The following is a 109957-nucleotide window of genomic DNA, read 5'->3' as shown; positions in this document are numbered from 1 at the left end:
TGGGTATCAGCTTTGGCGTGGTGCTGGGCAAGGAAGTGTTCGGTGGTACCGGCAAGAACTTCCTCAACCCGGCGCTGACCGGTCGTGCCTTCCTGTTCTTCGCCTATCCCGCGCAGCTGTCGGGGGACGAGGTCTGGACCGCGGTTGACGGTTTCGCTGGCGCCACGGCTCTTAGCCTGGGCTTTACCGGCGGCATCGACAACATCGTCGACAACGGCATCACCTGGATGAACGCCTTCGTCGGCACCATCCATGGCTCGCTCGGGGAAACCAGTACGCTGGCGATCCTGATCGGTGGCGCAGTGTTGCTGATGACCAAGATCGCCTCGTTCCGCATTGTCAGCGGCGTGATGATCGGCATGATCGGACTGAGCACGCTGTTCAACCTGATCGGCTCCGATACCAATCCGCTGTTCGGTATGCCCTGGTACTGGCATCTGGTGGTGGGCGGCTTCGCCTTCGGCATGATCTACATGGCCACCGATCCGGTCTCCGCCTCGATGACGAACACTGGCAAGTGGATCTTCGGCATCCTCATCGGTGTCATGGTGGTCCTGATCCGTGTGGTCAACCCGGCGTTCCCGGAGGGCATGATGCTGGCGATCCTGTTCGCCAACCTGTGTGCGCCTGTGATCGATCACTTCGTGGTCCAGGCCAATATCAAGCGGAGGCTGGCACGCAATGTCTAGTCAGAAAGATTCCACGGCCCGCACGCTCACGGTCGCGTTGCTGGTCTGCCTGGTTTGCTCCATCTTCGTGGCGGGCGCGGCTGTCTCGCTACGACCCATCCAGCTGGAAAACGCGCTGCTCGATCGTCAGCGCAGCATTCTCGCGATCGCCGGGCTCGGCGAGCCGGGCATGTCGCGCGAGCGTATCCAGTCGGTCTATGCCGAGCGCATCGTGCCGCGTCTGGTAAATCTCGAAAGCGGTGAGTTCAGCGACGAGTTCGATCCGGAGAGCTTCGACCCGCTGGTGGCTGCCAAGGATGCCTCCCTGTCCCGCTCACTGAGCTCGCAGGAAGACATCGCCTCGATCAAGCGTATCGAGCGCTACTCCACCATCTATATGGTGGAAACCGACGGCGAGATCGAAAGCGTGATCCTGCCGGTCCGTGGATACGGGCTGTGGTCGACGCTGTACGGTTTCCTGGCCGTCGAAGCCAGCGACCTGAACACCGTCGTCGGTCTGGGCTTCTACCAGCACGGCGAAACGCCGGGTCTCGGCGGTGAGGTCGATAATCCGCGCTGGCGCGGCATATGGCCAGGCAAGGAACTGTTCAACGAAGCCGGCGATCCTGCCATTCGGGTAGTGAAGGGTGGTGTCGATCCACAGAGCCCGAACGCCCGCCATCAGGTTGACGCGCTGGCAGGGGCGACCCTCACCAGTGACGGTGTCACCAACCTGCTCCAGTTCTGGCTCGATGAAAACGGCTTCGGACCTTTTATCGCTAACTTGCGCGCCGGGGGTGCCTGATCATGTCGCAACCTACCGTTAAGGAAGTCCTGTTAAATCCGGTCTTCAACAACAACCCCATCGGCTTGCAGATCCTCGGGATCTGCTCGGCCCTGGCGGTCACCACCAACCTCAACACTGCGCTGGTGCTTTCGGTTGCGCTGACGCTGGTGTGTGGCTTCTCGAACCTGTTCGTCTCGATGATCCGCAGCCAGATCCCCAGTTCGATCCGCATGATCGTGCAAATGGTGATCATCGCGTCGCTGGTTATCCTGGTCGACCAAGTGCTGAAGGCCTTTGCCTACAGCCTGTCAAAGCAGCTATCGGTGTTCGTCGGCTTGATCATCACCAACTGTATCGTCATGGGTCGCGCGGAAGCCTTCGCCATGCAGAACCCGCCGATGCTGTCGTTCTTTGACGGTATCGGCAACGGCCTGGGTTATAGCGCCATGCTGGTTGCGCTGGGCATCATCCGCGAACTGTTCGGTGCCGGTAGCTTGATGGGTTACACCATCTTCCCGGTAGTCAACGACGGCGGTTGGTACCTGCCCAACGGCATGCTGTTGCTGCCGCCTTCGGCCTTCTTCCTGATCGGGCTGTTCATCTGGGGCATTCGCGCCTGGAAGAAAGAGCAGGTCGAGAAGCCCGACTTCAAAATGGCGCCCCAGGTATCCAGCAAGGAGGCGTACTGATGGAACACTACATCAGCCTGTTCGTCCGTGCCGTGTTCGTCGAGAACATGGCCCTGGCGTTCTTCCTCGGGATGTGTACCTTCATTGCCATCTCCAAGAAGGTAGAAACATCCTTAGGCCTCGGTATCGCCGTCATCGTCGTATTGGCCATCACGGTTCCGGCCAACAACCTGATCTACACCTATCTGCTCAAGGCCGGGGCGCTGTCCTGGGCCGGGATGCCGGAAGTTGACCTCAGCTTCCTCGGCTTGCTGAGCTACATCGGTGTGATCGCGGCGCTGGTGCAGATCCTGGAGATGCTCCTCGATCGCTACGTGCCATCGCTGTACAACGCGCTAGGGGTGTTTCTGCCACTGATTACCGTGAACTGCGCGATCCTCGGGGCGACACTGTTCATGGTGGAGCGCGACTACACCCTGGGTGAAAGCGTGGTGTACGGCTTCGGTGCAGGCACGTCCTGGGCCCTGGCCATCGTGCTGCTTGCCGGTATTCGCGAGAAACTCAAGTACAGCGATGTGCCTGAGGGGTTGCGTGGCCTAGGCATCACCTTTATCACCATCGGCCTGATGTCCCTGGGCTTCATGTCGTTTTCCGGCGTCCAGCTGTAAGGGGAAGGACCGATGAATTTTGAAATCTTCCTTGCCATCGGCATGTTCACCGCCATCGTATTGGTGTTGGTCATGCTCATCCTGGCGGCACGCGCCAAGCTGGTGAACAGCGGCGATGTGAGTATCGAGATCAACGGCGAGCGCTCGCTCACCGTACCAGCCGGCGGCAAGCTGTTGCAGACACTGGCTGACAATGGAATTTTCCTGTCGTCCGCTTGTGGCGGGGGCGGGACCTGCGCCCAGTGCAAGTGCATCGTCGAGAGCGGCGGTGGCGACATGCTGCCGACCGAAGAATCCCACTTCAATCGTCGCGAAGCGGCCGAAGGCTGGCGTTTGTCCTGCCAGACCCCGGTCAAGGGCGACATGAAGGTGGAGGTTCCGGAAGAAGTCTTCGGCGTGAAGAAATGGGAATGCACGGTGGAGTCCAACCCCAACGTGGCCACTTTCATCAAGGAGCTGACCCTGCGCCTGCCAGAAGGCGAGAACGTCAACTTCCGTGCCGGTGGTTACGTGCAGCTGGAGTGTCCGCCGCACACGGTCAATTACAAGGACTTCGACATCCAGCCGGAATACCGTGGCGACTGGGACAAGTTCGACATGTGGCGCTATGTATCGAAAGTGGATGAAACCACCATTCGTGCCTACTCCATGGCGAATTACCCGGAAGAGCGGGGCCTGGTGAAATTCAACATTCGGATCGCCTCGCCGCCGCCGGGCAAGGACGATATTCCTCCGGGCAAGATGTCGTCGTTCGTGTTCAATCTGAAGCCGGGTGACAAGATCACGGTATACGGACCTTTCGGGGAGTTCTTCGCCAAGGATACCGACGCCGAAATGGTCTTCATCGGCGGTGGCGCAGGCATGGCGCCAATGCGCTCGCACATCTTCGATCAGCTCAAGCGCTTGAAGTCCACTCGCAAGATGAGCTTCTGGTATGGCGCGCGCTCGCTGCGCGAGGCCTTCTATGTCGAGGAGTACGACCAGCTCCAGGCTGAAAATGAGAACTTCACCTGGCACCTGGCGCTGTCCGATCCCATGCCGGAGGACAACTGGGAGGGGCCGACCGGGTTCATCCATAACGTCCTGTACGAAAACTATTTGAAAGACCATCCGGCGCCGGAAGATTGCGAGTTCTACATGTGCGGTCCACCGATGATGAATGCGTCGGTGATCAAGATGCTGATCGAGCTGGGTGTCGAGCCGGAGAACATCCTGCTCGATGACTTCGGCGGCTGACATGGGGCAACCCTTCCTTCGGCCCGTCATCGTTGTCGCCCTGGCGACAGCCTTGGCGGGCTGTCTCGTTCAGGATTCCGTCGAAACCTACGTAGGTCCGACCATGGGCAGTACCTACTCGGTCAAATACGTGCGAACCGAGCAAGGGCCGGCTCCCGAGCAGATGCAGCGAGAAACGGAAGCCTTTCTCGCTGAGCTTGACGCCCAGGTCTCGACCTACCGGCCCGACTCCGATATCCAGCGTTTCAATGCGGCGCCGGCAGGCACTTGCATGCCCATGGCCGATAGCGTGCTGGCCATGGTGTCCGAAGCGGCAGCGCTGTCAGATCTGAGCCAGGGCGCCCTGGATCTGACGATCGCGCCCTTGCTCGACGCATGGGGCTTTGGTCCCAATGTCCGCGAGGAACGCGTACCGACCGAGCAGGATCTCGCGTCGGCGCGCGAGCGGGTGGGTTACCAGCATCTGAGCATCGTCGACGGCGAACTCTGCAAGTCCGCGCCGGTGGTTCTCGATTTCAACAGCATCGCCGCCGGGTATGCAGTCGACAGGGTCAGTGCGCACCTGGAGGAACTCGGCGTCCGGAGCTACCTGGTTGAAATCACCGGAGAGCTCAAGGCGGTTGGCGTCAAGCCCGACGGCTCGCCTTGGCGAATTGCCATCGAGGCGCCGGTGGAGGGGGAGCGCACCGCGCAGCAGATCATCGAACTCGACGACTATTCGATCTCCACGTCCGGTGACTACCGCAACTACTTCGAGCGCGACGGAAAGCGCTTTTCGCACACCATCGACCCTGCGTCAGGCGTACCGATCCAGCATGCGCTGGCATCCGTGACCGTGGCCGATCCATCGGCACTTCGTGCGGACGCCTTGTCCACTGTATTGCTGGTTCTCGGGCCTGAACGCGGTATGGCGTTCGCAGAGCGCGAAGGGATCGCCGCGTTCTTTGTCACACGTGAGGAGCAGGCCTTCATCACTACAAGCACCGATGCGTTCGAACGCCTCTTCGGTGCGGGAGCAGATCAATGACCTGGCTACTGGTATTTCTCATCATGCTGTTGGTGGTCGCCGGCATGGCTGTCGGTGTGATCATGGGGCGCAAGCCCATCGCCGGTTCCTGCGGCGGCATCGCCAATCTGGGTATCGAGAAGGATGAGTGCCCGATCTGTGGCGGCAACCAGGACAAGTGCGACGAGGCCAATTCGGACAGCGGCGACAAGCCGTTCCGCCCGGAGTTGGCGCGGGACGCCACCAAGGGCTGAGGGGCGCGCCATCGCCATCCGCAAGCGGATGGACAACCCCCTTAGGGGATCGACATCCGTGGCAGGCCCAGCCGGTACTGCCACGTCTACAGGAGTGAGTATGGCTGTCTACAACTATGACATTGTGGTGCTGGGCTCGGGCCCGGCAGGGGAAGGTGCGGCGATGAACGCCGCCAAGGCGGGCCTGAAGGTTGCTGTCGTCGAGAACCGTCGTCAGGTGGGCGGTGGCTCTACCCATTTCGGCACCATCCCGTCAAAAGCCCTGCGTCATTCCGTACGCCAGATCATGCAGTACAACAACAACCCGCTTTTTCGCCAGATCGGTGAACCACGCTGGTTTTCCTTTCCCGATGTCCTCAAGAGCGCCGAGCGGGTCATCGCCAAGCAGGTCACCTCGCGCACGGGTTACTACGCTCGCAATCGCATTGACCTGTTCTTTGGTACCGCGAGCTTTGCCGACGAGAACACCATCGAGGTGGTCTGCCACAGCGGCGTGCTCGAGCGCCTGAGCGCCAAGCAGATCATCATTGCCACCGGTTCGCGGCCCTACCGTCCGGCGGATATCGACTTCAATCACCCGCGTATCTATGACAGCGATACCATCCTGAATCTGAGCCACACTCCGCGCCGGCTGATCATCTATGGCGCCGGGGTGATCGGTTGCGAGTATGCCTCTATCTTCAGCGGCCTCGGGGTTCTGGTGGACCTCGTCGACAACCGCGACCAACTGTTGAGCTTTCTCGACAGCGAGATCTCCGATGCGCTGAGCTACCACCTGCGCACCCACAATGTGCTGATCCGCCACAACGAGGAGTACGAGCGCGTCGAAGGCATCGAGCACGGCGTCATCCTGCACACCAAGTCCGGAAAGAAGATCAAGGCCGACGCGCTGCTCTGGTGCAACGGCCGTAGCGGCAATACCGACCGCCTGGGGCTGGAGAACATTGGCATCCAGGTCAATAGCCGGGGCCAGATCCAGGTCGACCAGGCCTACCGCACCGAAGTCGAGAATGTCTATGCCGCCGGTGACGTCATCGGCTGGCCGTCGCTGGCTAGCGCCGCATACGACCAGGGGCGTTCCGCTTCGGGCAGTATCGTGGGCAACGATACCTGGCGGTTCGTCGACGATGTGCCGACCGGTATCTACACCATTCCCGAGATCAGTTCGATCGGCAAGAACGAGCGTGAACTGACGCAGGCGAAAATCCCCTACGAGGTGGGCAAGGCATTCTTCAAAGGCATGGCGCGAGCGCAGATCTCTTCTGAGGAGGTGGGCATGTTGAAGATCCTGTTCCACCGTGAAACCCTGGAATTGCTGGGTGTTCACTGCTTCGGTTACCAGGCTTCGGAAATCGTGCACATCGGCCAGGCGATCATGAACCAGCCGGGCGAAGCCAATTCCCTGAAGTACTTCGTCAACACCACGTTCAACTATCCGACCATGGCAGAAGCCTACCGGGTAGCGGCCTTCGATGGGCTGAACCGGCTTTTTTGAGCGGCTCCGCCCGCTGGCCTGAGGCGGGCGGGGACGACTTCTTCGCGGATTCGGCAGCCTGGCGCTGGCCGAATCGGGAGAGTTTCTAGGCAGGCATGCCGGCGGCCACTCCCTGGGTGCGCTGCCGGTCACATCGCGATGCGCGATGTTTCACTGCGGGTCCAGCACCTGGCGCGCGCGGCTGGGGTAGTCGGTGATCAGGCTGTCCACGCCCATCGCCGCAAGTGCCCGCCATTCGGATTCGCTGTTCACCGTCCATACCGACACGTGCAGGCCTTGCGCCTGGGCGGCGGCCAGGTTCTCCCTGGTGCACAGGCTTTTCTTCAATGCCAGCAGATGGCAGCCATGAGCCGCAGCCCGTTCCAGCGCACCCTCCCAGCGTTCGGCGACGAGACCGCAGGCAAGCTCCGGCGTCAGCTCGCTGAGCGCCTTCAGCACCTGGGCCGAGCTACTGGTGACCGTGACCCGCTCGCTCAGCCCATGGGTGCGAACGCACTCCAGGATCTTGAGTACGGTGGCCCTTGCACGCGTGCGCGAGGCGCTTTTGACCTCCAGTTGCCAGTGCTTGAAGTCACATCGCTGGAATAGCTCGTCGAGCCGGGGAACAGGGCAGGGGGCTGGCCACGCCGGGCCCGCAGCTCTGGCATCCAGGGCGACCAGGGCATCGGCATCCCAGTCGCCGACCTTGCCGGGCACTCCGGTGGTCCGCTCCAGGGTCGGATCATGGATCACCATCAGCTCGCCGTCGCGGGAGAGGTGCAGGTCCAGCTCACAGCGGCGCACCCCCTGCTCCAGGCAATACTGGAAACTGGCCAGGGTGTTCTCGGGGACTTCGCCTCGCGCCCCGCGATGACCGTAGAGCCGGGTCATGGGTTGGCCAGGTGTGGCTGATGGTGCGCCACGCTGTTGACTACCCGGTCGTGCTCGAAATACACGGAAAAGGTGCGGTAATCCCAGCGGCTGATGGGCGGCTCCCCTACGGGTGGATGCTCCCGGTCGGCCAGGCCGAAGGTTTCGAGCACCGCGCGCTGGCTATCGCCCCGCTGCGGCAGGGTGAGGTCGCTGGAGGCCTGCTGGCCGACGGGGATATGGATCTGTTCGGCATGCAGCAGCGGACTCAGCAGCAGGCATAGGCCGAGCAGCAGCGTGTGTCGCGCCATGGGTCAGGCTCCTTGGGGTGAATTGCGGGCCAGGCGGCGTTCCAGCGCCTGTTTCTGCAGGATATGGCGGGCGAGCAACTGACGCTGGGGGTCGCTCAGCTCCTCGAACTCAGTGCCTATGTCGAACTGGCCATCGTCACGAGCGTTGCAGTAGAGCACCCTTGCCTTGATCTGCAGTCCCAGGGCCTGGGGCAGCAGGACCATCTTCAGCACCAGGCCTCGGCCTGGCTCCAGCGCCTGGCCGTGGTCGAAGCGCAGCCCTCCTTCGGACAGGATCACCGGCTGGGGTGTGCCGACATCATGCAGGAGCTCCTGGGCCAGGGCCTGGCCAAGCAGGTCGATGCGCCTGTTCTGCAGCTTGAGGTAATTGGCCAATGTGCGGTTGCGATCGCCCAGCTGGCGTAGCAGGGGCTGCGCTTCGGCTTCGAGCTGATGGAGTTCGGCGAGCAGGGCAAACAACGGAGAGGGCGCGGCCGCGGGGCTGTCCGCGGGCAGGATTTCCAGTGCGATCCGGTCGTCGATGCGATAGTATTCGCGGCGTTCTTCAAGCGCTTCGGTCATCATGGCGGCGGGTAAACAGACGTGATGGCCTGAGTGTATCAGCCTGGGCAGGTGCCGGCCGCTTGCCATCTCTCATTCCCCAGAATCATTTTCTCTCTATGTTCAGACCCTTGTCTGTCTTCATCGGGACGCGTTACACACAAGCCAGACGCCGAACGCTTTTCGTCTCCTTCATCTCGCTCACTTCGATGATCGGGTTGGCGCTGGGCGTGTCGGTGATGATTCTGGTGCTCTCGGTCATGAACGGATTCGACCATGAGATGCGTACCCGCGTCCTGGGGATGATTCCGCACGCCACGGTGCAGAGCCCCACGCCCATCGACGACTGGCCAGCGCTGGCGGCCCGCCTGGAGCAGCACCCCGAGGTGTCGGTCACGGCACCTTTCATCCAGGCACAGGGGCTGTTGACCTACCAGGGAGCGGTACAGAAGACCCTGGTCAACGCGATCGACCCGGAGGCCGAGCGATCGGTATCGATCATCGACGATTACTTCATCGAGGGTAACCTCGAGGCGCTGGAGCCCGGTGCGTTCGGCATCCTCATCGGCGACCGTGCCGCTCGTGCGCTGGGCGTCGGGGTAGGGGATCTGGTCACCTTCGTCGCGCCTGAGGTCATAGTGACGCCGGCTGGCATGTTCCCGCGGATGAAGCGGTTCACCGTGCAGGGTATTTTCCATGTCGGCGCCGGTGAGATCGACGGCTTCGTGGCGGTAGCGCACGTCCAGGACCTGGCCAGGCTGCAGCGCTGGCGTGTCGACCAGGTTCAAGGGCTGCGTCTGCGCCTGGACGATCTGTTCCAGGCGCCCCGCATCGCTCGCGACCTGGCGGTCGAGCTGGGCGACACTTATTTCGCCCGGGACTGGACGCGCAGCCACGGTAATCTCTATCAGGCGATCCGCATGGAAAAGACCATGATCGGCCTGCTTCTCTTGCTGATCGTAGCGGTCGCCGCGTTCAACATCATCTCCACCCTGGTGATGGTGGTGACCGACAAGCGCGGCGACATCGCCATCCTGCGTACCCTGGGAGCCACGCCTGGGCAGGTGATGGGTATCTTCATGGTCCAGGGGACGGTGATCGGCGTGGTGGGAACGCTGATCGGCGGGGCGCTGGGCGTGGTCGCCGCGCTGAATGTCAGTCGCGGGGTCGCTGCGCTGGAGCGTCTGCTCGGTCATCAGTTTCTCAGTGCCGATGTCTATTTCATCGATTATCTGCCGTCGCGGCTGATGGTCGACGACGTGCTGCTGGTCTGCCTCTCGGCACTGCTGCTGAGCTTTTTCGCCACGCTCTATCCCGCCTGGCGGGCGGCCCGAGTCCAGCCGGCGGAGGCCCTACGTTATGAGTGAACAGCCGATGAACGATTCCCGCGCGGTGCTGCGCTGCAGCAATCTGGGCAAGAGCTACGAAGAGGGCCCGCAGCAGGTTCGGGTGCTCGGGGGCCTCGAACTCGAACTCTTCCCCGGCGATCGGGTTGCCATCGTGGGTACCTCGGGCTCCGGCAAGAGCACCCTGCTGAACCTCTTGGGCGGGCTCGATACCCCCAGCGAGGGAAGCGTCTGGCTGGCCGGTGAGGAGCTCTCGGCGCTGGGTGAAAAGGAGCGGGGGCTGCTGCGCAATCGGGCGCTGGGTTTCGTCTACCAGTTCCATCACTTGCTGCCGGAGTTCAGCGCGCTGGAGAACGTCTGCATGCCGCTGCTGATCGGGCGCACTCCTATCCCCGAGGCTCGCCGTCAGGCGACCGAACTGCTGGAGCGGGTAGGGCTCGGGCATCGCCTGCACCACAAGCCGGCGGAGCTTTCTGGCGGCGAGCGCCAGCGGGTCGCCATCGCCCGTGCGTTGGCCAACCGCCCGGCGCTGGTCCTGCTGGATGAGCCGACTGGCAACCTTGACCATCACACCGCTCAGGGCATACAGGAGCTGATGCAGGAGCTGAGTCGCTCGATGGGGACGGCATTTCTGGTCGTGACCCACGATCCGCAACTGGCCGCCCAGATGGACCGCATCTGGCGCCTGGAAGACGGCCGGCTGGTGGCTGCCTGATGTTCCGGCCGCTCACGCTGTTCATCGGCAGCCGCTACACCCGGGCGAAAAAGCGCAGCCAGTACATCTCCTTCATTTCCCTGACCTCGATGATCGGTCTGACCCTTGGGGTCATGGCGCTGATCATCGTGCTGTCGGTGATGAACGGTTTCCAGCGCGAAATGAGCTCGCGGATCCTTGGGCTGGTGCCGCACGCGGTGGTGTCTTCTGCCGAGCCGATGACCGACTGGCCGGCGGTGGCGCAGCGCGTATTGTCTCATCCGGAGGTGCTGGCCAGCGCGCCGCTGACCCAACTGGAGGGCATGTTTTCGCACCGTGGCGAGATGCAGCCGATCCAGATCAGCGGTATCGATCCGCTACTGGAACCCGGAGTTTCCACGCTGGCCGAGAGCATGATGGTCGGCCGGCTCGAGGATCTGCGCCCTGGTGACTTCGGGGTCATCGTCGGCCAGGCCACAGCCTGGCGATTCGGGCTTTCGGTGGGAGATCGGCTGACGCTGATCGTGCCCGAGTCCAGCGATACTCCAGCCGGTGTCACGCCACGCATGCACAGGCTCACGGTAGCCGGGATCTTTCGCGTCGGCGCCGAGCTTGACGGCAGCCTGGCGATGATCCACCGCAGCGATGCCGCGACCATGCAGCGCTGGGACCCCGAGCAGGTGCAGGGCGTCCGGCTGGCGCTGGCGGATCTCTACCGTGCGCCTCTGTTCGCGGCGCAGCTCTCCGCGGAGCTGGGCAGCAATTACCAGGCCGAAGACTGGTCGCGAACCCAGGGCAGCCTGTTCAGTGCAATGCAGATGGAAAAGACCATGATCGGCCTGTTGCTGATGCTGATCGTGGCGGTTGCCGCGTTTAACATCATCGCCACGCTGATCATGGTGGTGGCGGACAAGCGCACCGACATCGCCATCCTGCGCACGCTCGGGGCAACGCCGGGGCAGGTCATGGCGATCTTCATGGTGCAGGGCTGCATCATCGGTTTCAGCGGTACGCTCATCGGCGCGTCGCTTGGAGTGGTGGCGGCGTTGAACGTGAGCGAACTGGTGGGCTGGCTGGAGCGGCTCTCGGGTCAGCACCTGTTCTCGGCGGATGTCTACGTGATCAGTTCGCTTCCTTCAGAGCTGCAGTGGTCGGATGTGGGAACAGTTGTGGTCAGCGCGCTGGTCCTGAGTTTCCTGGCGACCCTTTATCCAGCCTGGCGTGCCGCCCAGACCCAGCCCGCCGAAGCCTTGCGCTACGCCTAGTCGGTCCTTGTACCGGTAGCACGAGGTTCAGCAGCAGGTCAGGCCGCGGCGCGGTCGGCGCTGTCCTGCAGTGCCCGGTTCAGGGCGCTGAACAGGGCGCGGAAGCTGGCGGTGGTAATGTTCTCGTCGATGCCGATGCCGTACAGCGCACGGCCTCCCTCGACCCGCAGTTCCACGTAGGCCGCGGCCTGGGCGTTGGTCCCGCCGCCGATGGCGTGCTCATGATAGTCCATGATTTCCACGGCCACGGGCAGGCCGGCCACCAGCGCTTCGAGCGGCCCCTTGCCGATGCCCTGCCAATGGCGCGCCTCACCCTGGTCGAGTACCTCGACATTCACCGCGCAGGTGCCGTTTTCCTCGTGCAGGCGATGCCCCTTGAAGCCGTAGGGCGCATTCGCATCGAGGTATTCGCGGCGCAGCAGCGCGTGGATCTGCCCGGCCGTCATTTCCAGCCCGTGACGGTCGGTTTCCTTCTGCACCACCTGGCTGAACTCGATCTGCAGGCGACGCGGCAGGGTGAGACCGTATTCCTGCTCCAGCAAAAAGGTGATGCCGCCCTTGCCGGACTGGCTGTTCACCCTGATCACCGCCTCATAGCTGCGGCCGATATCGGCCGGGTCGATGGGCAGGTAGGGGACCTCCCAGACGCCGTTCGGGTCTTGCCGGGCAAAACCCTTGCGAATCGCATCCTGATGGGAGCCGGAGAAGGCGGTGTGCACCAGGTCGCCCACATAGGGATGCCGCGGGTGTACCGGCAAGCTGTTGCATTCCTCCACCACCTTGCGCACGCCGTCGATGTCGGAGAAATCCAGTTCGGGGTCGACGCCCTGGGTGTAGAGGTTCAGCGCCAGGGTCACCAGATCCACGTTGCCGGTGCGCTCGCCGTTGCCGAACAGGCAGCCTTCCACCCGATCGGCACCGGCCATCAGCCCCAACTCGGTGGCTGCCACGCCGGTGCCGCGGTCGTTGTGGGTATGCAGGCTGACCAGCACGCTGTCGCGGCGGTCAACGTGGCGGCAAAAGTACTCGATCTGATCGGCGTAGATGTTCGGCGTGGCGGCCTCGACGGTGGCCGGCAGGTTGAGGATCAGCTTCTGTTCAGGTGTCGGCTGGAACACCTCGACCACCGCGTTGCACACCTCGACGGAAAACTCCGGTTCGGTAGAGCTGAAGATTTCCGGCGAGTACTCGAAGCGCCAGTCGGTCTCCGGGTTCTGTTCAGCCAGGCGCTTGATGATCCTGCCGGCGTTCACGGCGATGCCGACCACACCCGCCTTGTCCTGATTGAAGACGATGCGGCGGAAGCTCGGCGCGGTGGCGTTGTAGTAGTGGACGATGGCCTGCTTGGCCCCCTTGAGCGATTCGAAGGTGCGGGTGATCAGGTCCTCGCGGGCCTGGGTCAGCACCTGGATGGTCACGTCGTCGGGGATGTGACCGTCCTCGATCAGGGTGCGCACGAAGTCGAAGTCGGTTTGCGAAGCCGAGGGGAAGCCCACCTCGATCTGCTTCACCCCGACCTGCACCAGGATCTGGAAGAAGCGCAGCTTCTTCTCCGCATCCATCGGCTCGATCAGCGACTGGTTGCCGTCGCGCAGATCGGAGCTGAGCCAGATCGGCGCCTTGTCGATCACCTTGTTTGGCCAGGTGCGGTCAGGCAGCGCAATTGGGGTGAACGAGCGGTACTTGGCGGAGGGATCTCTGAGCATTGCCATGGTGGGCTCCTTCGCGTTGGCAGGTGTTGAGATGCCGAAACAAGAGTGGATGGCGGACATTTAGCGGTTTGTTTTATTTTCTATCAACCTTTCTTTTGAAATTGGCAGAAACGACTTGCAAGCTGGGTTTTTCGACGAAAAATTGCGCCATTCGAGAGCTTTGATTCAACCTGTTGCGCGGCCTTGTGTCGCCTTCACAAACCCCTGTTTCGCGTTAAACTGCCGCGCAACGAGCCGGCAGCCTGCCGGTGTGGGAGCAGATGGCCTGTGATCCGCCGTTACAAACGACTGGCAGCCTGGCTTGGCCTTTTCGCCATGCTCATGGCTCTTGCCGGCCCGTTGTATTCGCAGCTCCGTGCCCTCGACAGCGTTGCGCTGGCCCAGATCGACCTCTCGGCGCTGCACTGCGGCGTGGGCGCAGAGGGTGTTCACCAGGGCCCGCCTGCCTGGGTCCATCATCTCGAGCAGTGCGGCTATTGCGACCTGTTGGCACAGAACCCGGCGCTCGCATCGCGGCCCGCCTGGCCGGTGCCCTTACCTGCCCCTGTCTCGCGCCTGATCCCTTCGCCCGAGCAGGGGCAGTTCCGGGAGCCCAGTTACCGTCTGCGGGCCCGCGGGCCACCCTCGATCCACGCCTGATCGGACACACCCAGCGCCTGGTGGTACCCGTCCGCCGGGCACTCGTTCGTAGATTGCGTGGATCTGACCATGACTGTCCATTCTTGCACTGCGCAGGCGCGCTTTCGCCTGCGTCGCGGCCAGCTGCCGCACCTTCCCTTGCGACCTCTCAGCGCCTGCGCCTGCGCCGGGCTGCTTGGCCTACTGGTACCCTCCGCTTCCGCCTCCGCCTTCGCGCTGAGCGAGGATGCCGTCGAGCTGCCGCCGCTGGTGATCACCAGCACGGCGCTCCACGCCCCGGTGACCGTCGAGACCAACCCGAAAACGCCACGCCAGCCAGTGCCGGCCAGCGACGGTGCGGATTACCTGAAAACCATTCCCGGCTTTTCTGCCGTACGTAACGGCGGCGTGAATGGTGATCCGGCGTTTCGCGGCATGTTCGGCTCGCGCATCCGCCTGCTCAACAACGGCGGCGAAATGCTTGGCGCATGCCCCAGTCGCATGGACTCGCCCAGCTCCTACATCAGCCCGGAAACCTATGACCGGTTGACCGTCATCAAGGGCCCCCAGACCGTGCTCTGGGGGCCTGGTGCGTCGGCCGCCACGGTTCGCTTTGATCGCGAGCCCGAGCGATTCGAGAAACCGGAATGGCGCCTGGATACGACGCTGCTGGCCGGATCCAACGGGCGTTTCGATCGACGCATCGACGTCGCCGCCGGCGCTGAGCAAGGCTACGCGCGGCTACTGGCAAACAGCTCCCAGTCGGACGACTACCGGGATGGCGACAACCAGACCGTGCCGTCGCGCTTTCACAAGTGGAACAGCGAGGCCGTGCTCGGCTGGGCGCCCGATGCCGGCACGTTGCTGGAGTTGACGCTGGGGCGAGGTGACGGCGAGGCGCGCTATGCCGGCCGCGGCATGGACGGCTCGCAGTTCGAGCGCAACAGTGCGTCGCTGCGCTTCGAAAAATTCTACATCGGCGAGACCTTCCACGGGATCGAGGCGCAGGTCTACTACAACTACGCCGACCACATCATGGACAACTTCCGTCTGCGCGACTTCAGGCCAAGCGCCATGATGCCGGGCGAGACCTTTTCCCGGGTCGACCGCCGCACCCTGGGCGGCCGGCTGATCGGCACCTGGCGCTGGAGCGAGGTGGAAGTGAAGGCGGGCGTGGATGCCCAGCGTAGCGAACATCGCAAGTCGATGAACCCTGCGTTGCCGGTCAACCAGATGACTACGCTTGCCGCCGGAACTGAACTGCCCTGGGTGGCAGATGCCCGCATGCATAACTTTGGAGTGTTCGGCGAAGCCACCTGGAAGCTCGATCACGAACAGCGGCTGATCGGCGGCCTGCGCCTGGATCGCGCCGAGGCGACCGACGAGCGCGCCTATTTCAGCAGCCATCATCCGACCCTGAAGAACATGATGGGGATGCCGATCACGCAGGACTGGGCGAACCCCGGCGCCGGCAAGACTCGCCAAGGCCGGCTCTACAGTGGCTTCCTGCGTTACGAACAGGATCTGACCCAGCTGCCGGCCACCTGGTACGCTGGTCTTGGTCATGCCGAACGCTTTCCCGACTACTGGGAGCTATTCGTCAGCAATCCTGGCCCGGTCGGCAGCGAGTTGCCCTTCGGGTCGGTCAGACCCGAGAAGACCACGCAACTCGACGTGGGCCTGCAGTACCGTCAGGGCCCGCTGGAGGCCTGGGTATCGGCGTACGCCGGCTTGGTCGAGGATTACATTCTGTTTCGCGACGTGCCCGGAGTGATGCCTGGCATGACTCGTGCGGTCGTCGATAACGTCGACGCCCGCATCGCTGGCGCCGAAGCCGGGGCGAGCTATCGCTTCACCCCGCGCTGGAAGGGCGATGCGACCCTGGCCTTCGCCTGGGGAGAGAACACCTCGGACGACCGCGCGCTACCGCAGATCCCGCCGCTGGAAGCACGCCTGGGACTGACCTACGAGCGCGGCGACTGGAGTACCGCTGGCCTCTGGCGCCTGGTCGCCGCGCAGAAGCGTATGGCCGAAGGCGAAGGCACGGTGGTCGGGCGCGACTTCGACCAAAGCGCCGGGTTCGGCGTGCTCTCGGTCAATGGCGCCTGGCGGGTCAACAGGCGGCTCAAGCTCAGTGCCGGTGTGGACAACCTGCTCGACAAGACCTACAGCGAACATCTGAACCTGGCGGGCAACGCAGGCTTCGGCTTTCCGGGTGACGAGCGGATCAACGAGCCGGGGCGCACCGGCTGGGTGAGGATGGATCTGGGTTTTTAGCCACAGATGCCAAGCTGCAAGCTGTCCGGCGCTGGACGGATCATGGAAGTCGATTCCAGGTAGCGTCGTGCTTCAGGCTTGCAGCTTCAACGACCATGTATTGCCTTCGCCGCCCTGACAAGGCACTTGGCCAGTTCCGGTGGCGAGAACTTGGTTAGGATGTCATTGGCACCGGCGGCCTTGGCTTTCTCCATGTTCATGGTGCTATCCAGCGAGGTGTGCAGCAGGACGTAGAGCCCCGAATAGCGGGGGTCGTTGCGCAAGGTGCGGGCAAGGGCGTAGCCGTCCATTTCCGGCATCTCGATGTCCGAGACCACCACATTGATCTGATCGGGAGTTCCCCGCAGCGCTTCCAGACGCTCCATCGCTTCCCGCGCGCCCCGTACGGCGTGATAGGCCACGCCCAGCTGCTTCAGGGTGTTTGCCGACTGGTGCAGGGCGACCTGGCTGTCGTCCACCACCAGGGCGCGGGTTTCCGACAGCAGCTGCACCTCCTCGATGTCCAGCCCGGACACGTCCGGCTCGATCGGCGCAGGGGTGATGCCGTGGATGATCTTTTCGATATCCAGAATCTGCACCAGTTGCCCATCCACCTGAGCCGTTCCGGTGACGTAAGAACGACCTCGAGTGCCAAAGGACGGCGCAAGAATGTCCGAAGTGCGGCACTGCACGATGCGGTTGACCGCCTGGACCTGCAGGCCCTGCTTCGAACGGCTGACCTCGGTGACGATCAGGCAGCCGCCGTCGGGGTTCTGGAGGGCGGGCTCGCCCAGCGCCCGGCTCAGGTCGATCACCGACAGCGCCGCTCCGCGCAGCGTGGCGACGCCCTTCACATGCGGGTGCGCTTCAGGCAGGCGGGTCAGTGGCGGACAGGGAATGATTTCGCTGACCTTGAGCAAATTGAGCGCCAGCAGCTTCTCGCTTCTCAGGGTGAACAGCAGCAAGGAGAGGGTATCGTTTGCGGCCACAGCGGCTGGACTGGACATGTGCGCTTCCTACGTCGATGTTGCAAGGGCTTCTGAGCCGGTCGTGCAAGCGTATCGGCCATTGGCGACAGAACAATAGCGTTCAGGGGCTGAAGGCTCCAATAAAGATCGCCGGATCGACCCGTACATCGTTGAGGCTGACGTTCCAATGCAGGTGTGGGCCGGTGGCACGGCCTGTGGCACCCACCTTGCCGACCACGCCGCCGCGCTCGACCCGGTCGCCGACTTTCACGTCGAACGCCGACAGGTGACAAAACATGCTGATCAGGCCCTGGCCATGGTCGACGAACACGGTCTTGCCATTGAAGAAGTAATCACCCACCAGGGTGACCTCACCCGCGGCCGGTGCCTTGATGGGGGTGCCGGTGGACACCGCGAAGTCCAGGCCGGAGTGCGGGTTGCGCTCTTCGCCATTGAAGAAGCGGCGCAGACCGAAGGGGCTGGACAGCCGGCCATCCACCGGCCGGTCAAAGTAGAGGTTGCTGGGCTGGGTCGGGCTGAAGCGTCGATAGGCCTGGGTCTGCTCGGCCAGTTCGCGTCTGATGCGTTTCAGGTCGTCCGGGTTGGGGGTCACCTGACGCTGGTTCTTCAGCGTGATGTGCTGGGCCTGATACTCCCGAGGCTGCACTTCGAAAGCGACGGGTCGACCCTCCACCTCGAGTCGCTGGGTGCCGGCCGGCGTATTCAATGGAACGCCGACAACCGCTATCCAGCGCTGGCCGTCCTCTCGCACCACCAGCACCGGCCTGTCCTGATAGCGAACCCTTGGGGCTTCGGGGCCATTACCCAGGGCTACCACTGCCACGCCGCCCGGCACTGGCTTGTTCAGCAGGCGGGAGAGGAAGCCTTCGGCCTGTGCCGGCACGGCAAGTATGAATGACAACATCAGCAACAGGATCGGCATGGACGCTCCTCGGGCGTGTGGCAGGCGCAGGCGACCAAGGTAGCGCGGTACAGCGCGTGCGGCCAGCGCCTGGCCAGAGCAGATTACCAGAGGTAACCAGGTCGCCATCCGATCTGGTAACGGCCCGGCTTATCGATCAGGCGGCTGGAGCACTTCTTGCAATATTTCAGTTCTGGCGAAATCGTTCAGCCGGTACCGAGGCCCTCATCGGGGCACAAGAGGAGAGATGCATGCGTTATACCCCCACCGAAAGCGAGTATGCCGCCGTACCGAGAATGAGCGACGGGGAGCGGCTCGATTACTTCCTGACCCGGGTTTTCGAGACCGATGAAGTCTGGTTCCTGAAAAACCCGATGCGGCCCTTCGAGCGTTCGCTGGGAGGCACTATCTATCTGCCGGTCTGGCCCTACAGACGCTTTGCCAGTGAGGCTGCGCTCGAGCAGTGGCAGGACTGCGTGCCCTCATCGGTGTCGCTGGACCATTACCTCGAGATCATGCTCGCCGAACAGGTCAGCCCTGGTGCGCTGATCGAGATCATGCCTCGCGGTGAGGCGGCCGGTTGCGTGATCACGCCGGTCCGCTTGCGCTCGATCCTCGAAGCCATGATCGACGTCGGTTCCTACCACCTCGACGGCTGATCGCACCCGCCATTCCTTGTCGTAAAGCTAACAGCCGGGGCGGCTGAAATCAGCTCGGGGCGCCAAGCCGGACCTGGCGCAGATCCTGGCCCGAGGGATGTTGAAAAGCCTGCAGGCCGAATTCCGGCAGGATCGCCAGCAGATGGTCGAAGATGTCCGACTGGATACCCTCGTACTGAACCCAGGCGATGGTGTTGGTAAAACAGTAGATCTCGAGCGGCAGGCCGTTGGCGGTCGGCGTCAGCTGGCGGACTATGAGGATCATTCCCTGATGGACCCGTGGATGGCTGCGCAGATAGCGCTCCACATAGGCACGGAACGAGCCCAGGTTGGTGATGCGACGGGTGTTCACCGGCTCCAGGCCCTGCTCTTTCAGGTTGCGGTTCCAATCGTCCACTTCCCTCTGCTTTTCATCCAGGTATCCCTGCAGCAGGCTGAAACGGTGCAGTCGCTGGCATTCCTCCTGGGTAAGAAAGTGAACGCTCTGCTGATCCAGCAGCAGACTGCGCTTGATCCGTCGGCCGCCGGATTCCCGCATGCCGCGCCAGTTCTTGAACGGGTCGGTGATGAAGCGCTTGGTGGGGATGGTCGTGATGGTCTTGTCCCAGTTCTGCACCTTCACCGTGTGCAGGGCGATATCGATCACATCGCCGTCGGCGTTCAGTTGTGGCATCTCCACCCAGTCGCCGACCCGCAGGATGTCGTTGGAAGCGATCTGTACGCTGGCCACCAGCGACAGCAGGGTGTCCTGGAAAATCAGCAACAGCACCGCGGCCATGGCGCCGAGCCCGGAAAGCAGAATCAGGGGCGAGCGGTCGATCAGGGTGGCGATCACCAATACCGTGGCGACGGCGTAGACGATGATCTGGGCCACCTGGACATAGCCCTTGATCGGCTTCATATGGGCGTCGGGGCGGCGTTGATAGAGCGCATTGAGTAGAGACAGCAGGCCGCCGATGGCGAGCGCGATGGTCAGCACCACGAAGGCGCTGCAGACATTGCGCACCACGGTCACTGCGGCATCCGGCAGACCAGGCACCAGCCCTACGCCGGCCGAAAGGATCAAGGCCGGAACGATATTGGCCAGGCGCCTGATGATGTGCGAGTCGCCCAGGGCCTTGTCCTGGCCCAGCGACGTGGCCCGCAGCAAGCGATAGAGCCCCTGCACCAGCACCCGCTTGACCAGCCAGTTGCCGGTCCAGGCGACCAGCACCAGCAGGGTGGCGCTGAGGAGGGTATGCAGGCCGGGATAGCTGTGCAGCCATTCCAGGGTCGTTGCGTAGTGTTCGCTCATGGCAGTCCTTGCACAGGCCTAAAGAAGCGGAAGGGTAGCGGGCTCTCGCTCGGGGGCTTCGACCCGCAGTGCCAGTTCGCCTTCGCCGAGCAGCGCCCTGAGGTGCTGTCCGGGACGGACCTGCCCGGGACTGCGGATCGCCTGGCCCCGGTCATCCAGCAGGATGCTGTAGCCGCGGCCGAGGGTTGCCAGTGGGCTGACCACCTGCAGGGTCTGGGCGAGGCCTTGTAGCCGCTGCTGGCGTACGTCCAGCTGTGCCCGCATCGCCCGTGGCAAGCGCGCCTGCAGATGTTCCACGCGTTGCCCCAGCAGTTTCAGCGCGCGACCGGGGTGCTGGGCTGCCAGCCGGGTATCGAGTCGAGCCAGGCGCTCCTGGCCGGCGCACAGGCGCCGGTCGACCGCACGCAGCAGCCGCTGTTCCAGGTCGTCCACCCGCTGGGCCTGCTGTTGCAGGCGCTCGCCCGGATGACGCAGGCGCCGGGTGAGGCCGTCCAGCCGCAGCTGTTCGCGCTTCAATCGCTCTCGCGCACAATGAAGCAGGCGCCGGCGCAGGACCTCCAGGCGCAGTTCGAGATCGCCGCTATGGGGTGCCAGGAGCTCGGCGGCGGCGGAGGGGGTCGGTGCCCGCACGTCAGCGACAAAGTCGGCGATGGAGACGTCCGTCTCGTGGCCCACTGCGCAGACGATGGGCGTCTGGCAGCCGGCCACGGCCCGGGCCACGGCCTCCTCGTTGAAGCACCAGAGGTCCTCGAGCGAGCCGCCGCCGCGGGCCAGAATCAGCGCGTCGAACCCCTGGACGTCGGCCAGTTGCAGGGCTCGGACGATCTGCGCGGTGGCGTCACGCCCCTGCACGGCCGTGGGCACGAGGGTCAGCTCGACTTGTGGTGCGCGTCGGCCAAACACGCTGACGATGTCGCGGATAACCGCGCCAGTGGGTGAGCTGACGATACCGATACGCCGGGGATGGGCGGGCAGGGCGCGTTTGCCCTCGGCGGCGAACAGGCCCTCGGCGCCGAGGCGTTCCTTCAGTGCCTCGAAGGCCAGGCGCAGGGCACCATCGCCGGCGGGCTCGACGCTGTCGAGGATCAACTGGTAGTCGCCGCGGCCCTCGAACAGCGAGACCTTGCCGCGCACCTTCACCGCAAGCCCGTCCCGCAGGGCCTGCCGTACCCGCTGGGCACTCTGCCGGAACAGCGCGCAGCGCACCTGGGCACTGCTGTCCTTAAGGGTGAAATAGACATGCCCCGAAGCAGGGCGGGCCAGGTTGGAAATCTCCCCTTCGACCCAGATCTGAGCGAACACATCCTCGAGGAGCATGCGTGCGCGGCCATTGAGCTGACTGACGGTAAGGATTTCGCGATCCAAGGCTAGGCGTTCGAAGGGGTCTTTTAGCATTTCGACATGATACGGCCTGGCGAGGCGGAACCACAGCCCGTCCGGTGAATGGAACCAATGCCATGCTCTCCGGTTAAGCAGATACCGGCTGCAATAACAGTGGCGTGCGCGCATTGAGCCGGTTCCCGCGGATCGCTATAATGCCGCGCTTCCTTTTTCCCGCCTGGGGAGCCCCCGCCATGCTGCGTATCAGCCAAGAAGCTCTGACGTTCGACGATGTTCTCCTGATCCCAGGTTATTCCGAGGTTCTGCCCAAGGATGTCAGCCTCAAGACCCGCCTGACCCGGGGGATCGAGCTGAATATTCCGCTGGTTTCCGCCGCGATGGATACCGTCACCGAATCGCGTCTGGCCATTGCCATGGCCCAGGAAGGCGGCATCGGCATCATCCACAAGAACATGACCGTCGAGCAACAGGCTGCCGAGGTGCGCAAGGTCAAGCGTCATGAGACCGCCATCGTCCGCGACCCGGCCACCGTCAGCTCCGATACCAAGATCTTCGAATTGCTGGTCAAGGCTCGCGAATACGGCTTTTCCGGCTTCCCGGTGGTGGACAAGGGCGAACTGGTGGGCATCGTGACCGGCCGCGACCTGCGGGTGAATCCGGATGCGGGTGACACCGTGGCGGCGATCATGACTCCCAAGGACAAGCTGATCACCGTCGAGGAGGGCACCGGCCTCGAAGAGATCAAGGCGCGCCTGTACGAGCACCGCATCGAAAAGATGCTGGTGGTCGACCGTGACTTCCAGCTGCGTGGACTGGTGACCTTCCGCGACATCGAAAAGGCCAAGAGCTACCCGCTGGCGTCGAAGGACGAGCAGGGCCGCCTGCGCGTCGGTGCGGCAGTGGGCACCGGCGCCGACACCCCCGAGCGGATTTCCGCATTGGTGGCCGCCGGCGTCGATGTGGTGGTGGTCGACACTGCCCACGGCCATTCCAAGGGCGTGATCGACCGGGTGCGCTGGACCAAGGAGAACTTCCCGGACGTCCAGGTGATCGGCGGCAACATCGCCACCGCCGAGGCGGCCCTGGCGCTGGTCGAGGCTGGCGCCGACGCGGTCAAGGTGGGCATCGGTCCGGGCTCGATCTGCACCACCCGGATCGTCGCCGGGGTCGGTGTACCGCAGATCAGCGCCATCGCCAACGTTTCCGCGGCCCTGGCCAAGACCGGCGTTCCGATGATCGCCGACGGCGGCATCCGTTTCTCCGGTGACCTGTCCAAGGCCATCGTCGCGGGCGCCAACGCGGTGATGATGGGCTCCATGTTCGCCGGCACCGAAGAGGCCCCGGGCGAAGTGGAGCTGTTCCAGGGACGCTCCTACAAGGCCTACCGTGGCATGGGCTCGCTCGGCGCCATGGCGCAGAGCCAGGGCTCGTCCGACCGCTACTTCCAGGACTCCTCAGCCGGTGCCGAGAAACTGGTTCCGGAAGGCATCGAAGGCCGCGTCCCCTACAAGGGCGCCCTGTCTGCGATTGTCCACCAACTGATGGGCGGCCTGCGTTCTTCCATGGGCTACACCGGCTGCGCCACCATCGACGAGATGCGCACCAGGCCGGAATTCGTCCGCATCACTGGTGCCGGCATGGCCGAATCGCACGTGCATGATGTGCAGATCACGAAAGAAGCGCCGAATTACCGCGTTGGCTGAGCCTTGCTCAGCCAACTAGCCTCAAGCCTCAAGCCTCAAGCCTCAAGCTACAAGTATGGGCCGCTTCTGTTTGCGGCTTGCAACTTGAAGCTTGCGGCTCAACTTCTTCATCGAGAGCCCGCACATGGCCACCCATGACATCCACGCCCACCGCATCCTCATCCTGGATTTCGGTTCCCAGTACACTCAACTGATCGCCCGGCGTGTGCGTGAGCTCGGCGTCTATTGCGAGCTGCACCCGTTCGACATGAGCGACGAGGACATTCGCGCCTTCGCGCCGCGCGGCATCATCCTCGCCGGCGGGCCTGAATCGGTGCATGCCGAGGGCAGTCCGAGGGCGCCGCAGGCGGTGTTCGAGCTTGGCGTGCCGCTGCTGGGGATCTGCTACGGCATGCAGACCATGTCCGAGCAACTGGGCGGCCGCGTGGAAGGCTCAAGCGTCCGTGAGTTCGGTTATGCCCGTGTCGATCTGGTGGGCAAGTCGCGCCTGTTCGACGGCATCGAAGACCACATGGACGACGATGGCGTGTTCGGCCTCGACGTCTGGATGAGCCACGGTGACAAGGTCACCCAGCTGCCGGAAGGCTTCCACATCATCGCCAGCACCCCGAGTTGCCCGATCGCGGCAATGGGCGACGAGGGCCGGCATTACTACGGCGTGCAGTTCCACCCGGAAGTGACCCACACCCGCCAGGGCGGTCGCATCCTGTCGCGTTTCCTGCTGGAGATCTGTGGCTGCGAGGCGCTGTGGACGCCCTCCAACATCGTCGAGGATCTGGTCGAGCAGGTCCGTGCCCAGGTGGGAAGCGACAACGTGCTGCTCGGCCTCTCCGGCGGGGTGGATTCCTCGGTGGTGGCAGCGCTGCTGCACAAGGCCATCGGCGACCAACTGACTTGCGTGTTCGTCGACAATGGCCTGCTGCGTCTGCACGAAGGCGACCAGGTGATGGCCATGTTCGCCGAGAACATGGGCGTCAAGGTGATCCGCGCCGACGCCGAGGCTCAGTTCCTCGGCAATCTGGAAGGCGAGGCGGACCCGGAGAAGAAGCGCAAGATCATCGGCCGCACCTTCATCGACGTGTTCGATGCACAGGCCAGCCGGCTGACCAACATCAGGTTCCTGGCCCAGGGCACCATCTACCCGGACGTGATCGAGTCGGCCGGCACCAAAAACGGCAAGGCCCACGTGATCAAGTCCCACCACAACGTGGGAGGACTGCCGGAGGAGATGAACCTCAAGCTGGTCGAGCCGCTGCGCGAGCTGTTCAAGGATGAAGTGCGCAAGATCGGCCTGGAGCTGGGCCTGCCTTACGACATGGTCTACCGCCACCCCTTCCCGGGTCCGGGCCTGGGCGTGCGAATCCTTGGCGAGGTCAAGAAGGAGTACGCCGACCTGCTGCGCCGGGCCGACGACATCTTCATCAGCGAACTGCGCAAGGCCGACTGGTACCACAAGGTCAGCCAGGCTTTCGTGGTGTTCCAGCCGGTCAAATCCGTGGGTGTGGTCGGCGACGGTCGCCGTTACGCCTGGGTCGTCGCGCTGCGTGCGGTGGAAACCATCGACTTCATGACCGCGCGCTGGGCGCACCTGCCTTATGAGCTGCTGGAGAAAGTCTCCAACCGCATCATCAACGAGATCGAAGGCATCTCGCGCGTCACCTACGACGTGTCGAGCAAGCCGCCGGCGACCATCGAGTGGGAGTGATCCCACGTTGACCTGAAAAGCCCTAGCTTATGCCAGGGCTTTTTGCTTTCAGGGCCTGGTTCGGGCTTTGGCGTCGGAGGGTTCATACCTTAGGCTATAACCACAATAAATGTATGGCTAAAGTGGCCGGCATGGTGTTCAGTGGCTATGCCAGGCAGCAAGGTGACTGCATGGCCTGATGAACATGGAGAACGTCGCTATGGCTACTGTTTATTTTTCGTCGCCGCTGATGGCGCACAACAAGAAGGTCCAGGCTGTCGCCGGCAAGCGCTCCACCCTGCTCGGTGTGGCCAAGGAAAACGGGATCAAGATCCCCTTCGAGTGCCAGGATGGCGAGTGCGGGTCTTGCCTGGTGAAGATCACCCATCTTGATGGCGAGCGGATCAAGGGCATGATGCTGACCGACAAGGAGCGCAACGTTCTGAAGTCCGTGGGCAAACTGCCCAAGTCCGAGGAGGAGCGGGCCGCCGTGCGTGATATCCCGCCGACCTATCGTCTGGCGTGCCAGACCATCGTCACTGACGAGGATCTGTTGGTGGAGTTCACCGGGGAGCCCGGCGGCGCCTGATCCTGTATCTGCAGCGAAGCCCCCTGGCGGGGGCTTTCGTGTTTCAGGTCAGTCGCTTTCGCCCCAGAGAACCTGATCGATCTCATGCATCAGGTATTCGTTGTGCTTGATCCCGCGGGCGATCGTCTCGGCCTCGTCCTGGCTGTACCCGTGCAGGGTGAAGGTGGTTCGGCCGGCTGGCTCTTCTTCGTAGAAAAGCTGGACATCCAGTCGCCAGGTCTCGGCATGGGTGGCATCGCTACGCAGGCACAGGTAGGCCTTGAGCTTGTTCTCGAGTCGGGTAATCAGGTTCAGGACTTCCATCTCTGTCAGGGCGCCACGTTATTCGGCCCATTCCTCCTCTGCGTCCACGGTGAATCCGCCACTGCCGCGCTTGGCCTTGCGCTTGAGGATGTTTTCCAACCAGCGCTCGGGCGTGCCGGCGAGTTGGCTTTGCAGCTCCTCTACCAGGTCGGCCACATCCGGGCCCTCGGCGACCTGCACGGGGGAGATGTCCAGGGCGATCAGCTGGCGGGAAGCCGAGCCGCCGATCGAGCCGCAATAGACGATGTCGCAACCCACCAGCCAGGCGAGCTTCGGCTTGAGCTTGTCCTCGTTGCCGTCGCGCTTTTCCTGCCCGAAACGCTGGCTTGCGACCGCTTCGCTGCCCGCTGCGCGAACTCGGTGGACGTAGAACGCCGCCGCTGACCCGAAGTGCTCATCGACCATGTCCCCGTCCGATGAGGCGAAGGCCACCAACAGGTCGTTGGGCTCTGCTGCGATCTCTGCCACGCATTGCACTTGCTCGTTCATGCTCCCGGCCTCGTCATGGCTATCGTCAACGGCTGACTGGTTTCGTATTTGCAAAGCTAAGGTGACGACCTCAAGGAATTTCGGCGCCACGAGGGCATAGCAAGAAGCAGGCCCGCTGTTTTACCGGGCTACAGCGCCTGTTTTCAGCACCTGACAAGCCATGCAGCGCCGGGGCCCCGACATTTGTCCGCCTTGGTTTGTCGTTTTTGTAACAGGCCTGACAAGAGGAGACAGCCATTGAACATCTGGGCGCTCGACAAGCACCAGGATATCCGCCACGTACTGCTGCTTCTGGCGGAGCAACTTGGTCCTGATGCCTTCACGCTGGATCTCGAAGCATCGCGCGATCCCTGTGCCGTGTTCCTTCAGCATCGCGCCGAACAAGGGGTGCGCGCCTGGCTGCATGTCCTCGGGCAAGCGCCGGGGCGCTACGGATTGCATCTGGAATATCCGGCGACCAGCGAGACGTTCGACAACCTTGGCCTGTCCAGCCTGGTTGGAGTGCTGGCGGTGCATTTCGATGTGTCGGAGATCCAGCCGCTGCCCTGAGCGATAGCTGGGCGAGGAGAGTAATTCTCATTTAGAATGACGCGGCCTGCTTGTGCCCATACCTGTGCCACAGGCGCCTTCCGCCAGAGAAGGCCCTGAACCCACGCCACCGACTGGAGGAACACCGAGATGTCGATTACCCGCAGACATATGCTGGCGGGCCTGGCGGGACTGGGTATGGCCGGGCTGGGCGTAGGGGGTGCGCGTCATCTGCTGGGCCGCTCCGCCGCGCGGCGCACCCATGAGTATGAACTCATTGCTGCGCCCCAGGAGCTGGAGTTGGTGAAAGGGCATCGCACGCCCGCCTGGGCCTATGGTGGTCGGGCTCCGGGCACCGAGCTGCGGGCACGCCAGGGAGACTGGTTGCGGGTTCGCTTCATCAATCACCTGCCGGAGCCTTCGACCATTCACTGGCACGGCATACGCCTGCCTCTGGAAATGGACGGTGTGCCCTACGTCTCGCAGCTGCCGGTATTGCCGGGTGAGTCATTCGACTATCACTTCCAGGTGCCGGATGCCGGCAGCTTCTGGTACCACCCGCACACCGCCAGCGGCGAGCAGCTTGGTCGCGGGCTGGTCGGTCCGCTGATCGTCGAGGAGCGCGAGCCTTCGGGCTTTGCCCACGAAGCCCTGCTCAACCTCAAATCCTGGCACGTCGACGAGGCGGGCGCCTTCACCCATTTCAGCGTGGCCCGTGAAGCCGCTCGCGGCGGTACGCCGGGGCGTCTGTCCACGGTCAATGGCAGCCACCAGCCCAGGCTCGAACTGCCCGCTGGCAGGATCGTAAGGTTGCGCATCATCAACCTGGACAACACCGTTACCTATCGTCTGCGGCTGCCTGGCGCCGAAGCGCGAATCTATGCGCTGGATGGCAATCCCGTGCAGCCGGTGGCGATGGGTGCTGATTACTGGCTGGGGCCTGGCATGCGTATCGAACTGGGTTTGCGGGTGCCCCCGGCAGGGCAGGAACTGGCGGTGCTCAACGGGCCGCTGCGCCTCGCCACGCTACGGGCGGTCGATGCCGATTCTGGCACTGACCAATGGCCCGCCGCCTTGCCGGCCAACCCCATTGCCGAGCCGGATCTGGAGCGCGCCGAACTGGTCCGCTTCAACTTCGAGTGGGTCGGAGCGGTATCGGTCAATCAGGAGGCGGGTGCCATGCCGAGCTTCTGGCAGATCAACGGGCAGGCCTGGGCCAATGATGATCCGCGCTGCGCCGAGCAGCCGCTGGTCACCCTGCAGCACGGGCGAAGCTACATCTTCGAAATGCGTAACCTCAGTCAGTACCAGCACCCGATCCACATCCACGGCATGACCTTCAAGGTTATCGGCTCCAACCGGCGCCGAATCGAACCCTGGTACACCGACACCTATCTGCTCGGCAAGAACGAGACCGCGCGCGTGGCGCTGGTTGCCGATAACCCAGGTGTATGGATGTTTCACTGTCATGTGGTCGATCACATGGAAACAGGATTGATGGGGGCCATCCGGGTGGTCTGATTGGACCGTGCGGAGCGCTTGCCAGCCCGGGCGCGTCGCTCGACAATAGCGTTCCTCGGAAAAGTCACCGCTCCTCATGCCCATTCCGCTGATCATCGACCGCAGCCGCGACCAGGATTTCATGGCGCTGGCGCTGGAACAGGCCCGATTGGGCGCCGCGCAGGGCGAGGTGCCGGTTGGTGCAGTGCTGGTGATGGGGGGCGAAGTGATCGGCGCTGGCTTCAATTGCCCGATCAGTCGCCATGACCCCAGTGCGCATGCGGAGATGGTGGCGATCCGCGCGGCTGCCGCGACACTGTCCAACTATCGGCTACCCAGCAGCACCCTCTACGTCACCCTGGAGCCCTGCAGCATGTGTGCGGGGCTTATCGTCCATTCACGCATCCAGCGAGTGGTCTATGGCGCGAGCGAGCCACGCGCCGGGGTCGCGGTCAGCCAGGGGCGCTTCTTCGAACAGGGGTTTCTCAATCATCGCGCCCTGGTGGAGGGCGGGGTACTGGCCGATGCCTGCGGCGCGGTGCTCAGCGATTTCTTCAGGTCCAGGCGGCAGAAGGCGCCGGGTCAGGCGGAATAGCGCCGCACGCCCTTGTCGCGGGCCAGTGCTTCGTGTGCGGCCACGCTTCCCTCGACCGGAAACACCACCAGATGGTCGGCCGCGATGCGGATGCCGATGAAGCTGCCTTCTGCGTAGTCGGCATGACTGGTGAAGATGGCTTCGAGCCGCGTCCCGGTGGACAGCTGCAGGCGGTAGAGCGTCGACGCACCGAGGAAGGTCTTGCCTACCACGAGCGCCGTGAGCGGGCTGTCCGGCACATGGACGATGTCGTCAGGACGCAGCAGGACGTCGACGGCACTGCCGGCCGGTAGCAGGTAGGCGCGGTTGCCGCGGATGGCGCCAAGTTCGGTCTGCACGGTCTCGGGTGCCAGCAACTGGCCGCGGATGAAATAGCCCTGGCCGATGAAGCTGGCCACGAAGGGAGTCAGCGGCTCGTGATAGAGGTTGAAGGGACTGTCCCACTGTTCCAGCCGACCCTCACGGAAGACACCGATCTGGTCGCTCACGGCGAAGGCCTCTTCCTGGTCATGGGTCACCAGAATGGCGCTGGTGCCGCGGCTCTTGAGGATGCTGCGCACTTCGTGGCTCAGGCGACGGCGCAGGTCGCCATCCAGATTGGAAAAGGGCTCATCAAGCAGCAGCAGCTCCGGCTCCGGTGCCAACGCCCGCGCCAGTGCCACCCGCTGTTGCTGGCCGCCGGACAATTCATGTGGGTAGCGTTTGCCGAGGTTGCCCAGATTGACCAGCTCGAGCATCTCACCAACGATTCGGGACGCCTGCGGATGCTTGCCGATACCAAAAGCCACGTTCTGCTCTACGCTCAGGTGCGGAAACAGAGCGTAATCCTGAAACACCATGCCGACCCGCCGACGCTCGGGGGAAAGCGTGAAGCCTGGGCGTGACAGCACTGCATCGCCGAGCTGTATCTCGCCGGCATGGACCGGCTCGAACCCGGCGATGGCCCGCAGTGTAGTGGTCTTGCCACACCCTGAGGGCCCGAGCAGACAACCGATGTCGCCCCGGTTGAGGTGCAGGTTCAGCGACTCGACGATGCGCTGGCCGTCATAACCGCAGGACAGATCGCGCAGGCTCAGCAGCCGTTCGGTACTCATGCGCGGAAGGCGGGCTCGACCAGGAATTCGAGCAGGGCCTTCTGCACATGCAGCCGGTTTTCAGCCTGGTCCCAGGCCACCGAGCGGGCATCGTCCAGCAGGTCTTCGCTGATTTCCTCACCCCTGTGTGCCGGCAGGCAGTGCATGAACAGCACGTCCGGTGCGGCAAGGTCGAGCAGCGTGGGCGTGACCTGATAAGGCCTGAAGCGCGCCAGGCGGTTCTCGGCGTCCTCTTCCTGGCCCATCGAGGCCCAGACATCGGTGCTGACCAGGTGTGCGCCTGCAACCGCCTCGCGTGGGTCGGTGCTCAGGCTGACGCGATCGCCGGCCAGGGCAAGCAGCTCCGCATCGGGGCCGTAGCCTGCGGGGCAGGCGATCTTCAGCTTGAAGTCGAACTGGATGGCCGCTTCGATATAGGTATTGCACATGTTGTTGCCGTCGCCGATCCAGCTCACCGTCTTGCCGGCGATGCTGCCGCGGTGCTCCTGGAAGGTTTGCATGTCGGCCAGTACCTGGCAGGGGTGCAGGTCATCGGAAAGGCCGTTGATCACCGGAACGCGCGAATTGGCGGCGAACTCGGTGAGCATACTGTGGGAGAAGGTGCGGATCATCACCGCATCGAGCATGCGCGACATGACGATGGCGGTGTCGCTGGTCGGTTCACCGCGGCCAAGCTGGGTGTCCCGCGGAGACAGGAAGATGGCCTGTCCGCCGAGCTGGATCATGCCGGCCTCGAATGACAGCCGGGTACGGGTCGACGCCTTCTCGAAAATCATGCCGAGAACGCGCCCCTTGAGCGGTTCGAACAGGACGCCGCGCTCGCGCAGTTCCTTCAACTCGATGCCGCGACGGATCAGCGCGTTGAGCTCCCCGGGTGTGCAGTCCATCAAGGAGAGAAAGTGTCTTGCGCTCATGAGTCATCACCTTTGTTGCCACCCGTCGCGGCCCGTACGTTCCTGGGAACGGGCGTGCCGGCGACAAGGGCCGCCCAGCAAAGCGACGAAGCGGGGAAAGGCGGGATCTTATCGAGAAGGCCCCCCTGACGCAAATGGCCCTAACGACTGTCGGGTCGTCTGCCGGGACGCTCGGGGCCAGCCGGGGCTCGGCTTTCAGGCGGGCTTTCCGGTACACTGGCGCTCAACCGTTTTCAGCCGAGGTAGCCCATGGATATCATCGAAACCATCAAAGAGCAGATCGAGAACAACCCTGTCCTGCTGTACATGAAGGGCTCGCCCAATGCGCCGCAGTGCGGGTTTTCCGCCCGTGCCGTACAGGCGCTGATGAGCTGCGGCGAGAAGTTCGCCTACGTGGACATCCTGCAGAACCCGGACATCCGTACGACGCTGCCGAAGTACGCCAACTGGCCTACCTTCCCGCAGCTGTGGCTCAACGGCGAACTGGTTGGCGGCAGCGATATCATCAGCGAGCTGCATGAGAAAGGCGAACTGCCGGGGATGGTCAAGGCCGCCGCCGGTAGCGCCGAAGCCTGATCGGCCCGATGGTCATGAACCTCGCTTCGGCGAGGTTTTTTTGCGCCTCAGTGCAGCGGGCAGCCCGGAGTGAAGCGTTTGCGCCCATCGCGGTATTCGTAAACCAGGCAGGTCAGGCGGTTGCCCTGGGCGTCCTCGCTCTCGAGCAGGGTGGCATCGCCTCCTTGTGGTCGGACCACCGCTTCGAGCGCGGCAGGCAGCGAGGGAAGCTCTGGCCACCAATAGAGTCCCTCGCCCTGTCTTGGGGCGGCGAGGCGCACAGTCCGGACGCTGTCGCCGGGGCTGGTCAGTTCAAGGGCAGCAGCCTCGGGATCGCCCCGCAGCGCGATACCGAGGCGCCTGATTTCCCCTTGGTGCGCGTCGGTCAACCTCAAGGCATAGCGGTCATCCGGGGTCACCGGCGCGCTGTGCTCGAGTGTGTAGCTTTCGCCACTGGCAGCCAGGCCGAACTCGTGCAGCGGCAGGTCACTGCGTACGTAGAAAGGTTTATGCAGAATCTGCGTGTATTGCTCATCGAGAATGGTCTGGACGCAACCGGCATAGCTTTCCCAGGGGAAGCGTCCGAGCACATGGCTCTTGTCGGCGAGGATCACCTTGGGCCGGTTGCGATTGATCTCCGCACAGGTATCGATGTGTATGCCTAGTACCGGGTTTTCGTTATAGGTCTTCTGCCAGGGAAAATAGAAGAAGTTGCCCGAGGCCGGCAGTCGATCGGCAAGCAGGTAGTCGATCGCGTTGAAGGTATAGGCAATGATTCGATCCTCCCGACCTGTCAGCGCGCGAGCCAATTCGGAATATTCGGTGGCCTTCGGAATCTTGCGCGCATCGAGGCGCGCGCGATCATCCGGCACCAGCAGTGAAAGCTTGATAAGGCAAACGATCAGGAAGATGCCCAACACCACGGCCGAGCCATGCCTCAGCCCGGACTCCCGGCGGAGCAACAGCAGGGGGAGCGCCAGCGAGGCGTAGTAGTACGGCATATCGTGGAAGGGAAGGTCGCCGGCGCGCAACAGCAGGCTGGCCAGCGCCACCCCGATCGACAGCGTGCGCCAGGGGATCGCGCCTTCCCGCCCGGCCAGCCTCGCCAGCGCCAGCGTATTGACCAGAAAAATCATGAAGCGCCACAAATCCAGTGACCAGCTGCGGTAGATGGAATCGACCATATGCCACAGGTTGCCGCCTCCGATGTACGCGGGCAGCACAGCGATGTTCAGGTGAAAGTGAAAGGCAAGATACCCCGCATAGGATCCGATCAGGCCGAGAAAGAGTAGGTTGAGGGCCAACCCGGCAAGCAGGCACAGAGTCGCCAGCACCCAGTAATCACGGCGGAGCCCTGCAGCGAACAGCAGGATCGCGATCGGCAGATAGGTCATGGCCAGAAAGGGCAGGGCGCCGATCAGCAGATTTGCAAGCATGATCCGCCCAGGGGTGACCAGGTCGGGCCTGCTGATCGAAGGGAGGCTGTACTGGGCCAAAATGACCACCAGCATGAGGCCGGCAATCGTCTGGTATTTGTACATGTGGCCGAACAGCTCGGGCCAGTAAAGCACCAGCGCCGAGGCGACCACTGCCGTGTAGATCCTGGCGACCGGCGAGTCCTTCATCAGTGGCGAGAAGTACAGCGCCAGGAGCGCCAGCCACTGGCCGAGCATGATGGGAATGCGATGGGCGGCCACGCTGAAGTTGCCTACCTGCTCGACCAGCAGGCCGGGCAGAAAGGTCAGCGGCCCGTGATGATTGAACAGGTCGAAATACAGCGTGGCACCGCGGGCGATCAGCTTGGCGGTGAGGACCGTTTCAGACTCGTCGGCCCATTCGATGTAATCCAGCAGCTCGTACTGATAGCGCAGCACCAGTACGGCAAAGATGGCAAACAGCGGCCATCCCGCCAGGCCGAGCAGGGGCGACGCACCGGGCTGGTTGTCCCTGGACCGCATGTCAGGATGGGTGTGTACGGGGTGTCGGATCCTTGGGGTCATAGGCGCCGCTGCACGCTTTCACCAGTACGCTCAGTACCGCCAGGTTTCCCCGGAAGCTGCTGATCTTGGTCGGGACCTCTCCCTTGGGGTAGCGGCGGATGGTCGGCAATTCGACACAGTGGTATCCAAGCCGGGGTACGCGATGGGAAAGGTAGGCCAGCAGTTCATAGGAATCGAACACATCCCGGAAGGGCGCGACCCTCGGGTCGAGCAGCATGCGGCTGGAATAGGCGCGAAAGCCCTGGGTCGTGTCGGTCCAGCGAAAGCCCGAAGAAAAACTCAGAGCCGGAGCATGGACGAAGCGAATGGCGAAATCGCGGGATTTGGGCGTGTTCTCCGCCGTACCGCCGGGTACGAACCGCGAGGCCTGAACGAAGTCGACCCCCTCCTTGAGCGCATCGATGAAGCGCGGTATCGCCTCCGGATCGTCCTTGTCATTGCCATCGATGGTGACGATGCCTTCGTAACCCTGCTCCAGGGCAAAGGCGTAAGCGCAGCGCAACTGCGCGCTCAGCTTGCCCGGGCCGGTCTTTACCAGCAGCGCCCGAACGCCTTTCGCTTTCAGGGCGTCGAGTTCGAGCGAGCCGTCGGTGCTGCCCCCGTCGATGATGATGATGTCCGCCTGGCTGTCGACATTCAGTGCTGCCATGCGCTCGAGCAGGTTGCGAATCCGGTTTCCCTCGTTGATAACCGGAATCACCACGCACCAGGGTTGGCTGCGCTCCAGCCAGAGTTCGGTCTTGTAGCTAGGGACCTGCCAATCGGCATGAGCCGTGGAATTCATCTTGTGCACCGTCCTGGTATTTTTCAGGCTATTCGAAGAGTGATCAGGGCGACCCCGGCCATGACGAGAACCAGGCCGGTAATGGTGGTCCAGTGAAAGGGCTCGCGAAAGATCACCGCCGAGAGCAGCGCCACTGTCGCGACCGCGCCGGAGGTAAGAACCGGGTGGGCGACGTTCAAGGGCAGGCGTGCCAGCGCAGCGGCATAGAGCAGAAACGCTGCGCCGTAGAGGCCCAGTCCGAGCCAGAAGGGCCAGTTGGACAGCGCTGCCATCGGCTCGGTCAGGGTGGGGAAGCGGCGCGGCGGCGTCATGGCGATTTTCACCAGAACACTGGCAGAGGCGTTGGCAGCAATTCCGAGAAGCAGAATGAGCCACTTCATAGGGCGTTCCGATAGCAGCGGTCAGCCACTGCAAGGGCGCGCTCGATGGCCGCCAGGTGCGGTTCGTCGCGGGTGGCGACCATCTCGATGCTGACCAGCTTTCCGGACAGGTGCCGGGCCAGGGCCGCTGCCATGCGCGCATGGTCGGTGCCGCCGTCTCCCAGCGGAACCAGGTTGGGCTCGCTGGCATGGACATGGCCTATGAGGCCGGCCGCCCGTTCAAGCACGGCGTCGGGCTGCTCATCATTGATGGTCAGGGCACCGGTATCGAACTGCATGGCTATCGCCGGGTGGTTGATCGCGCGAACCACCCGCTCGGTTTCGCTGCTGTCGACCATGAAGTTGGCCCCGTAGCAGGTCGGATTCGGCTCCAGGCAGATCTGCACGCCTTCGGTCAGTGCGATGTCACCAACCTGGGTGAAGAAGGCCGTGGCCATCTCCAGCGTCTGTTCATCATCCAGACCCTGCCGGTCCCGGTTCTTCGGCGAGCCAAAGACCAGCCGGGTCGCGCCAAGGCCAGCGCCGACACGGCACACCGCGCCAAGGTGTTCGAGCATGGCATGCTGTACCTGTGGCGAGTCGAACAGGTTCAGTCCCTGGGTGCCGAACAGCAGCGACTGCATGCCGGTCAGCTCGATGCCGCGGTCGGACCACCAGGTCCTGACGGCTTTCATGTCGACCTCTCTGGCCTGATGCAGGTCCGGAAAGTACTTGCCCGGTGCCACGTCGATGGCATCCACGTCGAAGCGCTGCAGCAGATTGGCGACGGCTTCGTCCTCGGCAACGTCCCAGGCGATGTTGGAAATGGCCAGCCTCATGCCTTGCCCTCGTTCTGGCCCTTGGGCGGCTCGCTCTGCGCATAGGCACGTATTGCCTGGATGGTCTCGCGCTTGCTGTACTGATAGAGGCGTTCTGCGCCAAAGGCGGCGGCATGCCGGGTGCGCATGTCATAGGTGGCCGGGGGGGTGGCGAGGGTATGGTCCCAGCTCCTGCCGAAGCCCTGGGCCGCCACTTCCGCGACACTGACCGGTGCAGCGGTGAGATGGACGCAGCGAAGGTCCGCCGCAAGCGCGGTCTGGATGTCGTACCAGAGGTTGACCATGGGGTAGAACTGGAACACGCCCCGGCTATCGATGGCCTCGAGGTTGTTCTCGTTGAGAAAGTCGAAGATCACGTTCTTGCGCATTCCCGGGCCGACCAGTCCAGGCAGCCGCACGATCAGGTGGCGCGCGAAGCGATCCTCGACGAACTTCTCCAGCCGCCGGCGATTGAGGCCATAGGCATGCAGCCCCTCCTCGTCGATGGCGCTTTCCTCGTCGACCCCCAGCGGCTGCTTGAACACGTCCACCGTACTGATCAGCACGAAGGTGTCGCATTGCAGGCTGTCGAGGTGACCGATCAGTCCGTCGATTTTCTCGCGATCCGCCTCGGGCTCCTTGTTTGCGAGCCATTTCTGCGCGGGCGCGCCGGCACAGACCAGGGTCTCGAAGCGCTGACCTTCGATCTCGCCAATGTTGGTGGAGCGGTAGCGCGCCTGGAAGTCCGCCTGCTTGAGCAGCGTACTGCCCACGAAGCCTGTGTAGCCAATGAGTGCGTTAGCCATTGATAACCCTGTAACGAGCGATTTCCCCTGGGGTCAGGGGAGCGAAATGTTCTTCGTCGAGTTTTTCCAGGACGTCATAGATGTTGTCGATCTTGCCACCCAACACCGAATAGCAGCCTGGCAACTCGCTGTGCTTCTGGAAGAGGATGGGGCGTCCGTCGTCCCCCTCGTTCTTCATCAATACCGTCTTCACTTCGAAGAGCGAATCGACATAGCGCGCATCCAGCACCGCAGGCAGATACCGCCCGACATCCCGCACCATGCGATCCACCCGGGTATTCCGGGGATACTGGTCGAGCTTGTCGTAGGGGTTCACCCCGTTCACGTCGACCCAGTTCAGGTGCGGGGTGTAACGGACATGGGACAGCGTATGGAGGCCACGCGCCGGAAAAGGCATGAGGGAGAAGAAGGGCCCGTCCATGACGGTGATGCCCAGGCCCTCCAGTGCCGGCGGGAGTTCCATCAGGGCCATTTCGGTCAGTTCCTGGCGCAGGCCGGTCCTGACCCCGGCGAAGTCGCCCTTGAAGTGGTTGAGCCCGCTGTAGGTGCAGTTGAACACGTAGCGGCAGGCCAGTGACTCCTTGTGTCCATCGGCAGCATCCACGGACACCCGAAGCGCCTCGTCCGGCCCCCTGGAGATACCGGTGACCTGGCTGCGCAGGCGAACCTGTACGCCGTACGCCTTCAGCTCGGCCGCTGCCCAGCTGGCGAGCTGGGTCGAGTCGAAAGCATATTCCTCGACCTGAAACACGTCTTCGATCAGGCGCGGCTCGAACAGCTTTCGTTGCGCGATCGTCGCCGGCTGGATGGCCGCATCGATTTCCTTGCAGAATCGCTCGAACTGTCGGGCTGTTACCTTGGAGTTGCGTGCGGCGATGGCGTACAGCTTGGTGAAATCGGTCCTGACCGCCTGCGGCCAGTCCTTGACGAAGCGCGGCAGGTTCACGCGGCTGCGAAACGCCGTGGTGAAGCTGCGCGGATAGTGATAACCGTTATGGACCCGCGCCTGGTTGTTGTATGAGGCGTGGCGGAGCAAACCCGCTTCGCGCTCCAGCAGCACGATGTGCCTGAAACCTCGGTTGCGGGCCAGATAGGCCGCGATGGCCGCGCCATAGAAGCCGCCGCCAATGATGACGGCGTCCTGGCGCTCGTTGGCTGGGCTCATCAGATGGCCCTCCTCTGGTAGGTGTCCACAAGCGCGGCTTCAGCATCCGCTGGTGTTACCCGGGGCGCCTCCTGACGGGCCACCCTGGCGCTGGTGTACTCCTGCGCCACGTGATAGGCAGGTCCCTCACAGGTCTGGCTGGACATGTGCAGGATGTATTCGGCCAGCACCAGCAGCACCAGCGAAACCAGAAAGAACATCCCCGATTGCAGCAGCGACAGGCTCACCCAGCCCGGTGCCACGTCAGGCTTGATTAGCGCCACACCCACGACATACAGCGAATAGAGCAGGTTGGCGAGGGCGCCAAAGAGTGCCAGCGAGGTTGCCAGGCGCATCGGTGCGCGGGTGGTTGATGTCAGGAGCCGCACCCCCCAGTCGATGCTTTCTCCCAGCGACTTGCGAGGAAGGGTCTGGGATGTGGCCCTGTGGCTCAGGTGGCTCCGGGTAAAGCCCCCCGTGGCGGGCAAATGTCTATACGACAGCGCGGGCTGCGGATGTTGCAGGATGAAATTCACCACCGTCTTGCTCAGCATCCGGAACTGCGGCGCCTCCTTCGAAAGGTGTATGCCGTTGACCCTTTGATAGAAACTGTTGAACAGGGCGTAGGCACCACGATAGAGCACGCCTCGGCGGGACGGGGACTCATCGACCGCGAACACCACATCCGTGCCCTGAGTGGCCTGTTCCAGCATCGCGACGAGAAACCCGGCATCGTCGGTCAGCGGATCCATCACCGCGACGTAGTCGCCCAGCGCGTTCTCGAGCCCGGCAGCAGGCGCGATGTCTCCGCCAACCTCCTTGGTCAAGGCATAAACCTGGAGGTTGGGCAGGCCCTGTTCACCCGTGAGTCGCTTGAGCACCTCGACGCTGTTGTCATCGGAGGCGTTGTCGATGACGATCAGTTCATAGTCGCTTACGTGGGGGGCAATGAGTTCAGCCGTTTGCGCGAGGGTCTTCTCGAGTCGCTCAGCCTGGTTGCGTACAACACAGACGACCGACAGAAAAACTGGAAAAAAGCGCATTCGCGACTCCCTATCCGCTAGGCATCCGCTAGCAAATCCTGACTTTCAGAAGTGACACCGCGGTGGGCATCTCATTGGCCGCGGCGCCTTGGCGGGGTTCAGCGGGCAAAGACGGGAACTGCAATACCAGCGGGCCTGCTCTACAGACGCGAAAGGAGCCGGGATGTTCCGTTCAGGCGAAGCGGCATTTGTCGCAGGCGGGGCCGGAGAGGTCTGTCGAGCCCTGTGGTGGGATAGGGCGAGGGGGCCTCGGTGAAGCGGCGCGGTGGCTCTAGGGGGACAATTGCTGCGCCATGACGACGAAGCCCCGCACGGGGCGGGGCTTCGCAAGCTGTTACAAAGGGATTACTCGTCCATTTGCGACTGCAGGTAATTTTCCAGGCCCACCTTGTCGATCAGGCTGAGCTGGGTTTCGAGCCAGTCGATGTGCTCTTCCTCGGATTCGAGAATGTCTTCGAGGAGTTCGCGGCTGCCGTAGTCACCCACGCTCTCGCAATAGGCGATGGCTGCCTTCAGGTCCGGCAGTGCCTTTTGCTCGAGGGTCAGGTCGCACTCGATCATCTCGCGGGTGTTCTCACCAATGAGCAGCCGGCCCAGATCCTGGAGGTTGGGGATACCTTCGAGGAAAAGGATGCGCTTGATCAGCTTGTCGGCATGCTTCATCTCGTCGATGGACTCTTTGTACTCATGTTTGCCGAGTCGCTCGAGTCCCCAATCCTCATACATGCGCGCATGCAGGAAGTATTGGTTGATCGCCACCAATTCATTAGCGAGGATCTTGTTCAGGTGCTGCAAGACTAACTTATCGCCTTTCATATCCGACTCTGCGATGAGGATTGACTGAACGGAGTCTGGTCAGATAAGGGGCGGCTGTCAAATATGGCCTACAAAAAGCATGGTCATTGTCCGGCTCGCTACCTCTCCCTCATGCCACCGCGGCGTTATAGGCGAGAGATGCCCCGGGGTGAGACGGTTGGCTGGCGCCGAGCGTCGACAAGGTTTCGCGAACTACCCCCTTGGCCTGGCAGGCGCACTTGCCGCATTGCGTGGCAACACCGAGGACATTGCGTACGTCCCGGTAACTGCAGCATCCAGCACTGATGGCTTCGCGAATATGGCCGTCGGTAACGCCGCGGCAGAGGCATACATACATCAGCAGTTCTCCGATCAAGGGTAGCTACAATGCGAGATTAATCGTAATGAGAATGATTGTAAACAAGGTTTCCCAGCGTTTCGCTCACCGCTGATCCGCCTGTCTGGCTCCCCTCCAATTGCTACATTCATGCCAGATCCCCTGCCGCTTTACGTTAAACTGACGGCTCAACGTTTCGAGTGATCTGCCATGGCTTTGCAAGCCACCCCCTATAAAGTCGAACTCAACCTGACCGATCTGGATCGCGGGGTGTATGAAAACCCTCGCTTCACCGTTGCCCGCCATCCTTCGGAAACCGAAGAGCGTCTCGGGGCGCGGCTGATTGCCTATGCGCTCTGGTACAGCGACGCCATGGCCTTTGGCCGCGGGCTGTCCGACGTCGACGAGCCCGCTCTCTGGGAAAAAAGCCTCGATGACCGGGTGCTGCACTGGATCGAAGTGGGCCAGCCGGATGCGGACCGCATGACCTGGTGCTCCCGGCGCGCCGAGCGCCTCAGCCTGGTTGCCTATGGCAATCTCCGGGTCTGGCAGACCAAGGTGCTCGACTCGGTGCGCACCTTGAAAAACTGCTCCGTGGTGGCCGTCGAACCTGAAGCCCTGAGCCGCGTGGCGAGCGACCTGCCCCGCAGCATCCAGTGGGGCGTGATGATCAGCGACGGAACCCTCTTCATTACCGACGAGTGTGGCCAGCACGAGGTTCCGCTCCAGTGGCTGCACGGCGAGCGCTGACAGTCGATTGCACGAGACACTTGCCCGCATGCGCATAGAAAGCCGCCCCTTGCCCGACCAGTTGCCGAACTTCGGAGACCTGCCGCCGCTGCTCGCACGGCTCTATGCCGCGCGTGGCGTGCGCAGCGCGGAGGAGCTGGACAAGCGTCTCGGGCGGCTGATTCCCTATGCCCGGCTCAAGGGCATCGAGGACGCCGTGACCATGCTGGCCGAAGCGCTGGCGGCGCGTCAGCGGATTCTCATCGTTGGCGATTTCGACGCCGACGGAGCGACCGCCAGCGCGGTGGCGGTGCTCGGGCTTCGTTTGCTGGGTGCTGCTTCGGTGGACTACCTGGTGCCCAATCGCTTCGAGTTTGGCTACGGTCTTACTCCGGAAATCGTCGCTGTGGCGCTGGAGCGCCGGCCCGACTTGCTGGTCACGGTGGATAACGGCATCTCCAGCCTTGAAGGCGTCGCAGCCGCGAAAGCCGCCGGATTGCGGGTCCTTGTCACCGACCACCATCTTCCCGGCGCGGAATTGCCGGATGCCGATGCCATCGTCAACCCGAACCAGCCAGGCTGCCTGTTTCCAAGCAAGTGCATGGCCGGGGTAGGGGTCATTTTCTATGTGCTGCTTGCCTTGCGCTCGCGTTTGCGGGAGCAGGGCTGGTTCACGCCGGGCAGCGAGCCCAATCTGGCGGAGCTGCTGGACCTGGTCGCCTTGGGCAGCGTCGCTGACGTGGTGCCCCTGGATGCCAACAACCGGATCCTGGTGCACCAGGGGCTGGCGAGAATCCGGGCCGGTCGCGCCCGGCCGGGGTTGCTGGCGATCCTCGAGGTGGCCGGGCGTGATCACCGGCGCATCACTTCTACCGATCTCGGATTCATTCTCGGGCCTCGCCTGAATGCAGCGGGTCGGCTTGACGACATGTCGTTGGGAATCGAGTGTCTGCTTTGCGACGACCCGGCCGTCGCCCGCGACATGGCCGGGCAACTGGATCAGTTGAATCAGGATCGCAAGGCCATCGAGCAGGGCATGCAACGCGAGGCCCTGGCGCAGTTGAAGGACCTGCCGCTGGATGAGATGCCGTTCGGCCTCTGCCTGTTCGAGCCGGAATGGCACCAGGGCGTGATCGGCATACTTGCCTCGCGAATGAAAGAGCGCTACCACCGGCCGGTCATCGCTTTTGCCGACGCCGGGGACGGGCTCCTCAAGGGCTCCGCGCGGTCGGTGCCGGGATTTCATATCCGTGATGCGCTGGACGCCGTGGCCGCGGGCCATCCGGGATTGATCAGCAAATTCGGGGGGCATGCGATGGCGGCGGGCCTGTCCTTGCCACAATCTCATTTCGGCGCCTTCGCTGTCGCTTTCGATGCGCAGGTGCGCCGCCAGCTTTGTGCCGACGACCTGGCCGGGCGGGTACTCAGCGACGGCCAACTGGGTGTCGAGGAGTTCCACCTCGAGCTGGCCCGTGCGCTGCGCCTTGCCGGGCCCTGGGGGCAGCAGTTCCCCGAGCCGCTGTTTCACGGGGTCTTTCAACTGGTGCAGCAGCGCGTCGTGGGTGAGCGCCATCTCAAGATGGTACTCAAGAGCGAGTGTGGGCGCCTGAGCCTCGATGCCATTGCCTTCAATGTCGATCGCGAGTGCTGGCCAGACGCGTCGGTGCGCTGGGCCGAGCTGGCGTACCGTCTGGATGTGAACGAATACCGCGGACAGGAAAGCGTGCAGTTGCTCGTGACTCATCTCCAGCCCCGGTAGCCAGGGGACAGCGTTAGCCGCACAGGCGAACGATTCATCGAAAGAGCGTCCATCGCCATTCCTCGAACGGTACAAAACCGTCTTTACTCGTCAGTGTCATTAGGAGAACAAGACACACGACGAGGCCCCCATGTCCAAGCTGTTCGAGCCCCTTACCCTGCGTCAACTGACCCTGCCCAATCGGGTGGTGGTGTCCCCCATGTGCCAGTACTCGGCTATCGATGGTCTCGCCAATGACTGGCATCTGGTGCACCTCGGCAGCCGTGCGGTGGGCGGCGCCGGGCTGGTGATGGTCGAAGCCACCGCCGTGGTCCCCGAGGGGCGGATATCCCCGCAGGATCTGGGGCTCTGGTGTGACGAGCAGATCGAGCCGCTCAAGCGCATTACCCACTTCATCGAAGCCCAGGGTGCGCTGGCGGCGATCCAGCTGGCCCATGCCGGACGCAAGGCCAGTACCTGGCGGCCCTGGGTCGAGCAGCATGGCAGCGTGCCGGCTGAAGAAGGCGGCTGGGAGACCCTGGGGCCATCGGCGATCGCCTTCGGTCCGCAATACGCGGCGCCGAAAGAGTTGGATGCCACGGGCATCGCCGCGGTCGTCGAGGGTTTCGTTGCGGCGGCCCGGCGTGCCTTGGTGGCGGGCTTCAAGGTCATCGAGGTGCACGCCGCCCATGGCTACCTGTTGCACCAGTTTCTGTCACCGCTCTCCAATCGGCGAACGGATGCTTACGGCGGCTCGTTCGACAACCGCTGCCGGTTGCTGCTGGAAGTAACCGAGGCGGTGCGTGGCGTCTGGCCTGCTGAACTCCCGTTGTTCGTCCGCTTGTCGGCCACCGATTGGGTCGATGATGGCTGGAACGAGGAAGACACCGTCGAGCTGGCGCGCCGCCTCAAGGCGCTGGAGGTCGACCTGATCGATGTGTCGTCCGGCGGCACCGCAGCCACTGCCGAAATCCCGCTCGGACCCGGTTACCAGACGCGCTTTGCCGAGCGGGTACGCCGCGACGCGGGCATCGCCACCGGCGCGGTGGGCATGATCACCGAAGCCGTGCAGGCCGAGCATGTTCTCATGACCGGTCAGGCGGACCTGATCTTCCTCGCTCGGGAGCTGCTGCGCGATCCCTACTGGACTCTACATGCCGCCGGGTTCCTGCGGGACAAGGTGGCGTGGCCGGCGCAGTACGTGCGCGCTGCAGATCGCGACACTCCAATCCGCACTCCCGGCCCGCTCGACTGAAGCCGCGGCCGGATCTATCAGAGGACCCTAGCAATGGATACCCGTGGATTGTTGGACCTGTTGTTGAAATCTAGCCAGATTGCCGACCGCGATACCCATACTCGTGGCGCTGGAACGCTAGGACAGATGCTCGGAAACGGACCGGGCGGCGCCCTTGGCCAGGCCCTGCGCGGCGGTGGCAAGGGGGCATTGGCCACGGGCGCAATGGGCATGCTGCTGGGGCGGCGAGCGGGGCGGCTCGGTGGCAAGGCCTCGCGGCTCGGCAGTCTCGCGATGCTGGGCATGGTGACCTACAAGGCCTACCAGGGCTGGCAGGCGCAGCAGGCCGAGCGTGACCCTGTCGTCACGCCAAGGACCATCGACCGGGTGCCGCCGGATCAGGCCGAAAGCCATGGGCGCGCCATCCTGAAGGCGGTGGTGGCGGCGTCCAAGGCCGATGGTCATGTGGATGAGCGCGAACGCACCATGATCGAATCGGAGCTTGATCGCCTGGCGGGCGACTCGCAATTGAGCCAGTGGTTGCAGCACGAGCTGTCCCGCCCGCTGGACCCCGTCGAGGTGGCGAGCGCGGCGACGACGCCGGAAACGGCCGCGGAGATGTATGTGGCCACTCTGCTCATCGTGGATGAGCAGCAGGACAGCGAGCGCGCCTATCTCGAAGAGCTTGCCCGGGCGCTCAGGCTCGACCCGGACCTGCGGCAGCGATTGGAGGCCGAAGCGCGAGCGCTGTGACGGGCGGCTGTCAGGCGCGGGAGGCTGGGTTATACTCGCCGGCTTTCTCCACCTGCCTGACCGAGAGTCCTGACCGCCATGGAAATCAATCCGATCGTCAACGCCATCAAGGACCTGTCCGAACGTACCCAGACCATTCGGGGGTATCTTTGACTACGATCAGAAGAGTGATCGCCTGACCGAAGTCAACCGCGAGCTGGAAGACCCCAGCGTGTGGAACAACCCCGAATATGCGCAGAATCTCGGCCGCGAGCGGGCCAGCCTGGCCCAGATCGTCGAGACGCTGGACGAGCTGAGCGGCGGCCTGGCCGATGCCCGCGACCTGCTGGACATGGCGGTCGAGGAAAACGACCAGGGCGCGGTGGACGACGTCTCCGCCGAAGTCGAGCGACTGCGTGGGTCACTGGAGAAGCTCGAGTTCCGCCGAATGTTCAGCGGCGAGATGGACCCGAACAACTGCTACCTTGATATCCAGGCCGGTTCCGGCGGCACCGAGGCCCAGGACTGGGCCAACATGCTGCTGCGCATGTACCTGCGCTGGGCCGACAAGCGCGGCTTCGACGCCACCATCATGGAGCTGTCCGAGGGTGAGGTGGCCGGTATCAAGGGCGCCACGGTGCACATCAAGGGCGAATATGCCTTCGGCTGGCTGCGCACCGAGATCGGTGTGCACCGGTTGGTGCGCAAGAGTCCGTTCGATTCGGGCAACCGCCGCCATACCTCGTTCACCGCGGTGTTCGTGTCGCCGGAAATCGATGACAACATCGAGATCGAGATCAATCCGGCCGACCTGCGGATCGACACCTACCGCTCTTCCGGCGCCGGCGGCCAGCACGTCAACACCACCGACTCGGCGGTACGGATCACTCACATGCCGACCAATACCGTGGTCAGCTGCCAGAACGAGCGTTCCCAGCACGCCAACAAGGACACCGCGATGAAGATGCTGCGGGCCAAGCTGTACGAGCAGGAGATGCAGAAGCGCACTGCGGCGTCCCAGGCCCTGGAGGACAGCAAGTCGGACATCGGCTGGGGGCACCAGATCCGCTCCTACGTGCTGGACCAGTCGCGGATCAAGGACCTGCGGACCGGCATCGAGAACAGCAACTGCGACGGCGTGCTCGACGGCGACATCGACGAATATCTCGAAGCGAGCCTCAAGCAGGGCCTCTGACGTCCAAGGCCCGGCGGCGGTCGGCTACAGGCCATCGCCGGCCAGCCGCCCGCAACCGGCCCGATCCTCGCACACACTCATTACTTACGCGCCAGGCAAAGCAGACGACCATGAGCGAACAACCGCTGAACGAGCACGCCATCCATGAGGAAGAAAACCAGCTGATCGCCCTGCGCAAGGAAAAACTTGCCGCCGAGCGGGAGAAGGGCAACGTCTTCCCCAATGACTTCCGTCGCGACAGCTACGCCGGCGACCTGCAGAAGCAGTACGCGGACAAGGGCAAGGAAGAGCTGGAAGCGGCAGCGATTCCGGTCAAGGTGGCGGGCCGGATCATGCTCAATCGCGGCGCCTTCATGGTCCTGCAGGACATGAGCGGGCGTATCCAGGTCTACATCGACCGCAAGACCCTGCCGGCGGAGACGCTGGAAGCCATCAAGCACTGGGACCTGGGCGACATCATCGCCGCCGAGGGCACCCTGGCCCGCTCCGGCAAGGGCGATCTGTACGTCTACATGACCTCGGTGAGCCTGCTGACCAAATCCCTGCGCCCGCTGCCGGACAAGCACCACGGCCTGACCGACACCGAGCAGCGCTACCGCCAGCGCTACGTCGACCTGATCGTCAACGAGGAAACCCGCCACACCTTCCGCGTGCGCTCGCAGATCATTGGCCATATCCGCCGCTTCCTTGCCGAACGCGATTTCCTCGAAGTGGAAACGCCCATGCTGCAGACCATTCCCGGCGGCGCGGCGGCCAAGCCTTTCGAGACTCACCACAATGCGCTGGACATGCCCATGTTCCTGCGCATCGCGCCGGAGCTGTACCTCAAGCGGCTGGTGGTAGGGGGGTTCGAGCGGGTCTTCGAGATCAACCGCAACTTCCGTAACGAAGGCGTTTCGACCCGGCACAACCCCGAGTTCACCATGCTCGAGTTCTACCAGGCCTACGCCGACTACGAAGACAACATGGACCTGACCGAAGAACTGTTCCGTGAGCTGGCCATGGCGGTGCTGGGCACCACCGACGTGCCCTACGGCGACAAGGTATTCCATTTCGGCGAGCCCTTTGCTCGGCTGTCGGTGTTCGACTCGATCCTGCAGTACAACCCGGAAGTCTCCGCGGATGACCTGAAGGACGTGGAGAAATGCCGCGCCATTGCGAAGAGGGCAGGTGCCGACGTGAAAGGTTTCGAGGGCCTTGGCAAACTGCAGACGATGATCTTCGAGGAACTGGTGGAGCATCGCCTGGAACAGCCCACCTTCATCACCCGTTATCCGTTCGAGGTGTCGCCGCTGGCCCGTCGCAGCGATGACGACCCCAGCGTCACCGACCGCTTCGAGTTGTTCATCGGTGGCCGCGAGATCGCCAACGCCTACTCGGAGCTCAATGATGCCGAGGACCAGGCCGAGCGGTTCCATGCCCAGGTACGCGACAAGGACGCCGGCGACGACGAGGCCATGCACTTCGACGCCGATTTCGTCCGCGCCCTGGAATACGGCATGCCGCCGACTGCGGGGGAGGGCATCGGCATCGACCGTCTGGTGATGCTGCTGACCGACTCGCCGTCGATCCGCGACGTGATCCTGTTCCCGCACATGCGGCCGCAGCAGTAGGTCGGATTAGCGCAGCGTAATCCGATGCCCGATCGTCAGACGGTGCCTCGGCTGTCGGGTTACGCCTGCGGCTAACCCGACCTACCGGCTGCGGTGGAGTGCGATGCGGTATAGGCGCGGCGTGATGTAGGTCGGATTAGCGCAGCGTAATCCGATGCCTGGTCGTCAGACGGTGCCTCGGCTGTCGGGTTACGCCTGCGGCTAACCCGACCTACCGGCTGCGGTGGAGTGCGATGCGGTATAGGCGCGGCGTGATGTAGGTCGGATTAGCGCAGCGTAATCCGATGCCTGATCGTCAGACGGTGCCTCGGCTGTCGGGTTACGCCTGCGGCTGCCCGGCCGCGGTTGGAGTGCACGTTGGTCGCCGGGCTCTGGCATCATGGTCGCTGCACCAGGCAAACAAGGCTGACCATGAACAGCAATGCCGCGCTCAATGACTACCAGGGCCTCGTTCGGGCACTTTCCGATCGCATCGTCGAGGCGCAGACGCCTATCCGTATCCTCGATGCGGTGAAATGGGACGACAGCGTGCGTCAGGGCTTTTTCGCCGCCAGAGGCATCCAGCCGCCGGCGGTGGATCGCGCCTACTACGAGAGCCGCCCGCTGGGGTTCGATCCTTCAGCCAAGAAGCAGGAGTTCCAGGCCATCGAGCGGGACGTGACCCGCCAGCTTGGCCAGTTCAGCCCGGTGGGGCAGATCATGCGGCGCATGTGCAAGGAATACCGCATGGTGATCCGCATGCTCGAGGCACGCGGCACCGCCGACTTCGGGCTGATTTCCCAGGATCTCTACGGTGCCGCCACCGATGCTTTCCACGCTGGCGACCCGACCCTGTCGGATCTCGGCCTGATGCTCTCGGACTACCTGAACAACATCGACCTGCGTGGCGATCTCCAGGACGAGCCGAAGAACCTCGATGCCAAGCAGGCCGTGCAACTGCTGCAGGCGCGGCTGGACCGGGTGTTCGGCGAGGGCGAGGGGGCGATCCGGGTATTCGAGTCCGACGGCATCGTCGCCGACGCCGCAGCCGGGGCCGACTACATCAAGATCCGCAGCGATGCATTGTTCAATGAACGCGACGTCAGAGCGCTGGAGGTCCATGAAGGGCTGGTGCATGTCGGCACCACCCTCAACGGCCTGAATCAGCCGATCTGCACCTTCCTGTCCAAGGGGCCGCCGTCTTCCACCGTGACCCAGGAAGGCCTGGCGATCCTCATGGAGGTGATCGCCTTCGCCTCCTACCCGACCCGCCTGCGCAAGCTCACCAACCGCACCCGGGCCATTCACATGGCTGAGGACGGCGCGGACTTTCTCGAGGTGTACCGCTTCTTTCGCGAGCAGGGCTACCGCGAAGACGAAAGCTACAGCAATGCCAGCCGGGTGTTCCGCGGCTCGCTCCCCAGCGGGCTTCCCTTCACCAAGGATCTCTCGTACCTGAAGGGTTTCATCATGGTCTACAACTACATCCAGCTTGCGGTGCGCAAGGGCAAGCTGGAGCAGATTCCGCTGCTGTTCTGTGGCAAGACCACCCTGGAAGACATGCGCACGCTCCGCCAGCTCGTCGACGAGGGCCTGGTGGTTCCGCCGCGCTATCTCCCGCCTCAGTTCCAGGACCTCAACGCCCTGTCGGCCTGGATGTGCTTTTCGAACTTCCTCAACCACCTGAGCCTGGACCGGGTCGAGGCGGACTACGCGAACATCCTCTGACTTGCAGCTTGCAGCTTGCAGCTTGCAGCGTTAGCGTGCGCGCTTTTCCCGACGTGGATATCCCATGAGCGAACGCAACCCCATCCCTTTCATCCTTACGGCGGTCGGTACGGTCGTCGCGACCGTGGCTGCGCTTGGCTACTACGGCTACCTGAATTTCTCCCGTCCCGAAGATGCCCTGCTGCTGAGTGAATTCACCATGCTCAAGACGGTACCCGGCGAGGATTACCGGGTTTCATTGAAGCCCGCCAACCAGGTCGCGCAATGCATAGACGGCATCCTGGTGCTGTTCGATACCTCCCAGACCGGCCTGTCCGGAGTGCTGGTGGACAACCGCAAGCAGGCGGTCCGCTGTTTCGCTGAAGAGCCCGCCGAGCTCGGACGACCCTGAGCTCCTCAGCCCTGCTCGCGCTCTTCCTCCAGCAGGCGCTGCAGATGCTTGCGTGACAGCTCGAGAAAGCGCGGCGTCGGCCCGGCATCCTCGTAGATCGGATCGCCCTGCTCATCGGTAGTGATCACCTGTGTGCCCTGCACATAGGGAAAGCTGCTTTCCACCGCTTCGAGCGAGGCGCCGATGAGTTCGCAAAGCAACTCCTCGACGGTGCGCTTGGGATACATCTCGGCCAGCGCTTCAAGCCGTGCTGCGGCCTCGATGTCCAGGCACACCGAGTAGCTGGACCTGGTCATATGGCCCTTGGCGGTCTTTTCCCATTCGCTGACCAGTTCGGCAATATTCATCTCGTTCTCCTGTGTACGTGCTCGACATGCTTGTGCTTTTGACGGGCGCGGCCGCGGTACGATCCCGGCAGCCCGCAAATTAGCCGCTGCGTCGGCCCAAGATGCCTCGCCTGGCGTCAAGGGCTTGGGCAATCGGCCAACTCGGGATAGCCTGAGGCCGATCAATCCTACCCTGAAAGCAAGCGGCGTCAGGAGCACGAGGCATGGCAAACATCGATGCAAGGCTGCGGGAAAACGTCCATCTGCTCGGCGAACTGCTCGGACGGGCCATCCGCCAGCAGCATGGCGAGGGCCTTCTGGGCAAGATCGAGCGTATTCGCAAGGGTGCCAAGGCGGCCCGTCGCGGCTCGGCAGAGGGGGCTCAGCAGCTCAGCGAGACGCTCGACAGCCTGTCCGAAGACGAGCTGCTACCCGTGGCGCGGGCCTTCAACCAGTTTCTCAACCTGGCCAACATTGCCGAGCAGTATCACCGGATTCGCCGGCGGCACCCCGGTGAGGCACAGCCCTTCGAGTCCAGGGTGCTGCCCAACCTGCTGGAGCGGCTGAAGGCCGAAGGGCATGCGGCCGAGTCGCTTGCCCGCCAGGTCGGTCGCATGGATATCGAACTGGTCCTGACGGCTCACCCGACAGAGATATCCCGTCGCACGCTGATTCAGAAGTACGACGCCATTGCCGCCGAGCTGGCTGCCAAGGACCACACCGACCTCTCCGAGCCGGAGCGGCGGAAGATCGAACGCAGGCTGATGCGCCTGATTGCGGAGGTATGGCACACCGAAGAGATCCGTCGGCAGCGGCCCACTCCCGTGGACGAAGCCAAGTGGGGCTTTTCGGTCATCGAGAATTCCTTGTGGCAGGCGCTGCCCAATGTCCTGCGGCAGATCGACGAGGCGCTGTACGAGACCACAGGGCTGCATCTGCCGCTCGAGGCCGCACCGATACGCTTCGCTTCCTGGATGGGCGGCGACCGCGACGGCAATCCCAATGTCACGGCCAGGATCAGTCGGGAAGTCCTGCTCTCGGCCCGTCGCGAGGCCGCAACCCTTTACCTGCGGGAGGTGGAGGAGCTGATTTCGACGCTGTCCATGCAGGCCGCGACCCCAGAACTACTGCAGCATGCCGGCGACGATGCCGAGCCGTACCGGGCCTTGCTCAAGCAGCTCCGCCAGCGCCTGCAGGCGACCCGCGACTGGGCCGCGGCAGCGCTGGTGCAGGATCTGCCGGCTGGAACCGATGTGCTGCAGCACACGCAGCAGCTGCGTGCGCCCCTGGAACTCTGCTATCGCTCACTGCACGCCTGTGGCATGGGCATGATCGCCGATGGAGCCCTGCTGGACACCCTGCGGCGGATTTCGGCTTTCGGCCTGTTCCTGGTGCGCCTGGATATTCGTCAGGATGCGGCGCGGCATCGGGCAGCCATGGCCGAGATCACCGATTACCTGGGGCTGGGCGACTATTCGGCCTGGGACGAAGCGCAGCGTCTCGATTTTCTGCAGACGGAGCTGGAAAACCGTCGCCCCCTTCTGCCCGATGACTATCAGCCCTCGGCGGATACTGCCGAAGTGCTGGCGACCTGCGCGGTCATCGCCGATGCTCCGGCTGGCGCGATGGGGTCTTATGTGATCTCCATGGCTCGGAGCGCCTCCGATGTGCTTGCCGTGCAATTGCTGCTCAAGGAAGCCGGGCTGCGCCGGCCGATGCGGGTGGTGCCCCTGTTCGAGACGCTGGATGATCTCAACAACGCGGCGCCGACCATCGATCAGTTGCTTGGCCTGCCGGGCTACCGAAGCCGGCTACAGGGCCCGCAGGAAGTGATGATCGGCTATTCGGACTCGGCCAAGGACGCTGGCACCACCGCCTCGGCGTGGGCGCAGTATCGGGCCCAGGAGAGTCTGGTGGAAGTCTGCCGCGCCCACGAGGTCGAACTGCTGTTGTTCCACGGCCGTGGCGGCACGGTAGGCCGTGGCGGCGGTCCGGCACATGCGGCGATCCTGTCGCAGCCGCCGGGTTCGGTGACCGGGCGCTTCCGGACCACCGAGCAGGGCGAGATGATCCGTTTCAAGTTCGGTCTGCCGGACCTGGCTGAACAGAACCTCAATCTCTATCTTGCTGCTGTGCTCGAGGCGACCTTGATGCCGCCGCCGATGCCACGGCCGGAATGGCGCCATGTCATGGATGAACTTGCCGCCGACGGGGTCCAGGCCTATCGGGGCGTGGTGCGCGAGCAGCCGCAGTTTGTCGAGTACTTCCGTCAGGCCACGCCGGAGACCGAGCTTGGACGGCTGCCGCTGGGCAGTCGGCCGGCTCGTCGACGTCAGGGTGGTATCGAGACCCTGCGGGCAATTCCATGGATCTTTGCCTGGACCCAGACCCGGCTCATGCTGCCCGCCTGGCTGGGCTGGGGCGAGGCATTGAAAAAGGTGCTGGCGCGCGGAGAGGGCGAGGTACTGGCGCAAATGAAGGCCGAGTGGCCCTTCTTCGCCACGCGTATCGACATGCTGGAGATGGTGTTGGCCAAGGGCGACGCCGACATCGCTCGCCGCTATGACGAGCGTCTGGTCGATCCCGGCCTGCAACCGCTGGGGGATGAGCTGCGCGCCCTGCTGGGACAGGTGATGGCGTCCGTGCTCGAGTTGACCGGGCAGCAGGAGCTGCTCGATCACAACCCCGAATCGCAGGAGGCCTTCAACCTGCGCAACACCTACCTGGATCCGCTGCACCTGTTGCAGATCGAGCTGCTGGCGCGCTCACGCCAGGCGTCGGAACCAACCGAGCCTCGTCTCGAGCAGGCGCTGCTGGTTAGCGTCGCGGGAATCGCAGCCGGCTTGCGGAACACGGGCTGAAGCAAAAACGGTTCGGCAAGCGTTCGACTATCGTCTAGTATGTGTTTTTTGAGCTGGACACCGCGCTGCCTGATCGGCGGCGCGCTTCCCCTGCCTCGGCTTGTCTGTCGCCTGCACGCTTGTGTATCGTGTCGGGCTTTTCGGCCGGCGTAGCGGCACATCCAGAATGCCGGACATCCCCCATTGCCGAGGGGCGTCCTGGCGACAGCTTTCATTTTCGAGGAGCACATCGATGCGTGTGATTTTGCTGGGCGCGCCCGGTGCAGGCAAGGGTACTCAAGCCCGTTTCATCACCGAGAAATTCGGCATTCCACAGATCTCCACCGGTGACATGCTACGTGCCGCGGTCAAGGCAGGGTCTCCGCTTGGACTGCAGGTCAAGGACGTCATGGATAGCGGCGGCCTGGTATCGGACGAGATCATCATCGCGCTGATCCAGGAGCGCCTGACCCAGCCCGATTGTGCAGTCGGGTTCCTCTTCGATGGTTTCCCGCGCACCATCCCGCAGGCTGAAGCGCTTCGCGCGGCTGGGGTGAAGCTCGATCACGTGGTGGAAATCGCCGTCGATGACGAGGAGATCGTCAATCGCCTGTCCGGCCGGCGCGTGCATCCCGGCTCGGGTCGTGTCTACCACACGCTGTACAATCCGCCGCAGGCCGAAGGCCTGGACGATGTGAGCGGCGAGGCGCTGGTGCAGCGTGAGGACGACAAGGAAGAAACCATCCGCAAGCGCCTGGCGATCTACCATTCCCAGACCCAGCCGCTGGTGGATTTCTACCAGCAGCTGTCAGCCGCCGAAGGTTCGCCCAAGTACAGCCGGATCGAAGGCGTCGGCAGTGTCGACGACATCACCGGCAAGGTGCTCGAAGCCTTGAACTGATCGTTCTGCTGTCGACTGCAGGTCGGTTTCCTGGCCTGCGGTATCCGCTGATTTTTTCTTCCTGGCATTGAATCCGATGACCACCCTCCTGGCCCTGGACACCTCTACCGAAGCCTGCTCCGTCGCCTTGCTGCATGACGACAGGGTCTTCAGCCGCTACGAAGTCATCCCCCGGCTGCATGCCCAGCGCCTGCTACCGATGATCCAGGAAGTAACCGCCGAGGCGGGTATCACACTGTCGCAGGTCGAGGCCGTCGCGTTCGGTCGCGGGCCGGGAGCCTTCACCGGCATCCGGATCGCCGTTGGCGTGGTGCAGGGTCTGGCGTTTGCGCTCGACCGCCCGGTCATACCCGTCTCGGACCTGGCGCTGATCGCCCAGCGCGCCTGGCGTGAACAGGGTGTCGAGCGAGTGGCGGTGGCCATCGACGCGCGCATGGATGAAGTCTACTGGGGCTGCTACGCCCTCGAAGACGGCGAAATGCGCCTGTGTGGTATCGAGGCGGTGCTACCGCCCGAGCAGGTCAGCCTGCCGCGCCTGAGCGAAGGACCGTGGTTTGGTGCGGGCACCGGCTGGGGCTACAAGGCGCGGATGCCGGTCGTGACCGAGCGTCTCGATGCATCGCTCCTGCCCCATGCCAGGGACCTGATCGAATTGGCACGAGGTGCCTGGGCACGGGGTGAAACCCTGACTGCCGAAGAGGCGCAGCCGGTCTATCTACGCGACAACGTGGCCAAAGCCAAAGCCGCTCCTTGAGCGACAGGGAACATTGCCAAGGGCCCTGCGTCCCATTTAGAGTTGCCAGGCTTTTTCTTCGGATCCTTCCATGCGCATCGACGGTCATTCTTCTTATCCGTTGGATCGTCCCGCTCGTCCGGGTGGTGCTGTCGCGCCCTATCGCGACAGCCAGCGCGCCGTGGAAATCCAGCGTGAGGCGCCCGCCTCGGATGCCCCGGAGCTGCCACGCAGGCCGCTGCTGCGTCAGGTGGAGCCTGCCACCGCCAGCAGTGAGCTGCAGCAGGGCTACGCGGCGGCCCGCCATGAGCGTGCCTATGAGCAGCCGCTGTCCAGCGTGGCAGCCCGTGCACTGGCCAGCTACACCAGCACCGCGATGCACCGCGACGTCGACGCCAACGAAGTGCTCGGACTCGACCTCTACGCGTGACCCTTCCATACTACCTCGGCTGCCCTTCATGGAACGAGAGCCACTGGCTCGGTTCCTTGTATCCGCCAGGCACGCCGGCTGCGGACTTCCTTGCCTGTTATGCGAGCGTCTTCAATACCGTTGAAGGAAATACCACCTTCTACGCCTGGCCTTCGACAGAAACCCTGCAGCGCTGGGCAGGGGCGATGCCGGATCATTTCCGCTTCTGCGCCAAGTTTCCGCGCGACATCAGCCATGCGGCGGATCTGGGTGAAGTCGAGGAGCAGGCCGAGCGCTTCGAAGCGTCGCTTGCCCCGCTGGGCGCCAGGGCCGCTCCGCTGTGGCTGCAGTTGCCGGCGGGCTTTGGTCCCTCGCGCCTTGCTGAGCTCGAGTGCTTCATCAGGCGGCGCCAGAGACCTGTCGCCGTGGAGGTACGACACCCGGTATTTTTCGCCAAAGGTGACGAGGAGAGGCGCTTGAACCGGCTGTTGCGTGACAGGAGTGTCGAGCGAATCTGCCTTGATTCGCGTGCCTTGTTCAGTTGCACAAGTGTTGACCCCGCGGTGGTGCATGCGCAGAGCTGGAAGCCACGCCTACCCACCCGGCCGACTGCCTTCAGCGATTCGCCACAGTTGCGCTTCATCGGCCACCCGGAGCTGCGCGCCAACGACGGATTCCTGCATCCCTGGCTGGATCACGTCGCCGCCTGGATCGAGCGGGGCCTGAAGCCGCATGTCTACTTGCATACCCCGGACAACTGGCGGGCCCCCGAGTTGGCCTTCAGGTTCCATCGGTTACTGCAGCAGCGCCTGCCCGGCTTGCCGCCGCTGAGCCCTGTCGCGTCACAGCCTCAGCTGTCTCTGCTGGATCGCTGACCTCGATGCAACCGCAGGTTGTGGCTGTTGCCTGATACTCCATGAGCATCGGTCGTTTCGTTTTTCTGTCCATTGTCGTTGCGTCGTTGGCGGCGGCCATGGCGGTCTGGCGAGGGCACCTCGAGGTCCCTCGGCAGTGGAACCCCTGGGCGCCGCTCGACCTTCGGGATGCGCCGAACCTGCTGACCGGCCACAAGCTGCGGCGACTGCAGCAGGACCGCGAGCTGTGCCTCAGCGTGCTGGAAACCGCCGAGATGCGCTTCACTCCGATGCCCGATATCGCCCCAGAGCCGCGCTGCCTGCTGGAAAACACCGTGCGCATCGAGCGCAGCAGTGCGCAGTTCAGCGCCCCGTTCAGGGCCACCTGCCATTTGGCGGCGGCTTATGCATTGTTCGAACGCCACGGGCTGCAGCCTGCCGCTCATGAAGTGTTTGGTCAGTCGGTGGCGCGCATCGACCACTTCGGCAGCTTCGCCTGTCGGACCATTGCCCGCAGCAATCGCCTGAGCCAGCACGCTACTGCCAATGCCTTCGACATCGCAGGGTTTCGCCTTGAAGACGGCACGCGCATCACGGTGGCGCGCGACTGGCAGGGCGAGGGCGACGCGGCGCGCTTTCTGCGCCGGGTGCGAGACGAGGCCTGCCAGGTCTTCAACATCACCTTGGGGCCTGACTACAACCAGGCTCACCACGATCATTTCCATGTCGACATGGGTGGCGGTCGCCTCTGCCGATGAGGCATCCAGCCAGGCGAGGCGGTCTCGCGCCATCGCCCCTTGGCTGGCACAATGCGCCAGCCCCGTCTTCCGGTACCGCCCATGGCCGCCTGTCTCGTCCGCGTCGAATCTCTAGATCCCGTTTATGATGAACGGGCCCGGGACTGGGCCAGGCGGCTCGGTCTGCCGCTGGGCAGCGAAGCCGAGTTGGCTCTGCAGGTTGGTCCTGACGGCTTGCAGCTGCAGGCACTCGAACCTGACGCACCGGGTCCGGTACGGGTCGATTTCGTCGAGGGCGCCATGGCCCATCGCCGCCAGTTTGGCGGTGGAAGCGGGCAGATGATCGCCAAGGCGGTGGGTATACAGCCGGGAGTGCGACCGCAGGTGCTGGACGCCACGGCGGGTCTGGGCCGGGATGCCTTCGTGCTCGCGGCACTGGGCTGCGAGATGACCCTGATCGAGCGTCAGCCGGTGATCGCCGCCTTGCTGGAAGATGGCCTGCAGCGGGCGGCGCGTGATGCCGAGGTGGCGGCCATCTGCGGTCGCATGCGTCTGCAGGCTGGAGATGCCATCAAGCTGCTCGAGGGCTGGTCGAGCGAGCCGCCGCAGGTGATCTATCTGGATCCCATGTTTCCGCATCGCGACAAGAGCGCGCTGGTCAAAAAGGAAATGCGCCTGTTCCGGTCTCTGGTGGGCGACGACATGGATGCTCCGGCGCTGCTCTCGACGGCCCTGCGGCTGGCGACTCACCGGGTGGTGGTCAAGCGCCCGCGCAAGGCGCCTGTGGTGGAAGGAACGCCGCCGGGCTATAGCCTGGAAGGCAAGTCGAGTCGCTACGATATCTATCCGTTGCGTTCGTTGAAGCGTTGAGTCCGGTGCAGCTGCCGGCACGGGGCTGACTCCGGACGAGAGGCCCGGTGCGTCAAGCTCAGACCAGCATCAGGGCGCCGCTGGCAGCGATCACCGCTCCGACGCTACGTGCGACCAGCGGCAGGGAGCGGTTGGCCGCGGCGGTGAGCAGGCCGCCGCTCAGGTGCAGACCGAGGCTGGACAAGGCGAAACCGGCTGCAAAAGCCAGCATGCCGCCGGTGAACTCGGCGCCGTGGGCGTAACCGTGGAAGATCGCAAAGGTGGCGGCGAGGAGGAGTGCGAGCAGTGCAGGCAGCCGTACCGCCGACGCGATAAGCAGGCCAAGTAGCAGGACCGACAGGGCGATACCGGTTTCCACCAGAGGCAGGCCCGTGCCCATCACGCCCATGGCGAAGCCGGCCATCAGCGCAACGAGAAAGCCCGCCGGAAGAGCAAGTTTCATTGCTTTCGGTTGCAGCGCCGCCCAGATGCCGATGGCGAGCATGGCCAGGAGATGATCGAAGCCGGTCAGCGGATGCAGCAATCCTGCAGCCAGGCCGTTCTCGGTGTGGCCGGGGTGTGCGAACGCCATGCCGGGCAACAGGCTCAGGGCGATCAAGGGCAGCAGGTGGCGAGTATTCATATGGGCTCCTAGGGGTCGACTCGGTGGCGGCTGCGTGTGGCCGGTGGCCGGGACGCACAGCTCGCAGAGCTTAAAGCAAAAAGCGAGCCTTCACCAAGCCGCCCAGCCTTGCCCCGGCGCCCTGGATCGCGCCTCAGTCGAGTTCGTACTCGTAGATCTTGATTGCTTCCATGACATAGCCGGACTCCGCCAGTTCGCTGCTGCGCTGCTGCACCCGCAGGGGCCCTTCGACCCAGTAGGGCTGGTACAGCGCGTCCTGGAGCACGCCAAGTTCGCTGCGCACATGGACGATCTGGTTGGAGGGCGGCGGAGGTACGTGGATGCAGGCGCCAAAGTAGGGCACCAGGAGAAACTCGATCACCCGGCCTTCGGCGGACATTTCCAGCGGCACGATGTAGCCCGGCAGCTTGACCTCCTGTCCATCGAGGCCGGGCACTACAGGAGCTGCAGGCTCCCGTTGGGGCATGGGTGCTTCTTGCTCGGAGAGCAGGACATCACCTAGTTCGGACAGATCGTGAATCGGCATGGGAGGAGGTGGTGGCGGCGCGCCTGCCGGCACCATTTCCTGCCAGGACAGTTCCCGCGCCGCCCCCCAGGAGGGCAGGCTGAACAGGACCAGCATCAGTATCAGCCAAGGTTTCATGGTTTCTCTCAGAGTCGAATCGACAGGCCATCGGCCAGGGACTGGCGGTACGCCCGCCAGGCGGGCACGCTGCCTATCAGCAGGGCAGCCAGCAGTATCGCACCCATCAAAGTCCATTCGTAGCTGCTTGGCGCCCGCAGTGGCAGGTACAGGCCATAGGCCGATTGCAGGTGGCTTTGGGCCAGGGCGATTCCCAGATAGAGCAGGGCCAGCCCTCCCGACACGCCGGCCAGCGCCAGCGCCAGTGCTTCGCTCATCAGCAGTCCGGCAATCTGCCACGGGCGGGCGCCGACCGAACGGAGGATGGCCATCTCCCGCCGTCGCTCGTTGAGGCCGGTGAGAATGGCGGCGAGCATCCCGATCAGGCCGACGATGACGACGAACAGCGATACCACGAACAGCGCCTTTTCAGCGGTGTTCATCAGGCTCCAGAGCTCCTGCAGGGCAACGCCGGGAAGGATCGCCAACAGCGGCTCGCCTCGGTAGTTGTTGATTTCGCGCTGCAGCGTAAAGGTCGCGATGCGGCTGTCCAGACCAAGCATGAAGGCGGTGATGGATCTTGGCGTGAGGTCCATGGCGCGCGCCGCCTCGGCGCCGACCTGGGCTGCGCCGCGCGGTGGCATGCCCTGCTGCCAGCCCAGATGCAGCGCTTCCATGCCGGCCAGAGAGATATGCAGGGTGCGGTCGACCGGGGTGCCGGTGCGCTGCAGGATGCCGACCACGGTAAAAGGCTTGTCGTCGTGCTTGAGCAGGTTCACGGTGGCGACGCCATGGGCGAGCACCAGCTCGTCGCCCAACGCGTAGCCCAGGGTCCGTGCGACCTCGGCACCCAGCACGACTTCGAACGGATCGTTGCGGCTGAAATGCCGGCCCTGGTCGAATTCGAGCAATTGCTGACGTCCGTGCCGGTAGTGATGGAAGTAGGTCTGGTTGGTGCCCAGAACGCGGTAACCGCGATGGGAGTCGCCTAGCGAAAGGGGGATGGCCCAGCGCACCCGGGGATGCCCGGCAAAGTGTTGGAAGCTGTCCCAGTGGATGTTGTTGGTGGCATTGCCGATGCGGAACACAGAATAGAGCAGCAGATTCACCGAGCCGGAGCGGGCGCCGACGATCAGATCGGTCCCGCTGACGGTGCTGGCGAAGCTGGCACGAGCCTCGGTGCGCACTCGCTCCACGGCCAACAGCAAGGCAACCGACAGGGCGATGGCCAGTGCGGTGAGCAGAACGGTAAAGCGGCGATTGCCCAGGCTGGACAGGGTCAGGCGAAGCAGGAACACGGCTAGATCTCCGTCATCCGGGCGGCGCGGTTCAGTTCGACCAGCGACAGGCTGCGGTCGAACGAGGGGGCAAGGCTCTGGTCATGGCTGACGAATAGCAGGCTGGCACCCGCCGCGTGACATTCGCCGAACAGCAGCTTGATGAAGGCGCCGCGGGTGTCGGCGTCCAGTGAGGAAGTCGGCTCGTCGGCGATCACCAGTTCAGGCTGGCCGATCAGGGCGCGGGCAGTAGCAACACGCTGCTGCTGGCCGATCGACAGCGAGTCGGCGCGTCGCTCGTGCAGCGACTCGGGGAGCTTGAGATGCATCAGAAGATTGTAAGCGGCTTGCTGCAGGGTGCCGTGACGCTGGCAGGCCCGCTCTGCCCGCAGGGCGGAAAACTGACAGGGCAGCAGGACGTTCTCGCGCACCGACAGGAAGGGCAGAAGGTTGAATTGCTGGAAGACATAGCCGGTATGGTCGACGCGGAATCGATCCCGGGCCCGGGCGGAAAGTTTGCCTAAGTCCTTGCCTAGCAATTTCACCCGGCCCCGCTGAGGCGTCTGCACGCCGCTGAGCAGCCCCAGCAGCGTGGTCTTGCCACTGCCGCTGGGGCCGCGCAGAAACACGCACTCGCCACGCCCCAGGCTGAAGGAGGGAATATCGAGTAATTCAGGCTGGCCAGGCCAGGCAAATCCAAGATCGGTGATTTCAAGCAAAGCGGTCATTGGTGGCCTGTAAAGGGTGGATGGACGCAAGATCGACCAAGCCGGCTTGCCAGCGCAGCCCAGGATGGATCAGAAGTCCAATTGCGGGCGGCTGGGTGCCAGGTCGGCAGCATGTTGCCCTTTCGGGCCGATGGCCTGGGCCACTATGCGTTCGGTCTGCGGGAACTGGGCGAAGAATGGCGTCAGGTCGATGCCGCTGAGCTGCGCTGGCTGAGCACAGGTAAAGGTGTAGGACGCTTCGATGTCGCTGTGGGCGTGTTCCGCGCTTTGCTTGGGATCGTGGTCATGCGTGTGTCCATGTTCATTTCCATGGTCGCCGCTGTGGCCCCGGCCGCCAGCGAACAGCGGGCTGTCCAGGCGGTGTTCGGTGAGTTCGCAACCGGCTGCGCCCGGGAGGTTGAAAAGTTCGAGCGGGGCCGCGAGGCGTTCTCGGGCGTCCTGCACCCTGGCCCGCTCGGCATCGCTGGTAGGTTGGTGCTCGAACCCGACCATGTTCATGGCCGGCGTTTCCAGTTCAAGTACCAGGGTGTCGCCTTCAATCGCCATGTTCAGGGTCGCCACTCCGTGATCATGGGCGCCCAGGTTATCGTGAGCGTGAGCATGTCCGTGCTGGTGCGGGTCGGCGAGGGCCAGGGTAGTGGCGAGACACAGGGCCATAGGCATGGCTAGACGGCACATGGGAGCCTCCGTGAGTTTTATTGTTATGTTATAACGGAAATGCACCGCCGGCACCAGCCTTCATCAGAGCTCGTCCATCTCGATCGCGCGGACCGCGCCGGCCTCCAGTGCATAGGCGGCGTCAGCCAGATCCTTGCTGACAGGCTCCACCAGCAGGATGCCGTCGACCCACAGCGGCTCGTAGATATCATTCAGCCAGATGCCCTTGGGATAGCGCACCAGCACGATCTGGTTGGGCGGTGGGGGTGGAACATGGATACATGCGCCCGGGTAGGGCACCAGAAAGAACTCGATACTATTGCCTCGCGCGTCGGTTTCCAGCGGCACCGGGTAACCTCCCAGGCGCACGGTCTGCCCATTGAGTGCCGGTACGGTTTTCGCCGAATACATGACTGCTGGCAGGTTGCGGTCGCTCTGGCGCAATCTGCCCTGATCGCTGAAGCCTGCGGTCTCAGGGGTGGCATGGATGATGTCCGGCATGTTTTCAAGCGCCAGGCGGTCTTCCGGCGGCATGAGTTCGAGCCAGTCCATTTCGGCAGGTGCGGCGAGCGCGCTCAGTGGCAGCAGGAGGGAGATGAGCAATGGCAGCAGGGGCATGAAGTGGCAACCGTGATGAATGGGGCTGACTTTAGCGCAGCCGGACTGCCACCGAAAACCGCCTGGCTGGGAAGACGCCAACGCTCTGTAACCTTTGGTCGCGCCCGGGCTGTCTCAGAATACGAACAGCCAGATGGCGATGAAATGCAACAGGCTGCCGGCAAGAACGAAAAGGTGCCAGATACCGTGCCAGTGAGGGTAGCGGTTGTCGTAGCAATAAAACAGGATGCCGACCGTGTAGACGAGGCCTCCAAGGGCAAGGCAGGCGAAACCCATCGTGCCCAGGCTCTTGAGGAGCGGATCAAGGGCAATGACGACGAGCCAGCCCATCACCGCATAGAGCACGACCGAGAGGACGCGCGCCTCGGAGCGTGGCCGAATCTCCAGCAACATGCCGAGCAATGCCAACCCCCAGACAGTGCCCAGCAGGCTCCAACCCCAGGCGCCGCGCAAGACCACCAGGCAGAAGGGGGTATAGCTGCCAGCGATCATCAGGTAGATCGAGAGGTGATCAAGCTTGCGCATGATCACTTTCGCCTTGCCTCGCAAGCTGTGATAGAGCGTAGAACTGCAATAGAGCAGGACCATGCAGCTGCCGTAGACGATGGCACTGGTGAGCTTCATCGGGTCACCATCGACGCTGGCCAGCAGCACCAGCCAGCTGGCCCCGATGACTGCCAGAACGGCTCCCACCAGGTGAGTCCAGGCATTCAGGCGTTCACCGTGATACATGGTTGAAATCCCTGCTTGGAGATAGCCGACCGCCGCGATCAGGCACTTTCCTTTCTGACCGCAGGCGCGGCCCAGCGTAGAGGAAAAGTCTTTGCAAAATTCGTCAGGGAAACCGGCGCGCTGGTCGCTGTAATAACCCTTTAAAGATTGTGTGCTTGCCTTATACTGCGGCGGCTCGGCGCTTGCAGGTCGGTCCGGAGGAGTTCAAGGGCTGTTTTAGGGGAGCCGCAGCGTGCCAGGTGGCATTCCGATGACCAAAGCAGAAGAGGAGCGAAAGGTATGGCGGGTCGCGAGTTGGGAACGGTGAAGTGGTTCAACGATGCCAAAGGTTATGGCTTCATTCAGCGGGAGGACGGTACCGATGTCTTCGTGCATTACCGAGCGATCAGGGGCGAGGGGCATCGCTCGTTGAGTGAAGGGCAGAAAGTCGAGTTCACCATCAGCCAGGGTCAGAAAGGCCTGCAAGCCGACGACGTGGCTGGGCTCTGACATTTGCGCAGGCGATCCCTCCGAGATCGCCTGCGCTCAGTCGGTCCGCCAGAGGATTTCACGCTCGCCTTCGGCATCTATGCTGAGCCAGTGATCGCCTTTCTCGTCGCTTTCTTCCTCCTGCCAGCCGCCAGGCGCACAGCGAATCTCCACCCCCAAGGCCGCATGGGCATCACGGGCGCAGGCCAGGTCGTCGATCCAGGGTGTGGTGTCGCTTTCCAGCAACAGGCTGTGCCACTTGCCTACTGCACGGGGTAGCCAGACCACGGGGATGCCGCCGGCTCTGCATTGCTGTGTCTGGCCTCTGCTTTGCCAGGCGGTGCAGGCGCCCAGGCGCTGGGCAAGCCAGTCGCCTACCGCTTCCAGGCTGGCGTCCTTGAGGTAGATCTCGATATCGGGTTGGCGCATGGGGCAGGTCCAGTTCAAGGCGTTTCGTCGCGGACGATCCAGTCATAGCGTATCGCAACACGTACCCTCAGCGCTGTGTCGATCACCCGGGCGCGGCGCTCGGCGGTGGCCCGCCAGCCATGGGGGGTCATCGCCAGCAGGTCCGCGCGGCTACCGGGGTCGTCCAGTTGCAGCTCATAGCTGAGGGTTTCGCTCTGCGCCAGCTGCATGCCGATCGGGATCTGCGCCAGATGTTTCTCATCGTCGTATTCGCGGACCTCGTCATAAAGCAGCGCCCGGAGTTCGCGCAGGTGGTCGCGGGTCGGTCCCATTCGCAGCAGGCCGCCGCCAGGGGAGAGCAGCCGCCGTGCTTCTGACCAGTCCAGCGGGCTGAACACGCTGGCTAGCAGATCGCAGCTGGCGCTGGCGAGCGGAACCCGCGCCATGCTGGCGACCAGCCAACTGACCCTGGGGTCACGTCGACAGGCGTGTTTGATGGCGTCTCGGGAGATGTCCAGGGCATAGCCGTCGGCACCGTTCAGCGCCGCGGTCAGGCGCGCCGTGTAGTAGCCTTCGCCACATCCGATGTCGAGCCAGCGTGTAGGTTTCTGGCACGCGGCGATGGTGGCGAGGCGCGTGGCAAGAGGTTCGTAGTGGCTGGCTTCGAGAAAGCGCTGGCGGGCCTGTACCATCTGCTGGTTGTCACCCGGGGCGCGGCTGTTCTTGTGCTGCACCGGCAGCAGGTTGAGGTAGCCCTGGCGCGCCCTGTCGAAACGGTGGTTGGCCGGGCAGGCCACGCCCCCGTCGAACGCTTCCAGCAGCCCCTGGCAGAGCGGGCAGATCAGCATGCCAGGAGCCGCTCCAGGGTGTTCTCGTAGATGTCGGCAAGCAGGTCCAGATCGCTAGCCAGGATGCGCTCGTCGACCTGATGAATGGTCGCGTTTACCGGTCCCAGTTCGACCACCTGAGTGCCAAGGGTGGCGATGAAGCGCCCATCTGAGGTGCCGCCGCTGGTGGAGGGGGTCGTTTCGCGGCCGGTAGCCTTGTGAATACTGGCGGCCACCGCGTCGAGCAGCTCGCCAGGTTCGGTCAGGAAGGGCAGGCCGGAGAGCGCCCAGTCGATGGAACAGTCGAGGGCATGTTTATCGAGAATCGCCTGGGTGCGCTGTTTGAGCTGCTCGACCGTGGATTCGGTAGAGAAACGAAAGTTGAAAACCGCTGTGAGGGCGCCGGGGGTGACGTTGGTCGCACCCGTGCCGGCGTTGAGGTTGGAGATCTGGAAGCTCGTCGGTGGAAAGAAGGCGTTGCCGTTATCCCAGTGCTCGGCGGCCAGTTCCGCCAGGGCTGGAGCGGCAAGGTGAATGGGGTTGCGCGCTAAATGCGGATAGGCCACATGGCCTTGCTTGCCGCGTACTGTCAGGACGCCGCCCAGCGACCCGCGCCGGCCGTTCTTCACCACATCGCCGACCCGGGCGGTGCTCGACGGCTCGCCGACGATGCACCAGTCGAGGCGCTGGCTGCGGTCACGCAGTCGTTCGACCACCGCTTTGGTGCCATGCTCGGCAGGACCTTCCTCGTCGCTGGTGATGAGAAAGGCGATTTGCCCACGGTGATCGGGGTGGCGGGCGACGAAGCGCTCCACGGCAACCACCATCGCGGCAAGACTGCCCTTCATGTCTGCTGCGCCGCGACCGAGAAGCATGCCCTGTTCATCGATGCGGGCGGCGAAAGGCGGCTGTGTCCAGGCATCCTGCGGTCCGGTGGGCACTACATCGGTATGCCCGGCAAAGCAGAGTACCGGGCCCTGAACGCCCCGGATCGCCCAGAAATTCTCCACCTCTTCGATGCGCATGCGCTCAACGGCGAAGCCGCAGGCCGTCAGGCGCTCGATCATCAACGCCTGACAACCCTCGTCCAGCGGCGTGACCGATGGGCGTTCGATCAGCTGGCAGGCGAGTTCGAGGGTGGGGGAAAGGGTGGGCATACAGACTCCGCGACGGGCGAAAAAAGGCGCATTCTAGCAGGCCGGCCGCGGTGCCGGTCGGCGCTCCACGAGCTTATAATGGCGCCTCGGTGAAGGGGAGCGAAATGGCATACGACGAGCAGCGCTTCGGCGGCATAGCACGGCTATACGGTCGAGAGGGTGCAGAGCGCCTGGCGGCGGCACATGTGGCGGTGGTTGGTCTCGGCGGGGTGGGCTCCTGGGCGGCCGAGGCCCTTGCCCGCAGCGGGGTCGGCGAGTTGTCGCTGTTCGATCTGGACGACGTGTGCGTCAGCAACGTCAATCGCCAGTTGCATGCCCTGGACGGCACCATTGGCCGGGCCAAGGTGGAGGTCATCGCCGAGCGCGTGCGGCTGATCAATCCAGGCTGCCGGGTGCATGCGGTCGCTGATTTCGTCACCCGCGAAAGCATGGCCGACCATATCCATGAAGACCTGGACTTCGTCGTCGACTGCATCGACAGCGTGGCGGCCAAGGCGGCGCTGATCAGCTGGTGCAAGCGGCGCAAGATCGGCATCATCACCACCGGAGCGGCCGGAGGGCAGATCGACCCGACGCGGATCAGCGTGGCCGACCTGAACAAGACCTTCAACGATCCGCTGGCGGCCAAGGTGCGCTCGCTGTTGCGGCGCGACTACAACTTTTCGCGTACCCCAGGCCGCTATTACAGCGTGCCCTGCGTCTATTCCACCGAACAGCTGCGCTATCCGAGACCGGACGGCAGCGTGTGCCAGGATCGTGGCTTCGTGGGGGAGGGCGTCAAGCTCGATTGCGCCAGCGGGTTCGGTGCGGCCACCATGATCACCGCCAGCTTTGGCCTGGTCGCTGCGGCACGGGCGGTCGACAGGCTGGTGGCAGGAACCCGGAGGCCATCGGAGCGACAGCGGCCGAACCATCAGGATGCCGAGGCATGACAGGCTAGTCCGGCGAGGCGGCCAGCTCGCGCATGCGTTTCAGGACCGCGTTGAGGCCGTTGCTGCGAGACGGGGACAGCTGGCGAGACAAGCCCAATGACTCGAACCAGTCTGCCATATCGACCCGTGCCAGCTCAGCACTGGCAAGCCCGTTGACCCGCTCCAGCAGCACCGCCAGCAATCCCCGCAGAAGGCGCGCCTCGCTAGCGGCACGAAACGTCCAGATGCCGTCGTGCAGTTCACCCACCAGCCACACCAGGCTTTCACAGCCATGCACGCGATTGGTATCGCTGCGCTCGGCGTCCGCCAGCGGCTCCAGCTTCTCGCCCCAGCGCATCAGCAGACGCGCACGCTGCTCCCATCCCCCGGCCTGGGCAAAGGCCTCCCGGGTTCGCTGCGCGGCGGCGGGGAGCGCGTTCACAGGAGGATCTCCAGGGCGCGGTCCAGCGCGTCGAACGCGCGGTCAAGGTCATTGCCGTCGTTGTACAGTCCAAGCGACAGGCGGATCGCTCCGGCGGTACCCAACTGCCTGAACAGCGGCATGGCGCAATGCGTGCCGCTGCGCACGGCGATGCCTTGCTCCACCAGAAGGTGCGCGAGGTCGGCGTGGTGCACGCCCTCCACCGTAAAGCTGGCCAGTGCCGCTTGCGGAGTGCCCAGCAAGCGGACCCCTTCGCGTGCGCTCAGCTCCTGCAGGAGCCGGCGGTGCAGCGCCTGCTCATGGGACAGCATGGCGGATCTGTCCATGGTCTGCAGATAGTCGAGGGTAGCGCCCAGCGCGATCACACCGGCGATGGGGGGCGTACCGGCCTCGAACCCCAGGGGGGCGGGATGAAACACGGCGGTCTGGAAATCCGCCTCACGGACCATCTCTCCTCCGAACTGCCAGTGGCGTAGCCTGGCCAGCGCGCTCCGGCGGCCATAAAGCACGCCCACCCCTTCCGGCCCGTAAAGCTTGTGGCTGGAGAGCACGTAGAAATCACAGGCGAGGGCGGCGAGATCGGAACGGCCGTGCACCACACCCTGGGCACCGTCGACAACTGTCAGCGCGCCTTGGGCGCTGGCCAGCGGAAGCAGCCTGTCGAGGGGCTGCCAGGTGCCCAGCACGTTGGACAACTGGCTTACCGCCAGTACCCGGGTGCGTGGGCCGATGAGCCGGGCGGCTGCTGACAGGTCGATGCAGCCCGAGGTGTCCAGCGGCAGCACCACCAGCCTGGCGCCACGGCGCAGCGCGAGCTGCTGCCAGGGCAGCAGGTTGGCATGGTGCTCCAGGGCGCTGACCACCAGTTCGTCGTCACGCTCGATCAGGTGTTCGAGCCCGTAGGCAAGCAGGTTCAGCGCTTCGGTTGCGCCGCGGGTAAGGATGATTTCGTCAGGGGCTGCGGCGCCAAGCCAGGTTGCAAGGCGCTCGCGGGTCCCTTCGAAGGCCCGTGTGGCGCGCTCCGCCGTCAGGTGCTGGGCGCGATGGACGTTGGCGGCACCACTGACGTAGTAGCCGCACAGCGCATCGATCAGCGCCTGCGGCTTCTGTGCCGTGGCGGCGCTGTCCAGGTAGGTCTGCCCTTGGGCCTCGAGGACCGCAAGGGCAGGGAAGTCGGTGCGCCAGGGGGAGAGCAACATAAGCTTCAAGCTACAAGTTTCAAGTCGCGAGGGAAAGGGAGGTCCTCTGGCAGCTTGCCGCTTGCGGCTATTCCTCAGTTATGCGCGTGCAGCGCCTCGTTCAGCTCGATGGCGGTCTTGTGCGTCTTGCATTCGACAGCGCCGGTCTGGGAGTTGCGGCGGAACAGCAGGTCGGCCTGACCAGCGAGGTCACGCGCCTTCACCACTTGCACCAGCTGGTTTCCTTCGTCGAGCAGGTTGACCTTGGTGCCTGCGGTCAGATAGAGCCCGGCTTCGACAGTGTTGCGGTCGCCCAGCGGGATGCCGATACCGGCATTGGCGCCGATCAGGCAGCCTTCACCGACCGAGATGATGATGTTGCCGCCGCCGGAAAGGGTGCCCATGGTCGAGCAGCCGCCGCCCAGATCCGAACCCTTGCCGACGAACACGCCGGCCGAGACCCGACCCTCGATCATGCCGGGACCTTCAGTACCGCCATTGAAGTTGATGAAACCTTCATGCATGACCGTGGTGCCTTCGCCGACGTAGGCGCCCAGGCGAATCCGCGCGCAGTCGGCAATGCGAACTCCGGCGGGGACCACGTAGTCGGTCATCTTCGGGAACTTGTCCACCGAAGTGACTTCGAGCGGGGTGCCTTTCAGGCGTGCCTCGAGCTGGCGAGCCGGCAGCTCGGTCAGGTCGATGGCGCCCTGGTTGGTCCAGGCGACGTTTGGCAGCAGCGGGAAGATGCCGGCCAGGTTCAAGCCGTGCGGCTTGACCAGGCGGTGCGACAGCAGGTGCAGCTTGAGGTAGGCCTCGGGCGTCGAGCTCAGCTGGGCGTCTTCGGCCAGGAGAGTGGCGACCAGTGGCCGGTGGCTTTCGGCCAGGCGGGTCAGCAATGCGCTCTGTACCGGATCGAGCGACTTCAGTCGCTCGGCCAGTTCAGCCGCCTGATTGGTGGTGATGGCAATCGCCTGGTTGCCGCCGCTGTAGCCGATGCACTTGGCGACTGCATCGCAGAGCTCGCCAGCGGGGCGGATCAGTGGCTGGGCATAGAACACTTCAAGCCAGTCGTTCTGGCGGTTCTGGGTCCCGACCCCGAAGGCCAGGCTGAAGAGAGTGGTGGGCATGTCGTTTCCTTGTTGTCTCATCTGCCTGATCGCGCGGTAGAGCGCTCAGGCGGTTTTCAATTCGTTGGCGTAAAGATCGGGCTTGAAACCGATCAGGGTGCGATCGCCCAGATCCAGTACCGGGCGTTTGATCATCGAAGGCTGGGCGAGCATCAGCTCGATGGCCTTGTCCTGATCGAGTTCGCGTTTGCGCTCGTCGTCCAGCTTGCGAAAGGTGGTGCCGGCACGGTTGAGCACCTTTTCCCAGCCGTGCTCGTCGCACCAGGCCTGAAGATGCGCGCGGTCTATGCCGGCGCTCTTGTAGTCGTGGAAGTCGAAGGCCAGGCCGTGCTCTTCGAGCCAGAGGCGGGCTTTCTTCATGGTGTCGCAAGCCTTGATGCCGTAGAGGCGAAGCGGCTGGGCGGTCATGACAGCATCCTGCAGTCGAAAAAAGGGGCAGGATTATGCCACGCCCCGGCTTTCATTTGGCTGACCAATCGGTTACAGGATGGCGCAGAACTCACGAATCCGCTCGGTGGCCTCGATACATTCTGCCAGCGGCGCGACCAGCGCCATGCGAACCCGGTTCGCCCCGGGGTTTACACCGTCCACCTCACGCGAGAGGTAGGAGCCTGGAACCACGGTCACGTGCTGGCAGGCGAACAGTCGGCGGGCGAAGGCGCAGTCGTCGATGGGGGTCTTCGCCCAGAGATAGAAACCGCCATCGGGCCGCTGTACGTCCAGTACCGGCGCCAGGATGTCCAGCGCCGCATCGAATTTCTCTCGATATAGGTCACGGTTGGTGCGCACATGCGCCTCGTCGTTCCAGGCGGCGATGCTGGCAAGCTGGGTCTGCACCGGCATGGCGCAGCCGTGATAGGTGCGGTAGAGCAAAAATCCCTCGAGCACCTTGGCATCTCCTGCCACAAAGCCCGAGCGTAGCCCTGGGAGATTGGAGCGCTTGGACAGGCTGTGGAACACCACGCAGCGGCTGAAATCCTGGCGGCCGAGTTCGGCGCACGCGGTCAGCAGTCCCGCAGGTGGATTTTCCTCGTCAAAGTACAGCTCGCTGTAGCACTCGTCGGCGGCGATCACGAAATCGTATCTGTCGGCCAGGGCAATGAATTTTTTCAGGGTTTCCAGTGGCACCAGCGCGCCAGTTGGGTTGCCTGGGGAGCAGAGAAAGAGAATCTGGCAGCGCTGCCAGATCTCGGCCGGCACGCTATCGAAGTCGGGATTGAAACCGTTGGCTTCGAGGCATGGCAGGTAATGGGGTGTCGCGCCAGCCAGCAGCGCCGCGCCTTCATAGATCTGGTAGAAGGGGTTGGGGCTGACCACCAGGGCGTCTGGCTCGCGGTTGACGACTGCCTGGGTAAAGGCGAACAGCGCCTCGCGCGTGCCGTTCACCGGCAGGACCTGGTGGGCCGGGTCGAGGGCGCCGGTGGCCAGGCCGAAACGGCGTTCGCACCAGGCGGCGATGCTTTCGCGTAACGCTGGCAGACCCAGGGTGGTGGGGTAGACCGCCAGCTGGTCCAGGTTGTCCACCAGTGCCTGGGCGACGAAGGCGGGCGAGCGATGCTTGGGCTCGCCGATCGACAAGGCGATGGCACGCTTGTCGGGGGGCGGCTGGACGCCGCCCAGCAGCGCGCGGAGCTTCTCGAATGGATAGGGGTGCAGGTGGTTCAGGTCGTGGTTCATCGGGCGATCCGGCGCGGCGCAGGGGCTGGGTGATAGGTCATATGTTCAGGGTGCTGGGCGATGGCTGAACTTCGTTTTCCTGGGACAGCTGGTCGACCAAAGCCTGCTGCAGGTGCGTGCAGAGTTTCCAGTCCGAGAGCGGCTGATTGTTTGCGTCGGTGACGAAGAACACGTCCTCGACCCGCTCGCCAAGGGTGGCGATCTTGGCATTCTGCACCGAGAGGTCGAAATCCTTGAACAGCTGTCCGACCCGCGCCAGCAGGCCAGGCCGGTCGGGTGCGGTGATCTCGATGATGGTCTGGGGTCGCTGGGCGTCGTTGAGGATGGTCACCTGTGGCGGAAAAGCGAAGTGCTTGAGCTGCCTGGGCACTCGGCGCTGGATCACCGCGTGGTAGTCCTCAGGATTGCGCAGCACCTCGATCAGGCCCCGGCGGATCTCTTCGATGCGCTCGGGATTGTTGCCGATGGGGCTGCCATCGGCTTCGAGGACCACGTAGGTGTCCAGGGTGAACTGGCTGCTGGAGGTGATGATCCGCGCATCCATGATGCTCAGATTCAACTGGGCCATCACCGCGACGGTCACCGCGAAGAAGTCGTGCTGGTCCGTGGCATAGATGAAGATCTGCGTGCCGCCCTCGTATTCGCGCTGGGTCGTCTCCTTCATCAGTACCAACGGGCCGCCGTCGTGCGGGTGGTCGATGATGGCTTCGGTATGCCAGGCGACGTCTCCGGCGTTGTGGCGCAGGAAATAGTCATCGCCCAGCTGCGACCAGAGCTGTTCGGCGTCGTCCGGATCGGTCCCGCTGCGCACCAACTGGTCGATGGCGGCAAGCTGGGTCTGGCGGATCTGCTCTTCGCGGTCGAGCGGGTTTTCCAGGCCGCGTTTGAGGGCGCGTTTGGTCTCGGTGTAGAGCTGACGCAGCAGACTGGCCCGCCAGGAATTCCACAGCGTCGGATTGGTGGCGTTGATGTCTGCCACGGTCAGCACGTACAGATAGTCGAGGTGGGTTTCGTCGCCGACCAGCTGCGCGAAATCGTTGATCACCTGCGGGTCGGAGAGGTCCTTGCGCTGGGCGGTAGTGGACATGGCCAGGTGGTTGCGGACCAGCCAGGTCACCAGTTGGCTGTCCCATTTCGGCAGCTTGTGCCGTTCGCAGAAACGCTCTGCGTCGATCGCTCCGAGCTCGGAGTGATCGCCGCCACGTCCCTTGCCGATGTCGTGATAGAGCCCGGCGATGTAGATGAGCTCCGGCTTGGGCAGCTTGTCCATCAGCTTGCTGGCCAGCGGGTAGCGCTCGGCCAGCTCGGGCCAGCGCAGCTTGCGCAGGTGCTTGATCAGATTCAGCGTGTGCGCATCGACCGTGAAGATGTGGAACAGGTCGTGCTGCATCTGCCCGACGATATGGCCGAACTCCGGCAGGTAGCGGCCAAGTATGGCGTAGCGGTTCATTCGACGCAGATTACGGTGGATGCCTTCCTTGGACTTGAACAGCTCGATGAACAGGCTGGTGTTGCGGATATCCATGCGGAAGTCGTCATCGATCAGGTGCCTGTGGTCGCGCAGCAGGCGAATGGTGCTTGCGCGTACACCCTTGATGCCGGGCTGCTGGGCCAGCAGCACGAAGATCTCCAGGATGGCGAAGGGCGTGCGGGCGAAGACCTTGTCATGGGTCACTTCGAGGTAGCCGTCGCGCACCTGGAATCGACTGTTGATGCGTTCGGCCGGCGCGTCGTGGTTGGAAGAAAGAATCACTTCCTCGAAGTGCTGGCGCAGCAGGTCGTTCAGCTCGGCGACCACCATCACCACACGGTAGTAGCGCTGCATGAAGCGCTCCACGGCGAGCTTGGCATCGCTGTTGGTGAAGCCGAGCAGCCCGGCTATCCGCCGCTGGTGATCGAACAGCAGTCGGTCCTCGGAGCGGCCGGCGAGCATGTGCAGTGCATAGCGAACCTTCCAGAGAAAATCCTGGCAGGCGCTGAGCATGTTGCACTCGCTCTCGGACAAAAACCCGTGGCCGACCATGGCGCTCAACTCCGAGGTGCCGAATTGCCGGCGGGCGAACCAGAGAATGGTCTGGATGTCGCGCAGGCCACCGGGCGAGCCCTTGACGTTGGGCTCGAGGTTGTACTCGGTATCGTTGTACTTCGCGTGCCGCTGCTTCTGCTCACGATGCTTGGCCAGGAAGAAGTCGCGACTGGGCCACATGTGGGCCGGGCTGGTCACCTCCACCATGGCCGCGCGCAGGCGCTCCGGTCCGGCGATGGTACGGCTTTCCATGAGGTTGGTGATGACGGTGAGGTCGGCACGGGCCTCTTCGGCGCATTCGGCGACCGAGCGCACGCTCTGACCGACCTCCAGGCCGATGTCCCACAGCAGTGTGAGGAAGCTTTCGATCGGGCTGCGATAGATCTCCCGGCTGTCCTCGCTGAGCAGGATGAGCAGGTCGATGTCGGAATAGGGATGCAGTTCGCCGCGCCCGTACCCACCCACGGCGATCAGGGCGATGTCGCCCGGCTTGTTCCAATCGAAGCGCGACCAGGCATGGATAAGGATCTGATCGACGAACCAGGCTCGGGCGAGAATCAGCTGACGGATGTCGCGATCCTCGGCAAAGCGCTGATCGAGAACTTCCCGGGCTCGCCGGATGGCTTTCTTGAATGCCGGGATGGGGCTGGTCTTCAGGGACAGCTCTGCCTGGAATTGACCCGGATCGAAGAGTTCAGGATCGACGTGGCTCATGCGATTTCCTCCGCTCGGGCGCTGGTCAGGCCGACGTCCGGGCGATGCCGTCGTCTGAACGCAGAGTGAAAATCTCGTAGCCGCTGGCGGTCACCACCAGGGTGTGCTCGTACTGGGCCGACAGCTTGCGGTCCTTGGTGATGGCGGTCCAGCCGTCGCCGAGCAGGCGCGTCTCGGCGCGGCCCTGGTTGATCATCGGTTCGATGGTGAAGACCATGCCTTCCTTGAGTTCCAGGCCGGTGCCGGCGCGGCCGTAATGCAGGACCTGTGGCTCCTCATGGAACACCTTGCCGATACCGTGGCCGCAGTATTCGCGAACCACCGAGAAACCGTTCTTCTCGGCGTGCTTCTGGATGATCTCGCCGATATCGCCGAGGCGGGCGCCCGGGCGGACCACCTCGATGCCTTTATAGAGGCACTCCTGGGTGACCTTGCACAGGCGTTCGGCCCACTCCGGCACCTTGCCGACAAAGAACATCTTGCTGGTATCGCCGTGGTAGCCGTCCTTGATGACGGTGATGTCGATGTTGACGATATCGCCTTCTTTCAATGGCTTGTCGTTGGGTATCCCATGGCACACGACGTGGTTGATCGATGTGCAGATCGACTTGGGAAATCCCTTGTAGTTGAGCGGGGCGGGAATGGCTTTCTGCACATTGACGATATGGTCATGGCACAGGCGGTCGAGCTCGTCGGTGGTCACGCCGGGCCTGACATGCTCCTCGAGCATCTCCAGCACTTCGGCGGCCAGACGGCCTGCCACGCGCATTTTCTCGATGTCTTCAGGCGTCTTGATGGTGACCGACATGCAAAACCTCTTGGCAGGCGTAAGACAAAACAATATGAAGTGGGGAATGATAAACGAAAGGCCGCGCCATTGCAGGCGAGGGCGGCTGGTCGGTGGTCCTGCCGGCCCCTGGGCCAGTAGCTTGTGTCGCGCATCTGTGCTATAAAACGCGCCGCTCGACGGGTGACCCCCGTTGCGCCTGAACCCACACACGCATCGACACACTGTCCTGGGTGCCCTTCGATAGGGTTGGATAGCGAGGATGCGTGGAGGCCTAACCCGACTCCAGAGGAACTCTCATGTCTCAAGTCACCATGCGCGATATGCTGAAGGCCGGTGTGCACTTCGGCCACCAGACCCGTTACTGGAACCCGAAGATGGACAAATACATCTTCGGCGCGCGCAACAAGATCCACATCATCAACCTGGAAAAGACCCTGCCGATGTTCAACGAGGCGCTGTCCTTCGTTGAGAAGCTGGCTTCCGGAAAGAACAAGATCCTGTTCGTCGGCACCAAGCGCTCGGCTGGCAAGCTGGTCCGTGAAGAGGCTGCCCGCTGCGGCATGCCTTACGTCGACCACCGCTGGCTCGGCGGCATGCTGACCAACTACAAGACCATTCGTGCCTCGATCAAGCGTCTGCGCGATCTCGAAGTGCAGTCCCAGGACGGTACCTTCGACAAGCTGACCAAGAAAGAAGCGCTGATGCGCAGCCGCGACCTCGAGAAGCTCGAGCGCAGCCTGGGCGGCATCAAGGACATGGGCGGTCTGCCTGATGCCATGTTCGTGATCGACGTCGACCACGAGCGCATCGCCATCTCCGAAGCCAACAAACTCGGTATCCCGGTCATCGGCATCGTCGATACCAACAGCAGTCCGGAAGGTGTGGACTACATCATCCCGGGTAACGACGACGCCATCCGTGCCGTCCAGTTGTACCTCGGCGCTGTCGCCGACTCCGTGCTGCGTGGCCGTCAGGGCACCGGTGCTGCCGACGAGTACATGGAAGAGAGCGCTTCCGAGGCCGCTGAAGGCTGATCGGGAAGCACTTCCCGAGTGACCCGATAGACAAAAAGGGGGCTTGGCCCCCTTTTTGTCACGTGCGAATTGATCCCCCGCTGCGGCGGGACTGGTTATACCGAATCGAGAGGATCCGAACATGGCAGAAATTACTGCAGCCCTGGTCAAAGAACTGCGTGAGCGTACCGGCCTCGGCATGATGGATTGCAAGAAGGCGCTGACCGCGGCCGAAGGCGACATCGAGAAGGCTATCGACGACATGCGCGCCGCTGGTGCCATCAAGGCCGCCAAGAAAGCCGGCAACATCGCCGCCGAAGGCGCCATTGCTGTCAAGGTCGCAGACGACAACAAGGCCGCTGTGATCATCGAGGTCAACTCGCAGACCGACTTCCTCGCCCTGCAGGACGACTTCAAGAAGTTCGTCGCCGACAGCCTGGACAAGGCATTCGCCGACAACCTGACCGACGCCGCGCCGCTGGTCGAGTCCCAGGAAGAAGCCCGTCTGGCGCTGGTCTCCAAGACCGGTGAAAACGTCAACATCCGCCGCCTGACCCGCGTCGAAGGCGGCGTGGTCGGTGCCTACCTGCACGGCCATCGCATTGGTGTTCTGGTGGTGCTGGAAGGTGGTGACACCGAACTGGCCAGGGACATTGCGATGCACGTGGCTGCCAGCAGCCCGCAATTCCTCGATCCGTCGGAGGTTTCCGAGGAGGCAGTTGCCAAGGAAAAGGACATCTTCCTGCAGCTGAACGCCGAGAAGATCGCCGGCAAGCCGGAGAATATCGTCGAGAACATGGTCAAGGGCCGTATCAACAAGTTCCTCGCCGAAGCCAGCCTGGTCGAGCAGCCGTTCGTCAAGGATCCCGAAGTCAAGGTCGGTGACTTGGCGAAAAAGGCCGGTGCCAAGATCGTCTCCTTCGTACGTTACGAAGTGGGCGAGGGTATCGAGAAGGCCGAAGTGGACTTCGCTGCCGAGGTAGCCGCCCAGGTTGCCGCTACCAAGCAGTAAGGCAGCGTTGCTGTCTCGATGTGAAGAAAAGGCTGCCCACTGATGCGGGCGGCCTTTTTTGCGTAAAACCGTGACTTGTATCACAAAATTCGGGCGGCGTTCCGCACAATGGCAGCGGTACGTTGTCGAAGCGCAGATCAGCTTCGAAAGCCCTACACAGATATGCCCCAGGGAGATAAGTCGATGGCTCAGCAGGTGAGTGGCCGCAAACCTCGCTACAAACGTATTTTGCTCAAATTGAGCGGCGAGGCCCTCATGGGCTCTGAAAACTTTGGCATCGACCCCAAGATCCTTGACCGCATGGCGCTGGAGGTCGGGCAGCTCGTCGGTATCGGTGTGCAGGTCGGCCTGGTGATCGGTGGTGGCAACCTGTTCCGCGGTGCCGCCCTGTCGGCGTCCGGGATGGATCGAGTCACGGGCGACCACATGGGCATGCTGGCGACCGTGATGAACGGTCTGGCGATGCGCGACGCGCTGGAGCGCTCGAACATCCCGGCGCTGGTCATGTCGGCCATTTCCATGGTGGGCGTGACCGATCACTACGATCGTCGCAAGGCCATGCGTCATCTGAATTCCGGTGAAGTGGTGATCTTCTCCGCCGGCACCGGAAATCCCTTTTTCACCACCGACTCGGCCGCTTGCCTGCGGGCAATCGAGATCAACGCCGATGTGGTGCTCAAGGCGACCAAGGTGGATGGGGTCTATACCGCCGATCCGTTCAAGGATCCCAATGCCGAGAAATTCGAACGCCTGACCTATGACGAGGTGCTTGACCGCAAGCTTGGCGTGATGGACCTGACGGCGATCTGCTTGTGCAGGGATCACAACATGCCCCTGCGCGTGTTCAACATGAACAAGCCGGGCGCCCTATTGAACATCGTTCTGGGTGGCGCTGAAGGAACACTGATCGAGGAGTCGTACGCATGATCAACGAGATCAAGAAAGATGCGCAGGAGCGCATGCAGAAGACTGTGGATGCGCTCGCCAGCGCCCTCAGCAAGATCCGCACGGGCCGTGCTCATCCGAGCATCCTGGAAGGCGTGATGGTGTCCTACTACGGTAGCGACACGCCGTTGCGCCAGGTCGCCAACATCACCGTGGAAGATGCCCGCACCCTGGCGCTGACGGTGTTTGACAAAGGCATGATCCAGGCCGTCGAGAAGGCCATCATGACTTCCGATCTGGGCCTGAATCCCGCGACGGCCGGGACCACCATCCGGGTGCCGATGCCGGCGCTGACCGAAGAGACCCGCAAGGGCTATACCCGCCAGGCACGCAACGAGGCCGAGCAGGCCAAGGTCGCCGTCCGCAACATCCGGCGTGACGCCCTGACCCAGTTCAAGGATCTGGTCAAGGAAAAGGAAATCAGCGAGGACGAAGAGCGCCGGGCCCAGGATGAGGTCCAGAAGATCACCGACAAGTTCGTCGGTGAGATCGACAAGGTGCTGGAGAAGAAAGAATCCGACCTGATGGCGGTGTGAAGGATTGTCGCTTACCCCTCTGCACGACGGCCTGCGCCGGGGCCGGCCACTCGCTCAAGCGGCGGGAGACGGCTGCGCCGTGTCTCGCCCTGTCTTGCCAGTCCCGTCGCGGGGCTGGCGCGTAGGAAGCCGCGATCGGCGGTTTCTCCCCCATCATTCGAAGCGCTGCTGGCGCAAGTAGAGTCATGTCATGGAAAAGGTCAGGCAGATTGCAGGGCGGAAGGTCCCCCGCCACGTTGCGATCATCATGGATGGCAACAACCGCTGGGCAAAACGCCGGCTATTGCCGGGCATTGCCGGACACAAGGCAGGCGTCGACGCGGTTCGCGCGGTGATCGAAACCTGCATGCAGGCCAAGGTCGAGGTCCTGACGCTTTTTGCGTTCTCCAGTGAAAACTGGCAGCGGCCGGCTGAAGAGGTCGGTGCATTGATGGAGCTGTTTCTCATCGCGCTGCGTCGCGAAGTGAAGAAGCTCAAGGAGAACGGCATTCGGCTTCGGGTCATTGGTGATTGCTCCCGATTTCATCCCGAGCTGCAGGCCGCCATTCGACATGCCGAAGAGGTGACGGCCGGTGGTCAGCGCTTCGTCCTGCAGGTTGCCGCCAACTATGGTGGGCAGTGGGACGTGCTGCAGGCGGCGCGAAAGCTTGCCGAGCAGGCAAAAGAGGGGCGCATGAATCCCGACGAAATCACGCCCGCGCTGTTCCAGAGCTATCTGTCCACAGGCGACCAGCCTGCGCCCGATCTGTGCATTCGCACCGGTGGCGAACAGCGCATCAGCAACTTCCTGCTCTGGCAGATGGCTTATGCAGAGCTCTATTTCACCGAGCTGTACTGGCCCGACTTCAAGCACGAAGCCATGCGCAAGGCGCTCGACGAGTTCTCCATACGCAAGCGGCGCTTCGGCAAGACCGACGAGCAGATCCAGGCGGAGGCAACGACGGAGGCGCGGATCGAATGCTGAAGCAGCGGATCATCACCGCGTTGATTCTCCTGCCGATAGCCATCCTCGGCTTCTTCTGGCTCGAGGGTGCGGCCTTTGCGCTTTTCATCGGGGCAGTGGTTACCCTCGGCGCCTGGGAATGGGCGCGGCTGGCAGGCCGTGAGCAGCCCTCCTGGCGGATCGGCTACGCAGGTGCTGTCGCGCTGGCGTTGCTGGCGCTCTATCAAGTGCCCGCGCTGGCGATGCCCGTGGTCGCCCTTGGTGTGCTCTGGTGGATAGCGGCCACTTTCCTGGTATTGACCTATCCCGATAGCACCCGCTTCTGGGGTGGGTCGCGCGGTAGCTTGCTGATCGGTCTACTGATCCTGTTGCCAGCCTGGCAGGCGCTGCTGGTACTCAAGAGCTGGCCAATGGGGAACTGGTTGATTCTCTCGGTGATGGTGCTGGTCTGGACGGCTGACATCGGCGCGTACTTTTCGGGTCGGCGTTTCGGCAAGAAGAAACTGGCGCCCAAGGTCAGTCCTGGCAAGAGCTGGGAAGGTGTCTACGGTGGGCTTGCCGCTGCGCTGCTGGTGACGCTGGTGACGGCGCTGTCGCGCGGCTGGCCATTTGCCGAGCTCCTGCTGGCCTTGTTGGCGGCGGCCCTGGTGGTGCTGATATCGGTCGTCGGCGATCTGAGCGAAAGCATGTTCAAGCGTAACGCCGGCATCAAGGACAGCAGTCAGCTGCTGCCGGGACATGGCGGGGTGCTCGATCGTATCGACAGCCTGACCGCCGCGGTGCCGGTGTTCGTCCTGTTGCTATGGCTGGCAGGTTGGGGAGTGTGATGAGTCGTACCCTTCAGGTCACCGTGCTGGGGGCTACCGGTTCGATCGGTCTCAGCACGCTCGATGTGGTTGCCCGGCATCCTCAGCGCTACAGCCTGTTCGCGCTGACCGGTTTCAGTCGGATGCCGGAGTTGAGGCAGTTGTGCCTGCAGCACAAGCCGCGTTTCGCGGTGGTCGCAGACGACAGCGCAGCAGCGGCCTTGCAGCGCGAGCTCAGCGAGGCCGGTCTGGCTACCGAAGTGCTTGCCGGCGAGCAGGGGTTGTGCGCCGTGGCCGGTCATCCCGATGTCGATGTGGTGATGGCCGCCATCGTGGGGGCGGCTGGTCTCAGGCCCACGCTGGCTGCGGTGCAGGCTGGCAAGCGGGTTTTGCTGGCGAACAAGGAGGCCCTGGTGATGTCGGGGGCGCTGTTCATGCGTACCCTGGCTGACAGTCAGGCGCTGCTGCTGCCCATCGACAGCGAGCACAATGCCATTTTCCAATGCCTGCCCCGGGGTGATCGAGCCAAGCCGGAGAGTCTCGGCGTCAGGCGCATCCTGCTCACCGCCTCCGGTGGGCCCTTTCGCCAGTTGCCTGTCGACCAGCTGGCCGCTGTCACCCCTGACCAAGCCTGCGCTCATCCGAACTGGTCCATGGGGCGCAAGATCTCGGTGGATTCTGCCGGCATGATGAACAAGGGGCTGGAGCTGATCGAGGCCTGCTGGCTGTTCGACGCCCGGCCCGATCAGGTCGAGGTGGTGATCCATCCGCAGAGCGTCATTCATTCGATGGTCGACTATGTGGACGGCTCGGTGCTGGCTCAGTTGGGCAATCCCGATATGCGCACCCCCATCGCCCACGCCCTGGCCTGGCCCGAGCGGATCGACTCGGGGGTCAGTCCGCTCGACCTGATGAGGATCGGGCGCCTGGATTTCGAGGAGCCGGACGCCGTGCGTTTCCCCTGTCTGCGCCTGGCTCGCGAGGCGGCGCAGAGCTGTGGTACGGCGCCCGCCATGCTCAATGCGGCCAATGAAGTGGCCGTGGCGGCTTTCCTGGATGGCCGCATCCGCTTCACCGACATCGCCAGTGTCATATCCGAAGTGCTCGAGCGCGAGGCGACGATGCCCGCGACCTGCCTGGATGATATCCTCGCGGCAGATGCCAGGGCGCGAGGCCTGGCGAGTCGGTGGGTGCTCGAGCGCCAGCGCTGAGTCCACGCCTGGCCCTGGGGCGCTGGTGCTGGCCTTTCAGCGTGTTCGAATCCTTTACAGGCATTGATTTTGGTCGCAGGGCCGGCGAACCACCCTGCCGGTCCGGGAGAGTCAGATGGGCGCTTTATACATGATCATCGGTACCCTCATCGCCTTGGGGATACTGGTCACCTTTCACGAATACGGTCACTTCTGGGTCGCCCGGCGCTGCGGGGTCAAGGTGCTGCGCTTCTCCGTGGGGTTCGGCACGCCGCTGGTGCGCTGGCACGACCGGCAGGGTACCGAGTTCGTCATCGCTGCGATTCCGCTTGGCGGGTACGTGAAGATGCTCGATGAGCGTGAGGGCGACGTTGCGCCCGAGGAGCTGGAGGGCGCCTTCAATCGCAAGACCGTGGGTCAGCGTTTCGCCATCGTTTCGGCGGGCCCGCTAGCCAATTTCTTGCTCGCACTGCTGTTCTTCTGGTTGCTGGCGGTCCTCGGAACGCAGCAGGTACGCCCCATGGTGGGTGCGGTGGCCCCAGGGAGCCTGGCTGAGCAAGCGGGGCTGATGGCCGGGCATGAAATCCTGGCGATCGACGGGACCGTGACCTCCGGCTGGAACAGCGTCAACCTGCAACTGGTACGCCGGCTGGGAGAGAGTGGCAATCTGGAGCTGCTTGTCCGCGATCAGGGCGGCACCAGCGAGCGGACCTTGCAGGTTAGGCTCGACAGCTGGCTGCGTGGCGCCGAGGACCCCGACCCCATCGGTTCGCTGGGTATCCAGCCGTGGCGACCGCGGGTGGAGCCGGTGATCAATCAACTTGATGCCCAAGGGCCGGCGGCGGCGGCCGGCCTGCAAGTCGGCGACCGCCTGGAGACTGTGGCGGGAGAGTCTGTCGAGGACTGGCAGCAGGTGGTCGAGCGAGTCCGTGATCTGCCCGGGCAGCCGATCGAGCTCTGGATCGAACGTGACGGCTTGCGTCAGTCCCTCGAGCTGACGCTGGCATCGCGTGGCGAAGGGGAGGCGCGGCGCGGGTATCTCGGCGCCGGCGTTACCGGCGGCGAATGGCCGGCGGAGATGCTCAGGGACGTCAGTTTCGGTCCGATCGCGGCGGTGGGGGAAGGGCTGCGTCGTACCTGGTCGATGAGCCTGCTGACCCTGGATTCGCTGAAGAAAATGCTGTTCGGGGACCTCTCGGTAAAAAACTTGAGCGGCCCGATCACGATTGCTAAAGTGGCGGGCGCTTCTGCCCAGTCGGGTTTGGGAGACTTCCTGAACTTTCTTGCCTATCTGAGCATTAGTCTGGGAGTGCTCAATCTCCTGCCGATTCCGGTCCTGGATGGAGGGCATCTGCTCTTCTATCTGATCGAGTGGGTTCGCGGCCGTCCCTTGTCGGAGCGGGTGCAAGGTTGGGGAGTGCATATTGGCATCAGCCTCGTGATCGGGGTGATGTTGCTTGCGCTGGTCAACGATCTCGGTCGACTTTGAAGTCGGGGTATCGCCCCGTTAGTCTTATTGTTCACAAGAAAGGACTTCATGAAACGTCTGCTGCTACCTGCGGTGATATCCGCATTGATGATTGCCGAAGTTCACGCCGAGTCCTTCACCATCACAGATATTCGAGTCAACGGGCTGCAGCGGGTCTCCGCCGGCAGCGTGTTTGGCGCGCTTCCGCTCAATGTGGGTGATGCGGTGGACGATGGGCGGCTGGTCGATGCGACCCGTGCCCTGTTCAGGACAGGCTTCTTCCAGGATATCCAGCTCGGTCGCGAAAATGACGTCCTCGTCATCAGCGTTGTCGAGCGACCGTCGATTTCCGAAATCACCATCGAAGGCAACAAGGTCATCAAGAGCGAAGATCTGCTGCGGGGGCTCCAGCAGTCTGGACTGGCCGAGGGTGAGATCTTCCAGCAGGCCACTCTGGAAGGGGTGCGCAACGAGCTGCTTCGCCAGTACGTGGGGCAGGGACGCTACTCGGCCAATATCGAGACCGAGGTAGTGGCCCAGCCGCGCAATCGAGTGGCGCTGCGCATCAATATCAACGAAGGTTCGGTCGCCGCGATCAAGCACATCAATGTCGTGGGCAATACCGAGTTCTCCGATGAGGAACTGAGCCGGCTGTTCCAGTTGCGCACCACCAATTGGCTGTCGTTCTTTCGCAACGATGACAAGTATGCCCGCGAGCGGCTGGCCGGTGACCTGGAGCGATTGCGCTCGCATTACCTGGACCGCGGTTATATCAATATGGATATCACCTCGACCCAGGTCTCGATCACGCCTGACAAGCGCGACGTCTACATTACCGTCAATATCGCCGAAGGCGAGCGCTATACGCTGCGCGACGTGCGCCTGAGCGGCGATCTCAAGATTCCGCGCGAGGAAGTCGAGGCATTGTTGGTCGCCCAGCCGGGGCAGGTGTTCTCTCGCCAGGTCATGACCACCACGTCCGAGCTGATCACCCGCCGCCTGGGCAACGAGGGCTATACCTTCGCCAACGTGACCGGTGTGCCCGAGCCGCACGATGACGACAACAGCGTCACCCTGACCTTTGTGGTGGAGCCGGGCAACCGTGCCTACGTCAACCGCATCAATTTCCGCGGCAACACCAAGACCGAAGACGAAGTGTTGCGTCGTGAAATGCGTCAGATGGAGGGCGGTTGGGCATCCACGTACCTGATCGATCAGTCCAAGACGCGCCTGGAGCGCCTGGGCTTCTTCCGCGAGGTAAACGTCGAGACCCCGCAGGTACCGGGCACTGTCGACCAGATCGACGTGAACTACAGCGTCGAGGAACAGCCGTCGGGCTCGATCACCGCGAGCATCGGTTTTGCTCAGAACGCGGGCCTGATCCTTGGCGGCGCCATCAGCCAGAACAACTTTCTCGGTACCGGCAACCGCGTCAGCATCGGCCTGAACCGCAGCGAATACCAGACCCGGTACAACTTCAGTTTCGTCGATCCCTACTGGACCGAAGATGGTGTCAGCCTGGGCTACAACGCTTTCTATCGCAGCACCGACTATGACGATCTGAGCTACGACATCGCCAGCTATGCGGTGGACAGCCTTGGTGGCGGTATCAACATCGGCTATCCGATCAGCGAGGAATCGCGGCTCAACTTCGGGCTGTCGGTGCAGCAGGACAGCATCGATACCGGCCGCTACACCGTGGATGAGATCTTCAACTTCCTTGAAGACGAGGGCGACGAATACCTCAATTTCAAGGCCTCGGTAGGCTGGTCGAAATCGACCCTGAACCGCGGCGTGCTGGCGACTCGGGGCAACTCCCAGAGCCTGGTGCTGGAAACCACCATCCCCGGTAGCGACCTCTCGTTCTACAAGCTCGACTACAGCGGCCAGATATTCTTCCCCATGAGTCGTGACTACACTCTGCGGGTGCATACCCGCCTGGGTTATGGGGACTCCTATGGTTCCACCTCGGACCTGCCGTTCTACGAGCACTATTACGCCGGTGGCTTCAATTCTGTCCGCGGATTCCGCGACAGCACCCTGGGACCGCGCAGCACGCCCAGCGACGGAAGCAACCCCGGGACCGTCGCCGACCCCGATCAGCGCCCGCTGCCGTTCGGCGGCAATCTGCTGGTCACCGGCGGTATGGAGGTATTGTTCCCGATGCCATTCGTGCAGGATCAGCGTTCGCTGCGGACGTCGCTGTTCTGGGACATCGGTAATGCCTTCGACACTGACTGCCCGTCCACTTCGCCGTCCTGCACCAGCATCGACTTCAGTGAAATGGCCAGCTCGGTCGGCGTGGGGCTGACCTGGATCACCGCGCTCGGCCCCTTGAGCTTCAGCCTGGCGATGCCGGTGATGAAGCCTGATAATGCCGACACGCAAGTCTTCCAGTTCTCGCTGGGGCAGACCTTCTGATGACCTGGAGCCGTGGGCTGCGGGCTTTAACCTGGAGTAGTTTTACCGTGCGCAAGTTGACCCAAGTAGCTTTCCTGGCCCTGGCTTTCATGGCGGCTCCAGCGTATGCCGAAATGAAGATCGCGGTGCTCAATTACCAGATGGCGCTGTTGGAGTCCGACGCCGCCAAGCGTTATGCCGTCGATGCGGAAAAGAAATTCGGCCCTCAGCTCGACAAGCTCAAGCGGCTCGAGGACGACGCCAAGCGTATCCAGGATCGCGTGGCCAAGGACGGCGACAAGATGCAGCAGGCTGAGCAGGAACGGCTCGAGCTCGAGTTCAAGCAAAAGGTCCGGGATTTCCAGTTCCAGTCCAAGGAGCTGAACGAAGCCAAGGCCATGTCCGACCGGGAAATGCTCAAGCAGCTCAAGCCGAAGCTGGACCAGGCGGTCGAGGAAGTCATCAAGCGTGGCAACTTCGATCTTGTCCTCGAGCGTGGCGCGGTCGTGGATGTCAAGCCGCAGTTTGACATCACCCGCCAGGTCATCGAGCGCATGAACCAGCTGCGTTGATATGACGAAGATGGCTGTGTATACCCTGGAAGAGCTGGCGTCTCGGATAGGCGCGACGCTCAAGGGCGATCCGCAAACCCCTGTCACGGGGCTGGCTACGCTGCAGGAAGCCGGGCCCGGGCAGTTGAGTTTTCTGGCCAACAACCAGTACCGCAAGTACCTCGCCGATTGCCGTGCCGCCGCCGTCCTGCTCAAGGAGGAGGATCAGGCGCTATTCGCTGGTGCGGCCCTGGTGGTGCCGGATCCCTATGTCGCCTTCGCCGCGATTTCCGAACTCTTCGAGAGTCGTCCCGTTGCCGCTGCCGGCGTGCATCCGACCGCGGTGATCGCTGAGGATGCGCAGGTCGACCCCAGCGCCTCGATCGGACCCTGTGTGGTGATCGAGCAGGGGGTGGTGATCGGACCTGACGTGGTGATTGGCGCCCAGAGCTTTATCGGTGCCCGCTCGCAGTTGGGTGAGGGCGGTCGCCTGGCACCGCGCGTGACGCTTTACCACGACGTGATCATCGGCAAGCGTGTGGTGATCCAGTCCGGCGCCGTCATCGGCGGTGAGGGATTTGGTTTCGCCAATGATCAGGGCCGCTGGAAAAAGGTCGCCCAGCTTGGTGGTGTGCGAATTGGCGACGACGTCGAGATTGGTGCCAATACCACGGTCGATCGCGGTGCGCTGTCCGATACCCTGATCGGCGACGGGGTGAAACTCGATAACCAGATCATGATCGCGCACAACGTGCAGATCGGCGAGCATACTGCGATGGCCGGGTGTGCCGGCATTTCCGGGAGTACCAAGATCGGCCGTCACTGCATGATCGCCGGTGGGGTCGGGATGGTGGGGCACATCGAGGTCTGCGACAACGTGTTCGTCACCGGCATGACCATGGTCACCCGCTCGATTACCGAGCCTGGCGTATATTCCTCGGGGACCGCCATGCAGCCGGCCGCCGAGTGGAGAAAGAGCGCCGCGCGGATGAGGCACCTCGACGACATGTTCCGCCGCCTGCAACAAGTTGAAAAAGGGCTCGCTGCCGTGACTTCCGGCGACGATACCGCTTCTGATGCCTGAACCTGCCGACTGAGCCAGCGACATCCCGGCGCTGGATCGTCGGTCTGCTCGGTACCCACCTCTTCACAGGCCATTCCCTGAAATGATGGACATCAACGAAATTCGCGAGTACCTGCCACACCGTTATCCCTTCCTGCTGGTGGATCGCGTGGTGGAGCTCGAGCTGGAAGCGGAAACCAAGCGCATCAGCGCCTACAAGAACGTGACCATCAACGAACCGTTCTTCAACGGGCATTTCCCCCAGCACCCCATCATGCCGGGCGTCCTGATCATCGAAGCCATGGCCCAGGCCGCAGGCATCCTGGGCTTCAAGATGCTCAATGTCCGCCCTGCTGACGGCACGCTCTATTATTTCGTCGGATCCGACAAGCTGCGGTTTCGCCAGCCCGTCACCCCGGGCGACCAACTGATCCTGGAAGCCACCTTCCTCAGCGTGAAGCGAGGCATCTGGAAGTTCGATTGCCAGGCCCGGGTCGGTGACAAGCCGGTGTGCTCCGCCGAAATCATCTGCGCGGAACACAAGCTATGAGTTTGATCGACTCTCGAGCCATCATCGATCCGGGGGCGCGCCTCGCCCCGGACGTGGAAGTGGGCCCGTGGTCGATCATCGGTGCGGATGTCGAGATCGGCGAGGGCACGGTGGTCGGGCCTCATGTGATCCTCAAGGGCCCGACCCGTATCGGGCGACACAACCGCATCTACCAGTTTTCCTCGGTGGGCGAGGACACGCCGGACCTGAAGTACAAGGGCGAGGCGACCCGGCTGGTCATCGGCGACCACAATGTCATCCGCGAAGGGGTCACCATCCATCGCGGCACGGTGCAGGATCGCCATGAAACCACCATCGGCGACCACAACCTGATCATGGCCTATGCGCACATCGGCCATGACAGCGTGATCGGCAACCACTGCATCCTCGTCAACAACACCGCGCTCGCCGGTCATGTTCATGTTGGGGACTGGGCGATCCTCTCGGGCTACACCCTGGTCCACCAGTACTGCCACATTGGCCCGCACAGTTTTTCCGGCATGGGCACGGCGATCGGCAAGGACGTGCCAGCCTTCGTCACGGTGTTCGGCAATCCAGCCGAGGCGCGCAGCATGAACTTCGAAGGCATGCGCCGTCGGGGGGTCAGCGAAGAGGCCATGCAGGCACTGCGTCGAGCCTATCGAGTGGTGTATCGCAAGGGTTTGACGGTGCAGGATGCGCTTGCCGAGATGGCAGAGGATGCGTCGGCGTTCACCGAGGTGGCGATTTTCAGAGATTCGATCCAGGCGTCCACCCGTGGCATCACCCGCTGAGTCCGGGCGTCGCCTGTGCATCGCCCTGGTCGCTGGCGAAGCCTCCGGAGATATCCTGGGTGCTGGGCTGATGCGGGCGCTCAAGGCACGTCATCCCCAGGTGCACTTCATCGGCGTGGGTGGCCCTCGAATGGAAGCGGAGGGCATGGTCTCCTACTTCCCGCAGGAGCGCCTGGCGGTCATGGGCCTGGTCGAGGTCCTGGGGCGTTTGCCCGAGTTGCTGCAGCGGCGCAAGCGGCTGCTCAAGGACTTGCTGCAGGCGCGCCCCGATGTCTTCATCGGCATAGACGCGCCGGATTTCAATCTCGATCTCGAACTCAAGTTGCGCCAGGGTGGCATCCGTACGGTTCACTACGTCAGCCCTTCGGTCTGGGCCTGGCGGCAGAAACGGGTGTTCAAGATCCGTGAAGCCTGCGACCTGATGTTGACGCTGTTTCCCTTCGAGGCGCGCTTTTATGACGAGCATCAGGTGCCGGTTCGCTTCGTCGGCCACCCGCTGGCCGACGCCATTCCGCTGGAGGCCGATCGTGCCGCCGCGCGCCGGATGCTGGACCTGCCTGACCGGGAATTCATCGTCGCGCTGATGCCAGGCAGCCGTGGTGCCGAGATAGCCAAGCTGGGTGAGCTGTTTCTCGACGCGGCGGAACGGCTGCGCTTCATGCGGCCTGGCGCGCACTTCGTCCTGCCCTGTGCCACCCCGCAACGACGTCAGCAGATCGAGGCAATGCTGGCTCGACGCGACCTGCCGCTGACCTTACTCGACGGCCGCTCCCATGAAGCGCTGGCAGCCTGCAATGCGGTACTGATCGCCTCGGGTACCGCCACCCTGGAGGCGCTGCTGTTCAAGCGGCCCATGGTGGTGGCCTATCGGGTGGCTCCGCTGACCTATCGCATCCTTCGGCGCATGGTCAAAAGCCCGTACGTGTCCCTGCCCAATCTGCTGGCCGAACGGCTGTTGGTGCCGGAACTCATCCAGGAGGCGGCGACGGCCGACGCCCTGGCCGAGTCGCTGTCGCCCCTGCTCGAGCATGGCGACGTGCAGACCGAAGGTTTCGACAGTATCCATCGCACGCTGCGTTGCGACGCCTCGGCGCAGGCAGCCGATGCAGTGCTGACGCTGGCGGGAGTGGCCTGATGCAGACGGGGCTCGACTTCGCGCTGGTCGAGGAGTTGGTCGCCGGGGTAGACGAAGTTGGCCGTGGCCCGCTGTGCGGACCCGTGGTCACCGCGGCGGTGATCCTTGATCCGGCCCGGCCGATTTGTGGCCTTAACGATTCGAAAAAGCTCAGCCAGGCACGTCGCGAGGCGCTGTTCGACGAGATTTGCAGCAAGGCGCTGGCCTGGTCGATCGCCCGCGCGGACGTCGAGGAGATCGATCGGCTCAACATCCTGCACGCCACCATGCTGGCGATGCAACGGGCAGTCGAGGGGCTCGGCGTCACCCCGCGGTTGGCGCTGATCGATGGCAACCGTTGCCCGGCGCTGGCAGTGCCCAGCGCGCCGGTGATCCAGGGCGATGCGCAGGTGCCGGCAATTGCCGCGGCATCGATCCTGGCCAAGGTGAGTCGGGACCGCGAGATGGGCCAGATGGATCTGCACTATCCAGGCTACGGGTTCGCTTCGCACAAGGGCTACGCGACGGCGGTACACCTCGAAGCGCTGCAGCGGCTCGGCCCCACGCCCATTCACCGTCGCTCGTTCGCCCCCGTGAGGATGCTACTCGAGCCACTGATCGAAGAGGTGGGCATCGCAGCGCCGTTGATGTAGTTCTTCACGGAAACGCGGCGAAACACTTGCTGGTACCTGAGGTCCACCCAGGGCATCGAAGCGGCACGCGCATTCGAACCGCCTGGAGATCTCTAAATGGCCGAGCTCGCCAATCAGATTGTCGACCTGCTGAACAACCTGATCTGGGGAATGATCCTCATCTGGCTATTGGTGGGTTGCGGTCTGTATTTCACCCTGCGCCTGGGGTTCATCCAGTTCCGCCACTTTGGCCATGCCTTCTCGGTGATCAAGGGTGGCGGACCGGTCGACGCCTCTGGAATCACCCCCTTCCAGGCGTTATGTACCACCCTGGCGGCGCGGGTCGGCACAGGCAATATCGCAGGAGTCGCAGTGGCCATCACCCTCGGCGGCCCCGGTGCGATCTTCTGGATGTGGATGATCGCGCTGGTGGGGATGGCCACCGCTTTTGTCGAGGCGACCCTGGCCCAGTTGTTCAAGGTGCGCGACGACCAGGGCCAGTTTCGCGGTGGGCCGGCTTATTACATGGAAAAAGGCCTGGGAGCGCGCTGGATGGGCGTGCTGTTCTCGATCTTTCTCATCATCGCCTTTGGCTTCGTGTTCAATTCGGTACAGGCGAACACCATCAGTGGCGCCATGCAGAACGCGTTCGGCCTGCCTGCCTGGCCGGTGGGGCTGGCGGTGGTAGCCATGACTGCACTGATCATCTTTGGCGGCGCCCGTACCATCGCACGGTTCTCGGCGGTGGCCGTGCCCTTCATGGCCGCGGCCTACATGTTGGTGGCGGTAGTGCTGATCATCCTTAACATCACGCAAATGCCGGGCATCATCGCGCTGATCGTGCAGAGCGCGTTCGGCTTGCACGAGGCCGCTGCGGGGGGGATCGGCGCGGCGATCATGCATGGCTTTCGCCGAGGGCTGTTCTCCAACGAGGCAGGCATGGGTTCGTCGCCCAATGCCGCTGCTGCTGCCGCGCCTCATCCGCCGCATCCGGTGTCCCAGGGCTTCGTGCAGATGACCGGGGTGTTCATCGATACCCTGTTGATCTGTACCGCGTCGGCTTCGATCATCCTGCTGGCCGGTCCGCAGGAGGGCGAGGGCATCGAGCTGGTACAGAATGCGCTGTCCAGTCAGGTGGGAGGCTGGGCCCAGTACTTCCTGGCGGTGGTGGTGCTTTTCTTCGCATTCACCTCGATCGTGGCCAATTACTTCTACGCCGAGAGTTGTCTGGTGTTTCTTGAGCGCAGCCACCCGGCCGGGCTGGCCATTTTTCGATTGCTGGTGCTGGCAATGGTCATGTTCGGTGCGCTGGCTTCCTTGCCATTCATCTGGAACCTGGCCGACGTTTCGATGGGCCTGATGGCGATTACCAACCTCATCGCCATTATGCTGCTGTTTCGCCTGGTCAAGCGTCTGCAGGCTGACTACCAGGCGCAGCGCAGCGCCGGTCGCCAGCCTGTGTTCGAGGCTGAGCAGTTCCCCGAGCTGCGCGGCAAATTGACGCCGGGTATCTGGGACCAGGCCGGTCGCGAGCGCAGGGGGCGCTGAAGGCGGGCAGGGGGACGGCGGTGTCTTGGCTCGCCGTCTTTCCGTTACAATCGGTCGCCCTGCTGTCCTGTGTCGAGATTGTCCATGCCCGCTTCGTTCGTTCACCTGCGCCTGCATACCGAGTATTCCCTGGTCGACGGGCTGGTCAGGGTCAAGCCGCTGATCAAGGCAGTGGCGAGCGCTGGTATGCCAGCGGTGGCGGTGACTGACCAGAACAACATGTGCTCGCTTGTAAAGTTCTACAAGGCCGCCATGGGCGCCGGGATCAAGCCGATCTGCGGGGCTGACATCTGGATGGCCAGCCGCGAGGAGGACGGCCCGCTGTCGCGTCTCACGCTGCTGGCGATGAACGCCAAGGGTTATCGCAACCTTACCGAGCTGGTTTCCCGTGGCTGGACCGAAGGTCAGCGCAACGATCAGGTGATCATCGAGCGGGACTGGGTGAAGGCCGGGGCAGAGGGTCTGATCGCGCTGTCCGGCGCTCGCGAAGGCGAGGTCGGCCATGCGCTCATGGCCGGCGACGCGGCTCTTGCCGAGACGCTCCTGAGTGAATGGCTCGAGGTGTTCCAGAATCGTTTCTACCTGGAAGTGCAGCGCACCAGCCGAGTGGGCGATGAAGAGCATCTTCACGCGGCGGTGGCCCTGGCCGAACGCAGTGGTGCACCGCTGGTGGCGACCAACGACGTGCGCTTTCTCAAGCAGGACGACTTCGAGGCCCACGAGACCCGCGTCTGCATCGGCGAAGGCCGCACCCTTGACGACCCCCGACGCCTGCGCAATTACTCGGATCAGCAGTACCTGAAGACTCCGCAAGAGATGGCAGAGCTGTTTTCCGACCTGCCGGAGGCACTGGAAAACACCGTCGAGATCGCCAAGCGCTGCAACATCGAAGTGCAGCTTGGCAAGTATTTCCTGCCCAACTTCCCGATTCCGGAAGGCATGACCATCGACGAATTCCTGCGCCAGGTCTCCTTCGAGGGACTGGAAGAGCGGCTCGCGGTACTGTTGCCCAGGGACACGCCAGACTATGAGGCGAGACGGCAGGTCTATGTCGACCGTCTGAACTTCGAGCTGGACATCATCATCCAGATGGGTTTTCCAGGCTACTTCCTCATCGTGATGGACTTCATCAAGTGGGCGAAGAACAACGACGTTCCGGTAGGTCCGGGGCGGGGGTCGGGTGCTGGCTCCCTGGTTGCCTACGTGCTGAAGATCACCGACCTCGACCCGCTGGCCTATGACCTCCTGTTCGAGCGCTTCCTGAACCCCGAGCGGGTTTCCATGCCCGACTTCGACGTCGACTTCTGCATGGATGGTCGCGATAGGGTCATCGACTACGTGGCCGAGGCCTACGGTCGCAACGCGGTCAGCCAGATCATCACCTTCGGCACCATGGCCGCCAAGGCGGTGGTGCGTGACGTGGCACGGGTGCAGGGCAAGTCCTACGGCCTGGCCGACCGCCTGTCGAAGATGATCCCGTTCGAAGTGGGCATGACCCTGGAAAAGGCCTACGAAATGGAGGAGCCGCTGCGCGACTTCCTCAAGGTCGACGAGGATGCCCGGGAAATCTGGGACATGGCCTTGAAGCTCGAGGGCGTGACCCGTGGCACCGGCAAGCATGCCGGAGGTGTGGTCATCGCGCCGACCAAGCTCACCGACTTCTCACCGATTGCCTGTGACGAAGAGGGTGGCGGACTGGTGACCCAGTTCGACAAGGACGATGTGGAGCAGGCGGGTCTGGTCAAGTTCGACTTCCTCGGCCTGCGGACGCTGACCATCATCAAGTGGGCGATGGAAACGATCAATCGCGAGCAGGCCAAGAAAGGCCTCGAGCCGCTGAATATCGATTTCATTCCGCTGGACGACAAGCCGACCTATTCGCTGCTGCAAAAGGCCGAAACCACGGCGGTCTTCCAGCTCGAATCGCGTGGCATGAAGGAGCTGATCAAGAAGCTCAAGCCCGACTGCCTGGAAGATCTGATCGCACTGGTGGCTCTGTTCCGTCCCGGTCCGCTGCAGTCGGGCATGGTGGACGACTTCATCAACCGCAAGCATGGCCGTGCGGAGATCTCCTATCCCCATCCGGACTACCAGTACGCCGGATTGGAGCCTGTGCTCAAGCCCACCTACGGCATCATCCTCTATCAGGAACAGGTGATGCAGATCGCCCAGGTGATGGCCGGCTACACCCTTGGCGGAGCCGATATGCTGCGCCGGGCGATGGGCAAGAAAAAACCCGAAGAGATGGCCAAGCAGCGTGGGGGCTTCATCGAAGGCTGTCGCAGCAATAACATCAGCGATGACCTGGCAGGCAACATCTTCGACCTGGTGGAGAAATTCGCGGGCTACGGCTTCAACAAGTCGCACTCTGCGGCCTATGGCCTGGTCTCCTATCAGACCGCCTGGCTCAAGGCCCATCACCCGGCGCCGTTCATGGCCGCGGTGCTCTCGGCGGACATGCACAACACCGACAAGGTGGTCACGCTGATCGAGGAATGCCGCAGCATGAAGCTGCGCATCGTCGCGCCGGACGTGAACAACTCCGAGTTCAAGTTCACCGTCGATGACGACAACCGCATCGTCTACGGACTGGGCGCGATCAAGGGGGTAGGCGAGGGGCCGGTGGAAGCCATCGTCGAATGCCGCGCCGAAGGTGGCCCGTTCAAGGATCTGTTCGACTTCTGCAGCCGGGTCGACCTCAAGCGCATCAACAAGCGCACCCTCGAAGCCCTGATCCGCGGCGGTGCGCTCGACCGGCTCGGGCCCTATTTCTCCGACGAGGCGCGGGCCTATCAGGCCAACATCGACCGTAACCGTGCCGTGCTGCTGGCGGCCATGGAGGAAGCGGTACAGGCGGCCGAGCAGACGGCAAGAAGCCTGGACAGCGGCCATATGGACCTGTTCGGCGGGCTTTTCGCCGAACCCGAGGCCGATGTCTACGCCAGTCATCGCAAGGTGCGTGATCTTTCCCTCAAGGAGCGGCTCAAGGGCGAGAAGGACACGCTGGGCCTCTACCTGACCGGCCACCCCATCGACGAGTACGAAGGTGAGATTCGTCGCTTCGCCCGTCAGCGCATCATCGACCTCAAGCCCGCGCGCGGCGAGCAGACCATTGCGGGACTTATCGTCAATTTGCGGGTCATGAAGAACAAGAAGGGCGACAAGATGGGCTTCATCACCTTGGACGACCGCTCCGGCCGGATCGAAGCCTCGCTGTTTGCCGAAGCATTCGCCCAGGCCAATGCCCTGCTGCAGACCGACGCGCTGGTGGTGGTCGAGGGGGAAGTGAGCAACGATGATTTCTCGGGCGGTCTGCGCCTGCGGGCCAAGCGGGTGATGAGTCTCGAGGAAGCGCGGACTTCGCTGGCCGAAAGCCTGCGGGTAAAGGTCGCCAGCGAAGCCCTGAAGGGAGATCGACTGCGCTGGTTGGCCGATGTGTGCGGGCGCCATCGAGGCCGCTGCCCGATCACCCTGGAATACAGCGGGCGTGACGCCAGGGCCGTGCTGCAGTTCGGCGACAGCTGGCAGATCGATCCCGCCGACAATCTGATCCAGGCGTTGCGTGACCAGTTCGGGCGAGACAACGTCTTTTTGCAATACCGCTGAAACCGGATCCTTTCGCGAATCCACCAACGAACAATCGACCGCTGACCGCCTGTCCCGTATGGTATGGCGCGAAAAAGCGGATAGCCCCGGCCTAACTTGGCCGTCGACTTTGACGGAAGCCTATGAACCCGAATTTTCTGGATTTCGAACAGCCGATCGCCGATCTTCAAGCGAAGATCGAAGAGCTGCGCCTGGTGGGCAACGACAATGCCCTGAACATCAGCGATGAAATCGCAAGGCTGCAGGACAAGAGCAGATCACTGACCGAAAGCATCTTTGGCAACCTGACCAGCTGGCAGATTGCAAAGCTGGCTCGCCATCCGAAGCGGCCCTATACGCTGGATTACATTTCGCACCTGTTCACAGAGTTCGATGAGCTGCACGGTGATCGTCACTTCTCCGACGACCCGGCCATCGTCGGTGGCATTGCGCGGCTGGATGACAAGCCGGTGATGATCATCGGTCATCAGAAGGGCCGCGAGGTACGCGAGAAAGTCCGGCGCAACTTCGGCATGCCGCGCCCGGAAGGCTACCGCAAGGCCTGTCGCCTGATGGAAATGGCCGAGCGGTTCCGCATGCCGATCCTGACCTTCATCGACACCCCTGGCGCCTATCCGGGTATCGACGCCGAAGAGCGTAACCAGAGCGAAGCGATCGCCTGGAACCTGCGGGTGATGTCGCGGCTGAAAACCCCCATCATCGCTACCGTTGTCGGTGAGGGTGGCTCCGGTGGCGCGCTGGCCATTGGCGTGTGCGATCGCCTCAACATGCTGCAGTACTCGACCTATGCGGTGATCTCGCCCGAAGGCTGCGCCTCGATCCTCTGGCGTACCGCCGAGAAGGCTCCCGAAGCGGCCGAGGCCATGGGCATTACCGCCGAGCGTCTGAAGGAGCTGGGTATCGTCGACCAGGTGATTGCCGAGCCGCTGGGCGGCGCGCATCGCGATCCGGTCGCGATGGCCGCGTCGCTCCGCGAGCAGCTACGCAGCCAGCTCGAGGTTTTGACTTCCCTGGACAGCGAAACCCTGCTGACCCAGCGCTACGAGCGGCTGATGAGTTACGGCGTCGCCTGACGCCGGGTCGGTCCTGTCGAGCCGCCTAGCCAGGCTTGCCGGGGTGTCATGAGCCATTGCCCGCTTGCTTGTGAAGCCATGGCCGCGCTGCGGCCGTGGCTTTCTGCGCCAGCCTGGCGCATCGCATTTTCCGGCGGCCTCGATTCGACCGTGCTGCTCCATCTCCTGGCGAGCTTGCGGGACGAGCTTGAGCTGCCGCCGCTATCTGCCATTCATGTCCATCACGGGCTGCAACCCGCCGCGGACGCCTGGGCAGATCATTGTCGTCTCGTCTGTGACGCTCTGGGCATCGAGTTTCTGGTGCGTCGGGTGGCGCCAGGGCAGGGTGCCAGCCTGGAGAATGCGGCGCGACAGGCGCGTTATGCGGCACTGGGCGGGTGCCTCGGCAAGGGCGAGGCGCTGCTCACGGCTCAGCACCGCGATGATCAGGCCGAGACGCTGCTGTATCGACTGCTGCGCGGCAGCGGTGTTCGTGGCCTCGCGGCCATCCCGCCGTCGCGTCCTTTTGCCCAGGGGCACCTGCTGAGGCCGCTGCTGGCAGTCGGCCGCGAACGTCTGCTGGCCTATGCGACGGCGCGGCAGCTGAGCTGGGTCGAGGACCCGAGCAATGGCGATCAGCGTTTCGATCGCAACTACCTTCGCCAGAGCCTGCTGCCGGCGTTGCGTAAGCGCTGGCCGCAGGCGCAGGCCAATCTGGCGCGCACCGCTGGGCACATGCGGGACGCCCAGGCGTTGCTCGACGAGCTGGCGGTGCTGGATCTGGACTCCGTGGCGGGCGGTTCCCGCTTCGCCTGGCTGGACCTGCCGAGCCTCGACCTGGCCGCGCTAACCGGCCTCTCGGCGAGCCGCCAGCGCAATCTCTTGCGCCATTGGCTGGCCGATCAGGTGTCGATGCCGGATACGGACCACTGGCGCGGCTGGGATGCCCTTCGCGATGCCGCGGCGGACCGTGCGCCGCGCTGGCGGCTGGCCGGCGGTGAGCTGGTGAGGGGGGAAGGGCGGATATGGTTTCTCGCCGGGCCATGGCTCGCCGAGCCTGAAACCGGCGAGCTGCCCTGGTCCGATCTTGGTCGCGCGTTGGTGCTTCCTGGCAATGGGTCGCTGCGTCTTGAAGGCCTGCCGCCCGCTGGCGAGCTGCAGGTTCGTTACCGCCAGGGTGGCGAGACGATGCGCGTGCCGGAGCGCGGCGAGCGGGACCTCAAGCGTTTGCTGAACGAGGCACAGGTGCCTGTATTCCTGCGCTGCCGGCTGCCGTTGCTGTACTGCCAGGGCCGCCTGCTCGCCGTGGCAAACCTGCCCCGGTTGGCACCGGCGGGGTTGTCGCTGGTCTGGAAGCCGCCGGGTTTGAGGTGAAAATGCCTTTCCGGTAGACTACGCTCCCGTCTCGATAGAGCTTTCGCTGCGTCAGTCTTAGCACTGCCGCCGCTCGCCATTGGTGCATCTCTGCTTCATGGCACCTTCGCTTCCCCCTGGCGGCGCCAGCCGCTTAACGCAAACTTCTAGGGTTTTTCATGACGCGCTACATCTTCGTCACGGGTGGTGTTGTTTCTTCATTGGGGAAAGGCATTGCCTCGGCTTCCTTGGCGGCCATCCTGGAGGCGCGGGGACTGAAGGTCACCATGCTCAAACTGGATCCGTACATCAACGTCGATCCCGGCACCATGAGCCCCTTCCAGCATGGTGAAGTGTTCGTTACCCATGATGGCGCCGAAACCGACCTGGACCTTGGGCACTATGAGCGGTTCATCCGGACCACCATGACCCAGGACAACAACTTCACCACCGGCCGTGTCTATGAGCACGTGCTGCGCAAGGAGCGCCGCGGCGACTACCTGGGCGCGACCATCCAGGTGATCCCGCACATCACCGACGAGATCAAGCGGCGCATCATCAAAGGTGGCGGCAACGCCGATGTGGCGCTGGTTGAGATCGGCGGTACGGTGGGCGACATCGAGTCGCAGCCGTTCCTCGAGGCGATCCGTCAGTTGCGCGTCGAGGTCGGCGCCAAGCGCGCCATGCTCATGCACCTGACCCTGGTGCCCTACATCGCCACCGCCGGCGAGACCAAGACCAAGCCGACCCAGCATTCGGTCAAGGAGCTGCGCTCCATCGGTCTGCAGCCGGACGTGCTGGTCTGCCGCTCCGACCACGCCATCGACCTGTCGTCGCGGCGCAAGATCGCGCTGTTCACCAACGTGGAAGAGCGTGCGGTCATCAGCCTCGAGGACGTCGACACCATCTACAAGATCCCGGGCGTGCTGCACGCTCAGGGACTGGATGATTTCGTCGTCGAACGTTTTGGCCTGGAGTGTGATGGCGCCGATCTTTCCGAGTGGGACCGGGTGGTGGATGCCAAGCTGCATCCCGAACAGGAAGTCACCATCGCGATGGTCGGCAAGTACATGGAACTTCTGGACGCCTACAAGTCTCTGATCGAGGCAATCAGCCACGCTGGCATCCAGAGCCGTACCAAAGTGAACCTTCGATACATCGACTCCGAAGACATCGAGAACCAGGGCGTGGGCCTGCTGGATGGCGTCGACGCGATTCTGGTTCCTGGTGGTTTTGGTCTGCGCGGCGTCGAAGGCAAGATTGCGGCGGTTCGCCATGCCCGCGAGAACAAGATTCCCTACCTGGGCATCTGCCTCGGCATGCAGGTGGCGGTGATCGAGTACGCCCGCGACGTGCTGGGCTGGACCGACGCCAACTCCACCGAATTCGACAAGGACAGCGGCCACCCGGTCGTTGGCCTGATCACCGAGTGGTCGGACGCCTCCGGCAGCACCGAAACCCGTACCGAGGCCTCGGACCTGGGCGGCACCATGCGACTGGGTGCGCAGGAGTGCCAGCTCGAGGCTGGCTCGAACGTGCACGCCTGCTATGGCAAGGAAGTGATCGTCGAGCGTCACCGTCATCGCTACGAGGTCAACAACAACCTGCTGCCCCAGCTGGTGGAGGCCGGTCTCAGGATTTCGGGCCGCTCCGGCGACGGTGCGCTGGTGGAAGTGATCGAGGCGCCGGATCATCCGTGGTTCGTGGCCTGCCAGTTCCACCCCGAATTCACCTCGACCCCGCGTGACGGTCATCCGCTGTTCAGTGGTTTCGTCAACGCCGCGCTGACCCACAAGGCGGCTCGGGCATGACCGCGCAGAAGACCATTCGCGTCGGAGCCATCGAGATGGCCAACGACCGGCCGTTCGTGCTGTTTGGCGGTATGAACGTGCTGGAATCGCGTGACCTCGCGATGAAGGTGTGCGAGGAGTATCTCAAGGTTACCGAGAAGCTCGGCATCCCCTATGTGTTCAAGGCCAGTTTCGACAAGGCCAATCGCTCCTCGATCAACTCGTACCGTGGTCCCGGGTTGGAGGAGGGGCTGAAGATCTTCGCCGAGATCAAGAACACCTTTGGCGTACCGGTCATCACCGACGTCCACGAGCCTGACCAGGCGGCTCCGGTCGCCGAGGTCTGCGACATCATCCAACTGCCGGCTTTCCTGTCCCGGCAGACCGATCTGGTGGTGGCCATGGCCCGCACCGGCGCGGTAATCAACATCAAGAAGGCCCAGTTCCTCGCCCCGCAGGAAATGCAGCACATCCTCACCAAGTGCGAGGAAGCCGGCAACGAGCAGCTGGTCCTGTGCGAGCGCGGTTCGTCCTTTGGCTACAACAACCTAGTGGTCGACATGCTCGGCTTCGGCGTGATGAAGCGCTTTGGCTACCCGGTGTTTTTCGACGTCACCCATGCCCTGCAGATGCCGGGCGGCCGTGCCGATTCGGCCGGTGGGCGGCGTGCCCAGGTGACTGACCTGGCCAAGGCAGGCATGAGCCAGGGTCTGGCCGGTCTGTTCCTGGAAGCGCATCCGGACCCGGATAGCGCCAAGTGCGACGGCCCCTGCGCGCTGCGCCTGGACAAGCTGGAGCCTTTCCTCACCCAGATCAAACAGCTCGACGATTTGATCAAAAGCTTTGCGCCTATTGAAACTGCTTGAAATCCAGCTCGACCCGTCTATGGAGAGTGAAAGACAATGACAAAGATCGTCGATATCAAGGGACGTGAAGTCCTCGATTCCCGCGGAAACCCAACGGTTGAAGCTGACGTGATCCTCGAGAACGGCATCGTCGGCAGCGCTTGCGCGCCGTCGGGTGCGTCCACCGGTTCGCGCGAGGCGCTGGAACTGCGTGACGGCGACAAGAGCCGTTATCTGGGCAAGGGCGTGCTGAAGGCCGTCGGCAACGTCAACGGCCCGATCCGTGACCTGCTGCTGGGCAAGGACGCGGCGGATCAGGAGGCTCTGGACCGTGCGATGATCGAGCTGGACGGTACCGAGAACAAGGCCACCCTGGGTGCCAACGCCATCCTCGCCGTGTCCCTGGCCGCCGCCAAGGCCGCTGCCCAGGCCAAGGGCATGCCGCTGTACGCGCATATCGCCGAACTGAACGGCACCCCGGGTCAGTACTCCATGCCGGTGCCGATGATGAACATCATCAACGGCGGCGAGCATGCCGACAACAACGTCGACATCCAGGAATTCATGGTCCAGCCAGTCGGCGCCAAGACCTTTGCCGACGCCCTCCGCATGGGCGCCGAGATCTTCCATCACCTGAAGGCGGTGCTCAAGAGCCGCGGCCTGAGCACCGCGGTAGGTGACGAGGGCGGTTTCGCTCCGAACCTGGCCTCCAACGAGGATGCTCTGGGCGCCATCGCCGAGGCGGTCGAGAAGGCTGGCTACAAGCTGGGCAGCGACATCACCCTGGCGCTCGATTGCGCCTCCAGCGAATTCTACAAGGACGGCAAGTACGACCTGGCCGGTGAAGGCAAGGTATTCGATGCCGCCGGTTTCGCGGACTACCTGGCCGGCCTGACCCAGCGCTATCCGATCATCTCCATCGAGGACGGCATGGACGAGTCGGACTGGGACGGCTGGAAGGGCCTGACCGACAAGATCGGTGAAAAGGTCCAGTTGGTGGGCGACGACCTGTTCGTCACCAACACCAGGATTCTCAAGGAGGGCATCGAGAAGGGCGTCGGCAATTCGATCCTGATCAAGTTCAACCAGATCGGCTCGCTCACCGAAACCCTGGAAGCCATCCGCATGGCCAAGGACGCCGGTTACACTGCAGTGATTTCGCACCGTTCCGGTGAGACCGAAGACTCCACCATCGCCGACCTGGCGGTCGGTACTGCCGCGGGCCAGATCAAGACCGGTTCGCTGTGCCGCTCCGATCGGGTGTCCAAGTACAACCAGTTGCTGCGTATCGAAGAGCAACTCGGTACCCAGGCACCCTACAAGGGACGTGCCGAGTTCCGCGGCTGATCTCCGAGTGGTAAAAAGGGCAGCCTCACCCCATGGGTGAGGCTGCCCTTTCTTATGGACGCATCTTTGTCGCTATGAAAGCTCACTACTGGCTTTTCCTCGTCCTCGCGTTGATCCTCGCCGGCTTGCAGTATCGCTTGTGGATAGGCGATGGCAGTCTCGCCCAGGTGGCCGAACTCAAGCAGCTGATCGGCGAACAGCAGGGCGAGAACGAGCGCCTGCTCGAGCGCAATCGCATCCTCGAAGCTGAAGTCATGGAACTCAAGCAAGGCATGGAGACGGTGGAGGAGCGGGCCCGCCATGAACTGGGCATGGTGAAAGAGGGCGAAACCCTTTTTCAGCTGGCCGAATGAGCGTGACCTTCTGGGTCGTGGTGCCTGCTGCCGGTGTGGGCAGCCGCATGCAGGCCGATCGCCCCAAGCAATACCTGGCTTTGGCCGGGCGGACGGTAATGGAACAGACCCTGCAGGTTTTTCTCGATCATCCGGGTCTCAAGGGCCTGACGGTCAGCCTGGCGGCAGAGGACCCCTATTGGCCCGGCCTGTCCTGCAGCCATGATCCGCGGATCTGGCGCGCCGATGGCGGGCGCGAGCGTGCGGATTCCGTGCTCAACGCGCTGGCGCTGTTGAGGGCGAAGGGCGCCGAGGCGCTTGACTGGGTGTTGGTACACGATGCGGCGCGGCCGAACCTTGCCGCCAGCGATCTCCAGCACTTGCTGGCCAGCCTGGCTGACGACCCCCTAGGGGGACTGCTGGCAGTGCCTGCCCGCGACACGCTCAAGCGTGCGGGGGAGGACGGCCGGGTCGAGGCGACCGTGGATCGTTCGGTCATCTGGCATGCCCTTACGCCGCAGATGTTTCGTCTGGGCACGCTGCACGATGCCCTGGCCGGTGCGCTGGAGGCGGGAGCCACGGTGACGGATGAGGCCTCCGCCATCGAGTGGGCGGGTGGGCACCCGCGCCTGGTGGAGGGGCGTGCGGACAACCTGAAGATCACCCGCCCCGAGGATCTGCACTGGCTGGCTCAGCGATGGCAGTCATGATGCGGCGCTACGCGCGCCGCATCACTCGGCCTCAATAGCGGTAGAGCGCGGCGACCCCGGTCTGGGTCGGCATGCGCTCCTTGGGCACCACCACCACGTCGCCGCCATGCTCGAAGGCCCACACCGTGAGCTCGTCGAGCAGATCGGGTGTATTGGCTGACTGCTCGGACGCTGGCATTGCTTTACCCTGGCTAGGATCGGTCTGTCCGGGGATGGCGCGCTCGGCTTCCACCAGCAGCGTGGCGACTCGGCCCTCGACGATGGAGTGGCCGATTTCCTCGATCTGATCGGTCGCCAACCCTTGGCCATGGGACTCGCCATACTGGTCGATGAAACCTGAGAGACGCTTCAGGTAGACCGGCTGCATCACCGCCCAGCTCTTCTCTCGCAATTGGTCGGGCTTCATCAGCGAAGGGTCGTTTTCGATCCCGGTCGGCAGCAGATGTTCGTTGTGGGTCAGCCGGCGAAATACCGCCTGGTGCTCGGGCAGTCCGGCGAGGATCAGTGGCAGTCCCGAGGGACGGGAGTAGTGTTCCAGCACGGCCCGGTCGATCTCGCGGAAGAAGCGCTCCCGGTCGCGGTCGACTTCAGCCTGGCGACCGGCGCCACCCGCCTCGAGCTGCATGGAATCACCCCGCTCGCTTGCCCGACTGTAGCCTTGGGGGAATCCGCTCTGGGTCTTTTCCGTCAGGTCATGGCCAAGTGCATCCTGAATGGTCTTGGGTACGCCTTCGACCAGTTGCACTTCGGAGATGCCGTCGCGGTTACCTTCGTAGAGTGTGATGGCCTCCAGAGTGACGGCGAGGATCTGATATCGGTCAGACGACTGAGCGATCCGCAGCAGCGGTTTGACATGCATGCGGTCGTTGGCCACGGCAAGTTCGGGCACCGGACGTGGCAGGCGGAAGATCTGGAAATAGCCTGGTGCGCCAAAGATGGCGAGGCCGTCGCGATTGAAGTTCCAGAAGTCGACGCTGTCTACCAGCGCCTTGAAGGGCTTGAGCAGTTCGGTCGTGTCGCCGTAGCCTTGCGCTTTGAGCGCGTCCTCAAGCTGGCGAACCAGATGCTTGTAGCGGATCGGGTCCTGTTCGCGCTCGGGAAAACTGCGGTGGGTCGGCTGGAAGAGTGACAGGCAGGGTGTCTGCTTGACGGCGAGCAGTTCTTTGAGGGTTTGACGAGTCAATGTAGCGGGCATGGTTCACCTCTTTGTCGATCGGTCCCTCGATGTGGATTCAGCGGCTGTCGAGCTTGCCGAAGACGTGCTCCAGTGCGTGACTGAGCTTTTCGGCAGCGCCGTCGATGGCCAGTTCGAAGGATTCGGCCTTATGCGTGACCGACACGGGGTCATGACCCTTGATCCGTGCCTCCATCTGACAGCGCTTGTCGTGCGGGCCGCTCTTGGTGGAGTTTTCGTCGCTCAGGTGCACTTCGACACGGGTCAAGCGATCTTCGAAGCGTTCGATTTCACTCTCTACGCTGGCTTTGATGCGCTCCTCGAAACGCCGGGATGCGTCGGTACCGTTATTGCTATTGACCAGGATCTGCATACTATCCTCCTGCTGAATCTGCCACCGATGCGAACGATTTTCTCGAACCATCAATGGCAGTTATCAGTTTCGACGAGAAGTCGCGCTCAGGAGTTCAGGCGAGCTTTGCCGCTGGGGATGTGCGGATGTAATACCGGCGGGCGCTGCTCACCTGTATTCGGGGCGGGTAGCCAGCCCTTTCTTCAAGGCCTCGACCAGCAGACTGACCTTCGGTAGCGCATGGCGTCGTTGCGGATATACCGCCCAGACGGCGGTATTCGGCGGCTGGTTCGCCTCCAGCAGCGAGACCAGGTCGCCGCGGCGGATGGGTTCCTGCACATAGAAGTCGGGAAGCTGGCACAGGCCGAAGCCGCGCAGTGCCGCATCGAGTACCGCTTCTCCGCTGTTGCAGCGCCAGTTGCCGCGCGGGCGAAACGGATGCTCGCGGCCGTCCTGCTGAAACAGCCAGTGGTCACTGGTGCCGATGAGGCAATTGTGGCGCGCCAGTTCTGACAGGGTATGCGGTCGTCCGTAGCGCTCGAGATAGGCCGGGGCCGCACAGAGATACATGGCGCGGGGTGCAACGCGGGTGGCGACCAGGCTCGAGTCGCCCAGTCGGCCGAGGCGAATCGCCAGGTCGAAGCCTTCATGCACTAGGTCCAGCGTGCGGTTGGACAGTTCGATCTCGACCTGCAGATGCGGGTAGTTGGACATGAACTCATTGACCAGCGGGACGATGAAGCGCTCGCCATAGGCTACCGCCGAGGTCATGCGCAGCAGCCCCGTGGGAGCGCTGTGCAGGTCGCTCACGGCGAGAAACGCGGCGTCCCGCTCTTCCATCAGTCGCTGGCAGCGCCCGAGAAAGGTGTGGCCGGCCTCGGTAAGTGATACGCGGCGGGTGGTGCGATACAGCAATCGTGCCTGCAGACGCTCCTCCAGCCGCACAATCTGCCGGCTGACATGGGACGAGGACACCCTGAGGCGCTCGGCGGCGCGCTGGAAATTTCCACACTCGGCCACGGCGACAAATTCATCGAGTCCTTCCCAGCGATTCATGCTGCTCCTCAAGAAGGTGTGGTTTTTATTATCCCTGTACAGCACTAATCATTTTCAGATACGCCGATTATCCCTGTTACAGGTTGAATTACACTCTGGTTTTTCACCCTGATCAAAGAGTGCTCCCCCACATGACCATCAAGTCCCGCGCCGCCGTGGCCTTCGGCCCCAAGCAACCGCTGCAGATCGTGGAAGTCGATGTCGAACCGCCAAAGAAGGGTGAGGTGCTGGTGCGCATCGTCGCCAGTGGCGTCTGCCATACCGATGCCTTCACCCTGTCGGGTGAAGATCCGGAGGGCATCTTTCCGGCGATTCTCGGCCATGAAGGCGGCGGCATCGTCGAGGCGGTGGGCGAGGGCGTGACGTCCCTGGCCGTGGGCGATCATGTCATTCCGCTCTACACCGCCGAATGCCGTGAATGCAAGTTCTGCACCTCCGGCAAGACGAACCTCTGCCAGGCGGTGCGCGCCACCCAGGGCAAGGGGCTGATGCCGGACGGCACCACGCGATTCTCCTACCAGGGTCAGCCGATCTACCACTACATGGGGACTTCGACCTTTTCCGAATACACCGTGCTGCCGGAAATCTCCCTGGCGAAGATTCCCGAGGAGGCTCCGCTGGAAAAGGTGTGCCTGCTCGGGTGCGGCGTGACCACCGGCATCGGCGCGGTACTGAACACCGCCAAGGTGCAGGAGGGCGCGACGGTGGCGATCTTCGGGCTGGGTGGCATCGGCCTGGCGGCCATCATCGGTGCCAAGATGGCCAAGGCCAGCCGGATCATCGCCATCGACATCAATCCCGGCAAGTTCAAGATCGCCGAAGAGCTGGGCGCCACCGACTTCGTCAACCCGAACGACCACGAGAAGCCGATCCAGGAGGTCATCGTCGAGATGACCGATGGCGGCGTCGACCACTCCTTCGAATGCGTAGGCAACGTCAAGCTGATGCGCGCGGCGCTCGAGTGCGCTCACAAGGGCTGGGGCGAATCCACCATCATCGGCGTGGCCGGAGCCGGTCAGGAAATCAGCACCCGCCCGTTCCAGTTGGTGACCGGTCGGGTCTGGCGCGGCAGCGCCTTCGGCGGCGTCAAGGGCCGTACCGAATTGCCAGGCTACGTCGAGAAGTCCCAGTCCGGCGAGATCCCGCTGGATACCTTCATCACCCACACGATGGGACTGGACCAGATCAACGAGGCTTTCGACCTGATGCATGAAGGCAAGAGCATCCGGACCGTCATCCATTTCTGAGCCATTGACCTCAAGCGGCAAGCTGCAAGTAGAAGCTGGACCGGTCTCGCGCCGCGTCAGAACTGCTTGCAGCTTTAAGGAGTTCGCATGACTCTCGAAAACGTATCAAGCCAGAAGAGTTTTGGCGGCTGGCACAAGCGCTACCGTCATCGCTCCACCACGCTCAATTGCGATATGGTCTTCGCCGTCTACCTGCCGCCCCAGGCCGAGCAGGGCACGAAGCTGCCGGTACTCTACTGGCTGTCGGGTCTGACCTGCACCGATGAAAACTTCATGCAGAAGGCCGGCGCTCATCGCCTGGCCGCCGAGCTGGGCCTGGTGATCGTCGCGCCGGATACCAGCCCGCGGGGCGACGGGGTACCGGGGGACCCAGAGGGGGCGTGGGACTTTGGCAAGGGCGCGGGCTTCTATCTCAACGCGACCCAGGAGCCCTGGTCGCGGCACTATCGAATGCATGATTACGTGGTCGAGGAGCTGCCGGCGCTGGTCGAGGCGAACTTTCCGGTCTCCGACCGGCGCAGCATTTCCGGTCACTCCATGGGCGGGCATGGCGCACTGGTGTGTGCCTTGCGCAATCCGGGACGCTACCGATCGGTATCGGCATTCTCTCCCATCACCAATCCCCTCAATTGCCCCTGGGGCGAGAAAGCCTTCAGCCGCTACCTCGGAGAAGACCGCTCGCGCTGGCGCGAGTGGGATGCCTGTAGCCTGATGGCGCAGGCCGCCGAGCAGTTGCCGACGCTGGTGGATCAGGGCGACCGGGACGATTTTCTCGCCAGTCAGCTGAAGCCCGAGGCGCTACAGGCGTCTGCCCAGGCCGTGGACTACCCGCTTACCCTGAGGATGCAGGCGGGCTATGACCACAGCTATTACTTCATCGCCAGCTTCGTGGATGACCACCTGCGTCACCATGCCGAGGCGTTGAAGGGCTGACGGGCGTGATCCTGGAGCGCTTGCTTCAGCGACCCCGTCGAGGGCAGGAGGGATACAGGCGCGGCTCGATGCCGAGCCTGTATCCCCGTTTCAGGCAAGGGCAGGGTAGTCGATATAGCCCTCGGCGCCCGGGGCGTAGAAAAGCTCCGGGCGGGGCGTGTTCAGCTCGGCGTTCTGGCGGAATCGCTGGGGAAGATCAGGGTTGGCGATGAAGGGCACGCCGAAAGCAACCGCATCCGCCTTGCCTTCGGCCAGCCAGCGCTCGGCCTGCTGCTGGGAGAAACCCTCGTTGGCGATATAGACGCCGCCGAAAATTTCCTTCAGTTGCGGGCCGAGGCTGTCCTCGCCTTCATGCTCGCGGGTGCAGATGAAGGCGACGCCGCGTTTGCCCAGCTCCTGTGCCACATAGGCGAAGGTTTCGCTGAGGTTCGAATCACCCATGTCATGGGAATCCGCGCGGGGTGCCAGGTGCATGCCTACCCGGCCAGGGCCCCAGACCGCGATTGCCGCATCGGTGGCCTCGAGCAGCAGGCGAGCGCGGTTCGGCAAGGTGCCGCCGTAGCCGTCGGTGCGCCTGTTGGTCTTGTCCTGCAGAAACTGGTCGAGCAGATAACCGTTGGCTCCGTGAATCTCGACGCCGTCGAAACCCGCCGCCTTGGCGTTCTCCGCGCCCTGACGGTACGCCTCGATCACGGCGGGGATCTCGTCGGTTTCCAGGGCGCGCGGGGTTTCGTAGTCCTTCTTGGGGCGGACCAGGCTGACATGGCCGGCCGGGGCGATGGCGCTCGGGGCCACCGGTTGGGCGCCGTCAAGGTAGAGCGGATCGGAAATGCGTCCGACGTGCCAGAGTTGCAACACGATGCGGCCGCCTTGCCCGTGTACGGCCTGGGTCACCTTTTTCCAGCCTTCCACCTGCTCGGCTGACCAGATGCCTGGGGTGTCGGGGTAGCCAACGCCCATCGGGGTGACGGAGGTCGCTTCACTGATGATCAGGCCGGCCGCGGCGCGCTGACGATAGTATTCGACCATCAGCTCACCGGGTACCCGGCCGGGCTCGGCGCGGCAGCGGGTGAGGGGGGCCATGATGATGCGATTCGGCAACTGCAGGTCGCCGATCTGGATCGGATCGAAAAGCGTGGGCATAGCGAGATTCCCATGGTTGAGGGTAGCGCGAGCGGTCAGAGCTGTTCTCCGATCCGCTGAATGAACGCCAGGATGGCTGTCTCGTTGCGGCGGAAGAAATGCCATTGGCCTACCTTCCGGCTGCTGACCAGACCGGCGCGTTGCAAACTGGCCAGATGGGCTGACACGGTTGATTGCGACAAGCCGGCGCGCCTGTCGATCTGGCCAGCACAGACCCCGAACTCCAGCGAGTGCTCCTGGTCTGGAAAATGCTGCTCGGGCGTCTTCAACCAGAGCAGGATCTCGCGTCGCAGCGGATGGGCGAGCGCTTTGAACATGAGGTCAAGGTCGTCGGTCATGGCACTGCCGGGCGGGTAGCCCCTGTATATCGAACCGGAACGAATTTTATATCGTCCGTTGGCGATATGAGATTGAAAGGGCCGATGGGTTCAATCATCTGCGTCGATCCTTCGCAGCGGGTAGAATCGACGGCCGGTTTTTCTGGATGCCAATCAATATGCGTATCGGCCACGGCTATGATGTACACCGCTTCGGCGAAGGTCAGTTCATCACCCTTGGGGGCGTACGGATCGCCCATCGCTTCGGGCTTATCGCCCATTCCGATGGGGATGTGCTGCTGCACGCCCTGAGCGACGCCCTGCTGGGGGCTGCCGCGCTGGGTGATATCGGCAAGCATTTCCCCGACACCGATGCGCAATTCAAGGGGGTCGACAGTCGCGTGCTTTTGCGGCAGGTGCTGACACTGGTGCAGGCCAAGGGCTGGCGAGTCGGCAACGTTGACGCCACCCTGATCGCCCAGGCGCCCAGGATGGCCCCGCATATCGAGCGGATGCGCAGCCACATCGCCGCGGATCTTCAAGTTGACCTGGACCAGGTCAACGTCAAGGCGACCACCACCGAGAAGCTTGGCTTTACCGGCCGGGAAGAGGGCATCGCGGCGCACGCGGTCGCCCTGTTGCTGCCGACATGAACGAACTGCAGCTATTGGGGCCGACAGCCTACGGTGAATCTTGCGGCACCGCGGTCCTCAAGGCTTGCGCCGAGGATTTTCAGGTCGATGAGGTTCTCGATATCCCCCTCAGTGGGGCAGGCGAGCACCTGTGGTTATGGGTAGAGAAACGCAACCTGAATACCGAGGAAGCGGCCCGTCGGCTCGCCCGTGGCCTCGGCGTACCGCTCAAGCTGGTGAGTTATGCCGGTCTCAAGGACCGCCAGGCGCTGACCCGGCAGTGGTTCAGCCTGCACTTGCCGGGCAAGGCCGACCCTGATCTGCGGCCGCTGGAGGAGCCGGGACTGCACGTGCTGCAGTGCACCCGCCATAGCCGCAAGCTGCAGCGCGGGGCCCATTCGGCCAATGGTTTCACCTTGCGCCTGACAAGTCTGAAGGCCGATCGTGGCGCGCTCGATGCGCGCCTGGCATCCATTCGGGACCGCGGCGTGCCCAACTATTTCGGTCCGCAGCGTTTCGGCCATGAGGGGGGCAATCTCCTTCAGGCTCGTGACTTTGCCAGTCGCCATGAGCTGCCGGTGCAGCGCAACCTGCGCTCCCGGCTACTGTCCTCGGCGCGCAGTTATCTGTTCAACCGCGTCCTGGCGGAGCGGGTCGCCGCGGGCAACTGGGACCGAGCCCTGCCGGGAGATCTCCTCTCGTTCACCAACAGTCGCAGTTTCTTTCCAGCAGGCGAGGCCGACTGCGGCGATCCAAGGCTGGCGTTGCTGGACCTTCATCCGAGTGGTCCGCTGTGGGGGACGGGTGGCGTGCCATTGGGCGGGGTGCCTGCCGCGCTCGAACGCAATGTCCTTGCCGACCAGCAGGACCTGGCCGAATGGTTGGAGAAAGCGGGTCTGGCGCACGAACGGCGCATTCTGCGCCTCCCCATTGGCGGGCTGACGTGGCATTATCCCGGACCTGACATTCTGCAACTGGAATTCGTCCTGCCGACCGGATGCTTCGCCACCGCCGTGGTACGGGAGCTGGTCAGTCTGGCAGGGCAGACGGACATCTGATGCGTATTCTGATCGCCAACGACGACGGGGTGTTCGCCCCGGGCCTCGCCGCGCTCCACGACGCCCTGGCCACCCTGGCCGAGTGTCGCGTGGTCGCGCCCATCCAGGACATGAGTGGTGCCAGCAGTGCGCTGACGCTCGATCGTCCGCTGCATCCGGTGCGCTTGCCGAACGGCTTCATCGGAGTGAACGGCTCGCCTACCGACTGCGTTCATCTAGGGCTCAACGGATTGCTCGAAGAGGCACCGGACATGGTTGTCTCCGGCATCAATCTGGGGGCCAATCTGGGCGACGACGTGCTGTACTCGGGTACGGTGGCGGCTGCGATCGAAGGGCGCTTCACGGGCCACACCTCTTTCGCCTTCTCCCTCTGTTCGCGGGCCGAAGACAACCTGTCAACCGCCGCGCACATCGCTCGCCGGCTCATCGAGAGCCAGCAGACGCTGCAATTGCCAGCCCGTACCGTGCTCAGTGTGAACGTACCCAACCTGCCGCTTGATCACATCCGTGGCATCCAGCTGACTCGGCTCGGTCATCGCCAACGCGCCAAACCACCGGTCAAGCAGGCCAATCCGCGCGGCAAGGAAGGCTACTGGATCTCGGTGGCCGGCGATGTCGAGGATGGCGGGCCGGGTACCGATTTCCACGCGGTGATGCAAGGTTACGTCTCCATTACCCCGCTCCAGCTCGATCGGACCTTCCACGAAGCCTTCGACGGCCTCGAATCATGGATCGGGGGTGTCTTGTGAAGCGTGAGCCCGCAGACCTCATGCGCGGCACCGGCATGACTTCGCAGCGCACTCGCGATCGTCTGATCCAGCGGCTCTACGAGGAGGGCCTATCGGACGCCCATGTGCTCGAGGTGATACGCCGCACGCCCCGACACCTCTTCGTGGACGAGGCTCTGGCGCATCG

General features: G+C 63.4%; 111 protein-coding genes and 1 pseudogene (2 of these 112 only partly in view). 68 read left to right on the top strand and 44 right to left on the bottom strand.

Going from position 1 to position 109957, the window contains the following annotated elements:
* The 8 genes from ACFOMF_RS01705 to sthA form a co-directional block, all read left to right on the top strand.
* Positions 1-689: the 3' portion of an NADH:ubiquinone reductase (Na(+)-transporting) subunit B gene (locus tag ACFOMF_RS01705; protein WP_386360586.1), read on the top strand. Its footprint begins 523 nt before the window's first position; only the last 689 of its 1212 coding nucleotides appear in the window; the start codon falls outside the window, past its left edge; it ends in the stop codon at positions 687-689.
* Positions 682-1473, top strand: a complete 792-nt coding sequence (locus ACFOMF_RS01700; RefSeq protein ID WP_386360584.1) for a Na(+)-translocating NADH-quinone reductase subunit C — start codon at positions 682-684, stop codon at positions 1471-1473. The genes ACFOMF_RS01705 and ACFOMF_RS01700 overlap by 8 nt, the downstream gene beginning before the upstream one ends.
* A complete protein-coding gene (locus ACFOMF_RS01695; protein ID WP_386360667.1) occupies positions 1470-2144 on the top strand; it encodes an NADH:ubiquinone reductase (Na(+)-transporting) subunit D in 675 nt (224 codons plus the stop codon). Before ACFOMF_RS01700 ends, ACFOMF_RS01695 begins: the two co-directional genes overlap by 4 nt.
* Complete coding sequence (gene nqrE, locus ACFOMF_RS01690; RefSeq protein WP_386360582.1) at positions 2144-2752, top strand: NADH:ubiquinone reductase (Na(+)-transporting) subunit E; 609 nt, start codon at positions 2144-2146, stop codon at positions 2750-2752. Before ACFOMF_RS01695 ends, nqrE begins: the two co-directional genes overlap by 1 nt.
* A gap of 12 nt (positions 2753-2764) precedes the next feature.
* On the top strand, positions 2765-3988 hold the full coding sequence (nqrF, locus tag ACFOMF_RS01685; RefSeq protein ID WP_386360580.1) for an NADH:ubiquinone reductase (Na(+)-transporting) subunit F: 1224 nt from the start codon (positions 2765-2767) through the stop codon (positions 3986-3988).
* Between the two features lies 1 nt (position 3989).
* Positions 3990-5015, top strand: a complete 1026-nt coding sequence (locus ACFOMF_RS01680; protein ID WP_386360665.1) for an FAD:protein FMN transferase — start codon at positions 3990-3992, stop codon at positions 5013-5015.
* Entirely contained in the window at positions 5012-5248 is a 237-nt protein-coding gene (nqrM, locus tag ACFOMF_RS01675) for a (Na+)-NQR maturation NqrM (RefSeq protein WP_386360579.1), read from the top strand. The genes ACFOMF_RS01680 and nqrM overlap by 4 nt, the downstream gene beginning before the upstream one ends.
* 100 nt (positions 5249-5348) lie before the next feature.
* The gene (sthA, locus tag ACFOMF_RS01670) at positions 5349-6743 is read left to right on the top strand and encodes a Si-specific NAD(P)(+) transhydrogenase (protein ID WP_386360577.1); all 1395 of its coding nucleotides are present in this window, start codon (positions 5349-5351) and stop codon (positions 6741-6743) included.
* 150 nt (positions 6744-6893) lie between these two features.
* Here sthA and ACFOMF_RS01665 read toward each other — a convergent pair whose 3' ends face one another.
* Genes ACFOMF_RS01665 through ACFOMF_RS01655 form a run of 3 tightly spaced genes read right to left on the bottom strand, consistent with a single transcriptional unit; the run spans position 6894 to position 8467 of the window.
* Positions 6894-7613, bottom strand: coding sequence for a glycerophosphodiester phosphodiesterase (locus tag ACFOMF_RS01665; protein ID WP_386360575.1), 720 nt, complete (start codon positions 7611-7613; stop codon positions 6894-6896).
* Entirely contained in the window at positions 7610-7903 is a 294-nt protein-coding gene (locus ACFOMF_RS01660; RefSeq protein ID WP_386360574.1) for a phosphodiesterase, read from the bottom strand. Before ACFOMF_RS01660 ends, ACFOMF_RS01665 begins: the two co-directional genes overlap by 4 nt.
* 3 nt (positions 7904-7906) lie before the next feature.
* Entirely contained in the window at positions 7907-8467 is a 561-nt protein-coding gene (locus ACFOMF_RS01655) for a PilZ domain-containing protein (RefSeq protein ID WP_386360663.1), read from the bottom strand.
* Positions 8468-8562: 95 nt separating this feature from the next.
* Here ACFOMF_RS01655 and ACFOMF_RS01650 point away from each other — a divergent pair, with 95 nt between their 5' ends.
* From ACFOMF_RS01650 to ACFOMF_RS01640, 3 genes are read left to right on the top strand one after another with little or no spacing between them, the layout of a single operon-like run.
* Positions 8563-9810: a lipoprotein-releasing ABC transporter permease subunit gene (locus ACFOMF_RS01650; protein WP_386360572.1), complete on the top strand. Its 1248-nt coding sequence runs from the start codon at positions 8563-8565 to the stop codon at positions 9808-9810.
* A complete protein-coding gene (gene lolD, locus ACFOMF_RS01645) occupies positions 9803-10504 on the top strand; it encodes a lipoprotein-releasing ABC transporter ATP-binding protein LolD (protein WP_386360571.1) in 702 nt (233 codons plus the stop codon). Before ACFOMF_RS01650 ends, lolD begins: the two co-directional genes overlap by 8 nt.
* Positions 10504-11748 carry a lipoprotein-releasing ABC transporter permease subunit gene (locus ACFOMF_RS01640; RefSeq protein ID WP_386360569.1) on the top strand — a complete coding sequence of 415 codons (1245 nt, stop codon included), beginning with the start codon at positions 10504-10506 and terminating at the stop codon, positions 11746-11748. The genes lolD and ACFOMF_RS01640 overlap by 1 nt, the downstream gene beginning before the upstream one ends.
* Positions 11749-11786: 38 nt before the next feature.
* Here the strand turns inward: ACFOMF_RS01640 and leuA are convergent, their stop codons facing one another.
* Positions 11787-13460 carry a 2-isopropylmalate synthase gene (gene leuA / locus ACFOMF_RS01635; protein WP_386360567.1) on the bottom strand — a complete coding sequence of 558 codons (1674 nt, stop codon included), beginning with the start codon at positions 13458-13460 and terminating at the stop codon, positions 11787-11789.
* Between the two features lie 267 nt (positions 13461-13727).
* Here leuA and ACFOMF_RS01630 point away from each other — a divergent pair, with 267 nt between their 5' ends.
* Both ACFOMF_RS01630 and ACFOMF_RS01625 read left to right on the top strand, forming a co-directional pair.
* Complete coding sequence (locus tag ACFOMF_RS01630; protein ID WP_386360565.1) at positions 13728-14099, top strand: DUF2946 domain-containing protein; 372 nt, start codon at positions 13728-13730, stop codon at positions 14097-14099.
* Between the two features lie 63 nt (positions 14100-14162).
* The gene (locus ACFOMF_RS01625) at positions 14163-16355 is read left to right on the top strand and encodes a TonB-dependent copper receptor (protein WP_386360661.1); all 2193 of its coding nucleotides are present in this window, start codon (positions 14163-14165) and stop codon (positions 16353-16355) included.
* A gap of 86 nt (positions 16356-16441) precedes the next feature.
* Here ACFOMF_RS01625 and ACFOMF_RS01620 read toward each other — a convergent pair whose 3' ends face one another.
* Positions 16442-17341, bottom strand: a complete 900-nt coding sequence (locus ACFOMF_RS01620) for a chemotaxis protein (protein ID WP_386360563.1) — start codon at positions 17339-17341, stop codon at positions 16442-16444.
* 82 nt (positions 17342-17423) lie between these two features.
* Positions 17424-18245, bottom strand: a complete 822-nt coding sequence (locus ACFOMF_RS01615; protein WP_386360561.1) for a peptidoglycan DD-metalloendopeptidase family protein — start codon at positions 18243-18245, stop codon at positions 17424-17426.
* Between the two features lie 230 nt (positions 18246-18475).
* Here ACFOMF_RS01615 and ACFOMF_RS01610 point away from each other — a divergent pair, with 230 nt between their 5' ends.
* Complete coding sequence (locus ACFOMF_RS01610; protein WP_386360559.1) at positions 18476-18883, top strand: DUF2750 domain-containing protein; 408 nt, start codon at positions 18476-18478, stop codon at positions 18881-18883.
* A 49-nt stretch (positions 18884-18932) separates the two neighbouring features.
* On the opposite strand, the gene ACFOMF_RS01605 is transcribed toward ACFOMF_RS01610, so the two are convergent.
* Positions 18933-20177, bottom strand: a complete 1245-nt coding sequence (locus ACFOMF_RS01605; RefSeq protein WP_386360557.1) for a mechanosensitive ion channel family protein — start codon at positions 20175-20177, stop codon at positions 18933-18935.
* Positions 20178-20195: 18 nt separating this feature from the next.
* Positions 20196-21572 (bottom strand): exodeoxyribonuclease VII large subunit, encoded by a 1377-nt coding sequence (gene xseA / locus ACFOMF_RS01600; RefSeq protein WP_386360555.1) that lies wholly within the window; start codon positions 21570-21572, stop codon positions 20196-20198.
* Between the two features lie 179 nt (positions 21573-21751).
* Between xseA and guaB the strand changes: the two genes are divergently transcribed.
* The 3 genes from guaB (at position 21752) to ACFOMF_RS01585 (ending at position 25494) form a co-directional block, all read left to right on the top strand.
* Positions 21752-23221 (top strand): IMP dehydrogenase, encoded by a 1470-nt coding sequence (gene guaB, locus ACFOMF_RS01595; protein WP_386360554.1) that lies wholly within the window; start codon positions 21752-21754, stop codon positions 23219-23221.
* 124 nt (positions 23222-23345) lie between these two features.
* Positions 23346-24926: a glutamine-hydrolyzing GMP synthase gene (gene guaA, locus ACFOMF_RS01590; protein ID WP_386360552.1), complete on the top strand. Its 1581-nt coding sequence runs from the start codon at positions 23346-23348 to the stop codon at positions 24924-24926.
* A gap of 199 nt (positions 24927-25125) precedes the next feature.
* Complete coding sequence (locus ACFOMF_RS01585; RefSeq protein ID WP_386360550.1) at positions 25126-25494, top strand: 2Fe-2S iron-sulfur cluster-binding protein; 369 nt, start codon at positions 25126-25128, stop codon at positions 25492-25494.
* Positions 25495-25542: 48 nt separating this feature from the next.
* Here the strand turns inward: ACFOMF_RS01585 and ACFOMF_RS01580 are convergent, their stop codons facing one another.
* Both ACFOMF_RS01580 and ACFOMF_RS01575 read right to left on the bottom strand, forming a co-directional pair.
* Positions 25543-25797, bottom strand: a complete 255-nt coding sequence (locus tag ACFOMF_RS01580) for a hypothetical protein (RefSeq protein WP_386360548.1) — start codon at positions 25795-25797, stop codon at positions 25543-25545.
* Between the two features lie 18 nt (positions 25798-25815).
* Complete coding sequence (locus ACFOMF_RS01575) at positions 25816-26286, bottom strand: NifB/NifX family molybdenum-iron cluster-binding protein (protein WP_386360547.1); 471 nt, start codon at positions 26284-26286, stop codon at positions 25816-25818.
* A 237-nt stretch (positions 26287-26523) separates the two neighbouring features.
* Here ACFOMF_RS01575 and ACFOMF_RS01570 point away from each other — a divergent pair, with 237 nt between their 5' ends.
* The 3 genes from ACFOMF_RS01570 (at position 26524) to tadA (ending at position 28909) form a co-directional block, all read left to right on the top strand.
* Positions 26524-26835 carry a hypothetical protein gene (locus tag ACFOMF_RS01570; RefSeq protein WP_386360545.1) on the top strand — a complete coding sequence of 104 codons (312 nt, stop codon included), beginning with the start codon at positions 26524-26526 and terminating at the stop codon, positions 26833-26835.
* A gap of 129 nt (positions 26836-26964) precedes the next feature.
* Positions 26965-28335, top strand: coding sequence for a multicopper oxidase family protein (locus ACFOMF_RS01565; protein WP_386360543.1), 1371 nt, complete (start codon positions 26965-26967; stop codon positions 28333-28335).
* A gap of 76 nt (positions 28336-28411) precedes the next feature.
* A complete protein-coding gene (gene tadA / locus ACFOMF_RS01560) occupies positions 28412-28909 on the top strand; it encodes a tRNA adenosine(34) deaminase TadA (protein ID WP_386360541.1) in 498 nt (165 codons plus the stop codon).
* Here the strand turns inward: tadA and ACFOMF_RS01555 are convergent.
* Positions 28897-30003 carry an ABC transporter ATP-binding protein gene (locus tag ACFOMF_RS01555; protein ID WP_386360539.1) on the bottom strand — a complete coding sequence of 369 codons (1107 nt, stop codon included), beginning with the start codon at positions 30001-30003 and terminating at the stop codon, positions 28897-28899. The two genes, tadA and ACFOMF_RS01555, sit on opposite strands and share 13 nt — an antisense overlap.
* On the bottom strand, positions 30000-30917 hold the full coding sequence (gene argF / locus ACFOMF_RS01550) for an ornithine carbamoyltransferase (protein WP_386360537.1): 918 nt from the start codon (positions 30915-30917) through the stop codon (positions 30000-30002). The genes ACFOMF_RS01555 and argF overlap by 4 nt, the downstream gene beginning before the upstream one ends.
* Positions 30918-31166: 249 nt before the next feature.
* Between argF and grxD the strand changes: the two genes are divergently transcribed.
* Positions 31167-31493: a Grx4 family monothiol glutaredoxin gene (grxD, locus tag ACFOMF_RS01545; protein WP_386360535.1), complete on the top strand. Its 327-nt coding sequence runs from the start codon at positions 31167-31169 to the stop codon at positions 31491-31493.
* Positions 31494-31540: 47 nt separating this feature from the next.
* Here grxD and ACFOMF_RS01540 read toward each other — a convergent pair whose 3' ends face one another.
* The 9 genes from ACFOMF_RS01540 to ACFOMF_RS01500 all read right to left on the bottom strand — a co-directional run bounded on the left by ACFOMF_RS01540 (position 31541) and on the right by ACFOMF_RS01500 (position 39579).
* Positions 31541-33430, bottom strand: a complete 1890-nt coding sequence (locus tag ACFOMF_RS01540; protein WP_386360533.1) for a hypothetical protein — start codon at positions 33428-33430, stop codon at positions 31541-31543.
* A 1-nt stretch (position 33431) separates the two neighbouring features.
* A complete protein-coding gene (locus ACFOMF_RS01535) occupies positions 33432-34256 on the bottom strand; it encodes a glycosyltransferase family 2 protein (RefSeq protein WP_386360531.1) in 825 nt (274 codons plus the stop codon).
* Between the two features lie 23 nt (positions 34257-34279).
* Positions 34280-34636 carry an EamA family transporter gene (locus ACFOMF_RS01530; protein WP_386360530.1) on the bottom strand — a complete coding sequence of 119 codons (357 nt, stop codon included), beginning with the start codon at positions 34634-34636 and terminating at the stop codon, positions 34280-34282.
* Positions 34633-35454, bottom strand: a complete 822-nt coding sequence (locus ACFOMF_RS01525; RefSeq protein ID WP_386360529.1) for a sugar phosphate isomerase/epimerase family protein — start codon at positions 35452-35454, stop codon at positions 34633-34635. Before ACFOMF_RS01525 ends, ACFOMF_RS01530 begins: the two co-directional genes overlap by 4 nt.
* A complete protein-coding gene (locus ACFOMF_RS01520; protein ID WP_386360527.1) occupies positions 35451-36239 on the bottom strand; it encodes a pyridine nucleotide transhydrogenase in 789 nt (262 codons plus the stop codon). The genes ACFOMF_RS01525 and ACFOMF_RS01520 overlap by 4 nt, the downstream gene beginning before the upstream one ends.
* Positions 36232-37404: an NAD(P)/FAD-dependent oxidoreductase gene (locus ACFOMF_RS01515; protein WP_386360525.1), complete on the bottom strand. Its 1173-nt coding sequence runs from the start codon at positions 37402-37404 to the stop codon at positions 36232-36234. The genes ACFOMF_RS01520 and ACFOMF_RS01515 overlap by 8 nt, the downstream gene beginning before the upstream one ends.
* Positions 37404-38426: a glycosyltransferase gene (locus ACFOMF_RS01510; RefSeq protein WP_386360523.1), complete on the bottom strand. Its 1023-nt coding sequence runs from the start codon at positions 38424-38426 to the stop codon at positions 37404-37406. The genes ACFOMF_RS01515 and ACFOMF_RS01510 overlap by 1 nt, the downstream gene beginning before the upstream one ends.
* Positions 38427-38771: 345 nt before the next feature.
* Entirely contained in the window at positions 38772-39242 is a 471-nt protein-coding gene (gene bfr, locus ACFOMF_RS01505; protein WP_386360521.1) for a bacterioferritin, read from the bottom strand.
* Between the two features lie 109 nt (positions 39243-39351).
* Positions 39352-39579 carry a bacterioferritin-associated ferredoxin gene (locus tag ACFOMF_RS01500; protein WP_386360519.1) on the bottom strand — a complete coding sequence of 76 codons (228 nt, stop codon included), beginning with the start codon at positions 39577-39579 and terminating at the stop codon, positions 39352-39354.
* 189 nt (positions 39580-39768) lie between these two features.
* On the opposite strand from ACFOMF_RS01500, the gene ACFOMF_RS01495 reads away from it, so the two are divergent.
* The 8 genes from ACFOMF_RS01495 (at position 39769) to ACFOMF_RS01460 (ending at position 48897) form a co-directional block, all read left to right on the top strand.
* The gene (locus ACFOMF_RS01495; RefSeq protein ID WP_386360517.1) at positions 39769-40308 is read left to right on the top strand and encodes a YaeQ family protein; all 540 of its coding nucleotides are present in this window, start codon (positions 39769-39771) and stop codon (positions 40306-40308) included.
* 28 nt (positions 40309-40336) lie between these two features.
* Complete coding sequence (gene recJ, locus ACFOMF_RS01490) at positions 40337-42046, top strand: single-stranded-DNA-specific exonuclease RecJ (protein ID WP_386360515.1); 1710 nt, start codon at positions 40337-40339, stop codon at positions 42044-42046.
* Positions 42047-42176: 130 nt separating this feature from the next.
* Positions 42177-43280: an NADH:flavin oxidoreductase/NADH oxidase gene (locus tag ACFOMF_RS01485; protein ID WP_386360513.1), complete on the top strand. Its 1104-nt coding sequence runs from the start codon at positions 42177-42179 to the stop codon at positions 43278-43280.
* Between the two features lie 33 nt (positions 43281-43313).
* Complete coding sequence (locus tag ACFOMF_RS01480; protein WP_386360511.1) at positions 43314-44012, top strand: tellurite resistance TerB family protein; 699 nt, start codon at positions 43314-43316, stop codon at positions 44010-44012.
* A gap of 78 nt (positions 44013-44090) precedes the next feature.
* Positions 44091-45186 (top strand): peptide chain release factor 2 gene (gene prfB / locus ACFOMF_RS01475; protein WP_386360510.1). Its coding sequence is split into 2 segments (ribosomal slippage): positions 44091-44162 and positions 44164-45186, totalling 1095 coding nucleotides; the frame shifts between segments, so codons are not numbered across the junction.
* A 110-nt stretch (positions 45187-45296) separates the two neighbouring features.
* Positions 45297-46799 carry a lysine--tRNA ligase gene (lysS, locus tag ACFOMF_RS01470; protein ID WP_386360508.1) on the top strand — a complete coding sequence of 501 codons (1503 nt, stop codon included), beginning with the start codon at positions 45297-45299 and terminating at the stop codon, positions 46797-46799.
* A gap of 411 nt (positions 46800-47210) precedes the next feature.
* Positions 47211-48506, top strand: a complete 1296-nt coding sequence (locus ACFOMF_RS01465) for a flavohemoglobin expression-modulating QEGLA motif protein (protein ID WP_386360507.1) — start codon at positions 47211-47213, stop codon at positions 48504-48506.
* A gap of 64 nt (positions 48507-48570) precedes the next feature.
* Positions 48571-48897, top strand: a complete 327-nt coding sequence (locus ACFOMF_RS01460) for a hypothetical protein (protein ID WP_386360505.1) — start codon at positions 48571-48573, stop codon at positions 48895-48897.
* A 5-nt stretch (positions 48898-48902) separates the two neighbouring features.
* Here ACFOMF_RS01460 and ACFOMF_RS01455 read toward each other — a convergent pair whose 3' ends face one another.
* The gene (locus ACFOMF_RS01455) at positions 48903-49244 is read right to left on the bottom strand and encodes a pilin assembly protein (protein WP_386360504.1); all 342 of its coding nucleotides are present in this window, start codon (positions 49242-49244) and stop codon (positions 48903-48905) included.
* Between the two features lie 203 nt (positions 49245-49447).
* Between ACFOMF_RS01455 and ppc the strand changes: the two genes are divergently transcribed.
* The 7 genes from ppc to ACFOMF_RS01420 all read left to right on the top strand — a co-directional run bounded on the left by ppc (position 49448) and on the right by ACFOMF_RS01420 (position 56567).
* Positions 49448-52084, top strand: a complete 2637-nt coding sequence (ppc, locus tag ACFOMF_RS01450) for a phosphoenolpyruvate carboxylase (RefSeq protein WP_386360502.1) — start codon at positions 49448-49450, stop codon at positions 52082-52084.
* A gap of 232 nt (positions 52085-52316) precedes the next feature.
* The gene (adk, locus tag ACFOMF_RS01445) at positions 52317-52964 is read left to right on the top strand and encodes an adenylate kinase (protein WP_386360501.1); all 648 of its coding nucleotides are present in this window, start codon (positions 52317-52319) and stop codon (positions 52962-52964) included.
* Between the two features lie 76 nt (positions 52965-53040).
* The gene (gene tsaB, locus ACFOMF_RS01440; protein ID WP_386360499.1) at positions 53041-53718 is read left to right on the top strand and encodes a tRNA (adenosine(37)-N6)-threonylcarbamoyltransferase complex dimerization subunit type 1 TsaB; all 678 of its coding nucleotides are present in this window, start codon (positions 53041-53043) and stop codon (positions 53716-53718) included.
* Positions 53719-53788: 70 nt separating this feature from the next.
* Complete coding sequence (locus tag ACFOMF_RS01435; protein ID WP_386360497.1) at positions 53789-54127, top strand: hypothetical protein; 339 nt, start codon at positions 53789-53791, stop codon at positions 54125-54127.
* A complete protein-coding gene (locus tag ACFOMF_RS01430) occupies positions 54124-54981 on the top strand; it encodes a DUF72 domain-containing protein (RefSeq protein ID WP_386360495.1) in 858 nt (285 codons plus the stop codon). Before ACFOMF_RS01435 ends, ACFOMF_RS01430 begins: the two co-directional genes overlap by 4 nt.
* A 41-nt stretch (positions 54982-55022) precedes the next feature.
* Positions 55023-55718: an extensin-like domain-containing protein gene (locus tag ACFOMF_RS01425; protein WP_386360493.1), complete on the top strand. Its 696-nt coding sequence runs from the start codon at positions 55023-55025 to the stop codon at positions 55716-55718.
* An 81-nt stretch (positions 55719-55799) separates the two neighbouring features.
* A complete protein-coding gene (locus tag ACFOMF_RS01420; RefSeq protein ID WP_386360491.1) occupies positions 55800-56567 on the top strand; it encodes a class I SAM-dependent methyltransferase in 768 nt (255 codons plus the stop codon).
* A gap of 58 nt (positions 56568-56625) precedes the next feature.
* Here the strand turns inward: ACFOMF_RS01420 and ACFOMF_RS01415 are convergent, their stop codons facing one another.
* The 7 genes from ACFOMF_RS01415 to trhA all read right to left on the bottom strand — a co-directional run bounded on the left by ACFOMF_RS01415 (position 56626) and on the right by trhA (position 61823).
* Positions 56626-57189, bottom strand: a complete 564-nt coding sequence (locus ACFOMF_RS01415; protein WP_386360489.1) for a HupE/UreJ family protein — start codon at positions 57187-57189, stop codon at positions 56626-56628.
* Between the two features lie 133 nt (positions 57190-57322).
* Positions 57323-57832 (bottom strand): DUF3299 domain-containing protein, encoded by a 510-nt coding sequence (locus ACFOMF_RS01410; RefSeq protein WP_386360487.1) that lies wholly within the window; start codon positions 57830-57832, stop codon positions 57323-57325.
* 8 nt (positions 57833-57840) lie between these two features.
* Positions 57841-59109: an ABC transporter permease gene (locus ACFOMF_RS01405; RefSeq protein WP_386360485.1), complete on the bottom strand. Its 1269-nt coding sequence runs from the start codon at positions 59107-59109 to the stop codon at positions 57841-57843.
* Positions 59110-59111: 2 nt separating this feature from the next.
* Positions 59112-59816, bottom strand: coding sequence for an ABC transporter ATP-binding protein (locus ACFOMF_RS01400; protein ID WP_386360483.1), 705 nt, complete (start codon positions 59814-59816; stop codon positions 59112-59114).
* A 69-nt stretch (positions 59817-59885) separates the two neighbouring features.
* Positions 59886-60494, bottom strand: a complete 609-nt coding sequence (locus tag ACFOMF_RS01395) for a DUF2796 domain-containing protein (RefSeq protein ID WP_386360481.1) — start codon at positions 60492-60494, stop codon at positions 59886-59888.
* A gap of 63 nt (positions 60495-60557) precedes the next feature.
* The gene (locus ACFOMF_RS01390; RefSeq protein WP_386360479.1) at positions 60558-61091 is read right to left on the bottom strand and encodes a DUF3299 domain-containing protein; all 534 of its coding nucleotides are present in this window, start codon (positions 61089-61091) and stop codon (positions 60558-60560) included.
* Between the two features lie 114 nt (positions 61092-61205).
* Positions 61206-61823, bottom strand: coding sequence for a PAQR family membrane homeostasis protein TrhA (trhA, locus tag ACFOMF_RS01385; RefSeq protein ID WP_386360477.1), 618 nt, complete (start codon positions 61821-61823; stop codon positions 61206-61208).
* A gap of 279 nt (positions 61824-62102) precedes the next feature.
* Here trhA and ACFOMF_RS01380 point away from each other — a divergent pair, with 279 nt between their 5' ends.
* Positions 62103-62312, top strand: coding sequence for a cold-shock protein (locus ACFOMF_RS01380; RefSeq protein ID WP_386360475.1), 210 nt, complete (start codon positions 62103-62105; stop codon positions 62310-62312).
* Positions 62313-62348: 36 nt separating this feature from the next.
* Here ACFOMF_RS01380 and ACFOMF_RS01375 read toward each other — a convergent pair whose 3' ends face one another.
* From ACFOMF_RS01375 to dapE, 3 genes are read right to left on the bottom strand one after another with little or no spacing between them, the layout of a single operon-like run.
* Positions 62349-62720 carry a hypothetical protein gene (locus tag ACFOMF_RS01375; protein WP_386360473.1) on the bottom strand — a complete coding sequence of 124 codons (372 nt, stop codon included), beginning with the start codon at positions 62718-62720 and terminating at the stop codon, positions 62349-62351.
* A gap of 14 nt (positions 62721-62734) precedes the next feature.
* Complete coding sequence (locus ACFOMF_RS01370) at positions 62735-63547, bottom strand: putative RNA methyltransferase (RefSeq protein ID WP_386360472.1); 813 nt, start codon at positions 63545-63547, stop codon at positions 62735-62737.
* The gene (dapE, locus tag ACFOMF_RS01365; RefSeq protein ID WP_386360470.1) at positions 63541-64683 is read right to left on the bottom strand and encodes a succinyl-diaminopimelate desuccinylase; all 1143 of its coding nucleotides are present in this window, start codon (positions 64681-64683) and stop codon (positions 63541-63543) included. Before dapE ends, ACFOMF_RS01370 begins: the two co-directional genes overlap by 7 nt.
* A gap of 104 nt (positions 64684-64787) precedes the next feature.
* On the opposite strand from dapE, the gene tcdA reads away from it, so the two are divergent.
* A complete protein-coding gene (gene tcdA, locus ACFOMF_RS01360) occupies positions 64788-65615 on the top strand; it encodes a tRNA cyclic N6-threonylcarbamoyladenosine(37) synthase TcdA (protein WP_386360468.1) in 828 nt (275 codons plus the stop codon).
* A gap of 4 nt (positions 65616-65619) precedes the next feature.
* Here the strand turns inward: tcdA and ACFOMF_RS01355 are convergent, their stop codons facing one another.
* From ACFOMF_RS01355 to map, 7 genes are all read right to left on the bottom strand, one after another.
* Positions 65620-66036: a SufE family protein gene (locus tag ACFOMF_RS01355; protein WP_386360466.1), complete on the bottom strand. Its 417-nt coding sequence runs from the start codon at positions 66034-66036 to the stop codon at positions 65620-65622.
* Positions 66033-67235 (bottom strand): aminotransferase class V-fold PLP-dependent enzyme, encoded by a 1203-nt coding sequence (locus ACFOMF_RS01350; protein ID WP_386360659.1) that lies wholly within the window; start codon positions 67233-67235, stop codon positions 66033-66035. The genes ACFOMF_RS01355 and ACFOMF_RS01350 overlap by 4 nt, the downstream gene beginning before the upstream one ends.
* Positions 67236-67309: 74 nt before the next feature.
* The gene (gene dapD / locus ACFOMF_RS01345; protein ID WP_386360464.1) at positions 67310-68344 is read right to left on the bottom strand and encodes a 2,3,4,5-tetrahydropyridine-2,6-dicarboxylate N-succinyltransferase; all 1035 of its coding nucleotides are present in this window, start codon (positions 68342-68344) and stop codon (positions 67310-67312) included.
* A 45-nt stretch (positions 68345-68389) separates the two neighbouring features.
* Positions 68390-68752 carry an ArsC family reductase gene (locus ACFOMF_RS01340; protein WP_386360462.1) on the bottom strand — a complete coding sequence of 121 codons (363 nt, stop codon included), beginning with the start codon at positions 68750-68752 and terminating at the stop codon, positions 68390-68392.
* Between the two features lie 72 nt (positions 68753-68824).
* Positions 68825-70021 (bottom strand): succinyldiaminopimelate transaminase, encoded by a 1197-nt coding sequence (dapC, locus tag ACFOMF_RS01335; RefSeq protein WP_386360461.1) that lies wholly within the window; start codon positions 70019-70021, stop codon positions 68825-68827.
* Between the two features lie 37 nt (positions 70022-70058).
* Complete coding sequence (locus ACFOMF_RS01330) at positions 70059-72761, bottom strand: [protein-PII] uridylyltransferase (protein WP_386360459.1); 2703 nt, start codon at positions 72759-72761, stop codon at positions 70059-70061.
* Between the two features lie 25 nt (positions 72762-72786).
* Positions 72787-73569 (bottom strand): type I methionyl aminopeptidase, encoded by a 783-nt coding sequence (gene map / locus ACFOMF_RS01325; RefSeq protein WP_386360457.1) that lies wholly within the window; start codon positions 73567-73569, stop codon positions 72787-72789.
* A gap of 278 nt (positions 73570-73847) precedes the next feature.
* On the opposite strand from map, the gene rpsB reads away from it, so the two are divergent.
* The 24 genes from rpsB (at position 73848) to ispD (ending at position 101130) form a co-directional block, all read left to right on the top strand.
* On the top strand, positions 73848-74585 hold the full coding sequence (gene rpsB, locus ACFOMF_RS01320; RefSeq protein WP_386360455.1) for a 30S ribosomal protein S2: 738 nt from the start codon (positions 73848-73850) through the stop codon (positions 74583-74585).
* 121 nt (positions 74586-74706) lie between these two features.
* Positions 74707-75576, top strand: a complete 870-nt coding sequence (gene tsf / locus ACFOMF_RS01315) for a translation elongation factor Ts (RefSeq protein ID WP_386360454.1) — start codon at positions 74707-74709, stop codon at positions 75574-75576.
* A gap of 183 nt (positions 75577-75759) precedes the next feature.
* Positions 75760-76503 carry a UMP kinase gene (gene pyrH / locus ACFOMF_RS01310; RefSeq protein WP_386360452.1) on the top strand — a complete coding sequence of 248 codons (744 nt, stop codon included), beginning with the start codon at positions 75760-75762 and terminating at the stop codon, positions 76501-76503.
* Complete coding sequence (frr, locus tag ACFOMF_RS01305; protein WP_386360450.1) at positions 76500-77057, top strand: ribosome recycling factor; 558 nt, start codon at positions 76500-76502, stop codon at positions 77055-77057. Before pyrH ends, frr begins: the two co-directional genes overlap by 4 nt.
* Positions 77058-77247: 190 nt before the next feature.
* Complete coding sequence (uppS, locus tag ACFOMF_RS01300; RefSeq protein ID WP_386360448.1) at positions 77248-78021, top strand: polyprenyl diphosphate synthase; 774 nt, start codon at positions 77248-77250, stop codon at positions 78019-78021.
* On the top strand, positions 78015-78827 hold the full coding sequence (locus ACFOMF_RS01295; RefSeq protein WP_386360446.1) for a phosphatidate cytidylyltransferase: 813 nt from the start codon (positions 78015-78017) through the stop codon (positions 78825-78827). The genes uppS and ACFOMF_RS01295 overlap by 7 nt, the downstream gene beginning before the upstream one ends.
* Positions 78827-80017, top strand: a complete 1191-nt coding sequence (gene ispC, locus ACFOMF_RS01290) for a 1-deoxy-D-xylulose-5-phosphate reductoisomerase (protein WP_386360444.1) — start codon at positions 78827-78829, stop codon at positions 80015-80017. The genes ACFOMF_RS01295 and ispC overlap by 1 nt, the downstream gene beginning before the upstream one ends.
* A 115-nt stretch (positions 80018-80132) precedes the next feature.
* Entirely contained in the window at positions 80133-81485 is a 1353-nt protein-coding gene (gene rseP / locus ACFOMF_RS01285) for an RIP metalloprotease RseP (protein WP_386360443.1), read from the top strand.
* Between the two features lie 48 nt (positions 81486-81533).
* Positions 81534-83885, top strand: a complete 2352-nt coding sequence (gene bamA, locus ACFOMF_RS01280) for an outer membrane protein assembly factor BamA (protein WP_386360441.1) — start codon at positions 81534-81536, stop codon at positions 83883-83885.
* A 47-nt stretch (positions 83886-83932) separates the two neighbouring features.
* Entirely contained in the window at positions 83933-84436 is a 504-nt protein-coding gene (locus ACFOMF_RS01275) for an OmpH family outer membrane protein (RefSeq protein WP_386360439.1), read from the top strand.
* Position 84437: 1 nt separating this feature from the next.
* On the top strand, positions 84438-85499 hold the full coding sequence (lpxD, locus tag ACFOMF_RS01270; RefSeq protein ID WP_386360437.1) for a UDP-3-O-(3-hydroxymyristoyl)glucosamine N-acyltransferase: 1062 nt from the start codon (positions 84438-84440) through the stop codon (positions 85497-85499).
* A gap of 82 nt (positions 85500-85581) precedes the next feature.
* Complete coding sequence (gene fabZ, locus ACFOMF_RS01265) at positions 85582-86028, top strand: 3-hydroxyacyl-ACP dehydratase FabZ (protein WP_386360435.1); 447 nt, start codon at positions 85582-85584, stop codon at positions 86026-86028.
* Positions 86025-86801: an acyl-ACP--UDP-N-acetylglucosamine O-acyltransferase gene (lpxA, locus tag ACFOMF_RS01260; protein ID WP_386360434.1), complete on the top strand. Its 777-nt coding sequence runs from the start codon at positions 86025-86027 to the stop codon at positions 86799-86801. Before fabZ ends, lpxA begins: the two co-directional genes overlap by 4 nt.
* On the top strand, positions 86785-87936 hold the full coding sequence (gene lpxB / locus ACFOMF_RS01255) for a lipid-A-disaccharide synthase (protein ID WP_386360433.1): 1152 nt from the start codon (positions 86785-86787) through the stop codon (positions 87934-87936). The genes lpxA and lpxB overlap by 17 nt, the downstream gene beginning before the upstream one ends.
* Positions 87936-88568 (top strand): ribonuclease HII, encoded by a 633-nt coding sequence (rnhB, locus tag ACFOMF_RS01250; RefSeq protein ID WP_386360431.1) that lies wholly within the window; start codon positions 87936-87938, stop codon positions 88566-88568. The genes lpxB and rnhB overlap by 1 nt, the downstream gene beginning before the upstream one ends.
* Positions 88569-88664: 96 nt before the next feature.
* Positions 88665-90095 (top strand): alanine/glycine:cation symporter family protein, encoded by a 1431-nt coding sequence (locus ACFOMF_RS01245; RefSeq protein ID WP_386360429.1) that lies wholly within the window; start codon positions 88665-88667, stop codon positions 90093-90095.
* Between the two features lie 84 nt (positions 90096-90179).
* Positions 90180-93701 carry a DNA polymerase III subunit alpha gene (dnaE, locus tag ACFOMF_RS01240; protein ID WP_386360427.1) on the top strand — a complete coding sequence of 1174 codons (3522 nt, stop codon included), beginning with the start codon at positions 90180-90182 and terminating at the stop codon, positions 93699-93701.
* A 122-nt stretch (positions 93702-93823) separates the two neighbouring features.
* A complete protein-coding gene (locus ACFOMF_RS01235) occupies positions 93824-94774 on the top strand; it encodes an acetyl-CoA carboxylase carboxyltransferase subunit alpha (RefSeq protein WP_386360425.1) in 951 nt (316 codons plus the stop codon).
* Between the two features lie 48 nt (positions 94775-94822).
* Complete coding sequence (gene tilS / locus ACFOMF_RS01230) at positions 94823-96127, top strand: tRNA lysidine(34) synthetase TilS (protein WP_386360423.1); 1305 nt, start codon at positions 94823-94825, stop codon at positions 96125-96127.
* 158 nt (positions 96128-96285) lie between these two features.
* Positions 96286-97917, top strand: coding sequence for a CTP synthase (locus tag ACFOMF_RS01225; RefSeq protein ID WP_386360421.1), 1632 nt, complete (start codon positions 96286-96288; stop codon positions 97915-97917).
* Positions 97914-98762, top strand: coding sequence for a 3-deoxy-8-phosphooctulonate synthase (gene kdsA / locus ACFOMF_RS01220; protein WP_386360419.1), 849 nt, complete (start codon positions 97914-97916; stop codon positions 98760-98762). Before ACFOMF_RS01225 ends, kdsA begins: the two co-directional genes overlap by 4 nt.
* Positions 98763-98798: 36 nt before the next feature.
* Positions 98799-100088, top strand: a complete 1290-nt coding sequence (gene eno, locus ACFOMF_RS01215) for a phosphopyruvate hydratase (RefSeq protein WP_386360417.1) — start codon at positions 98799-98801, stop codon at positions 100086-100088.
* Positions 100089-100162: 74 nt separating this feature from the next.
* A complete protein-coding gene (locus ACFOMF_RS01210) occupies positions 100163-100441 on the top strand; it encodes a septum formation initiator family protein (protein ID WP_386360415.1) in 279 nt (92 codons plus the stop codon).
* Positions 100438-101130, top strand: a complete 693-nt coding sequence (gene ispD / locus ACFOMF_RS01205) for a 2-C-methyl-D-erythritol 4-phosphate cytidylyltransferase (protein WP_386360413.1) — start codon at positions 100438-100440, stop codon at positions 101128-101130. Before ACFOMF_RS01210 ends, ispD begins: the two co-directional genes overlap by 4 nt.
* Before the next feature lie 31 nt (positions 101131-101161).
* Here the strand turns inward: ispD and ACFOMF_RS01200 are convergent, their stop codons facing one another.
* The 3 genes and pseudogenes from ACFOMF_RS01200 to ACFOMF_RS01190 form a co-directional block, all read right to left on the bottom strand.
* Entirely contained in the window at positions 101162-102325 is a 1164-nt protein-coding gene (locus tag ACFOMF_RS01200; RefSeq protein WP_386360411.1) for a baeRF3 domain-containing protein, read from the bottom strand.
* 49 nt (positions 102326-102374) lie between these two features.
* Positions 102375-102677 (bottom strand): annotated as a pseudogene (locus ACFOMF_RS01195) (HPF/RaiA family ribosome-associated protein); the annotation flags it as partial.
* Positions 102678-102824: 147 nt separating this feature from the next.
* The gene (locus ACFOMF_RS01190; protein ID WP_386360409.1) at positions 102825-103712 is read right to left on the bottom strand and encodes a LysR family transcriptional regulator; all 888 of its coding nucleotides are present in this window, start codon (positions 103710-103712) and stop codon (positions 102825-102827) included.
* Between the two features lie 131 nt (positions 103713-103843).
* Here ACFOMF_RS01190 and ACFOMF_RS01185 point away from each other — a divergent pair, with 131 nt between their 5' ends.
* Both ACFOMF_RS01185 and fghA read left to right on the top strand, forming a co-directional pair.
* Positions 103844-104959 carry an S-(hydroxymethyl)glutathione dehydrogenase/class III alcohol dehydrogenase gene (locus tag ACFOMF_RS01185; protein ID WP_386360408.1) on the top strand — a complete coding sequence of 372 codons (1116 nt, stop codon included), beginning with the start codon at positions 103844-103846 and terminating at the stop codon, positions 104957-104959.
* A gap of 87 nt (positions 104960-105046) precedes the next feature.
* Positions 105047-105892 (top strand): S-formylglutathione hydrolase, encoded by an 846-nt coding sequence (gene fghA / locus ACFOMF_RS01180; protein ID WP_386360406.1) that lies wholly within the window; start codon positions 105047-105049, stop codon positions 105890-105892.
* A 90-nt stretch (positions 105893-105982) separates the two neighbouring features.
* Here the strand turns inward: fghA and ACFOMF_RS01175 are convergent, their stop codons facing one another.
* The gene (locus ACFOMF_RS01175; protein WP_386360404.1) at positions 105983-107035 is read right to left on the bottom strand and encodes an alkene reductase; all 1053 of its coding nucleotides are present in this window, start codon (positions 107033-107035) and stop codon (positions 105983-105985) included.
* Positions 107036-107070: 35 nt separating this feature from the next.
* Entirely contained in the window at positions 107071-107373 is a 303-nt protein-coding gene (locus tag ACFOMF_RS01170) for an ArsR/SmtB family transcription factor (RefSeq protein WP_386360402.1), read from the bottom strand.
* Between the two features lie 158 nt (positions 107374-107531).
* Here ACFOMF_RS01170 and ispF point away from each other — a divergent pair, with 158 nt between their 5' ends.
* The 4 genes in view from ispF to ACFOMF_RS01150 are tightly spaced (at most 35 nt apart) and all read left to right on the top strand, a layout consistent with a single transcriptional unit that may run on beyond the window.
* Positions 107532-108005 carry a 2-C-methyl-D-erythritol 2,4-cyclodiphosphate synthase gene (ispF, locus tag ACFOMF_RS01165; RefSeq protein WP_386360657.1) on the top strand — a complete coding sequence of 158 codons (474 nt, stop codon included), beginning with the start codon at positions 107532-107534 and terminating at the stop codon, positions 108003-108005.
* The gene (truD, locus tag ACFOMF_RS01160; protein ID WP_386360400.1) at positions 108002-109042 is read left to right on the top strand and encodes a tRNA pseudouridine(13) synthase TruD; all 1041 of its coding nucleotides are present in this window, start codon (positions 108002-108004) and stop codon (positions 109040-109042) included. Before ispF ends, truD begins: the two co-directional genes overlap by 4 nt.
* A complete protein-coding gene (gene surE / locus ACFOMF_RS01155; RefSeq protein ID WP_386360398.1) occupies positions 109042-109791 on the top strand; it encodes a 5'/3'-nucleotidase SurE in 750 nt (249 codons plus the stop codon). The genes truD and surE overlap by 1 nt, the downstream gene beginning before the upstream one ends.
* Positions 109792-109826: 35 nt before the next feature.
* On the top strand, positions 109827-109957 hold the 5' end (the start) of the coding sequence (locus ACFOMF_RS01150) for a protein-L-isoaspartate(D-aspartate) O-methyltransferase (protein WP_386360655.1). Its footprint extends 505 nt past the window's final position; the window shows 131 of its 636 coding nt (coding positions 1-131); it begins with the start codon at positions 109827-109829; its stop codon lies off the right edge, out of view.

The organism is Stutzerimonas tarimensis (assembly GCF_042648805.1).
Lineage (GTDB): Bacteria > Pseudomonadota > Gammaproteobacteria > Pseudomonadales > Pseudomonadaceae > Azomonas > Azomonas tarimensis.
The sequence above is the reverse complement of the archived record's forward strand: the minus strand, read 5'-3'. Positions and strand labels throughout refer to the sequence as shown.

What these genes read in the sequence shown, in the direction of transcription:
- ACFOMF_RS01700 (WP_386360584.1), top strand. Translation starts at nt 682, where the DNA reads ATGTCTAGTCAGAAAGATTCCACGGCCCGCACGCTCACGGTCGCGTTG.
- nqrE (WP_386360582.1), top strand. Translation starts at nt 2,144, where the DNA reads ATGGAACACTACATCAGCCTGTTCGTCCGTGCCGTGTTCGTCGAGAAC.
- nqrF (WP_386360580.1), top strand. Translation starts at nt 2,765, where the DNA reads ATGAATTTTGAAATCTTCCTTGCCATCGGCATGTTCACCGCCATCGTA.
- ACFOMF_RS01680 (WP_386360665.1), top strand. Translation starts at nt 3,990, where the DNA reads ATGGGGCAACCCTTCCTTCGGCCCGTCATCGTTGTCGCCCTGGCGACA.
- nqrM (WP_386360579.1), top strand. Translation starts at nt 5,012, where the DNA reads ATGACCTGGCTACTGGTATTTCTCATCATGCTGTTGGTGGTCGCCGGC.
- sthA (WP_386360577.1), top strand. Translation starts at nt 5,349, where the DNA reads ATGGCTGTCTACAACTATGACATTGTGGTGCTGGGCTCGGGCCCGGCA.
- ACFOMF_RS01665 (WP_386360575.1), bottom strand. Translation starts at nt 7,613, where the DNA reads ATGACCCGGCTCTACGGTCATCGCGGGGCGCGAGGCGAAGTCCCCGAG.
- ACFOMF_RS01660 (WP_386360574.1), bottom strand. Translation starts at nt 7,903, where the DNA reads ATGGCGCGACACACGCTGCTGCTCGGCCTATGCCTGCTGCTGAGTCCG.
- ACFOMF_RS01655 (WP_386360663.1), bottom strand. Translation starts at nt 8,467, where the DNA reads ATGATGACCGAAGCGCTTGAAGAACGCCGCGAATACTATCGCATCGAC.
- ACFOMF_RS01650 (WP_386360572.1), top strand. Translation starts at nt 8,563, where the DNA reads ATGTTCAGACCCTTGTCTGTCTTCATCGGGACGCGTTACACACAAGCC.
- lolD (WP_386360571.1), top strand. Translation starts at nt 9,803, where the DNA reads ATGAGTGAACAGCCGATGAACGATTCCCGCGCGGTGCTGCGCTGCAGC.
- ACFOMF_RS01640 (WP_386360569.1), top strand. Translation starts at nt 10,504, where the DNA reads ATGTTCCGGCCGCTCACGCTGTTCATCGGCAGCCGCTACACCCGGGCG.
- leuA (WP_386360567.1), bottom strand. Translation starts at nt 13,460, where the DNA reads ATGGCAATGCTCAGAGATCCCTCCGCCAAGTACCGCTCGTTCACCCCA.
- ACFOMF_RS01620 (WP_386360563.1), bottom strand. Translation starts at nt 17,341, where the DNA reads ATGTCCAGTCCAGCCGCTGTGGCCGCAAACGATACCCTCTCCTTGCTG.
- ACFOMF_RS01615 (WP_386360561.1), bottom strand. Translation starts at nt 18,245, where the DNA reads ATGCCGATCCTGTTGCTGATGTTGTCATTCATACTTGCCGTGCCGGCA.
- ACFOMF_RS01610 (WP_386360559.1), top strand. Translation starts at nt 18,476, where the DNA reads ATGCGTTATACCCCCACCGAAAGCGAGTATGCCGCCGTACCGAGAATG.
- ACFOMF_RS01605 (WP_386360557.1), bottom strand. Translation starts at nt 20,177, where the DNA reads ATGAGCGAACACTACGCAACGACCCTGGAATGGCTGCACAGCTATCCC.
- xseA (WP_386360555.1), bottom strand. Translation starts at nt 21,572, where the DNA reads ATGCTAAAAGACCCCTTCGAACGCCTAGCCTTGGATCGCGAAATCCTT.
- guaB (WP_386360554.1), top strand. Translation starts at nt 21,752, where the DNA reads ATGCTGCGTATCAGCCAAGAAGCTCTGACGTTCGACGATGTTCTCCTG.
- guaA (WP_386360552.1), top strand. Translation starts at nt 23,346, where the DNA reads ATGGCCACCCATGACATCCACGCCCACCGCATCCTCATCCTGGATTTC.
- ACFOMF_RS01585 (WP_386360550.1), top strand. Translation starts at nt 25,126, where the DNA reads ATGGCTACTGTTTATTTTTCGTCGCCGCTGATGGCGCACAACAAGAAG.
- ACFOMF_RS01580 (WP_386360548.1), bottom strand. Translation starts at nt 25,797, where the DNA reads ATGGAAGTCCTGAACCTGATTACCCGACTCGAGAACAAGCTCAAGGCC.
- ACFOMF_RS01575 (WP_386360547.1), bottom strand. Translation starts at nt 26,286, where the DNA reads ATGAACGAGCAAGTGCAATGCGTGGCAGAGATCGCAGCAGAGCCCAAC.
- ACFOMF_RS01565 (WP_386360543.1), top strand. Translation starts at nt 26,965, where the DNA reads ATGTCGATTACCCGCAGACATATGCTGGCGGGCCTGGCGGGACTGGGT.
- tadA (WP_386360541.1), top strand. Translation starts at nt 28,412, where the DNA reads ATGCCCATTCCGCTGATCATCGACCGCAGCCGCGACCAGGATTTCATG.
- ACFOMF_RS01555 (WP_386360539.1), bottom strand. Translation starts at nt 30,003, where the DNA reads ATGAGTACCGAACGGCTGCTGAGCCTGCGCGATCTGTCCTGCGGTTAT.
- argF (WP_386360537.1), bottom strand. Translation starts at nt 30,917, where the DNA reads ATGAGCGCAAGACACTTTCTCTCCTTGATGGACTGCACACCCGGGGAG.
- grxD (WP_386360535.1), top strand. Translation starts at nt 31,167, where the DNA reads ATGGATATCATCGAAACCATCAAAGAGCAGATCGAGAACAACCCTGTC.
- ACFOMF_RS01540 (WP_386360533.1), bottom strand. Translation starts at nt 33,430, where the DNA reads ATGCGGTCCAGGGACAACCAGCCCGGTGCGTCGCCCCTGCTCGGCCTG.
- ACFOMF_RS01535 (WP_386360531.1), bottom strand. Translation starts at nt 34,256, where the DNA reads ATGAATTCCACGGCTCATGCCGATTGGCAGGTCCCTAGCTACAAGACC.
- ACFOMF_RS01530 (WP_386360530.1), bottom strand. Translation starts at nt 34,636, where the DNA reads ATGAAGTGGCTCATTCTGCTTCTCGGAATTGCTGCCAACGCCTCTGCC.
- ACFOMF_RS01525 (WP_386360529.1), bottom strand. Translation starts at nt 35,454, where the DNA reads ATGAGGCTGGCCATTTCCAACATCGCCTGGGACGTTGCCGAGGACGAA.
- ACFOMF_RS01520 (WP_386360527.1), bottom strand. Translation starts at nt 36,239, where the DNA reads ATGGCTAACGCACTCATTGGCTACACAGGCTTCGTGGGCAGTACGCTG.
- ACFOMF_RS01515 (WP_386360525.1), bottom strand. Translation starts at nt 37,404, where the DNA reads ATGAGCCCAGCCAACGAGCGCCAGGACGCCGTCATCATTGGCGGCGGC.
- ACFOMF_RS01510 (WP_386360523.1), bottom strand. Translation starts at nt 38,426, where the DNA reads ATGCGCTTTTTTCCAGTTTTTCTGTCGGTCGTCTGTGTTGTACGCAAC.
- bfr (WP_386360521.1), bottom strand. Translation starts at nt 39,242, where the DNA reads ATGAAAGGCGATAAGTTAGTCTTGCAGCACCTGAACAAGATCCTCGCT.
- ACFOMF_RS01500 (WP_386360519.1), bottom strand. Translation starts at nt 39,579, where the DNA reads ATGTATGTATGCCTCTGCCGCGGCGTTACCGACGGCCATATTCGCGAA.
- ACFOMF_RS01495 (WP_386360517.1), top strand. Translation starts at nt 39,769, where the DNA reads ATGGCTTTGCAAGCCACCCCCTATAAAGTCGAACTCAACCTGACCGAT.
- recJ (WP_386360515.1), top strand. Translation starts at nt 40,337, where the DNA reads ATGCGCATAGAAAGCCGCCCCTTGCCCGACCAGTTGCCGAACTTCGGA.
- ACFOMF_RS01485 (WP_386360513.1), top strand. Translation starts at nt 42,177, where the DNA reads ATGTCCAAGCTGTTCGAGCCCCTTACCCTGCGTCAACTGACCCTGCCC.
- ACFOMF_RS01480 (WP_386360511.1), top strand. Translation starts at nt 43,314, where the DNA reads ATGGATACCCGTGGATTGTTGGACCTGTTGTTGAAATCTAGCCAGATT.
- lysS (WP_386360508.1), top strand. Translation starts at nt 45,297, where the DNA reads ATGAGCGAACAACCGCTGAACGAGCACGCCATCCATGAGGAAGAAAAC.
- ACFOMF_RS01465 (WP_386360507.1), top strand. Translation starts at nt 47,211, where the DNA reads ATGAACAGCAATGCCGCGCTCAATGACTACCAGGGCCTCGTTCGGGCA.
- ACFOMF_RS01460 (WP_386360505.1), top strand. Translation starts at nt 48,571, where the DNA reads ATGAGCGAACGCAACCCCATCCCTTTCATCCTTACGGCGGTCGGTACG.
- ACFOMF_RS01455 (WP_386360504.1), bottom strand. Translation starts at nt 49,244, where the DNA reads ATGAATATTGCCGAACTGGTCAGCGAATGGGAAAAGACCGCCAAGGGC.
- ppc (WP_386360502.1), top strand. Translation starts at nt 49,448, where the DNA reads ATGGCAAACATCGATGCAAGGCTGCGGGAAAACGTCCATCTGCTCGGC.
- adk (WP_386360501.1), top strand. Translation starts at nt 52,317, where the DNA reads ATGCGTGTGATTTTGCTGGGCGCGCCCGGTGCAGGCAAGGGTACTCAA.
- tsaB (WP_386360499.1), top strand. Translation starts at nt 53,041, where the DNA reads ATGACCACCCTCCTGGCCCTGGACACCTCTACCGAAGCCTGCTCCGTC.
- ACFOMF_RS01435 (WP_386360497.1), top strand. Translation starts at nt 53,789, where the DNA reads ATGCGCATCGACGGTCATTCTTCTTATCCGTTGGATCGTCCCGCTCGT.
- ACFOMF_RS01425 (WP_386360493.1), top strand. Translation starts at nt 55,023, where the DNA reads ATGAGCATCGGTCGTTTCGTTTTTCTGTCCATTGTCGTTGCGTCGTTG.
- ACFOMF_RS01420 (WP_386360491.1), top strand. Translation starts at nt 55,800, where the DNA reads ATGGCCGCCTGTCTCGTCCGCGTCGAATCTCTAGATCCCGTTTATGAT.
- ACFOMF_RS01415 (WP_386360489.1), bottom strand. Translation starts at nt 57,189, where the DNA reads ATGAATACTCGCCACCTGCTGCCCTTGATCGCCCTGAGCCTGTTGCCC.
- ACFOMF_RS01410 (WP_386360487.1), bottom strand. Translation starts at nt 57,832, where the DNA reads ATGAAACCTTGGCTGATACTGATGCTGGTCCTGTTCAGCCTGCCCTCC.
- ACFOMF_RS01400 (WP_386360483.1), bottom strand. Translation starts at nt 59,816, where the DNA reads ATGACCGCTTTGCTTGAAATCACCGATCTTGGATTTGCCTGGCCTGGC.
- ACFOMF_RS01395 (WP_386360481.1), bottom strand. Translation starts at nt 60,494, where the DNA reads ATGTGCCGTCTAGCCATGCCTATGGCCCTGTGTCTCGCCACTACCCTG.
- ACFOMF_RS01390 (WP_386360479.1), bottom strand. Translation starts at nt 61,091, where the DNA reads ATGCCCCTGCTGCCATTGCTCATCTCCCTCCTGCTGCCACTGAGCGCG.
- trhA (WP_386360477.1), bottom strand. Translation starts at nt 61,823, where the DNA reads ATGTATCACGGTGAACGCCTGAATGCCTGGACTCACCTGGTGGGAGCC.
- ACFOMF_RS01380 (WP_386360475.1), top strand. Translation starts at nt 62,103, where the DNA reads ATGGCGGGTCGCGAGTTGGGAACGGTGAAGTGGTTCAACGATGCCAAA.
- ACFOMF_RS01375 (WP_386360473.1), bottom strand. Translation starts at nt 62,720, where the DNA reads ATGCGCCAACCCGATATCGAGATCTACCTCAAGGACGCCAGCCTGGAA.
- ACFOMF_RS01370 (WP_386360472.1), bottom strand. Translation starts at nt 63,547, where the DNA reads ATGCTGATCTGCCCGCTCTGCCAGGGGCTGCTGGAAGCGTTCGACGGG.
- dapE (WP_386360470.1), bottom strand. Translation starts at nt 64,683, where the DNA reads ATGCCCACCCTTTCCCCCACCCTCGAACTCGCCTGCCAGCTGATCGAA.
- tcdA (WP_386360468.1), top strand. Translation starts at nt 64,788, where the DNA reads ATGGCATACGACGAGCAGCGCTTCGGCGGCATAGCACGGCTATACGGT.
- ACFOMF_RS01350 (WP_386360659.1), bottom strand. Translation starts at nt 67,235, where the DNA reads ATGTTGCTCTCCCCCTGGCGCACCGACTTCCCTGCCCTTGCGGTCCTC.
- dapD (WP_386360464.1), bottom strand. Translation starts at nt 68,344, where the DNA reads ATGCCCACCACTCTCTTCAGCCTGGCCTTCGGGGTCGGGACCCAGAAC.
- ACFOMF_RS01340 (WP_386360462.1), bottom strand. Translation starts at nt 68,752, where the DNA reads ATGACCGCCCAGCCGCTTCGCCTCTACGGCATCAAGGCTTGCGACACC.
- dapC (WP_386360461.1), bottom strand. Translation starts at nt 70,021, where the DNA reads ATGAACCACGACCTGAACCACCTGCACCCCTATCCATTCGAGAAGCTC.
- ACFOMF_RS01330 (WP_386360459.1), bottom strand. Translation starts at nt 72,761, where the DNA reads ATGAGCCACGTCGATCCTGAACTCTTCGATCCGGGTCAATTCCAGGCA.
- map (WP_386360457.1), bottom strand. Translation starts at nt 73,569, where the DNA reads ATGTCGGTCACCATCAAGACGCCTGAAGACATCGAGAAAATGCGCGTG.
- rpsB (WP_386360455.1), top strand. Translation starts at nt 73,848, where the DNA reads ATGTCTCAAGTCACCATGCGCGATATGCTGAAGGCCGGTGTGCACTTC.
- tsf (WP_386360454.1), top strand. Translation starts at nt 74,707, where the DNA reads ATGGCAGAAATTACTGCAGCCCTGGTCAAAGAACTGCGTGAGCGTACC.
- pyrH (WP_386360452.1), top strand. Translation starts at nt 75,760, where the DNA reads ATGGCTCAGCAGGTGAGTGGCCGCAAACCTCGCTACAAACGTATTTTG.
- frr (WP_386360450.1), top strand. Translation starts at nt 76,500, where the DNA reads ATGATCAACGAGATCAAGAAAGATGCGCAGGAGCGCATGCAGAAGACT.
- uppS (WP_386360448.1), top strand. Translation starts at nt 77,248, where the DNA reads ATGGAAAAGGTCAGGCAGATTGCAGGGCGGAAGGTCCCCCGCCACGTT.
- ACFOMF_RS01295 (WP_386360446.1), top strand. Translation starts at nt 78,015, where the DNA reads ATGCTGAAGCAGCGGATCATCACCGCGTTGATTCTCCTGCCGATAGCC.
- ispC (WP_386360444.1), top strand. Translation starts at nt 78,827, where the DNA reads ATGAGTCGTACCCTTCAGGTCACCGTGCTGGGGGCTACCGGTTCGATC.
- rseP (WP_386360443.1), top strand. Translation starts at nt 80,133, where the DNA reads ATGGGCGCTTTATACATGATCATCGGTACCCTCATCGCCTTGGGGATA.
- bamA (WP_386360441.1), top strand. Translation starts at nt 81,534, where the DNA reads ATGAAACGTCTGCTGCTACCTGCGGTGATATCCGCATTGATGATTGCC.
- lpxD (WP_386360437.1), top strand. Translation starts at nt 84,438, where the DNA reads ATGACGAAGATGGCTGTGTATACCCTGGAAGAGCTGGCGTCTCGGATA.
- fabZ (WP_386360435.1), top strand. Translation starts at nt 85,582, where the DNA reads ATGATGGACATCAACGAAATTCGCGAGTACCTGCCACACCGTTATCCC.
- lpxA (WP_386360434.1), top strand. Translation starts at nt 86,025, where the DNA reads ATGAGTTTGATCGACTCTCGAGCCATCATCGATCCGGGGGCGCGCCTC.
- rnhB (WP_386360431.1), top strand. Translation starts at nt 87,936, where the DNA reads ATGCAGACGGGGCTCGACTTCGCGCTGGTCGAGGAGTTGGTCGCCGGG.
- ACFOMF_RS01245 (WP_386360429.1), top strand. Translation starts at nt 88,665, where the DNA reads ATGGCCGAGCTCGCCAATCAGATTGTCGACCTGCTGAACAACCTGATC.
- dnaE (WP_386360427.1), top strand. Translation starts at nt 90,180, where the DNA reads ATGCCCGCTTCGTTCGTTCACCTGCGCCTGCATACCGAGTATTCCCTG.
- ACFOMF_RS01235 (WP_386360425.1), top strand. Translation starts at nt 93,824, where the DNA reads ATGAACCCGAATTTTCTGGATTTCGAACAGCCGATCGCCGATCTTCAA.
- tilS (WP_386360423.1), top strand. Translation starts at nt 94,823, where the DNA reads ATGAGCCATTGCCCGCTTGCTTGTGAAGCCATGGCCGCGCTGCGGCCG.
- ACFOMF_RS01225 (WP_386360421.1), top strand. Translation starts at nt 96,286, where the DNA reads ATGACGCGCTACATCTTCGTCACGGGTGGTGTTGTTTCTTCATTGGGG.
- kdsA (WP_386360419.1), top strand. Translation starts at nt 97,914, where the DNA reads ATGACCGCGCAGAAGACCATTCGCGTCGGAGCCATCGAGATGGCCAAC.
- eno (WP_386360417.1), top strand. Translation starts at nt 98,799, where the DNA reads ATGACAAAGATCGTCGATATCAAGGGACGTGAAGTCCTCGATTCCCGC.
- ACFOMF_RS01210 (WP_386360415.1), top strand. Translation starts at nt 100,163, where the DNA reads ATGAAAGCTCACTACTGGCTTTTCCTCGTCCTCGCGTTGATCCTCGCC.
- ispD (WP_386360413.1), top strand. Translation starts at nt 100,438, where the DNA reads ATGAGCGTGACCTTCTGGGTCGTGGTGCCTGCTGCCGGTGTGGGCAGC.
- ACFOMF_RS01200 (WP_386360411.1), bottom strand. Translation starts at nt 102,325, where the DNA reads ATGCCCGCTACATTGACTCGTCAAACCCTCAAAGAACTGCTCGCCGTC.
- ACFOMF_RS01190 (WP_386360409.1), bottom strand. Translation starts at nt 103,712, where the DNA reads ATGAATCGCTGGGAAGGACTCGATGAATTTGTCGCCGTGGCCGAGTGT.
- ACFOMF_RS01185 (WP_386360408.1), top strand. Translation starts at nt 103,844, where the DNA reads ATGACCATCAAGTCCCGCGCCGCCGTGGCCTTCGGCCCCAAGCAACCG.
- fghA (WP_386360406.1), top strand. Translation starts at nt 105,047, where the DNA reads ATGACTCTCGAAAACGTATCAAGCCAGAAGAGTTTTGGCGGCTGGCAC.
- ACFOMF_RS01175 (WP_386360404.1), bottom strand. Translation starts at nt 107,035, where the DNA reads ATGCCCACGCTTTTCGATCCGATCCAGATCGGCGACCTGCAGTTGCCG.
- ACFOMF_RS01170 (WP_386360402.1), bottom strand. Translation starts at nt 107,373, where the DNA reads ATGACCGACGACCTTGACCTCATGTTCAAAGCGCTCGCCCATCCGCTG.
- ispF (WP_386360657.1), top strand. Translation starts at nt 107,532, where the DNA reads ATGCGTATCGGCCACGGCTATGATGTACACCGCTTCGGCGAAGGTCAG.
- truD (WP_386360400.1), top strand. Translation starts at nt 108,002, where the DNA reads ATGAACGAACTGCAGCTATTGGGGCCGACAGCCTACGGTGAATCTTGC.
- surE (WP_386360398.1), top strand. Translation starts at nt 109,042, where the DNA reads ATGCGTATTCTGATCGCCAACGACGACGGGGTGTTCGCCCCGGGCCTC.